This is a genomic window from Paraconexibacter antarcticus, assembly GCF_024220175.1.
In the GTDB taxonomy this organism is placed as follows: Bacteria; Actinomycetota; Thermoleophilia; order Solirubrobacterales; family Solirubrobacteraceae; genus Paraconexibacter; species Paraconexibacter antarcticus.
Genome location: NZ_CP098502.1, coordinates 1,107,486 through 1,218,328, shown reverse-complemented (window position 1 = coordinate 1,218,328; position 110,843 = coordinate 1,107,486). Strand labels below are relative to the sequence as shown.

The following is a 110,843-nucleotide window of genomic DNA, read 5'->3' as shown; positions in this document are numbered from 1 at the left end:
ACGGCGCAGAGGGCGACGAGCGTCGCCAGCACGGCAGCGGCGAGCAGGCGGATGGAGAGCGGGGCGGGCGGCATGCAGGGGGTTCGGAGCCGCCGTCCGAGCACCGCAGAGCGGCGCCGTACCCGCGGCCGAGCGCCGAACGTAGCACCCGCACCCTGCATTTCCTGCTCCTGCAACGGGTCCTGCAAAACCCGCGCTACGCAGGAAGATCAGTGTGACAGCTCGGCGCGGATGAGCTCCACGCCCCGGGCGACGGCGTCGAGCCGCGGGCCGAGCTCGGCCAGCAGCGCGTCACGGGCGGCGGCGCCGTCGTCCGTCAGCCGGTAGTAGCGCCGCGAGCGCCGCTCGGGGTGCTCCCACTCCCCCACGATGCACCCGTCGGACTCGAGCTTGCGCAGCAGCGGGTACATCGTGTTCGGGTTGACCTTCAGCAGCCCGCCGGTCGTGGCCGTGACCCGCTCCATGAGCTCGTTGCCGTACGACGCCCCCTCCCCGAGGAAGTGGAGCACCAGCAGGGGCAGCAGGCCGGCCCGCCGCAGCTCCCCGACGAGGGGGCCGGTCGTGCCGCTGCCGGCCGCGGCCGCCGCGCCCGCCGCGCCGCCCTCCGTCGCCGCCCGCGCACCCGAGGCACCCGCGGCCGCCCGTGCCGCCTCCACCGAGACGGCCTCGGCCACGGCGTCGCGGGTGGCGCGGTCAGGCATGGGTCCATCATGGCAACCGGGCCCGACGCCGCGCGGCCCCCACCCACGCCCACGCCCACGCCCACGCCCACGCCCGGTGAATGTGGATTCACGGTTGCTACGCAACCGCGATCTACCACCCAGCGGCTCGGGCGTCAGGGAGATGACGCCGAAGCTGCGCGATGACCCGCGCGCGTTCGCGCTTGACCTGCCAGTAGGTGAAGCGCTCGGTCGCGTGCCCGTTCGCCGCGTAGAGCGCGTCACGCTCGTCGTCGGAGAGCAGGAACTCGACGTCCTCGTGGCCGTCGCGACCGTCGGACTCGACGACGAGCCGGAGCTCGGGGATCCGGAAGTCCGGCTTGAGGACGAGGCCGGGTGCGACCTCCCACGCGGTGTTGCACAGCGGTTCGGGGAGCCCGGCCTCCCGGATGATCCCGAGCGTGAGGACCTCGAAGCGGTTGCGAAGCTCGCCCGCGAGCGTGCGCCGTCGTTCGTAGAGGGCACGCAGCGCCGGTGTCCCCGGGCGCCCGTGGTGCGCGCGGAGGGTCCGTGAGATCTCCCGGAGATCGAGCTGCTTCGTGTAGATGGCCTGACGCCACGCCCACTCGAGTATCTCGTCGTCGTCTCGGCGTGCCAGGTCGAGAAGGAGGCGGGCGATGCTGTGGCTCGGGATGCCGTCGACGAGCACGACCTCACCGGGCAACGGATCGCATCGCACGACGCTGAGGCCGGGCAGGTGGGTGTGCCGCCTCGCCGGCACGGCGAGGTCGACGTTGCGCCCGGCCTCAGGCAGCACCCCGCAGTGCGTCATCCCCGACCAGCCCGCGAGGCGCGCGCCGTCGCCGGCGGCAAGGACTGCGGCCATCCGGCGTCCCGGCGGTGTCAGTCCCGACCGGACGGCGGCATAGACCCCCGGGCGATCCGGAACGCGGTGGAGGCGGCGCGACAGGAGGCGCGAGCGGATCGGCTGCTCACCAACGCCCACGTGGAGAAGCTGCGCCCGGAGCACGAGATCGTGCTGGAGCGGGAAGAGCACGGCGAGCAGTTGATCGAGGTGGGTGGAGGATCGCGGTTGCTGGGCAACCGCGATCCTCCACCCATCGACGTCGAAGCCCGGCGGGAACCAGGGGCGCTTCGGGGACATGGGCACAGCGTCCGGGGAGCGCCTGCGACAGCGCTACCCCACACCTGCACCCCATCTGCACCGAAACGACGAAGGGCGCCCCGCAAAGGGCGCCCTCCGGCACGACGGACCTGCGGAGCGGGCCGGCGAGCGCCGGGCCACGCAGCCGGCGCTAGACCGACGCGGGCTCCTCGACGCGGCGCGGGAGCAGCGTCTCGCGGGCGATGACGAGGCGCTGGATCTGCGCGGTGCCCTCGTAGAGCTGCATGATCTTCGCGTCGCGCATGAGCTTCTCGACGGGGTACTCCTTGATGAAGCCGTAGCCGCCGTAGACCTGGACGGCGTCGGTGGTGACCTTCATCGCGGTGTCGGCCGCGAAGCGCTTGGCGTGCGAGGACTGGAGCGTGTTGCGCTTGCCCTGGTCCAGGAGGACGGCGGACTGCCAGGTGAGCAGGCGCGAGGCCTCGATCTCGGTCGCCATGTCGGCGATCATGAACTGGATCGCCTGGTGCATCGCGATCGGCACGCCGAACTGGACGCGCTCCTTGGAGTAGTCGATCGCGAACTCCATGGCGGCACGCGCGATGCCGGTGGCCATCGCGGCCACACCCGGGCGGGTGCGGTCGAGGGTCATCATGGCGAGCTTGAAGCCCTTGTTCTCCTCGCCGATGAGGTACTTCGCGTCGACTTCGGTGTCGTTGAACGTGATGGTCGCGGTGTTGGACGCCCGCTGGCCCATCTTGTCCTCCTTCTTGTCCACGATCACCGTGTCGTCCTTGCGGACGAGGAACGCGGAGATGCCGCGGTGGCCGGCGTCGAGGTCGGTCTTCGCGTAGACCGTGAACCAGTCCGCGTGCGAGCCGTTGGTGATGAAGCACTTGGAGCCGTTGAGGACGTACTTGTCGCCCTTCTTCACGGCCTTCGTGCGCATGCCCGACACGTCGGAGCCGGCGCCCGGCTCGGTGAGGCAGAAGGACGCGAGGGTGCCGTCCTGCGTCAGCGACTGGCCGAACTCCTTCTTGACCTCCTCGGAGCCGCCGAGGAAGACCGGGGCGGACGCGAGGCCGTTGCAGCCGAGCGACGTCTGGACGCCGGAGCAGCCCCACGAGAGCTCCTCCTCGATGATGCAGCCGTCGAGGTAGGAGAGGCCGGGACCGCCGTACTGCTCCTCGACGTGGGTGTTCATGAGGCCGACCTCGAACGCCTTGTCGATGATCGCCCGCGGGAAGGTGGACTCCTTGTCCAGCTCCCAGGCGACGGGACGGATCTCCTTCTCGGCGAAGTCGTGCGCGAGCTCGCGGAGGTTCTTCTGCTCGTCGGTCAGCGTGAAATCGACCACTGAATGCTCCTTGAAGAGTGAGGGTCCGGCGCGCCCGGGACGGCGGTCGGACGGCGATAGATTGACTGGTCAGTCAACAACTACCCGACAAGGTAGCGCACGTCACACCGGATGTCTCGCCCACGCCGCGAACTGGACGCAGATCCGATATCGGGGCGCGCTCAGGCGCTGATGAGGAGGTACGCGACGAGCACGCAGCCGGCGATCACGGCGCCGACGCTCACGAGCACGAGCCCGTACTGCTCGGGAAAGACGGCCGGGCGGCTCGGGGCCATGCTGCGTCGGCGCCAGCGCTTCCACATGGGGTCAAGGGTACTCCCGCCCCCTGCGATAGTGGAGGGCGTGCAGGACGTCTTCGGAACCGTGCTGTTCGTCGTCGTCGCCCTCGGCGTCGTCATCGCCGGCATCACGATGGCCACGTCGAGCGGCGCCTACAAGCAGATCGGCAAGGGCGGCCTGTTCGGGGACGACGACGGCCCGCGGCGCCGCGAGGGCGGGGGCTCGGCCGCCGTCCGCGACGAAGAGATCCGCCAGATGCTCCAGGCGCGCAGCGACCGTCGCGTCCGCAAGGGGGGCGAGCCGCTCGACATCGAGGCGGAGCTCACCGCCCTCACCCGGACCCAGGTGGACCCCCAGCTGCTCGCGGAGATCCGCGAGCTCGTCGCCTCCCGCAACCGTCGCCGCATCCGCCAGGGCAAGGAGCCGCTGGACGTCGAGGCCGAGGTCGCCCGGCAGCTCGGCGACCTCTCCTGACCGTCGCGGCGCGGGCGCCACGGACCCCGGCTTGCACGGGATCCGCGAAAGTCGATAGAACGGTGGTCATGCCTGCTCCTCGCCGCTTCGAGCTCGACGAAGCCGTCAACCGCCCCGGGACGTACTACAACCCCCAGACCGAGATGCTGCTCGTCGTCGACGACGGCACCGCCCTGGACGCCGAGCTCTTCGAGGAAACCGGCGACGCGGACGACGAGGCGACCTGGGTCCTCATCGGCGACGGGGCGCCGGTGGACGAGACGGCCCGCGACGAGATCATCGAGCGGTTCGACGCCTCCCATCACCCCGGCGCGTCGGGCGCCGTGGCGGCGGCGGACGACGACGAGGAGGACGACATCGACGAGCTCGAGCCCGACGAGGAGGAGTACTGAGGCCCGGGCGCGCGTCAGCGCTTCGGGCGGGCGGTCGACGCCGCGCCGGCGCCGATCGTGCCGCCGTCGAACGTCGGGGCGGTGGTCGTGGTCCCCGTGCTCGGGGTCGCCGTCTTCGTGCTCGGGGTCGTGGTCCCCGTGCTCGGCGTCGCGGTCTTCGTGCCGGTGGTCGCCGTCTTGGTGCTCGGCGATGTCCCCCCGGTGCTCGGCGTCGCCCCCGCGGGGGTCGTCGTCGTGCCGGGCTTCGCGGTCGTCCCGGCCGTGGCCGCCGCCGCCTTCGGGAAGGCGATGATCGTGCGGTCCGCCCCCGTCCCGTAGACGTTCCAGCGACGCCCGTCGTGGTACTCGATCGAGAAGTGCTCGCCGGCCCGGGCGTTGTGGGTCGTGTTGACGTACATGCCCTTGTCCGGCCCGCTGACGATCTTCGAGTAGGCGTGCCCCTTCACCGGGCTGAGCTTGTCGCTCGCCGACGCGAGCGCGTCGTGGAAGGCCGACGCGGCCTTCCCGGCCGGGAGGTGGGCGGTCGTCGCGGCCTTCGTCGCCGCGGTCGCCGCCGCGGCCGGCGCGGAGAGGCCGCCGGCTGAGGTCACAGGGTCCACACCCGGGTCATCGGCCGGCGCCGGCCGATCTTCAGGCGGACCCGGCGACCGGCGCGGCCGGCGCGGCCGCAGCGACTCTCCGTCAGGTCGGCATCGTCCGGCAGGTGCCACAGCGCATGCCGGACGACCTGGGTGAGACTCACGGCGGCAGCTTTCAGAAGCCCCGCGATGCCGGTGTGTCAGGTCCCGACGCCCGCGTAGTAGAACGAGACGCCGAGCACGACGTACACCGCGAGGAGCTGGACCCCCTCGAACCACGTCGACTCGCCCTCGTTCGTCACGTGGTTGGCGATGACGACGGCGAGGATGAGCCCGCCGAGCTCGAACCCGTTGAACACGAGCGCGAGCGGGTGCGGGCCGAGCACGAGCGAGGCGAGGACGAGTACCGGCGCGACGAACAGCGCGATCTGGGCGCTCGAGCCGATGGCGATGTTCACCGCGAGGTCCATCTGGTCCTTGCGGGCGACGAGGACGGCGACCCAGTGCTCCGCCGCGTTGCCGACGATCGCGACGACGATCGCGCCGACGAAGAACTCGCTGAGGCCGATCGAGTGCGCCGCCTCGGAGATCGAGCCGACGAGGATCTCGGACATGACGCCGACGGCCACGCCGGCGAGGGCGAGGGCGCCGACGGCCTTGCGCACCGACCACGGCTCGCCCTCGTCGAAGGGGTCCACCGTCGTCGCCGGATCCGGGTGCGTGTCGAGCGGGAGCCCGGCCGCCACGCCCGGCTTGCTCGGATCGGGCCCGTGGTCGGGGTTGAAGAGGTCGCGGTGCGTCTTGAGCGAGAAGACGAGGCCACCGATGTAGGAGAGGATGAGGATCACCGCGACCGCGTACGAGAGGTGCTCGACCGTCGTGTCGTAGTTGATCAGCTCGCTCGACGGCGACGGCAGCCCGCGGCCCTCGACGAGCTCGAAGATCGCCGGCATCACCATCGCGGTGATCGCGAGGAGCAGCATCGAGGACTGGGCGGTCGCCGCCGTGCGGTCGAAGAGCTGCCGGTCGCGGCCCCACCCGCCGAAGAACATGGCGGCGCCGAGGACGAGCAGGATGTTGCCGAGGATCGAGCCGACGAGCGACGCCTTGACGACCTCGTGCAGCCCCTTGTTCAGGGCGAACAGCGCGATGATGAGCTCCGGCGCGTTGCCGAAGGTGACGTTCAGCAGGCCGCCGATGCCCGGTCCGCTGCGGGCCGCGAGCTCCTCCGTCGCGCGCCCCATGAGCGCCGCGGTCGGGATGACGCCGAGCGCCGAGGTGACGAAGATCGCAACCGATCCGGCCCCCGCGATGTCGAGGACGACCGCGATCGGGATGAACGGCACGAGCAGGTACGGCCAGCCGTCGGCCGACGAGAGGAAGCGCCGCATCTGACCGTCAGGCTACTGCGGCGTCGCGGCCAGGTCGCGCTCGGCGTCGATGCCCCAGCGCGCTCCCGCGGCCACGAGGTCGGTCTCCAGCGGCCAGCGGTCCGGCATGATCTCGCCGTCGTGGTCGGGGGTCGCGCCCTTGAGGACCATGGAACCGGCGTTGTCGCCGATGGCGCGGATCTCCTCGACCTCCTCGGGGCTGAGAAGCACCTGCGACGGGGTCGCGGCGAGCTCGGCGCGCTTCTCCTCGATCGGCCGTCCCCCGGGCTCCTGGATGAGCGTCGGGACGACGCAGGCCACCGGCGTGTGCGCAAGGTCCCACTGCGCGGCGAGCTGCATCGGGGTGAGGCCGTGACGCGCGGCGATGGGACGGATGCGCTCGAGCTTGTCGACGCCCGCCTCGATCCAGCCGCCCGGGCGGAAGAGCCGGTGGTCGCGCTCCGCGAAGGTGTGCCCGGGGCGCACGTCGTCCCAGAAGAGGCCGCCGTAGTCGGCGACGCGGGCGATGACGGCGACCTCCTGCGCGGCGGCGGTCCGCAGCGCGAGCTCGCCGGGCCAGGGCTCGAACGGGTTGAGGATGAGCATCGCCCAGTCCATCAGCTCGCCGAAGCGCTCGAGGCAGGCGATGACGTCGAGGGTGAAGCCGTTCGCCGGCCCGGGCGCGACCCCGATCGCCGCCGTCAGGCCGTCGTCGCGGAGGGACGCGAGCGCCTCCCACACGACCGGGCTCGTGTATCCGGTGCGGTCGGGGTTGTGGAGCAGGAGGACGTCGAGCTGATCGACCCCGAGCCGCTCGAGGTGGCGCTCGGTCGCCATGCGCAGGTAGTCCGCGTAGGCGTCGGCGCCCCGCAGGCGCCTGTCGGTGAACCGCGGGAAGCCCTTGGCCCCCTCGCGCTCGCCCTCGTAGAAGTCGTGGCCGACGGCGCCGATGAGCGAGACGCCCTCGCGGGGCACGCCGGCGATCGCGCGGGCGACGACCCGGTCGGCCTCGCCGGCGCCGTAGGCGTCGGCGGTGAGCAGGGTGTGGATGCCCTCGTCCGGGGTCAGCAGCCGGACGAGGCGCTCCTCGTCGAGCGGCTCGCCGAAGTGGAGGTAGCGGCCGCCGCTCCACGCCCCGAGCGCGACGTGGCCGACGGCGCGGCTGACCTGATGCGGCGTGGCCGGGATCGCGGGATCGCTCACTTGCTCAGCAGCTTCGCACAGGCGTTGACCTTGGCGATGTCGGTGCCCGCCGACTGCAGGCACTGCGCGTACTTCGACGCCGCGCTCGGCGCGATCGAGCCGGTCGCGCCGGAGCCGGTGGACCCGGAGCCGCCCGCACCCGAGCCGCCCGAGGAGCTCCCGGAGCCCGAGGACGAGTTCGGTGACCCGAGCGCCGACCCGAGGCCGAGGCCGCCGAGGAGGCCGGAGATCTGCGACGTCAGCTGGCTGAGCGGCTTCGTCGTCGCCGGCGCGCTCACCTTCTGGTCCTTGTTGAGGTCCGCGATCGTGAGCGTCAGGCGGACGGTGCCCTTCTTCAGCCCGCCGACCCGCGCCTGGGCCGACGCGGGGACGTCGAACGAGACGCTCACGTCGAGCTTGCGCAGGATCCCGTCGTCCTTCCCGGCCCACACGTCGAAGCTCGCCGCCGTGATCGCCTGCTCGATCTGCGTCTTCTGCGCGGGGGTGAGGCCCGTGGGGACCCCGGCCGCGGCGCCGGCGACGCCGCTCAGCGAGCCGGCCTTCTTCAGGAGCGTGTCGACGTCGCCGAGGAGGCTCGGCACGTCCACGGTCGCGCTGACGTGGTTGGACGCGGCGCCCTCGACGTCCTCGACCCCGACCTTCTTCGGGTTCTTCAGCCAGCGCAGCGGGTCGATCCCGAGCGACGAGAGCGACGGGCCCGAGGACTTCTTGCCGCCGGACGAGGCCGCCGACTTCGCGTAGCCCTGCTTGAACTGCTGGAAGACGGTGTCCGGCAGCGCGTAGGAGGTCCCCTGGAACTTCAGGTAGCCCGCCTTGCCCGTCGACGTCACCCCGGCGCTGAGGTTCATGCTCCCCGCGGCGAGCGCGAGGTCGAAGTCGAACTCCGGGACGGTCTTGCCGCCGGTGGACTGGAACGGACCCGCGAGCGTAAGCTTCAGAGGCCCGCCGACGCCGGACAGGCCGGTCGCGTCGACGGCCACGGCGAGGTCGATCTTGCCGCTCTTCACGGGCTTGTCCGGCCCGAAGGTGTCCTTGAGGATGCCAGCGGCGTCCGACGGCGGCTTGCTCCCGCCCGAGGAGGAGCCACCACCGCACGCCACGAGCAGCGTGGCGGACAGGACGGCGAGCAGGAGCGCGGCGAGGCGGCGGGCGGGGATCACGAGATCGGTGTTCCTCGGGTCGGGGGGGACTGCTGCAAGCGAGGCTGCGGAAGCGGCCTCAGGATGACGGTACCATCGCTCGATCCGCCGGCCTCTGTCCCCCCGCGCGGCCGCGGCGCTCCTCGCAGCGCTCTGCCTGGCCCTCCTCGCCTCCGCCCCGGCCCTCGCTGCCGGGGCCGGCCGCACGCCCATGGGCGAGGTCGACCGCGCCGCCGCGGCGGGCGCCATCACCCCCGGCGCCGCCGCGTCCTACCACCGGGTCTACGCGGACGCCCGCGCCACCCTGAGGAAGCTCAGCGGCGCGCGCCGCCGCGAGCTCGGCGCCGTTCTCAGGACGACGGACCACCTCGCCGCGGGCGGCAACCTCACGAGCAGCCGCATGCCGCTCGTCTTCCTCACCGTCCAGCGCAACCGCGAGTGGTGGACGACCGGCTCCCTCCTCGGGTACGGGCAGCGCGTGAGCTTCCGGGGCAGCTCGCTCGTGTGGCAGTCCTACCCCGGCCAGGGCCTGCAGGTGCAGTGGCTCGCGACGTTCGGGAAGGCCAACGGCCTGATGTCCGGCGGCCGCCGCACGTACGACGACCACCTGCGCCGGCTCCTCGCCCAGACGACGGCGCTCGCCTCGCGGCGCGCCGGCGGCCTGGCCTGGGAGTCGCTCTTCGCGTTCGACGGCGGCCACCCCCCGTGGGTCAGCGCGCTCGGCCAGGGGACGGCGCTGCAGGCCTACAGCCGGGCGGCGGTCCACCTCTCCGACCCGAAGCTGTTCGACGTCGCGCGGCGCGGCCTCGGCATCTTCCGCGCGCCACCGCCGACCGGCGTCGCCGTCCCCACGAAGGCCGGCACCCGGCTGCTCATCTACTCCTTCGCGCCGAAGCTTCTCGTCCTCAACGCGTTCACGCAGGCGGTCATCGGCCTGCACGACTACGCGCTGCTCGCCGGCGACGACGACGCCCAGCGGCTCTACCGCGACGCCGAGGCGGAGCTCCGCGTCTCGGTCCCCGCCTACGACACGGGCGCCTGGTCGCTCTACTCGCTCGCGCCGCGGGAGTCGGACCTCGGGTACCACACGCTCCTGCGCGACTTCCTGCGCGGGCTGTGCGACCGGGCGACCGACGACCGCGTCCGCGCCGCCAAGCGGCAGGCGACGGGCGCCGACCCGGGGTCGCCGCTGCTCGGCGACCCGTCGAGCGGCGGCGTCGCCCCCGCCCCGGCCCAGCCCGGCGCCGCGGGCGTGGATCCCGCCTCGCTTCCCGACCCCGCGGTCTACTGCCACGCCGCGGACGACTTCACGAAGGACCTCCGCACCCCGCCGGCGCTCGCGCTGTCGGCGCGCACGTCGCCGCGCGCGCCGCGGGCGAAGCACCGCCTGCGGCTGACCTACACGCTCTCGAAGGTCTCGACCGTCACGACGACGGTGACGTTCCGCGGCCGCCGCGTCGCCGGCCGCACCGCCCGCCTCGGCCGGGGCGAGGAGCCGCTCCGCTTCACCCCGAGACACGCCGGCCGGTACGCCATCACGATCGTCGCCGTCGACCTCGCGGGCAACCGCGGGCAGACCTCCGGCCGCGTGACGGTGGCAGCCGCCAGGCCCGCGCCGAAGTCCTGACGCGACGCCGCTCGCGTAACCTGCCGCGCAGGCCATGGTCCCGCGCACGATCCTCTACACCGGCAAGGGCGGTGTCGGCAAGACCTCGGTGGCGGCGGCGACGGCGCGGCGCTGCGCGGCCGACGGCCTGCGCACGATCGTCCTCTCGACCGACCCGGCGCACTCCCTGGCCGACGCGCTGCGGACACCGATCGGGAGCGCGCCGACGGAGATCGGCCCGAACCTCGTCGCCCAGCAGGTCTCGGCGCAGGACGAGCTCGAGCGCGGCTGGTCCTCCGTCCGCGCGTGGGCGAGCGACCTGCTCACCGAGCGCGGCGTGGACCGCATCAGCGCCGAGGAGCTCACCGTGCCGCCCGGGATGGACGAGCTCTTCAGCCTCCTGCAGCTCAAACGCCACCACGAGTCGGGCGACTTCGACGTCGTCATCGTCGACTGCGCGCCGACCGGTGAGACGCTTCGGCTGCTGAGCTTCCCCGACGTCGCCCGCTGGTGGCTGACGAAGGTCTTCCCGCAGCAGTCGCGGATCATGGAGGCGGCGCGGCCGTTCGCCCGCGCGGTCCTCGACGTCTCGCTCCCGGGCGAGGCGGTCCTCGACGAGATCCAGGGCCTGACGCGGAACCTCATCGCGATGAACGAGATCCTCCGCGACACCGACCACGTGTCACTGCGGCTCGTCATGACGCCCGACCGCATGGTCATCGACGAGGCCCGGCGGACGTTCACCTACCTCAACCTCTACGGCTTCCTCACCGACGCGGTCATCGTCAACCGCGTCTTCCCCGAGGAGGTCGGCGAGTACTTCGGGCCGTGGCGGGCCCTCCAGCAGGAGCAGCTCACGGCGGTCCGCGAGGCGTTCGCGCCCGTCCCGGTGCTCCACGCGCCCTACTTCCCGCGCGAGGTCGTCGGCGACGACGCGCTCGACGTCCTCGCCGACGAGGTCTTCGCCGCGCACGACCCGGCCGCGGTCCTGCACCAGACCGTGACCCAGGAGCTCATCCTCGACGAGGACGGCGCGCGGCTGCGGCTCGAGCTGCCGTTCGCGCAGAAGGGGGACGTCGGGCTCAAGCAGGTCGGCCGCGAGCTCATCGTCCGCGTCGACGGCCACAAGCGGACGCTGATGCTGCCGCCCGCCGTGGCGGACTATCGTCCCTCGGGCGCGACGCTGTCCGACGGCTCGCTGCACATCACGTTCGACCCGCCCGCCCATGACCCCGCCTGAGCACGACGACGAGGACCCGCTCGCGAACCTGCGCGCCCGGATCGAGGAGACGCGCGAGGCCGCCGAGCAGCTCGCCGGCGAGGCCGCGTCCGCCCGCGCGCAGGAGGAGCCGCCCCCCGGCTGGGCGACGACGGACGACGGCGAGGCCCGCACGTCCGAGGTCCACGCGCTCGTCGCGCTGCTCGAGTCCCTGAAGGACCTGCTCCCCGACGAGCTGCGCGAGCAGTTCCGTGAGCTCCTGCGCCAGGTGCTGCTGCTCGTCCGGGCGCTCATCGACTGGTGGGTGGACCGCATCGAGACGCACCCCGCCGCCGGCCCGGCCGCGGCGGCCGACCGCGTGCACGACATCCCGATCGCCTGATGGCCGGGACGATCGCCAACTACATCGCCGTCGCCTGCGGCCTCGTCGCGCTCGGCTACCTCGTGTGGCTCGCCGCGCATCCGGACGAGGAGCGCCACCAGGAGACGGACGACCGCGCCTTCTTCGACGCGCACGGGCGCTGGCCGGACGAGCCCGAGGAGGCCGCCATCCCCCGGGCCTCGGGCCGCTCGTACGCCGACGTCGACGTGCTGCCGAAGCGGCGCGAGGACTGACGCACGCGGGCCGCGCCCGGCCCGGTCCGGCGGCAGGCGGGCGTAGACTGCAGGGCATGGCCGACGCGCCCGCTGCCGCCGACCGCGTCCGGAACCTGCTGCTGCGGGCGGACAACGTCCTGAAGAACACCGTCCCCGACGGGGACGAGCAGGACCGTGCCCGCCGCGCCCGCGCCGCCCTCGAGGAGGCCCTGCAGGTGGCCGCGGACCCGTCGGTCGATCCGCGCGTCCGCGAGCTCGTGCAGCGCCGTCTCGACGGCCTCGACGCGCTGGAGGCCGGCGCCTGATGGCCGGCGGGCCCTCCGGGGGTGCCGGTCGCGCGGCGGCGGCGGCGGGGTTCGCGCGCCGGGTCGTCCGCGCGTTCGGGGCGCTGGAGCGGGAGCAGCGGACGGTCGTGATCGGGGCGCTCGCGCTCTTCGTGACGATGTTCCTCCCGTGGTACTCGCAGACGGTCTTCGGCCAGGCCAAGCCCGGTGAGACGCCGCCGTCCAAGGACGTGACGCTCACCGCGTTCGGCGCGTTCTCGTTCGTCGAGGCGGCGGTGCTCCTCGTCGCCCTCGGGCTGATCTGGCTCTTCTTCGCCCGGGCGGAGGGCAAGGCCTTCCACCTGCCGTTCGGCGACGGGAACGTCGTCTTCGCGGCCGGCGTGTGGGTCTGCCTGCTCGTCTTCTGGCGCTTCTTCGACAAGCCCGCCGCCGCCCACGGGGCGACCGCGACGGCGGTCGGCATCACCTGGGGCATCTTCGTGACGGCCGCGGTCGGCGTGTTCATCGCGCTCTCCGGCCAGCGCCTGCGCGCCGCCCACCTCGTCGAGCCTCCGCTCCCGGGGGACGTCGCGCCGTCCGACGACCCGCTGCCCCCGGGCCGCCGGCGGCCGTCCGCCGCCCGCGAGCGCGCCTGGGAGGCCGCGGGCCTCGACGTCCCCGGCGCGGACGCCCCGACGCGGGTCGACGGCGCGGGCCGCACGCGTCCCCGCCCGGAGCCCGACGCGCGCCCGACGGTCGTCGACCGCCGCGGGCCCTCGACCGACGAGACGCTCCTCGACGTCCCCGAGTTCGGGACCCGCCGCACCGAGCGCACGCCCGAGCCGCCGGCCGACCCCGACGGCCAGCTCCGCCTCGACGGCGGCTGAGCCCGCTCCCCCGGGCCGGCGTGCGGCCTGGTAGGGGATATTCCCCGACGAGACCACACGCTGCGGGGGGAGGCGTCAGCAGGCGGCCGGGATGCCGCAGGGCCGCGGGTCGCGGCCGTCCCCCGAATACGACGCGTAGGCGCCGATGATCATCGCCGCGGTCGCGAGGAAGAGGATCGCCAGCCCGATGCCGACGACCTTGTAGTTCTTGTTGATGTGCCCGGCCAGCGTGATGACGAGGCCGAACGTCATGACGGCGAGGACGGGGGCCGCCGGGATGTCGGCGAGCACGAGCAGGGCGGCGGGCAGGACGGTCACGCCGGGCGAGCATGCCACAGGAGCGCACCAGGGTCCCCCACCGGGGCACGGCGCCGACGGGACGGCGGTTTCAGATCAGTACTGTCCAGTCCTCCATGAGCGTCATGCCTGCCTCCGTCGAAGAGATCGCCCAGGGCCTCCGGGACACCGGTTACCTGCCCGGCGAGTCCACGTCCCTCGTGAGCTACCTCGCCGCGCAGCTCGGCAAGCCCGTCCTCGTCGAGGGGCCGGCGGGCGTCGGCAAGACCGAGCTCGCGAAGGCGCTGGCCAAGACGCTCGACCGCCGCCTCGTGCGCCTGCAGTGCTACGAGGGGCTCGACGAGGCCAAGGCCCTGTACGAGTGGAACTACCGCAAGCAGCTGCTGCGCATCCAGGCCGAGGCGGACGGCGCCGGCTGGTCCGAGGTCCAGGACGACATCTTCGGCGAGGAGTTCCTCCTCACCCGCCCGCTCATGGACGCGATCTCCTCCGAGGAGCCGGTCGTCCTGCTCATCGACGAGATCGACAAGACCGACCAGGAGTTCGAGGCGATGCTCCTCGAGCTGCTGAGCGACTTCCAGATCTCCATCCCGGAGCTCGGGACGGTCACGAGCACGACCCACCCGGTCGTCCTGCTGACGTCGAACAACTCGCGCGAGCTCACCGAGGCGCTGAAGCGCCGCTGCCTCTACCTGTGGCTCGACTACCCGTCGCTCGAGCACGAGCTCGAGATCGTGAAGCTCCACACGCCCGACCTCCCGGACACCGTCGCGCGCAAGCTCGTCGAGCTCGTCGCGACGATCCGCGACCTCGACCTGAAGAAGCCGCCGTCGATCGCCGAGTCGATCGACTGGGCCCGCGCCCTGCTCCTGCTCGGCGCCTCCGACATCGACGCGGACGTCTTCAGGTCGACGATGTCGGTCATCGTCAAGCACCGCACCGACCTGGACATCGTCGCCGACCGCGTCGGCGTGAAGCTCCAGCTCGCGGGCGGCGGCTCCAACGGCGCCGGGGCCTGAGGACCGGGCCGCCGCCGTGCCCGCGCCCCGCAAGCCCGACGCCCGCGCCGCGGCGCTGTACGGGTCCGCGGGCGCGGACGACGTCGGCATGGCCGCGCGCCTCGTCGAGTTCGCCGAGGAGCTGCGCGGCGAGGGGCTGAAGGTCGGCACGAGCGAGCTCCTCGACGGCTTCTCCGCGCTGGCGCTCGTCCCGTGGCAGGAGCGCGAGCAGTTCCGCGTCGCCCTCAGCGCGACGCTCGCGAAGTCGCCCGAGGACCGCAAGATCTTCGACCTCGTCTTCGACCGCTTCTTCTTCCGCGCCGCCGAGATGGCCGCCGTCCGCGAGGGCGTGAAGGAGGAGGGCGGCATCGACCCGGACGACGCCGCGCACCTCGACATGGACGCGCTGCGCGAGCTCATCGCGCAGGCGATGCAGGACGGGGACGAGGGCGCGATGCGCGACCTCGCCCGCCTGGCGATCGCCGCCTTCGGCCGCCAGGGCCAGGGGTCCGGGGTCATCGGCGTCGACGTCCAGCGCATCCGCCGCGCGCTCGGGCTGAAGTCCGAGCCCCAGCCGGAGCTCCCGCCGGAGGACCCCCGGCACGACGGCGTCCCCCGCGACCAGCTGCGCGCCTTCGAGGCGATGCTCCGCCGCGAGCTCGAGCGCGGCCAGATCGAGCGCCAGGAGCAGTTGCCCCCGGCCCGCCCGCTCAACGAGATCGACCGCGCGCTGCCGAGCGGCCCGCTGCAGGACCTCGCCGCCGTCCACCGCGTCGTCGCGCAGCTCAAGCGGCGCCTGAAGACGCAGGGTCAGGAGCAGCGCGGCTCCAAGCGCCACGCCGTCGTCGACGTCCGTTCGACGATGCGCGCCTCGCTGCAGACCGGCGGCGTCCCCGTCGAGCTGAAGTTCAGGCCGAAGCGCCCGCGCCGCCCGGAGATCTACGTCCTCTGCGACGTCTCGACGAGCGTCACGAGCGCCTCGGTCTTCTTCCTCAGCGTCCTGCACGCGCTGCACGACTCGTTCCGCAAGATGCGCTCGTTCGTCTTCATCGAGCGCATCAGCGAGGTGACGGACATCTTCCACAAGGAACGCGACTTCAAGAAGGTCTCCGAGGCGATCGCGAAGGACTCGGGCGTCGCCGACATCTCCGGCTACACCGACTACGGCCGCGTGTGGAACGAGTTCCGGACGCTCGTCGAGGACGACCTGCACCCGCGCGCGACGGTCATCGTGCTCGGCGACGCGCGGACGAACGGGCGCGACCCGAAGGCCGAGGTCTTCGCCCAGATCGCCGAGAAGGCCGGTCGCACGTTCTGGCTCAACCCCGAGCCGCAGCTCTACTGGAACTACGGCGACTCGGTCATCAGCGCGTACGCCGCGCACTGCCAGGCGTACGAGTGCTGGACGACGCAGCACCTCGAGGACTTCGTGAAGGCGCTCACGAAGCCCACGACGTAGCGGCGGCGTCCGCGGTCAGGCGGCCGCCGGCGCCGCGGCCGGGACGAGCGGCCGCATGCCCGAGCACACGACGTGCATCCAGGTGATCTCGCCGGTGTCCTCGTCGGCGTCGTAGTAGGCCTGCTGCTCGAAGACGAGCGTCCCCTCCTCCGGGTCCTCGACGCGGACGCGGTAGCGGATCGAGCGGCGGTCGAGCACCGTCCCGTCCTCGATCGCCTCGAACCCGGCGAAGTGCTCGAACCAGTTCCCCATGATCTGCAGGACGCCGTCGCGGTCGTCGGCGGACGGGGTCTTGCGGGGCGTGAGCCCGCGGAAGTGCACGTCGGCGGCGAGCGCCGCGGCCGCGGTCTCGCGGTCTCCGTCGGCGGCGGCGCGCAGCAGGCGCTCGGCGATGGTCTGGCTCATGTGGTCCCCCGGGTGGTCGTGATGGTCGGCCCGCGACCGCGAACGGTACGCCTGTCGCGGCCTGCTGTCATGCTCTGGGGCAAGAGCACACAGGGGAGCCGGAGGTCCGTTCGGCTGAGAGTGCGCAGCGTCCTGCGCAGACCCTTCGAACCTGTGGGGTCATGCCCGCGAAGGGAGTCATGCCGTCACCGACCCGGACGCCCGGTGCGTCCGTCGCCACCGAGGAGCACCACGCCGTCGTCCTGGACGGTGTCCGGCGCGTGTTCGCGGTCGCGGGCGGGCGGCGGCTCGGGCGGGCGACGGGGACGGCGCCCGAGCCCGTCGTCGCGCTCGACGGCGTGAGCCTCTCGATCGCGCGTGGGTCCGTCGTCGCGATCGTCGGCCCGTCCGGGTGCGGCAAGTCGACCCTCCTGGACCTCGTCTGCGGCCTGCAGCGCGCCGACGCCGGCCACGTCGGGGCCGTCGGCCAGGCGGTCCTCATGCCCCAGGGCGACACGCTCCTGCCCTGGGCGACCGCGCTCGACAACGCCGCCCTCGCGCTCCGCGTCGCCGGGACCCCGAAGGCGCAGGCGCGCGAGCGGGCGCGCACCGAGCTCGAGGCGCTCGGCCTCGGCCGGTTCACCGACTCGCGGCCGGACGCGCTCAGCGGCGGGATGCGCCAGCGCATCGCCGTCGCCCGCACGCTCCTGTCCGGGGCGCCCACGATCTGCCTCGACGAGCCGTTCGGCGCGCTCGACGCGATCACCCGCGCCGAGGCGCAGGCCTGGCTCACCGGGACGCTCGCCCGCGAGCCGCGGACGGTCCTCCTCGTCACCCACGACACGGAGGAGGCGGCGCTGCTCGCCGACCGGATCGTCGTCCTCTCCCCGCGGCCCGGCCGCGTCGTCGCGGACCTCCCGGTCGGCCTCCCCCACCCGCGGCGCGCGACCGATCCGGGCGTCGTCGCCGTCCGCGCCCGGGCCCTCGACGCGCTCGGCGCAGCGGGGCGAGGCTAGATGCTCGCCGCGCTCATCCTCCTCGCGGTCCTCGGCGGCTGGCAGGCCTACGCCGGCCTCTCCGGCATCGACGAGTTCCTCCTGCCCTCCCCCACGGACGTCCTGAACGCCGCGTGGGACGACCGCGGCCTGCTGTGGGACAACTTCCGCGTCACCGCCGAGGAGATGGGCGTCGGGCTCGTCGTCTCGCTCGTCCTCGGCGTCGGGCTCGCGCTGCTCCTCCACCGCTCGGGCGCGCTGCGCCGCGGCCTCTACCCGCTGCTCATCGCCTCGCAGACGGTCCCGATCGTCCTCGTCGCCCCGCTCCTCGCCGCGTGGCTCGGCTACGACCTCGGGCCGAAGCTCGTCATCGTCGCCCTCGTCTGCTTCTTCCCCATCGTCGTCCCGACGCTCGACGCGCTCTCCTCGACGGATCCCGGTCAGCGCAAGCTCATGGCGGGCCTCGGGGCCTCCCGCTGGCAGCTGCTGCGCTTCGTCGAGGCCCCGGCCGCGCTCCCCGCGCTGTTCACCGGGCTGCGCCTCGCCGTCGCCGTCGCCGCGATCGCCGCCGTCCTCGCCGAGACCGCCGGCTCGGAGTCCGGCCTCGGCCACCTCATGACGCAGTCGATCCCGCAGCTCGAGACGGCCCGCGCGTTCGCGGCCGTCGTCGTGCTCTCCCTCTTCTCCGTGTCGCTCTACGCGGCCCTGACGCTCGCCGAGCGCCGGGTGGCCCCGTGGGCCCATCCCCCGAAAGGACCCGTCCTGTGATCCGCCGTCCCCTGCTCGCCGTGATGGCGTGCGCCGTCCTCCCCCTCGGGCTCGCCGCCTGCGGGAAGAAGCAGGACAACCTCTCCGCGACGCCGCCGATGCAGAAGCTCACGCTCATGCTCGACTACTTCCCGAACGCCGACCACGCGCCGATCTACGCGGCCCTCGCCCGCGGGGACTTCCGCCGGGCCGGCCTCGACGTCACGATCCGCACGCCGTCGGACCCGGCGCTGCCGCTGAAGCTCGTCGCCGCCGGCAAGGCCGACCTCGCGATCTCCTACGAGCCCGAGCTGTTCCTCGCCCGCGACAAGAACCTCCCGGTCATGGGGGTCGGCGCGCTCGTCGACAAGCCGCTCACGTCGATCATCTCACTGCCGTCCGCGAAGATCGCCGGCCCGGCCGACCTGAAGGGCAAGAAGGTCGGCACCGCGGGCATCCCGTACCAGTCGGCCTACCTGCAGACGATCCTCGACCGCGCGGCGATCCCGCCGGCGGACGTCAAGGAGGTCGGCGTCGGCTTCAACCTCGTGCCGAGCCTGCTCTCGAAGAAGGTCGACGCCGTGCTCGGCGGCTTCTGGAACTACGAGGGCATCCAGCTGGCCCGCGCGAAGAAGCACCCGCGGATCATCCGGATGGAGAACGCGGGCGTGCCGACGTACGACGAGCTCGTGTTCGTCGCGACCGAGCAGACCGTCCGCAAGCGCGGTGAGCTCATCCGGCGCTTCATGCAGGCGCTGCAGGCCGGCGCGCGCGCCGTCCGGGCCGACCCGGCGGCCGGCGTCGACCCGCTCGTCGCCGCGTCGAAGGACCTCGACCGCGGCCTGCAGCTCGCCGCGGTGAAGGCGACGCTCCCCGTGTTCTTCCCCGCGAAGCCGAGCCAGCCCTACGGGTACATGGACCCGGAGGAGTGGAAGGCGTACGGCACGTGGATGCAGCAGAACAAGCTGCTGAAGCACCCGCCGCTCTCCTCCACGCTGACGAACGAGTTCCTCCCCGGCGAGGGCGGCCAGCCGTCCGAGGACAGCACGCCGGGCGCGTCGAGCACGCCGTAGGACGGGCGCGCCCGGGTCGCCGCGGTCAGCCGGCCGCGGCGACGGCGGCGCGCAGGATCGGCGCCGCGGCCGGGCCGCCCGCGCGCAGGGCGTGGACGCCGGCGAGGCCCGCCCACTCCTCGTAGGGGGCGAAGAACGCGCGGACCTCCTCCTCGGTCGCGCGCCCGTACGGCGTGCCGCTCTGCGCCCGCCCGACGAACTTCACGAACGCGAGGTCGCCGGCGGGCAGGCGGTCGAGGCGGCCCTGACCGAGCAGCGCCAGGATGTCGAGCGTCCAGCTGCCGATGCCCGGGATGGCCCGCAGCCGCCGCCAGCCGTGCTCGTAATCGGGGTGACGGAGGTCCACCCGCCCGCTCGCGACCTCCCGCGCGGCCTTCACGAGGGTCGCGGCGCGCCCCGCGGAGAGGTCGCACGACTGCAGCCAGGCCGGCGCGAGCCCCGCGACGGCCGCGGGTGACGGCACGTCGACGAGAACGCCCGTCCCGTCCCACGACGGCACCCGGCGGCCGTGCGCCCGGAGGATCCGGCGCTGGATCTGCACGGCCCGCTCGTACTCGATGAGCTGCTCGGTGACGGCCCAGGCGAGCGCCTCGAACGGCTCGGGGCGCCCGCCCGGCCGCAGGTGCGGGCTCCGGCGCACCGACGCGCCGATGAGCGGGTCGGCCCGGAAGCGCGCGTAGAAGGGCGCGAGGTCGTGGTCGACGCCGAGGGCCGCGCGCATGCGGGCGATCGCCTCGAGCGCCGCCTCGCGGTCGTCGGACCGGGCGCCGATGACGACGCGGTCCGGCGCGGGCTGGGCGACGCGGAGCACGACCGGGACGTCGGCGACGTGGAGCGCGCGCTCGAGGACGCCTCCGCGCCGGCGCGCGACGCCGTCCATCCCGGGCCCCGGGAGGCGCAGCGGCGAGCGCGGGCGCAGCTCGGCGCGCTCCTCGACGGCCCAGCGGCGAGGCCGTGCGGCGGGCGCGACGGCACGGGTCACGGCGCGGCCACGACGTCAGTCGCGCGGGGCGAGGATGTGCACGTCGACGATGAACGACCGGGTCGCGACGACGTGGGGGCCGAGGGCGGCCGCGCGGCGCCGGGCCTTCACCGGCCGGTGGGCGCGGGCGGCGCGGACGACGGCGGCGGCGACGGCCCCGGCCGCGAACCCCGTGGCGGCGACGGCGGCGGCCTGGGCGATGACGGGCAGGGCGGGCCGGGCGGAGGTCACCTCGCGCGCGACGGGCTCGGCGACGACCGGCGCGAGGTCACCGTCCTCGACCACACCGTCGACCTCGAGCACCTCGTCGTCGCTCACGTGCACCCGGCCGATTCTACCCCTGTCCGGCGGCGGACCCGAATGGGAAGGGGACCGTGGGGAAACGGCCTCGGCGTTTACTAGGATCGGTGGGCTATGAACGACGGAGACGGGTCCACGTACGCATCGCGCACCGAGGAGCTGCGGGCCTCCCCGCCGATCTTCGCGTCCCCGTGGATGGACCGCTTCACCCGGGTGCCGCCGATGGTCGTCCCGGCCCTGTTCGTCCCGATCATCATCGGGTTCGCCGTCCTCGCCCTGAACGACGGCATGTCGACGGCGCACCTCGCGGGCTGGGTCCTCGTCGGCTACCTCGTGTGGACCCTCGCCGAGTACTGGCTGCACCGGATCGTGTTCCACTTCGAGCCCGACAACAGGCTCGGCGCGCGGCTGCACTGGATGATCCACGGGGTCCACCACGACCACCCGAACGACCCGCTGCGCCTCGTCATGCCGCCGAGCGCGTCGATCCCGCTCGGCTCGGTCTTCGTGCTGGCGTTCAACCTCGTCCTGCCGTTCGCCTCCGCGTGCGCGCTGTCGGCGGGCTTCTTCGCGGGCTACCTCGCCTACGACATGATCCACTACGCCGTCCACCACCGGGCCCCGAAGGGCCCGGTCGGCCGCAAGCTCCGCGAGCTGCACATGCGCCACCACTTCCAGGACGAGACGACGGCCTTCGGCATCAGCGCCCCGTGGTGGGACGTCGTGTTCCGCACCTCGGCGCGCTCGCGGCGCGGCTGACGCTTGCCCGGCCCCGGCCCCGGCCCCGGCCCCGGCCTCGTCGAGGAGGCGGTCGACCTCGGCGACGGCCGCCCACCGCTGCGCATCACGCGACCCGCGTCGAGCGAGGCGCTCATCGACGAGGACGCGTTCGGCGAGGACGAGTACCTGCCGTACTGGGCGGAGCTGTGGCCGAGCGCGATCGTCCTCGCCCGCGCCGTCGCCCGGGAGGACCTGCGCGGCCGACGAGTGCTCGAGGTCGGCTGCGGCCTGGCGCTGCCCGCACTCGCCGCCGCCCGGGCGGGGGCCGCGCCCGTCGTCGCGACCGACTGGGCCCCGGACGCCGTCGCGGCCGCCGCGGCGAACGCCGCTGCGGCGGGCCTCGACGTCCGGACGGCGGTCGCCGACTGGCGCGACCCTGCCCCGCTGCTGGAGGCCCGGCCCTTCGACCTCGTGCTGGCCGCCGACGTGCTCTACGAGGCGCGCGCGGTCGCCCCGCTGCTGGCCCTGCTCGACGCGCTGGCCACCCCGCGCGTCCTGCTCGCCGATCCGTCGCGGGCGACGGCCGAGCCCTTCCTCGAGGCGGTGGCGGCCGGCGGCCGGTGGGCGGTCACGACGACGGCCGATCCCGCCCGCCCCATGGTCCGCCTCCACGAGCTGCGCGCGGCGGGTCCGCGCGACTAGAAGACCCGCTCGTACATCCGGTACTTCTTGACGATCCGGCCGCCCATGGCCTCCATGCCGCGGTTCATCGGCTTGTTCGTCTCGAGGATCCAGCCCATCTCGCCGCCCTTGAACGCCGTGGCGGCCGCCATGTCGAAGTGCTCGACGTAGAGCTTGGCGGCGACGCCGGTGTGCTGGTACTCGGGCTTGACGCCGAGCCAGCCGACGCGGACGCGGTTCATGTACTTCTTGCGGCGCAGGAAGTAGAGCCAGCCGAACGGCAGCAGGCGCCCGTTCATCTTCTCGAGGACCTGGTTGACGTCCGGGAACGTCATCGCGCTCGCGACGGCCTCGCCGGTGTCGATCCGCTCGGCGACCATCATCCAGTCGCGGTCGAAGACGAGCTGCGTCTCCTGGGCGAGGGCGTCGAGGTCCTCCTTGGAGTACGGGACGAAGTCCCAGTTGCGCTTCCAGGCCTCGTTGTAGATGTCGCCGAAGACGTCGAGGTCCTTGCGCAGGCTGCGGCGGGTCATCTTCCGCAGGCGGATGCCGTGCTTCGGCTCGACCTGGTCGGCGAGCTCGAAGAGGACCGGCAGCATCCGGTCGCGGTCGGCGACCTCGAGGTTCCACATGAAGAGGTCCATCGCCTTCTCGAGGCCGACCTCCTCCATGACCCGCTGGTAGTACGGCGGGTGCCACGGCTGCCGGATCATCGGGCGCAGGTCGAAGCCCTCGATGAGGACACCGCACTCGTCGTTCATCGCGAAGTCCATCGGGCCGATCATGCGCGTCATGCCGCGGGCCTGGAGCCAGGCGTGGGCGGCGCCGAGCAGCGCGGTGAGCACCTCCGGGTCCTCCTCGAACTCGAGGAAGCCGAAGTTGCCGTACTGCCGGCCGTGGTACTCGTTGTAGGAGTGGTTGATCTGGGCGGTGATCCGCCCGACGACCCGGCCCTCGCGCCGCGCGAGGAAGTACTCGGCGTCCGCGTGCTTGAAGTACGCGTTGAGCTTCCGGTTGAGGAAGATCCGCCGCTCGACCTTCAGCGGGGGGATCCACAGCGGGTGGTTAGCATGCAGCCGGAACGGAAGATCGATGAACGCCTTCAGGTCCCGACCGCCGGTGACCGGGCGGACGTCGACACTCACAGCCGGGGAGACTCCCACATGACGACTTCGCCCGCCTCCACCTCGCCCGCCGCGCCCGATGTGTTCGCGAAGGTCCGCGGCCACGAGCGCGCCGCGATCCTCGCCGCCGCGCGGGAGGCCGACGTCCTGCCGTACTTCCGCACCCTCACCTCGCCGGCGCTGCCGGTCGTCCGGATGGAGGGCGCCGAGCGCATCATGCTCGGCTCGAACAACTACCTCGGCCTCACCGGCGACGAGCGGGTCATGCAGGGCGCCAGGGACGCGCTGGAGACCTACGGGACCGGGCTGACCGGCTCACGGCTGCTCAACGGGACGATTCCGCTGCACCTCGAGCTCGAGGAGGAGATCGCCGCCTGGATGGGGACCGAGGACGCGATCGTCTTCACGACCGGCCACCAGGCGAACGTCGGGACGCTCGGGACGATCCTCACCGTCGGGGACACCGTCATCGCCGACTCGGGCGACCACGCCTCGATCCTCGACGGCTGCCTGCTCTCGCGGGCGAAGCTGCGCCCGTTCCGCCACAACCGCCTCGACAAGCTCGAGAAGGCGCTGCAGCGGTCCGCGACCGACGGCGGCGGCGTCCTCGTCGTCGTCGACGGCGTCTTCTCGATGGAGGGCGACATCGCGCCCCTCCCCCGGATCGTCGAGCTCTGCCGCCACTACGGCGCCCGCCTGATGGTCGACGAGGCCCACGGCGCCGGCGTCCTCGGGGCCCGCGGCGCCGGCGCGAGCGAGCTCTACGGGGTCGAGGAGCACGTCGACCTCCGGATGGGGACGTTCTCGAAGTCGCTGGCGTCCTGCGGCGGGTTCGTCGTCGGCAGCCGCGACGTCATCGAGTACCTGCGGATCTCCTCGCGGGCCTTCCTCTTCACCGCGAGCGCCGTCCCCGCCGCGGTCGGGGCCGCCCTGGCCGCCCTGCGGGTCCTGCGGTCCGCTGACGGCCCTGCGCTGCTCCAGGCGGTGCTCGACAACGCCAGGCACCTTCGGGACGGCCTGGAGGCCCTCGGCTACGCGGTCGTCGCCCCGCAGACGGTCGGCGGTGACATCGCCGCGCCCGGCGTCGTCGACGGGACGATCGTCACGCCGATCGTCCCGGTGCTCGTCGGCGACGACTGGAAGGCCGCCCTGCTGTGGAAGGCGCTCTACGACGGCGGCGTCTTCGTCAACACCGCGCTGCACCCGGCCGTGCCGCCCGGCGGCGCCCTCCTGCGCACGAGCGTCATGGCGACGCACGACACCGCCGTGCTCGACCGCGCGCTCGACGTCTTCGCCGCGGTCAAGCGGGATTTCGAGGCCGAGCACGGCCCGCTGCCGGGCCCCGGCGCGCACGGTGCGGCCGCCGGATAGGGCCGTCACGCCAGAACACTGCCTTTCGGGCTTCGGGGGTTAGGAGCCGCTGAGCCCGGACAGATGTCCGACCGGATGAAATTCCCGCTCTGAGCGCGTGTTGCCCAAGTTCACACGTTGACCTCGCGGCGATGGCTCATCTACGGTCACCGAAGCGTTTCGTCGGACGCTGGACGGGGGTGGAGAGCCATGTGGGCCTGGCTGCGGAGCGGCCTCGCCCGGTTCTGGCGCCTGGACTTGGGCCGTTCCGGTCGTTCCGACGCAGCATCGCAGCACCGCCGTACCGATCACCATCATTCGGGGCCACGTTCGCGTGGCCACAGAAAGGACGCATGAACGCAGACGCGACGATCAGCCGTGCGCCGCAGCACCTGCGCGCACTGGCACGTGCCAACGAGGTGCGGCTCGCCCGGGCCGCGCTCAAGAAGCGCGTGTCGGAGGGTGAGATCAGCGTGGCGGAGGTCGTGCTCCAGACGCCGTGGGAGGCCGAGACGATGCCCGTCCTCGACCTCCTGATGAGCCAGCGTCGCTGGGGCCTGACCCGCTGCCGCCGGTTTCTGCAGTGCATCCCGATGTCGGAGAGCAAGACGGTCGGCTCGATGACCGAGCGCCAGCGCAACGCGATGGCGCGCATGCTTGCCGCGCTGCCGGCCGCGGCCGGCAGCCGGCCCGCCGCGACGCGGCAGCTGGAGCCCGCGCTCTAGCGGGAGGGACCGCACTGCGGCGGTCTCGGGCCGGGTCCGCGAGGGCCCGGCCCGGGACCTTCGCACCACGCCTACGGGCGCGTCGTGATCTCGAGGATGTGCCCGTCGGGATCGCGGAAGTAGATCGACCGCAGCCCCCCGCGGTCCATGACGTCGGTGCAGTCGACGCCGCGGGAGCGCAGCCAGTCGCGCCACGCGACCTGCTCCTCCCCCGAGGTGACCCCGAAGGCGAGATGGTGGGTGCTGCCCCGGCCGACCTGTCCTGTGGGCATCTGCGGGTACTCCAGGAAGGTCACGAGCGTGCCGGGAGTCCCCTCCCCGTCACCGAACCACACGTGGCGCGCGCCCGGATCGTCGGGGTTGCGCTCGTCCCGCTCGACCGCGAGGCCCAGCGTCCCGCCGTAGAAGGCGCTCGTCGCCTCGAGGTCGGAGCTGATCAGCGTCACATGGTGCAGCCCGGTGAGGCGCATGCGCCGCGGGGCGTCGGGGGTGCTGGTCTGGTCGGTCACGGGTTCACTCACGGGTACCGGGCACGATACCGGCGCCCGCCGCGGCCGCCCTCAGGCGCGGAAGCCGAACCCCCCGGCCCGCCGCGCGAAGACGGACCGCAGGACGATGAACATGATCCCGAAGAGCACCGCGCCGGCGACGAGCATCGGGACCCGCGGGATGCTGAAGACGACGGTCAGCGGGACGAGCGGGAAGATGACCGTCGCGGCCGCGAGCAGCGTCGTGTGGGAGCGGAAGCCGGCGAAGTGCTCTCGGATCGAGAGCTCGATCGCGGAGATCGCGACGAGCGCGAGCCCGACGACGAGCAGCGTGAGGCGCCCGTCGCCGGTGGAGAAGAAGCCCACGCCGAGGAGGATGAGACCCGCGAGGATGCACAGCTCGACGAGCGGGAAGGGGGACCAAGGCGCCGGTGGCGCCTCGGCCATCCGGGCCTTGCGCGACGTCGGAGCGGCCGGCGCGGCCGCCGGTGCCCCCCGGCCCGCGGACGCGGTCGTCGGACGCGCGCGCGGCTGTCCGGTCGGCTCCCTCTTGCGGCTGCGTTTGCCCATCGCGGTGATCCTAGTTCCGGGCGGGGCGGGCTGACGCGGACGTCAGCCCCCGGGTAACGGGCAACCGCTGGAGAGCTTGACGTGCCACCAGCCGGCGAGCATGCCGATGAGGCCCACGCGCGGGCGCACCTGGTAGACGCCGCAGCCGCTCTCACCGAGGTCCTGCAGCGAGAGGCGCACGTACTTGTGCCGCTCGGGCTCGCGGAGCATCCGCTCGAGCAGGGCGCGGGCGTCGGCGTACTCGGCGCCGCGCTCGGCCACCTCGACGCGGGCCTCGCGGAGCTTCTCGGCGAGGTCGTCGCGGAGCAGCTCGAGGTCGCCCAGGCTCAGCAGCCGGGGGCCGCGGCCGCGCGCAGCCACGCGGTGCGGGACGCGGTCGCGCCCGAAGGCCTCGATGACGGTGTCGGCGAGGTCGCGCTCGAGGCGGGCGATCTGGGCGCGCAGGGCACGGCGGGCGGCGTGCTCCTCGGCGGGCGCCGGCGGCGCGACGGGCCGTGGGGCGACGGGGCCACCGGGACGGGCGGCCTGCGGGCGCTGCGTTGTCACGTCGAGCTGGTACACGGGCACTCCCTCTCCTCGTGGCAGCCTAGCGCCGGGGTCAGCGGGCGTCCAACGCCTCGGCGCACTGCCACAAGGCCTCCTCGACGTGGACCTCGGGGACACCCGCGACCTGGACGGTGAAGAGCCGGAGCGTGCGGGTCGCCGCGCCGGGCTCGGCGCGCGGCGCCAGGTCTCCGAAGAGGACGCCGAGCGCCGGGCCCGCGTCGGCGACGACCAGCCGGCCGGGCTCGAGGTCGTGCGCGTACTCACCCTCCCCCAGCCGCTCGCCGGTCCGGGCCAGGCGGATGCCGAGCGGCCCGTCGAGCGCCGCGGCGTCGATCGCCCAGACCGGTACCGACGTCTCCACGAGTGCGATCCGCTGCGCGTCGCGCAGGTGGCCCTGGGGCTTGAAGCCGCCGTCCATGAGCCGCTCGACGACGACGGCCTCGATCGGCGTGCGGGTCGTGTCCGGATCCAGGCCGATGTGCCGGAAGAAGACGCGGTAGGCGTGCGGGATCGGCTCGCGCCGGATGGCCACCGCCTGGGGCCCTGCGAACCGCCCGGAGAGGACGCGCAGCCGCTGCTCGAGGCCCGGCGGGGTCCGGCGTGACGGCGGCGACGGGACGTCCGCCCAGCGCAGGCGCAGCTCGGGGAACTCGGCGGCCACCGCGTGATCGATCCAGCCCTCGTGCAGGTCGAGCTCGAGCTCGGGCCGCGGCGGCTCCCCGTCCTCCTCGTCACGGCGCCGGCGGCCCACCACGGCTGGCTACACGTCCTTCGCCGGGATCGGGCGGCCGGCGACGAGCGCGTCGATCCGGGCCTTGAGGCGGCCCGGCGGCTGCTCGCCGAAGCTCGTCCCGGCGACGACACCGCCGCGCCGGATGTACGTCAGCTGCGGACAGATCGCGACGCTGTAGAGGTTCGCGAGCACACCGTCGTGGTCGTACCCGACGGGGAACGTCCAGCCGCGGCGGGCGATCTCCTTGCGCACGTCCCCGCGCGACCCGCGGATGGCGATTGCGGCGACCGCGAAGTCGTCGCGGCCGCGGTGGAGGCGCTCGAGCGTGTCGAGCTCGCGCCCGCAGGAGCTCCCGCGCGTGGCGAAGAACGCGAGCACGACGGGTCGGTCCCGGTACAGGTCGCAGATCGTCAGGACGTCCGGGCGGTGGATCGAGCAGGCGCGCACGTGCCCGGCGCGGCCCTGGTTCGTCCTGCGGGCGACGTTGACGTCGCCGGCGAGGTCGCTGGTCGCGAGCGGCGCCGCGAACGGCGGCGTGACCGTGCCGACCGCGACCCCCCGCGAGCCGGGCCCCTTGCTCGTGATCGTGTTCACCGACACGTAGGCGATGAGGAGGATCGCGACGACGCCGACGAACCACGTGTACTTCGTCGTCCCGACCGGTGGGCGCGGCGGGGGCGGCTTGCGCGTCAGGTCCGGCGGGGTGTCCGTGGAGATCCCGTAGGCCTCGAGGTCCGGGTCCCGCCGGTGGGCGTAGCGATCGGGATCGGCTGCGAGCGGTCCGGACGTGTCGCGCGCGGCGCCGGGCCGCCCGGGGTCGGGCCCGAACCCGAGCGGGCCGTCGTCGCGGGGCTTCTCGGGGTCGCTCATGGGACCGGGACCTCGGGGCGGCTCCCCACCGGCGCGGCGGGCCGGCGCTCACGCCCGCCGCGCCCGCGGCTCGGCGCGAGCGCGGCCGCGGCCCGGCGCTCGGCGAGCACGAGGACCGCCGGCAGGACGACGAGCACGCCGAGGAGCGACACGGCGAGGTCGATGACGGTCACCGCGCCGAAGTCGCGCAGCATGCGGATGTCCGACAGGACGAGGACGGCGAAGCCGGCGATCGCGGTGATGCCGGACGCGAGGACCGCCGAGCCGGTCGACGCGTACGCCCGCCGGAGCGCGCCCTCGACCGACAGGCCGCTGATCCGCTCGGTCCGGTAGCGCTCGGCGAGCAGGACGCTGAACTCCGTCGAGATCGCGATGACGAGCGCCCCGAGCGTCACCGACATCGGGTTGAGGGGCACCCCGGTGAGCGCGAGCACGAGCGCCGACCACCCGGTCGCGAAGGCGATCGGGACGAGCGGGAGGAGCGCGCGGCGGCTGCTGCGCAGCGCGACGAGCAGGACGAGCGCCACCGCGAGCAGGCCGGCGAGGAGCCCGAGCATCCGCCGCGGCGCGGAGGACACGTCGGCGTTCGCCTGGGCGGCGAGCACCGGCAGGCCGGCGAGGCGGACATGCACCCCGGCGGGCGGCTTCAGCTCACGGCGCATCTGCTCGATGACCTGCTGCTGACGGTGCAGCGGCATGAGCTTGATGCCGAACGCGAGTGTCGCCGTCCGCCGGTCCGGGGTCAGCACGCCCTGGCTGAAGTACGGCGGCACGGCGTCGAGCAGCGCCTTGACCGTCGCGGTCGTCTGCCCCTTGAGCCCCTGGCGGAAGAGGTCGGGGAGCGAGAAGGCCGGGCACAGCTGGACCGTCCCGCAGCCGCGGTCGGAGGTGTACCCGAACTGCTTCACGAGCCGCTGCTGGTAGTCGCTCATCCACTGCAGGACCTTGGGGTCGGTGAGCCGGTCGCTCGTGACGACGACGTCGATCTCGCCGCCGACCCCGGTCGAGGTCTCGAGCGCCCGCAGGTCCCGCAGCGCGGGCAGGTTCTGCGGCACGAGCTTCTGGACGTCGGACTCGACCGAGGCGCCGGTGTCGACGACCCACCCGACGACGGCGAGCGCCGCGGCGATCGCGATGACCCGCTGCGGCCGGCCGACGGCGAGCGCGACGGCCCGCTCGCCACCGGCGCGGATCCGGCGCCCGGTCCACGTCGTCGTGCCCGCGGCGAGACGCCCGGCCGGCCCGGCGGCGACGCGCCCCCGGAACCAGCGCCCGGCCCCCGCGAGCGCCGCGGCCGGGCTGCCCTGGGGCGCGCCCGCCGGGAGGTCGCCGGGCCGCAGGGCCTGGAGTGCCGTCCCGAGCGTCAGCGCGCAGAGCAGCGCGATGCCGATCCCGACGACGAGCAGCGCGCCGAACCCGCGCACCATCGGGACCGGGCTCAGGAGCAGGACGAGGAAGCCCGCGGCGGTCGCGGCCGCGGCGGTCGTGACGGTGGGCGCCCCCGCGCGCACGACCCGGCCGACCGCGGCGCGCAGGTCGCCCCGCCCGGCGCCGAGCTCCTCCAGCAGCCGCGACTGCAGCTGGATCGCGTAGTCGACCGCGAGGCCGATGAGCACCGGGAGGACGGCGATCGACGCCATCGTCAGGCGGGCGCCGCTGAGCCGCAGCAGGCCGAAGGTGATGCCCGTCGCGGCGAGGGCGACCACGAGCGGCGCGAGCCGCCGGCGGACGCGGAAGACGGCCGCGAGCGTGAGCGCCATGACGAGGAGCGCCGCGACGAGCAGCACGCTGATCGAGTGGGTGATCGACGTCGTGAGGTCGCTGACGATGACCGGCGCGCCGGTGACGACGTAGCGGCCCCCGCCGTTCGGGAGGCGCCACTCCTTCATCCGCGACGCCGCCCGGATGTTCGCGATCGCCGCCTTGCGCGCCATCTCGGAGAGGCCCGGCTTCATCCGCACCTGGATGAGCGCCGAGCCGGCCGTCGGGAAGATGTAGGCGAAGCGCGCCTTCGGGGTGCCCGCGGCCTTCGTGTCGTCGAAGACGAGCTTGGAGACGAAGCCCGGGTCGCTGATCGACGGGAGCTTCAGCCCGAGGCCGTACTGCGTGGCGAGCGTGTAGAGCTGCCTGATGAACTCGTTCTGCACGAGGTCGGACGCCTGACCCGCGAGCTGCTCCTGGCGCTTCTTCGAGTACCCGCGCGCCGCCGCGATCTTCCGCGCGGCCTCCGCCGCCGCCTCGGCCTGCTGCGTCGCGGCCTGCTGCTGGGCGTTGAACTGGTCCTGCAGCTGCGTCACCGACGTGTTGATGAACGTGCCCGGGCCGAAGACGACCTTCGCGGGCTTCGTCCGCGCCAGGCGGGCGCACGGTCCGTTCTTCGGCCCGTACGCCTGCTTGCCCGCCGGGACGTTGCCGGCGAGGCACCCCTCGAGGCCGATGAGCCGCTGCAGGTCGCTCGTCAGGACGAGGTCGGTCAGGCGCTCCTTGACGAGCACGTAGACCGCGTCGTCGCCGAACTTGCGATGGAAGTCGGCGGACGCCTGGTAGGTCGGCGAGGACCGCGAGATGAACGTGTCGTCGGCCGACGTCGGCCGGAGCCCGAGCGCGGCGATCCCGCCGCCGAGCCCGAGGGCGAGGACGACCCCTCCGACGAGCAGCGGCCGGCGGGCGGCCAGGGCCATGACGGCGCCGAGAACGCGGGTCAGCACGGATGGGACTCTAGACCGGACACCGTGTCCGCCGCGTCAGCACCCGCGGGTGCGGGTCACCGCTTGGCGGTGTGCGCGCCGCGGGCGACCGCGCCGCCGGAGGCGGTCACCTGCGGGAACGTGGAGGTGTGCCCGTTGACCGTGAAGGGTGCCTGCTTGATGCACGGCGGGGCCGGCGTCCCGGCACCGGACCCGGCGCCCACCGACGACAGGACCGACTTCAGCTGCGTGGCGAGCGCGCTGCCCCCGAGGAGCTGCGCGATCCCGGTGAGCGGCGCGAGGACCGGCAGCGGCCCGTTCTTGCACTGGCGGTCCTCGTAGACCTCCAGGCCGGTGGCGAGCTTGTCGAACATGCCGGGCTGCGCGTACGGGTTCGGCCGGTTCGTCGAGAGCCGCTTGGAGTAGAGCGCGAGGTTCTCGAGGTTGATCGGGTTCGTCGTCCGCAGGTAGTGGACGGGGTTCGGGTCCCCGGCCGCCTGGTTCACCGACTGCGTCGACGCCACCGTGTTCGCGAAGAACGACGTGATCTCGCGCTTGTAGAGCCCGAGGAACGAGAGGATCGGGTTGAGCTGGCGCAGCACCGGGTCGATCTCGCCGAGCACCGGGTGCAGCTCGTCGAGGAACTTCTGCGTCGCCGGCAGACCGGTCTTCGACACCTTGATGAGCGGGTCGAGGTCGCGGAAGAGCGCCTTGAGGTCCGGCGCGAGCGCCGAGAGGTCGACGAGCGTCGGGGAGATCTGGCGGGCCGCGGGGCGCAGCTGGGTGATGAGCGGGTTCGTCGCCCGTGCGAACGTCGTCAGGCGGTTGAGCGTCGCCGTCGACTCCTTCTCGAACGTCGGCAGCGCCCGGAACGTGTCCTGGAGCTCGCGGTCGCGGCGGGCGGTCGTCGCGAAGACCGTGTTGCCGTTCTGGATGAGCGACGCCAGCTGGCCGCGGCGCTCGGAGAGCGCATCGAAGACGACGCCCGTGTTGCGGACGAGACGCCGCACCGCGGCGGACTGCGTGTTGAGGATCTCGAGGAGGTTGTTCGTGTCCTCGGCGAAGGGCGCGAGGTTGCCGAGCGCGTCGTTGATGTCGCGGCCGCGGGCGGTCGTGCCGATCGCGAGCTGCTGCATCCAGTTCTGGAAGGCGGCGCGCGTGCGCGGGTCGAAGGCGCGGAAGATCTCGTCGAGCTCGACGGTGGCGGCCACCTGGCCGTCGGGGAGCGTGCCGCCGTCGGCGACCCACCCCGCCCGTTTGCCGTTGCCGGGCGTGAGCTCGACGTACGTCTCGCCGAGGAGCGTCTTCTGCCGCAGGATCGCGCGGGTGTCCTTCGCGATCGGCGCGTACTTCGGGTCGATCTGGATGACCGTCCGGGCGCGACCGGTCTTCTTGTCGGGGTCGATCGCCTTGACCTTGCCGACGGAGACGCCGGAGATGCGCACGTCCGCCTCCTTCGCGAGCTGCGTCGCCTCGGCGAACGAGGTCGTGAAGCGGTAGCCCTTGGCCTGGAGGGGCACGGGGCCGCCGAACGCGAGCCAGAGGAAGAGCAGCAGGCCGAAGCACGACAGCGCGAAGCCGACCATCGTGAGGATCCGGCCGAGGGTGGGCGCCTGCTTCGGCATTACTTCGTCGCTCCGGTCGGCTGGCTCGTCGTCGGGCAGACGGAGGACTGCTCGACCGGGTTCAGGAGCCCGACGAGGAGGCCGAGCTGCGGGTTGACCTTCTTCAGCTGGTCGAGCGTGGCGAGCCCCGTGCAGCTCACGACGAGCAGGCCGCGGCGGGTGACGCCGTTGGCGTCGCCGTTGCCGAAGATCGTGTCGCCGAGGTGGTTCGCCCAGCCGATCCACCAGAGGTAGCTGTTGTTGCCGTCCCCGGGCTTGTCGTACGCGAGCTCGTTGAGCAGGTAGTTCACGACCGAGAACGTCGTGGTGAGGTTCGGGGTCACCGCGGCGAGGTCGCGGGCGGCCGGGCGCAGGGCGCGGACCGTCGGCCGGGCGTCGCGGGCGAACGGGCGCAGCTGCGTGCGGATGACCGGCTCGGTCTTCGCGAGGAACGGGCGTGTCGCCTTCAGCGCCGGGCCGAGGGCCCGGGCGCCCGGGCGCAGGTCGCCGAGCGTCGGCCCGAGGACCTTCGCGAGCTTGTCCGCCTTCTGCAGGCCGGTGTTCGTCGCCTGAAGCGTCGGCGGGAGCTGGCGCAGCGCGTCGCGCAGGTGCGCGTCCTGATCGGCAAAGGCCTTGAAGACGACGTTCGACGCGCTGACGAGGCTCGTGAGCTGCTGGTCCTTCCCGGCGAGGGCCTCGGAGAGCAGCCGGAAGTTGTGCACGGTCCGCGCGATGTTGCGGCGACGCTCGGCGAGCTTCTTCGTGATCTTCAGGATGTCGCGGCTCGTCGGGTCGAAGCGCTTGACCGAGGCGGCGAGCTGGCGGCCCTGGCCGCGGAGGCCCTGCCCGGCGCCGCCGATGAGCAGCTGGAGGTACTGCCGCGTGTCACCGTCGAGCGACGCGAGCACCTCGTCGAGGTTGACGTTCGCGAGCGTCTGGGAGACCGGGATCCAGCTCTTGCCGTTCGTCGGGAGCTCACCCGTGCGACGCGATCCGGGCGTGAGCTGGAGCACCATGTCGTTCAGGCCGGTCTTCGGCCGCACGAGGATGGTGGCGTCGCGGTAGATCGGCGTGAACTTCTTGCGGATCTTCATCGTCACGACCGCACGACCGTCGACGAGGTCGACCTTCGCGATCTCGCCGACCGGGATGCCGGCGACGTCGACGGTCTGTCCCTGCCCCGGGGTGATCGACTGCGCCGTCGGGAGCTCCGCCTTGTAGTCGACGAAGTCCGAGCCGGCGAGCGGGACCCAGTGCGGCAGGTGGAAGCGCTGCTGGGAGAGGATGTAGCCGCCGACCACGGCCGCGATGACGGCGAGGCCGATGATCGCGCCGAAGAACGGTGCGTACTCCTTGATCGCGCGCTTCACTTGCCGGCCCTCGCGGTGCGGAAGGGGTTCAGGCGCGAGGCGATCTCGTCGGTGAGCGACGTCTTGCCGCTGCTCGTCGCGGGGCTCGCCGGGGCCCCGGCGGACCGGACCTGGGCGACGGCCTCACGGGCGACCGCGGAGGTCGCGGGCGCGCTGCGCGTCGCGGTGCTGCCGTCGGCGGGCCCGACGGTCGCGGTGTTGAAGTCCGGCACTCGCTGGTCCTTGCACGGCACGTCGGGGTTGTACGGCGGGCGGTGGCCCGGGTAGGCCGGCCGCGTCCCCATGGCCTTCGAGTTCGACTTGCCGAAGAACGTGTCGCCGAGCGCCCCGCCGATCTTGCCGGTCGAGATCGTCTGGTCGCCGCCGCCGACGGCGAAGCGGACGTAGCCCCCGTTGCCGTCGAAGTTCATGCCCTCGCCGGCGAGACCGACCATGGCGTACCAGAACTCCTTGTAGTTCTCGGCGCCGGTGGAGAGCGCGCCGTCGTCGATCTTCTCGTCGCCGGCGGGGAGCACGACCTTCGTCGCGCACTGGGCGACGAGATCGATCTGCGGGAGGAGCTTCAGCGAGGTGTCGACGACCTTCGAGAGGTTCGCGGTCGTCGGGCGCAGGTCCTGGGTCAGGCCGCGCAGCTCGCTCTGCTGCAGGAGGCCTCGGGTCTGCCGGATCCACGGGAAGGCGGCCTTGATCGTCGCCGGGGTCTCGCGGACGCCCGGCAGGATGTCGCGGGCGAAGGCGCGGGTGTTCGGGAAGGCCGCGTCGAGGCTCGTGAGCGCGCCCTTCGCCGTGCTGAGCGTCGGGCCGAGGAGACGCACGGTCGACTTCAGCGAGCCCGACTCCGACGCGAGCGACGCCATCGTCGTGTTGAAGTTCGTGACGAAGCCCTGCAGGTCGCTCTCGTTGCGGTCCAGCGCCTTCGTCACGGTGCCGAGCCCGTGGATGAGGCGCCCGAGATCGTGCTGCTGCGTGCCGAGCGTCGCCTCGTTGACGATCGAGAGGTTCTTCAGGGCGTCGCCGCCGGTGCGCAGCGAGGAGTTCAGCGCCTGGGCGCCGGTCTTGCCGCGGACGTCCGGGTCCTGCTGGGCGTCCTCGGCGGCCGACGGCTTGACGGTGAGCCCGTCGCCGAAGCCCTTCAGCGCCGCCTGCAGGTCGTCGCGCGAGCTCGCCTGCAGCGCCGTGAGGACCTGGTCGAGCTGCACCGGTGTCGCGGTCTGCGTCACCGGGATCGTGTCGCCGTCGCCGATCGTCGGCGTCTGGGGCGTACCGGGCTTCAGGTCGACGAAGAAGTTGCCCTCGAGGAAGATGCGCGGCCGGATCTTCAGCGTCGCGTCCTTGTGGATCGGCAGCGCCTTGTCCTGGAGCTCCATCGTCACGACCGCGGCGGTCGTGCCGGGCTCGCGCTGGACGTCCTTGACCTTGCCGACGTTCACGCCGGCGATGCGGACCGGCGAGTTCTTGCGGATCGAGTTGGCCTCGGTGAAGACGGCCTTCACGCGGAAGCCGTGCGTGAAGGGCACGTGCTTCGTGAACCCGAGGTACGTCAGGACGACGATGACGCCGAGGACGAGGGCCCCGACGGTGACGGGGTTCGCGCCTCCGTGGCGACGACGCATGCGGGCGGTTGCCTTGCGGTCGGTCATCGGCTGCGGTCGATCTTCGTGGTCTCGGTCGTGAGACCCTGGTTGCCGGGGACGTTCCCGATGACCTTCTGGCCCGCGATGTACGTCTCGTTGCCGGCCTCGCACTCCTGCGTCTCGCCGGGCGCCGCGGTGTTCGGGTACGGGTTCGTGTGCAGGAAGTTGTCCTTCAGCGGCCCGTTCGCCGGCTGCGAGGACGTGCCGCCCTCGGAGTTCGGGCCCTGCGGCGTCGCGACGATGATGAAGCGCTGGCCGGTGCCGTTCGTGTCACCGACGGAGAGCAGGCTCGACACGTTGCGGAACCAGAGCGTCGCGTAGTTGCAGACGGTCTGGGTCGGCTTCAGGAAGGCGATCGGCGGGCCGAGGATCTTCGCCGTGTTCGAGAGGTCGTTGACGCCGAGCGAGACCATCGGGTCGGTCGCGAAGCGGCGGAGGGCTTCGAACGTCGGCTTCAGGCGCCGGTTCAGCGCGACCGAGCGGCGCAGGGTCCCGGTGCCGACGACGAGCGCGCTCGACAGGATCGGCGCCGCCGTGCGCAGCGAGCGGACGCCCGGGCGCAGGTCGGCGAAGAACCGCTGGGTGTTCAGGAGGAACGGGCGCTGGACCGGGAGGGCGCGGATCGCCGCGTCCTGCGCCGGGACGCCACCGGTGATCGAGTCCTGGATGTACGGCCGCGCGACCTGCGCGAGGGCGCGGAAGGTCGTGTCGAGGTTGACGAAGAGCGAGGCCTGCGTCGCGGCGACCGGCGCCGTCTCGCTCGCGGTCCGCTCGAGCGCGGGGAACAGCCGGGCGAGCTTCGACGCGGGGCTCGCGAGGTTGCGCATGACCGGGACGAGGTTGCGCAGCGCCGGGTTGAGGCTCTGGATCGCCTGGTTCAGGTCCGTGCCGCGGCCGGCGAGCGCGGTGCCGAACTCCTTGAGGTTCGTGCGTGAGGCGGCGCGGGTCCTGGCGTCGAAGGTGCTCAGGACCTCGTCGAACTCGACGGGCTTCGGGGTCGCCTGCCCGAGCGGGACCGTCGCGCCGTCGGCGAAGCCCTGCTTGCTCGTGCCCTTCGTGATCTCGACGTACTTCAGCCCGAGCGCGGACTTCGAGCGGACGAGGACCGTCGAGTCCTTCGGGAGCGGCTTGATCGTCGTCTCGAGCTTGAGGCTGAGCCGCGCCGTCACCGAGCCGTCCGGGTGGTTGACCGGGTCGATCGAGTCGACGAGGCCGACGCGGGCGCCGCCGACGCGCACCTCGTTGCCTTTCACGAGGTTCGCGGCGTTCGGGAGGTTGACCTTCAGCGAGTACGTCGGCACGAACGGCAGGCCGCTGTTGGCGTTGTAGGCGAGGAAGACCGCCACGACGATGACGAGGATCGTCGCCGCGCCGATGAGCACGGGGTTCGCCGCGATGGAGGCAGAGCCGCGGCGCCTCACGGGCCACCCCCCAGGAGGTAGTCGAGGAGCGAGGAGGTGCCGGCCTGCGCGCCGCCGGACGGCGGGGCCGCCGCGGTCGTCCCGGTGCTCGCCGGGGCCGGGCTCGGCGACGGTGACGCCGTCGGGGCGGGCGCGCCGCCGGGCAGCACCTGAGCCGGCAGCTGCAGCGCGGGCGCGGCCGCGGACCGGCGGCGGCTGCTCGCCGTCCGCTTCGTGCCGGACGTCGTCGTCGTCTTCCCGAGGGCCTCGGCCGGCGTCATGCCGCGCAGGACGGCCGCCTCACGGGCGAGCGCCGGGGTCCGGCCACCGCCGGCGGCGGACGCGAGCGCCGCGCGGGCGGACGTGCCCCGCACGGCGGCGGCGCTGTTGAACTTCGAGAGGCAGGACGGATCGGGCTCGGTCGCGTAGATCGAGCACGTGTTCACGAGCAGCTGGGCGCGCAGGTAATGGCCTGCGGCGTCGAACCCGTTGATCGCGGCCACCTGGTAGAAGATGTAGTCCATCGCGCGCTCGATGCCGCCCGTGTCGCGGAGGCTCGTCGTGATGTCCTTGAGGTCCTGCGCGAGCGGCTTGCTCTTCGCCGCGAACGTCTTCAGGTCGCCGACGATGCCGCGGCTCTTCAGCAGCGCGGTGCGGCCGGGGACCGACGCCTGGCCGAGCGAGACGAGCGACGGCGTGGCCGAGCGGGAGAACGGCCCGAGCTGGCTGATGAGCCGGTTGATGCTCGGCGCCTGGCTGCCGAGGTCCTGGAGGACCGGGGTGGCCTGGTCGGAGAGGCCGCCAAGGCGCTGCATCGTCGGGCGCAGCTGCGTGAGCAGCGTCGGCAGGCGCTGGATGTTCTTCTCGAGGTCGGTCTTGCGCTCCGCCGTCGCCGAGGCGACCTTGTCGGCCTGGGCGACGAAGTCGGCGACCTTCGTACGCTCACGAGCGAGCGGCGCGAGGTTCGTGTCCGAGTCGCGGGCGAGGTCCGCGAGGACCTTGTCCTGGGAGCCGAGGATCTTCAGGACGCGGTCGGTCTCGCGCAGGCCGGGGTCGGCGTTGCGGATGACCTGGCGCAGGTCGGCGCCGCGACCGGCGAGGCCGGTGCCGAACTCGTTGAGGAGGATCGAGAGCCGCTGGCGGTACGGGAGCCGCATGATGTTCCCGATGAGGTCGATGTCGACCGCGCGGCCGTTGTTCGCGGCGGGCAGGAGGTACTCCCCCTTGCCGGGGCCGGACTTGATCTTCTCGAGCGGCGCCGCCGGCTGGGCACCGGTGACGCGCGGCTGCGTCGGCGTGCACTCGACGTACTTCTCGCCGATGAGCGACTGCGGGCGGATGAGGCAGCTCGCGTCCTTGCGGAAGTCCTGGAAGCCGGCGCGCGTGATGTCGATCGTGACGGCCGCCTTCTGGTCGGCGGTGACGTCGAGGCCCGAGATCTTGCCGACCTTGACGCCGGCGATCTTCACGTCCTCGCCGGTGATGACCGAGAACGCGTTGTCGAAGATCACCCGGACCTTGTAGTGCGAGGACGAGTCGCCCGCACCCGTGCCGAGGCTCGCGAGGGCGACGAGGACCGACCCGAGGGCGGCGATGGCGAGGATCCGCTTCATGGCCCGGGGAGCACCTGGGTCGGATCGCAGTCGAGCTTGCCGTCGCTGTCGCGGAAGACCGTCGTCTGGTCGGCGGGCGTCTGGCTCGCGGCCTCGGGGCAGCGGCGGTACTGCCCGGAGACGAGGCCGATGGCGCGGGCGTTGGTCCCGGCCGGCACGAGCGTCTGGTTGTTGAGGTTGAAGGCGTTGAAGATCGGCTGGATGCGCGCGTAGTGGCCGTTGGCGTCGTAGGCCGACGAGTTCTGGCCGAAGTCGCGGATCCAGCCGACGAGGTCCGGTGCGTAGGGCCGGATGAAGCTCAGGACCGGCGTGCTCTTGCGGAACGCGGCGACGCTGTCGGCGAACGCGGGCTTCGCGGTGCGCTCGAGGCGCGGCGCCTTCTGCAGCAGCTCGATGAGGTCGTTGCTCGCCCCGGGCCGGCGGATGAGGTTGCGCAGGTCCTTGATCGTCGGCCGGGCGTCGGCGACGAGCGGGCGCAGGCGGGCGAAGAACGGGGCGAGGTCCTTCGTGGCCGGCTTGGACGCGGAGACGAGCGTGTCGAGGTCGTCGAGCGTCGAGCGGAGGTTCACGAAGGTCGTGTTGGCCTGGCGGAGCGTCCCGGGCAGCAGGCCGAGGGCCTGCTCGAGGCCGGTGTTCTCCGAGGCGACGGCGCTGCTGACGGTGTTCGAGTTCGAGACGAGGCCGGCGAGCTGGTCGCGGCGGGCGGCGAGCGCCGTCACGACGCGGGAGGAGCTCACGACGAAGTCGGTGAAGACCTTCTGGTCGCCGACGAGCTCGTTCACGAGCCGCGAGGACGTCGAGAGCGCGGGGCTGAAGTACTTCGCGCCCTTGTTCGCGTCCTTGCCCGCGTTGTCGTACCACGTCGACGACCCCTGGATGACGTCGTCGAGCGCCTTGCGCGTCGGCTTGTCGAAGGTGTTGAAGAGCTGGTCGAGGTCGACCGGCGCGGTGCCCGCGGTCGCCGCCAGCGCGGCGCCGTCCTCGAGCTTCGGCCCGTTGTCGGGGCCGGGCGTCAGCGCGATGTAGCGGTTCGCGATCCCGGACAGCGACGTGGCGCGGATGATCGCCTTCGTGCCCTTGTGCAGCGGCGCGAAGCCGTTGTCGAGCTCGATCGTGATCTTCGCCCGGTTGTCGTTCGTCAGCTCGATCTTCTTGACGTTGCCGACGCGGCGACCGCCGATCTGCACGTCGTCGCCCTTCACGAGCTGCCCCGCGTTCTCGAACGTCAGCGTGTACTTCGTCACCGAGCCGCTGCCGAGCAGCACGACCGCCACGACGACGACCGCGAGCACGAGCGCGCCCGCGCCGAAGAGCCGGGCAGGGGTCATGCCGGGATCCTGCTCGGCGCGCCGCAGCGCGCTCGGTATGGAGAAAGGTGGGTCACGTGACGGTTGGGGTCCGCAGCCTTGCGGAGTCTGCCTCGAAGATGTTGAACACGGGTTAAGGCGGGCTTTAGGTGCGCCGTCCGGGCGCGAGCCTACGTCATGTGACGGTCGGCGTGCGCCAGAACCGGTACGAGCGTGCCACTGCGCGCGGACGGGACGGTTCGGGGCCTGACGTGATGCCGCCAGGTCGCCTGCGCGGCGCCCGGCGGCCCGGCCCTGTGGCGCCGCGTGCTACTCCATGCCGAGGGGGCCCTGGGACTCGCCGGAGAGGAACTGCCGCACGAACGCGTTGTCGCTGTTGAACAGCTCCTCCGCCGGCCCCGACTCCACGATCCGGCCCTTCCACAGCACGCTGATGTGCTCCGCGACCCGGCGCGCGGTCATGATGTCGTGCGTGATCAGGGTGAACGCCGGCAGCGGCCCGCCGCTCTCCTGACGCTGCTGCATCACCTCTTCGTGGATCTCCTGGATCAGCTCGCCCAGGAGCGCGGTGCGGACCGGGTCAAGCCCCGAGTCGGGCTCGTCGAACAGGACGATGTCCGGATCCAGCACCAGGGCGCGGGCGAACCCCGCGCGCTTGCGCATCCCGCCGGACAGCTCGTTGGGGAACTTGTCCCCCGCGAACCCGAGCCCGACCTCGTCGAGCCGCGAGGAGACCGTCGCGACGATCTCCTCCTCCGCCTTGTCGGTGTGCTGGCGCAGCGGGAACGCGACGTTGTCGAACACGTTCATCGACCCGAAGAGCGCCCCGTCCTGGAACAGGACCCCGAACTTCTTGCGCATCTCGAAGAGGTCGTCGTCGGGCATGTTCGGCACCGACTCACCGTGCACGAGCACATCACCCTGATCGGGATACAGCAGCCCGACCATGTGCTTGATGCACACGCTCTTCCCGGTACCGGACGGCCCCAGGATCATCGAGATCTTCCCCTCCGGAAGACCCATGTTCAGGCCCCGCAGGATCTTGTTGCGGCCAAAGGCCTTGTGGACGTCGATGAACTCCACCGCATCCGGCATCCCGTGCGGACGCACCAGACCCGTATGCCACGCATACTCATCCGTCGGGTCCACGGGCGGCTCGTTGACGACCGACACGCGCTTGGGCGCGTCCGCCTCCTTGCCCGCGCCCATGACGGCGAAGCCGGGGGCGACGATCGGCTCGCGCTTCGGCGCCTCGGCCTGCGCGGGCTCGGGCGCGGCGGTGGCCGGCTCCTCCCACCCGAGATCGTCCTCGGGCTCGGCGGGCGCCGACGCGGCGGGATGCACGACCGTCGGCTCGGCGGAGGCCGGCTCGTCGTGGAAGATCGAGGGCGGCGACGCCTGGGCGGCGTCGCGCACGTCGCGGTCCTCCGGGCGTTCCGGCTGCCCCTCGTCGTCGTTCCTGTCCCGGCCGATACGCGGAATACGCGGCATGTCTCTCATCCTCCGATCGGGGCGCGTGGGTTCGCGCCCCAGAAAAGCTGGGTCCCGAGCATCCCGATGAGATGCACGAAGACGATGTTCAAGACCATGGACTTGGCCGTGGCCGTCCCCACCCCTACCGGGCCGCCACTGGCGTTGTAGCCGTAGTAGCACCCGACCAACACGATGCCCGTGGCCATGACCATGGCCTTGAGCAGACTGAACAGCAGGTCCGGCGGATTCTGGAACATCCAGAAGATGAGGAAGAAGCCGCCGGAGGAAACCTCTCCGATCTGCTGCACGACCGCAAGGTAGGAGGCGAAGAAGCCCGCGCCGATCGCGGCGATGTACATGAACGGGAGCACGAGCCAGGCCGCGAGCAGCCGGGTCGCGCAGAGGAAGGTGACGGAGTTGAAGCCCATGACCTCCAGGGCGTCGATCTCGTCGGAGATCCGCATCGAGCCGAGCTCGGCGACGATGCCGGTGCCGACCTTCGCGGCCATCATGTAGCCGAAGGCGTAGGGCACGAGCTCGCGCAGGTCGCACCACGCGGCGAACACGCCCGCGTACGCCGGGGCGCCGACGGAGCGGTCGAAGTACGCACCCTCGATCCCGCACTGCAGGCCGATGATGAACACCAGGCCCCAGATGACGAGGGTCGAGGAGAGGATGAGGATGCCGCACTGGCGGAGCGCCTCACCGAAGAAGCGGAAGACGCGCAGGCCGTAGACCTGGCCCACGATCTTGCCGCAGAACTTGGACATCTCGCCGAAGGTGGCGATCCAGTCCTTGGGTACCGCGAGCCAGCCCATCAGGCACCCGCCTCCGTCGTGTCGTTCGTGCGCGTCACTTGATCACCGTGATCTCGGGATGCGTGGCGAGCAGCGTCTGCGTGAAGACGTAGTTGAAGGCGAAGACGCCGAGGAAGGCGATGACGACGGCCTGGTTGACCGCGCGGCCCACGCCGGCGGCGCCGCCGGACGCGGTCATCCCCTTGTAGCAGCAGACGATCGCGATGATCGCCCCGAAGAGCGTGCACTTCACGAGCGAGCCCCACAGGTCCGTCACCGACGCGTTCGTGAAGAACGTCGCCCAGAACGGGCCGAGCGGCGCGCCGTTGACGAGCGTCGCGAGGATCCCGCCGAAGATGCCGAACAGCAGCGCGTAGACGTCGAAGAGACCGGTGACGACCATGAGCGCGAGGAAGCGCGGGACGACGAGGTTCTTCACCGGGTCGACGCCGAGCACCTGCAGCGCGTCGAGCTCCTCGCGGATCTTGCGGGCGCCGAGGTCGGCGGTGATCGCCGTCCCCGCCACGCCGGCGAGCACGATCGCGACGACGAACGGCGCGAACTCGCGGATCGACGCGAGGACGAAGAAGCCGCCGAGGCGGTCGAGCGCCCCGAACAGCACGAGGAAGTTCGCCGCCTGCAGGCCGGGCGCGCCGTAGCCGAACGCGACCGTCGACACGAGCAGCGGGAACCAGCACAGCCGCAGCGCGAAGAGGAACTGCGACACGAATTCACCCCCGTACGGATACGGAGGGCGGAGTGCCGACACGATGGTCTTGCCAGTCAGGATCATCATGTCCCCGACTTCTTCCAGCACGCTCTTCGTCGGAAGAAACGCTCGATCGGCGACCGTCCTGACCACTGCTTCGACCCTCCTCAGGGACCTTCGTCCGCCCCGCCTCTCTGCGGGAGCAGCGTCACCATATGCGACGCGCCGGATCCGTGCCAACGTGCAACCGTCCACTCCCGTACGTTCGCCGTGGTAGGTTCGCGCCGGGATGAGAGCAAAGAGAGGGATCGCCATCGTCGGCCTCGTGCCGCTGGCCGCGCTGGCCGCGGGGTGCGGAGGCGGCGAGCGCCAGGACAAGCACGAGCCGAGCGGCAACTTCGCCGTCGAGGTGACCCGCGCGTCGTTCCCGGCGAAGCAGACGCTCGCGGAGCCGACGAAGCTCTCCATCCAGGTCAAGAACACCGATTCGAAGCCGCTTCCGAACGTCGCGGTCACGGTCGACTCCTTCTCCAAGGCGACGAACGAACCCGGGCTCGCCGACCCGAACCGCCCCGTCTGGATCGTCGACCAGGGCCCGGTCGGCGGCGACACGGCGTACGTGAACACCTGGGCGCTCGGCACGCTCGCTCCCGGGGCGACGCGGACGTTCACCTGGAAGGTCACCGCGATCCAACCGGGCACGCAGACGGTGCGCTACCGGATCTCCCCCGGCCTGACCGGCAAGGCGAAGGTCGCCGACGCGAACAAGACGAGCGGCTCCTTCACCGTCGCGATCTCCAGGCGTCCCGCGCAGGCGCGCGTGAACCCGGACACCGGCGCGGTCATCCGCAGCAGCGGGCAGTAGCGGCCGGGACCTGTTCGCGGCGGCGGGACGTTCGCCCCCTGGCGAGCTCCCGGCCGAGATGGGCGCGGTCAAGCCCCCCGGGGGCGGACCGCGATCATTTCGGCAGTCGCGGCGCGATGATGCGGTAGGCCTTGAGGCCGAGCCCGAGGCGCTCGCGGTCCTCGCTGAGCATCGGGTCGAGCTGCGTGAGCTCCTTCACGCGCTCCAGCCGGTAGGCGACCGTGTGCCGGTGGGCGTAGATCGCCGCCGCCGTCGCGTTCATGTTGCAGTTCTGCTCGAGGTAGGACTCGAGCGTCCCGACGAGGTCGGTGCGGTACTGGTCGTCGTAGCGGACGATCGGCGCCACGGTGTCCTCGTAGAACGACCGCACCTCCTCGGGGTGCGAGGCGAGGACGCGGAAGAGCAGCCGGTAGGTGCCGGTCCCGATGTCCTGGGCGATCGGGGCGTCGCTCTGGCGCAGGACCTCGAGGACGAGCTCGGCCTCCTGCACGGCGCGGGAGAACTCCCCCGGGTCGGCGTAGAAGCTCGAGAGGCCGACGGTGCCGTGCCGGCGCAGCCGCTCGGCGAGGCGGCGGCCGCGCTCGAGCGTCGCCTCGGGGGCGTCGTCGCCGCCGGTCGCCGGGAGGACCGCGTAGACGCGGTCGTCCATGTGCTGGGCGAGCGCGCCGGGGTACTCGCCGCCGATGAGGGCGACGACGTGCCGCGGGCGGTCCGTCGTCAGCTCGGCGCAGAGCACCACGGCGCCGCGCGAGAGGTCGCAGCCGAGGCGCCCGGCCCGGCGGACGATCTCGCGCGGCTCGAGGTCCGGCCGCGAGCGGAGGTCCTCGAGGAAGGAGCCGCGCAGGTTCTGCTCGACCTCCTCCTTCGCCTCCTCGATCGCGACCTCGGTGAGCGAGGCGACGGCGGCGAGGTGGAGGTACTCCGCCGCGTCGGCGGTCGGCGTGCCGCCGGCGAGCAGGATGACGGCGCCGACGACGTCGTCGCCCGAGGCGATCGGCACCTCGGTCACGATGCTCGGCGGCACGGGACCCGGCCGGTCCTTCGCGCGGTCGGCGACGTAGCGGCGCAGGGCGGCCTGCTCGTCGTCGGAGGGCGCGGGCTGCGAGGTGGCGGAGACCCCGACGGCGATGGCGCCAAGGCGCGGGATGACGATCGCGACCGGGGCGCCCGCGGCGTCCGCGGCGAGGCGGGCGACGCGATCGAGGCCGTCGCCGCCGAGCACCGCCTCGACCATCTGCAGGTGGATCTCGCGAAGACGCTGGACGAGGCCGTCGGGCGGCGGGGTCGACGTGCCGTGGCTGGGGGCGGCGGACAAGGGGAGGATGTGGTGGTGGTTCCTGGCGAGGGGGACGGGCGGGGTGACGCGGGTACGGCGGCGGTGCGGCGGACGGGTTCCGCGGGACAGGGGCTCGGCCTCGGCCTGGCTCCCGCCCGCGGACACGTCGTGCGTCCGGAGCTAGGCGGTGGCCGCCGCGTCCGGATGGGCCTGGAGGATGTCCTCACCGGACTCGCCGGTGCGGACCCGGTAGGCCTCTTCCACCGGGCAGACGAACACCTTGCCGTCGCCCACCGCGCCTGTGCGGCCGTGCTTGAGGATCGTGTCGACGATCGTCTGCACGTCGCCCTCGGCGACCACGCACTCCAGCTTCACCTTCGGCCGGAGGTAGTTGGTCAGCTCCGCGCCGCGGTAGCGCTCCGTGATGCCCTTCTGCCGGCCGGACCCCTTGACCTCGCTGATGGTCAGCGAGGGGAAGCCCAGCCCGAGGAGCTCGAGCCGGATCGGCTCGAACGCCTCGTGGCGGATGTACGCCTCGATCTTCTTCATGCGGGCACCTCCTGCGTGCTCGTGGTGGACGAGGCTGAGTACACAGCCTTCGGCATGGCACCGTAGCCCACGAGCTCAGGGGCGGGGATGAACTGCTCCGGGTACCCGTACATGCCGTGCTCGGAGATGTCGAGGCCGGCGTCCTCCTCGTCCTCCGACACCCGCATGCCGTAGGTCGCCTTGATGATCGCGAAGATCAGATAGGAGGCCACGAACACCACGCCGAACACGACCGCCACGCAGATGGCCTGACGGCCGAGCTGGGTGAAGTTGCCCGTGTACACGAGCCCGCCGTCACCGACGGTGTTGAAGGCGGCCAGGGACGGCACCGTGAAGATGCCGCAGGCCAGGGTGCCCCAGATACCGCAGAGGCCGTGGGCGGTGAGCGCGCCGACCGGGTCGTCGATCTTCTTGTCGATCGCGTAGACGCCGAGCGGGACGATGACGCCCGCGATGAAGCCGATCACGACGCCGCCCCACGAGGAGACGTAGCCGGAGCCGGCGGTGATCGCGACGAGGGCGCCGATCGCGCCGTTGCCGGCCATGCCGATGTCGATCGTCTTCGTGACCTTGTACGCGGTGAGGATGGCGCCGATGACGCCGGCGGCCGCCGCGAGGTTCGTCACGACGACGACCTGCGTGAAGCGACCGTCGAGCGCGTTGAGGGTCGAGCCCGGGTTGAACCCGAACCAGCCGAACCACAGCACGAGGCAGGCGAGGCCGAACAGCGGCATGTTGTGGCCGGGGATCGCCCGCGGCTTGCCATCGGGGCCGAACTTGCCCTTGCGCGGCCCGAGGTGGAGGACCGCCGCCAGGGCGCCGGTCGCGCCGATCAGGTGGACCGCCGAGGAGCCGGCGAAGTCCTGCGCGTGGACCTTCGTCTGCAGCCAGCCGCCGCCGAAGACCCAGCCCGAGACGATCGGGTAGATGACGGCCGCGAAGATCGTGCCGTAGATGACGTAGACGCCGAACTTGATGCGCTCCAGGGTCGTGCCCCAGACGATCGCGAGCGACACGGCGCAGAAGACGAACTGGAAGAAGAACTTCGCCTGTATCGTGGCGTCCGAGAAGCCCATGATCGGGAAGGTCTTCAGCGGATCGCTGAAGCCCTGGAGGAAGAACCCGTGGGTCCCGATGACGTGGTTGGCGGGACCACCGAACGCGAACGCGAAGCCCACGGCCCAGTAGGCGAGAGCAGCGATCGAGAAGTTGGTGAGGATCTTCGCGACGACGGTGCCGGCGTTCTTCCCGCGGGAGAAGCCGATCTCGAGGAACATGAAGCCGACCTGCATGAACATGACGAGCAGTCCGGCGACGATCACCCACGTCGAGTTGATGCCGACGGAGTCCGGGAACCCCTTGTCCGGCGGGAGCGCCTGGAAGTAGTTCTGGGCCGACGCCACGGTCGGGGTGATCAGCATGGCCAACAGGCCGAAGGTGAGCCCGCGGGCCACCGTTGTACGTCGCATACGTCCTCCTGGGTCGAGTAGCGGACCGCATACTCCGCCTCGGGCCCTGCGACCTCTTTAGCCCCGTGTCGAAAGATCGGCAGGGGGGTTTCGCCAGCCGGTCGATCGCCGTTCTCCGGCCTGTCCTACGCGGGGGCGAACCCGCTTCGCGACCTTTTGGCCACCGGGATAAGGTGCCGATGGCGAGAGCGATCTACTGTGCCGTGCTCGTCACGCGCGCGGTGTGGCCCGTCTGTGACCCGCGACGCCTGGATCCGAACCCTTCAGGAGGACTGAAGCCCCCAATGAACAAGACCCGTCAGCACAACGTCTACGCCGCCCAGTGGAGCGCCAACGGCGGCGCACTGGGGTCGACGGACCTCACCCTCCCCGGCGCGTCGGTCTTCGGCGAGAACGTCTTCTCCACCGCCGTCCAGCGCGAGCGTCTGCCCAAGGGTGCGTTCAAGGCCCTCCAGGCCGCCCTCGCCGAGGGGACCGGGCTCGACGCCGGCCTCGCCGACACCGTCGCGCAGGCGATGCGCGAGTGGGCGATGGAGAAGGGCGCGACGCACTACACGCACTGGTTCCAGCCGCTGACGAACCTCACCGCCGAGAAGCACGACGGCTTCTTCGAGCCGGTCGGCGACGGCACGGCCATGGCGGAGTTCTCGGGCAAGGAGCTCATCCAGGGCGAGCCGGACGCGTCCTCCTTCCCCACGGGCGGCCTGCGCGTGACCTTCGAGGCCCGCGGCTACACCGCGTGGGACCCGACGTCCCCGGCGTTCGTCATGCCGAACCCGAACGGCGCCCTGCTCTGCATCCCCACGGCGTTCGTGTCGTGGACCGGTGAGGCGCTCGACCACAAGATCCCGCTGCTGCGCTCGATGGACGCGCTGTCGAACGCCGGCATCAAGGCGCTCCAGCTCCTCGGCGAGACCGACGCCTCGCGGATCTACACGACGGTCGGCCCGGAGCAGGAGTACTTCCTCATCGACGAGCAGTACTACTTCGAGCGCCCCGACCTCTACACGACGGGCCGCACGCTCTTCGGCGCCCAGCCGCCCAAGGGCCAGGAGCTCGACGAGCACTACTTCGGCTCGATCCCCGAGCGCGTCCTCGCGTACATGATGGAGGTCGAGGAGGAGCTGTCGAAGCTCGGCATCCCGATCAAGACCCGTCACAACGAGGTCGCCCCGGCCCAGTACGAGCTCGCGCCGATCTTCGAGAACTCGAACATCTCGTCCGATCACCAGCAGCTCACGATGCAGGTCCTGCAGAACGTCGCGCGCAAGTACGGCCTCATCTGCCTCCTGCACGAGAAGCCGTTCGCCGGCGTCAACGGCTCGGGCAAGCACAACAACTGGGCGATGGGGACCGACACCGGTCACAACCTCCTCGCTCCCGGCGACACCCCGGAGACGAACGCGCAGTTCCTGTTCTTCTGCGCCGCCGTCATCAAGGCGGTCAAGAAGCACCAGGCGCTCCTGCGCGCGTCGGTCGCGAACGTCGGCCAGGACCACCGCCTCGGCGCGAACGAGGCGCCGCCGGCGATCATCTCGATCTTCCTCGGCAAGGAGCTCGAGAACGCCTTCGAGATGATCGCGACGGGCAAGGGCACCGGCGTCAAGAAGGGCCTCATGGGGCTCGGCACCGACGTCCTCCCGCAGCTGCCGAAGGACGGCGGCGACCGCAACCGCACCTCGCCGTTCGCGTTCACCGGCAACCGCTTCGAGTTCCGCGCGGTCGGGTCGAGCATGTCGCTCGGCTTCGTGAACACGGTCCTCAACACGATCACCGCCGAGTCGCTCGATGAGCTCACCGGGCAGCTCTCCAAGGAGCTCAAGACCGCCAAGGGCGACATCTTCAAGGCGGTCTCGGCCGTCGTGAAGGAGGTCTGGGCGGCCGACAAGGAGATCTGCTTCGACGGCAACGGCTACTCGGAGGCGTGGCACAAGGAGGCCGAGAAGCGCGGCCTCTACAACCTGCCGACGACCCCCGACGCGCTTCCGTGGATCATCAACAAGCAGACCGTCGACACGTTCAAGAAGTACAAGGTCCTCTCCAAGCGCGAGCTCGAGTCCCGGTACGAGGTCTTCGTCGAGCAGTACTCGTCGAAGCTCAACATCGAGGCCGAGACGACCGCGACGATGGCCCGCACGATGATCCTCCCGGCGGCCCTCCGCCAGGCGGAGCTCCTGCGCCACGCCGGCTCCGGCCCGGGCCTCACCCGCCTGAGCGAGGAGCTCGCCGCGCTCACCGAGGAGCTCATCGACGGGATCTTCGTCCTCGAGAAGGCCAACGACCACGACGGCCCCGACGGCGGCGTGAAGCACGCGACCTACATGCGTGACACCGTGATCCCCGCGATGACGACCGTCCGCAGCGCGGCGGACAGGCTCGAGCGGATCGTCGCCGACGACTTCTGGCCGATCCCGAAGTACTCGGAGATGCTGTTCATCAAGTAGCGCCTCCGCAGCACCCGGTCGCGCGCGAGACCCCTGCTCCGGCGGGGGTCTCGTGCGTTCGGGGATGAGCACGGACCGCGCCGCGGCTGGACAGCGGTGGTTTCATCGGGGGATGTCCTTCGCCGCGCCGGCCGAGCACTACGACCGCTTCATGGGTCGCTACAGCGGGCCGCTCGGCGTGGCCCTCGCCGACGCGGCCGGGGTGGGGCCCGGGATGCGCGTGCTCGACGTCGGCTGCGGCCCCGGCGCGCTGACGGGCGAGCTCGTGCGGCGGGTCGGCGCCGAGCGCGTCGCCGCGATCGACCCCGCCGCCCAGTTCGCCGCGGTGTGCGGCGAGCGCCACCCGGGGGCCGACGTGCGCGTCGGCGGGGCCGAGGCCCTGCCGTGGGAGGACGGGTCCTTCGACGTCGTCCTCGCCTGCCTCGTCCTGCTCTTCATGGACGACCCGGAGCAGGGCGTGCGCGAGATGGTGCGCGTCGCCCGGCCCGGTGGCACGGTCGCCGCCTGCGTCTGGGACACCGCGACCGGCGGGATGGCGATGTTCCGCACCTTCTGGGACGCGGCCCGGGCCCTCGACCCCGCCGTGGAGGGCGAGCGCGCGATGCCGGGGACGGCCGACGGCGACATCGCCGCCCGGCTGCAGGCGGCGGGGCTGGAGGACGTCGGCGGGGACCCGCTCGTCGTGCGCGTCGAGTACCCGGGCTTCGACGACTTCTGGGAGCCGTTCACCTACGGCATCGGGCCGGCGGGCGCTTACCTCCTCGGACTCCCCGCCGCGCGGCAGGCCGAGCTGCGCGCCACCTGCCGCGCCTCCCTGCCCGACGGCCCGTTCGGGCTCGACGCGCGGGCGTGGTTCGCGCGCGGGACGGTCCCCGGCGCCGGCTGACCCGGGGCGCGCCGGAGCGCGGAGGCGAACGACCACGTTCGCGTCTCCCCCGTGCGGGAGATCGTGACGGTCCGAGAGGGTCACGTCCGCGCGCCAGACCCGGCGACCCGACCACCCGTCCGGATAGCGTGTCCACATGAGCATGGTCGAGGGACGGCCGAAGCGCCAGGAGGTGCGCGAGCGTGTCGTCGTGCGCTTCGCGGGCGACTCGGGAGACGGGATGCAGCTGGCCGGGGACCGCTTCACCGCGGCGACCGCCGCCTTCGGGAACGACCTCGCGACGCTGCCCGACTTCCCGGCCGAGATCCGCGCGCCGGCCGGCACGATCGGCGGCGTCAGCGCCTTCCAGATCCACTTCGCCTCGCGCGACATCCTCACGCCCGGCGACCGGCCGAACGTCCTCGTCGCGATGAACCCGGCGGCGCTGCGCGCGAATCTCGGCCTGCTCGACCGCGGCGCGACGATCATCCTGAACGAGGACGCCTTCACGGTCCGGGCGATCCAGAAGGCGGGCTACACGAGCAACCCGCTCGAGGACGACTCGCTCGACGCCTTCGCGGTGAAGCGCGTGCCGATGACGTCGCTGACGCAGGCGGCCGTCGAGGCCCTCGAGGACGTCACGACGCGCGACGCGCAGAAGTCCCGCAACGTCTTCGCCCTCGGCCTCATCTCCTGGCTCTACGACCGGCCGCTCGACCACACCGAGGCGTGGATCGAGGAGAAGTTCGCGAAGAAGCCGCACGTCGCCGCCGCGAACGTCGCCGCCCTCCGGGCGGGCTGGAGCTTCGGTGAGACGAGTGAGCTCATCGACGTGCAGGTGAGCGTCCCCGCCGCCACCGACGTCCCGCCCGGCACGTACCGCAACGTCAACGGCACGCAGACGACGGCGCTCGGGCTCATCGCCGCGAGCACGGCGAGCGGCCTGCCGCTCGTCCTCGGCGCGTACCCCATCACGCCGGCCTCCGAGCTCCTCCACGAGCTCTCGCGCCACGCGAAGCTCGGGGTCCGGACCGTGCAGGCGGAGGACGAGATCGCCGCGGCGTCGATCGCGCTCGGCGCCGCGTTCGGCGGCAGCCTCGGGGTGACCTCGACGAGCGGCCCCGGCATGGACCTGAAGACCGAGACGATCGGCCTCGCCGTCATGCTCGAGCTGCCGATGATCATCATCGACGTCCAGCGGGCCGGGCCCTCGACGGGCCTGCCGACGAAGACCGAGCAGTCCGACCTGCTCCAGGCGCTGCACGGCCGGCACGGCGAGTCGCCCATCCCGGTCGTCGCCGCGTCGACGCCGGGCCAGTGCTTCGACGCCGCGCTGGAGGCCGCCCGCATCGCGATCCGCTACCGCACGCCGGTCATCCTCCTCACCGACCTCTTCCTCGCGAACTCCTCCGAGCCGTGGAAGATCCCCGACGTCGGCGAGCTCCCCGGAATCGATCCGCACCTGCGGACGAAGCCGTCCGGGCCGGACGAGCCCTTCCTCCCCTACTCGCGCGACGACGACCTCGCACGCGCGTGGGCGATCCCGGGCACCCCCGGCCTCCAGCACCGCATCGGCGGCCTCGAGAAGGCCGACCTCACCGGCGCGATCTCCTACGAGGGCCCGAACCACCAGCGGATGACCGACCTCCGCGCGGCGAAGGTCGCGGGCATCGAGGTACCGGACGTCGAGGTCCACGGCGACGAGGACGCGACGCTGCTCGTCCTCGGCTGGGGCTCGAGCCGCGGGGCGATCCGGGCCGGCGCCCGCCGCGCCCGCGAGTCCGGGGCGAAGGTCGCGACCGCGCATCTGCACAACCTCAACCCGCTGCCGGAGAACCTCGGCGACGTGCTCCGGTCCTACGACCGCGTGCTGCTGCCGGAGATGAACTGCGGGCAGCTCGCGATGGTGCTGCGGGCGAAGTACCTCGTCGACATCGAGTCCTACAGCAGGGTCGAGGGCCGGCCGCTCTTCGCCCCCGAGATCGAGCAGGCCATCCTGGAGCGCACCTCATGAGCACCGTCGAGACGACGTACACGAAGGCCGACTTCCAGTCCGACGCGGAGACCCGCTGGTGCCCGGGCTGCGGCGACTACGCGATCCTCGCGGCCGTGCAGGGCTTCATGCCCGAGCTCGGCATCCCGCCCGAGCAGATCGTCTTCGTCAGCGGCATCGGCTGCGCGGGGCGCTTCTCGTACTACATGGACACGTACGGGATGCACGGCATCCACGGCCGCGGGCCGGCGCTCGCCACCGGCCTCGCGACCGCGCGTGAGGACCTCTCGATCTGGGTCGTCACCGGCGACGGCGACGCCCTCTCGATCGGCGGCAACCACCTCATCCACGCGCTGCGCCGCAACGTGCCGGTGAACATCCTCCTCTTCAACAACCAGATCTACGGGCTGACGAAGGGTCAGGCCTCCCCGACGTCTGAGCGCGGCAAGGTGACGAAGTCGACGCCGTTCGGCTCGAGCGACGCGCCGTTCAACCCGGTGTCGCTCGCGCTCGGGGCCGACGCGAGCTTCGTCGCCCGGACGCTCGACAAGGACAAGAAGCACCTCGCCGCCACGCTGCGCGCGGCCGCCGCGCACCCGGGCGCCTCGCTCGTCGAGATCTACCAGAACTGCCCGGTGTTCAACGACGGCGCGTTCGCCGAGCTCACCGACAAGGACCACGCCGCGCTGAACCAGATCCGCCTCGTCGCGGGCGAGCCCGTCGTCTTCGGCCCCGAGGACCGGCGCCGCGCGGTCGTCCACGGCGCCGACGGTGACCTCGCGATCGTCGACCTCGCCGCGGCAGACGAGGCGAGCATCGTCGTCCACGACCCGACCCGTGAGAACCCGGCGCTCGCCTTCGCGCTCTCGCGCCTCGCGTCCCACCCGGACGGCCCGACGCCGATCGGCGTGTTCCGCGACGTCGAGCGCCACGTCTACGCCAGCGACACGCCCCCACCCGCGGTCCCGTCGGCGGAGCAGCTCGACGGGCTGCTCCACGCGGGCGACACCTGGACGGTGGCGTAGCGCCGGCCGCGGCGTCCCGCCGTCCCTAGAAGCTCGAGCGCAGCGCCAGCGGGTACACCGCGGGCGCCCCGCGCCGCCGCAGCTGGCCGCCCACCATCGCGAGCGTCCAGCCCGACTGCCGCAGGTCATCGACGAGCAGGCAGCCGCCCGCCGGCACGTCCCCGCCCACGGCGAAGGCGCCGCGGACGTTCTCGGCCTGCTGCGCCGCGTTTCGCATCCGCGACTGGGGCGGCCGCGCCGGATCGGCCCGCGACACCACCGGCGCGAACGGCAGCCCGAGCGCGGCCGCGACCCGTGCGGCGACGTCGCTCACCGGGTCGCCCTCGCGCCGCGACGGGACCGCCGCGACCCAGCCGACGTCCGGCCGCCAGTCGCGCACGAGGTCGGCGAGCGCCTGCACGAGCTCGTCGCTCACGCGCCCGCCGTCGAGCCCGGCCCGGATGAGCGGGTCCCAGCCGTCGTCGCCGGCCCGCGCGAGCGCCCGGCCCTCCTCGACGAGCACGTCGACCGGCAGCTTCTTCATCGCCCCGGTCTCCCGGTCGGGGGCCATCTTCTTGGGGTCGAGCGTCAGCGGCCGCGAGCGCAGCGTCCGCGTCGCGGCGGCGACGAGCGCCGGGTCGGGCTCGACGTCGTAGCGCGGCGCCGTGCACACCGAGCAGCGCCCGCAGTCGGCCGGGTCCGGATCGTCGAGCTCCTCCTGCAGCGCGCGCATGAGGCAGCGCCCGTCGGCGCCGAGCGCGGCCATCGCGGCCTGCTCGGCCCGGCGCAGCGCCGTGATCTGGGCGTACCGCTCGGCGTCGTAGACCCAGTCCGCGCCGGTCGTCCGCCAGCGCGTGCCGTCCTTTGCGACGGCGCCCTCGACCTCGAGGATCTTCAGCATCGCCTCCAGGCGTCCGCGCCCGAGGTTCACGAGCGACTGCAGCTGCGGGACCGTCGCGCCGTCGCCGGAGGAGAGCGCCTCGAGCACCCGGTCGACGTGCTCGCGCCGCGGGAAGGCCTGCTCGATGAAGAAGTCCTGGATGCGCCGGTCCTCGCGGCCGCGGAGCAGGACGACGTCGGCGTGCTCGACGCCGCGCCCCGCGCGGCCGACCTGCTGGTAGTAGGCGATGACCGAGCCGGGCGCCTGGAAGTGGACGACGAAGCGCAGGTCCGCCTTGTCGTAGCCCATCCCCAGCGCGCTGGTGGCGACGACGGCCTTCAGGTCGTCCCGCAGAAGCCGGTCCTCGATGACGATCCGCTCGTCCGACGGCTGGTCCCCCGAGTACGCCGCGGCCGGCACGCCGTGCTCGGAGAGGAACGCGGCGACCTGGTCGGCGTCCCGCTTGGTGAGCGTGTAGACGATGCCCGAGCCCTCGAGCGTCGGCAGCACCTGCACGAGCCACGCGAGGCGCGCCGCCTGCGACGGCAGCTCGCAGACCTCGAGGCGCAGCGACGACCGTCCGAGCGGCCCGCGGTAGACCCGCAGCGCGCGCTCGTCGCCGGCCGCGAGCTGCTCGGTCACGTCGGCGACGACGCGGTCGTTCGCGGTCGCCGTCGTGCCGAGCACCGCGACGCCGGCGGGCAGCCGCCCGATCATGTCGCGGATGCGCCGGTAGTCGGGCCGGAAGTCGTGCCCCCAGTCGCTGACGCAGTGCGCCTCGTCGACGACGAGCAGGCCGATCGCCTGCGCGAAGAGCGGCAGCATCTCGTCCCGGAAGCGCGGGTGGTTGAGCCGCTCGGGCGAGATGAGCAGGAGGTCGACCTCGTCGCGGGCGAGCGCCTCCTGCACGTCGCGCCACTCCCCCACGTTCGTCGAGTTGATCGTCCGCGCGCGGATGCCCAGCCGCTCCGCCGCGGCGATCTGGTTGCGCATGAGCGCGAGCAGCGGCGAGACGATGAGGGTCGGGCCGCTGGGATGGGTGGGATCGGATCGCAGCAGGGCGGTGGCGACGAAGTAGACGGCGCTCTTGCCCCAGCCGGTGCGCTGGACGCACAGCACGCGCGCGCGGTCCGCCACGAGGTCACGGATCGCCTCGAGCTGGCCCTCGCGGAAGACCGCGTCCGGGCCGGCGAGGGCGTGGAGGTGCGCGGCGGCGGCCGCGTCGATGTCGAGGATGTCGGGGGAGGCGGGCATCGAGGTCATGACCACACTAGGCACCGGGCCCGCCGGATTCGCCCCCCGCGCACCGCCGACTGTCAGCTCACGCAGACCTGTCCTGCGGCAGCTGTCAGTCGGCGCTGACGGTGGGATGATCGCCCCCTGGGCCGATCTCCCGACCGGATCGAGCCCTCCGGGCGCAGATCCGGCAACCTTGCCACAACCGTGTCAAGGTTGCGATAGAGTTCCCGGGTGATGCGTGACTATCTGAAGGCCACCCGCGAGCAGGTCATCGTCTTCGACGGCGGCATGGGCGCGACCCTCGAGATGTGGGACCTGTCGCTCGAGGACGACTACAAGCTCCCCGGCCGCGCGCACGAGGCGCTCGTCCTCAACCGCCCGGACATCATCGAGAAGCTCCACCGCACGATGGTGGAGGCCGGCGCCGACGTCGTCGAGACCGACACCTTCCAGGCCAGCCGCCTGAAGCTCGAGGAGTGGGGTCTGGCCGACCACACGATGGAGATCAACATCAAGGCCGCCGAGATCGCGCGCAAGGCGGTCGGCGAGGACCGCTACGTCGCGGGGTCGATCGGGCCCACGGGCTTCCTCCCCGCCTCGGACGACCCGACGCTCGGCATGATCCGCTTCCGCGAGCTCGTGGCGGTCTTCGCCGAGCAGGCCGAGGGCCTCATCAAGGGCGGCGTCGACCTCATCATCATCGAGACCGCGCAGGACATCCTCGAGGTCAAGGCCGCGATCTTCGGCGCCCGCGAGGCGATGAAGACCGTCGGCCGCAAGGTCCCGCTGCAGATCTCCGTCTCCCTGCTGCCCAACGGCGGCAAGATGCTGCTCGGCACCGACATCGCGTCGGTCCTCACGACCCTCACGGCCCTGAAGGTCGACGTCATCGGCCTGAACTGCTCGACGGGCCCCGAGGACATGCGCGACGCGATCCGCTACCTCGGCGAGAACTCGCCGGTGCCGGTCCACTGCATCCCGAACGCCGGCATCCCCCAGCAGGGCCCCGACGGCGAGACGATCTTCCCCGAGAAGCCCGAGCCGCTCGCCGCCTCGCTGAAGGACTTCGTCGAGCGCTACGGCGTCTCGATCGTCGGCGGCTGCTGCGGTACGACGCCGGAGCACATCAAGGCGATCGCGGAGGCCTGCCGCCCCGCGCGCACCGACTTCACGCGGCCGAAGGCCGGCCCGCCGATGGTCTCCTCGATGATCACGGCGACGCCGCTCGTCCAGGAGCCCGCCCCGACGATCGTCGGCGAGCGCGTCAACTCCCAGGGTTCGCGCAAGGCGAAGGAGATGCTCCTCGCCGACGACTACGACGGCATTCAGCAGATCGCCGAGGACCAGGTGGAGGGCGGCGCCCACATCCTGGACCTCTGCGTCGCGCTGACCGAGCGCACCGACGAGGACGAGCAGATGCGCGAGGTCGCCAAGCGCGTCAGCCTCACGCAGCCCTCCCCCATCCAGATCGACTCGACCGAGCCCGACGTCATCTCGATGGCCCTCGACCAGATCCCGGGCCGCGCGATCGTCAACTCGATCAACCTCGAGGCCGGCCGCGACAAGCTCGACAAGGTCGTCCCGATGGCGATCGAGCACGGTGCGGCACTGATCGCGCTCACGATCGACGAGGTCGGCATGGCGAAGACGGCCGACCGCAAGGTCGAGATCGCCAAGCGGCTGAAGGAGCTGTGCTGCGACGAGCACGGCCTCGACCCCGAGCTGCTCATCTTCGACGTCCTGACCTTCACGCTGACGACCGGCGACGACGAGTGGAAGCCGTCCGCGGTCGAGACGATCGAGGGCATCCGCCGCGTCAAGGCGGAGATCCCGGGCGTGAAGACGTCGCTCGGCGTCTCCAACGTCTCCTTCGGCGTCGGGCTGCCCGCGCGCTCGGTCCTGAACTCCGTCTTCCTCTACCACTGCGTGGAGGCGGGGCTCGACCTCGCGATGGTCAACCCGAACCACATCACGCCCTACTCGGAGATCGACGAGGAGGAGCGGCAGCTCGCCGACGACCTCGTCTACAACCGGCGCGAGGATGCGCTCGAGCGCTTCATCCAGCACTTCGAGTCCAAGGGCGCGACCGCGGAGGCCGAGGGCCCCGCGAACCCGACCGAGGGCATGGAGCCCGAGGAGGCACTGCACTTCCACATCCTGCGCCGCAAGAAGGACGGCGTGGAGGCCCAGATCGACCGCTCGGTCGAGAAGATCGGAGCCGTCCCGACGCTCAACGACGTGCTGCTGCCCGCGATGAAGGAGGTCGGCGACAAGTTCGGCGCCGGCGAGCTCATCCTGCCCTTCGTGCTGCAGTCCGCGGAGGTCATGAAGAAGGCCGTCGCGCAGCTCGAGCACTACCTCGAGCGGACCGCCGACTACACGAAGGGGACCGTCGTCCTCGCGACCGTCTTCGGCGACGTGCACGACATCGGCAAGTCGCTCGTCAACACGATCCTCACGAACAACGGCTACACGGTCGTCGACCTCGGCAAGCAGGTCCCGGTCCAGACGATCGTCGACGCCGCGCGCGAGCACAAGGCCGACGCCATCGGGCTGTCCGCGCTGCTCGTGTCGACCTCCAAGCAGATGCCGCTGGCCCTGCAGGAGCTCCACCGCCAGGGCGACGAGATCCCCGTGCTGCTCGGCGGCGCGGCGATCAACCGCGCCTTCACGCACCGCGCGCTGTACGTCAACGGCAAGGAGGACGACACGGTCTACGCCCCGGGCGCCTTCTACTGCAAGGACGCCTTCGAGGGCCTGGCCGTGATGGACCAGCTCGTCGAGCCCGACAAGCGCGAGGCGCTCGTCGCCGAGGTCATCGCCGCGGCCGACGCCACCCGCCACCGGGTCGAGGTCGTCGAGGACCTCCCGCCGACGACGGACGCCTCCGTCCGCTCCGCGGTGCGCACCGACGTCCCGATCCCGGAGCCGCCCTTCTGGGGCGTCCGCGAGATCCCCGTGGACATGGACGAGCTCTACCGGCACCTCGACACGCACGTGCTCTTCAAGCTCCACTGGGGCGGGCGCGGCGTGAAGGGCGACGCCTGGCGCGCCCTCATCGAGGGCGACGGCGAGGAGGAGGGCTTCCTCCCCCGCCTGGAGCGCATGTGGGCCGAGCAGACCTACCTGCATCCCCGCGCCCTGATCGGCTTCTTCCCCTGCTACGCGGACGGCAACGACGTCGTCGTCCTCGACTCCGAGGACCGCAGGACCGAGCTCACGCGCTTCGTCACGCCGCGCCAGCAGAAGGGCGACCGCATGGCGACCGCCGACTTCTTCCGACCCGCGGTCGACGGCGAGCCGCCCGAGGACCTCGACGTCGTCGCCGTGCAGGCGCTGACGGTCGGGTCCGAGGTCACCGAGGTGATGGCGAAGCTCGAGCAGGACGGCGAGTTCGCCGAGCAGCTCTTCGTCCACGGCCTCGGCGTGCAGACCGCCGAAGGGCTGTCGGAGTGGTTGCACTGGAAGGTGCGCGGCTGGTTCGGCATCCCGGAGACGCAGGGCCGCCGCCTCTCCTGGGGCTACCCGGCCGTGCCGGAGCAGTCCGAGCACGAGAAGGTCGCGAAGCTCCTCGACATCGGCCAGATCGGCATGAACATCAGCCACGGGTACGCCCCCGAGCCCGAGCAGTCGACGCTGGCGATGGTCGTCCACCATCCGCAGTCGATCTACTACGGGATGCGCAACGGGCGCCTGCTGCCGGACGGCTCGCCCGACGAGATCATCCGCGGCACCCGCCGCGACGCCACGCTCGTGCAGGCGGACCTCCTGGACTCCGACCCCGTCGAGGGCCCGATCGAGGACGAGGCGCTCGCGCGCCCCGAGGCACAGCCGGCCCCGTAGGACGGCGCGGGCGCGGCGCGCTCCGCGTCGTCTGACACGCCCCACCCCACGAGGCGGCGCGGATCGGCGAACATGGCGACATGGCCGCCGATCCGCTCCCGCCCGGTCCACGCCTGCCCGCCGCGTTCCAGACGCTCGGCTGGATGAAGCGGCCGACCGGCTACCTCGGTCGGCTGCGCGCGAGGTACGGCTCGCGCTTCACGATGAAGCTCCTCGGGCAGCCGCCGTTCGTCGTCCTCACCGACCCGGACGAGATCCGCCAGCTCGTCACGGCCCCGGCCGACGTCCTGCATCCCGGCGAGGGTGCGCGGCTCCTCGAGCCGCTCCTCGGGCCGAACTCGGTGATCCTCCTGGACGGCGACGTCCACCTCGAGCAGCGCAAGCTCATGCTCCCGGCCTTCCACGGGGACCGGATGCAGCAGCTCACCGGCCTGATGGAGGAGCTCACCGAGCGCGAGCTCGACTCCTGGCCGGCCGAGGAGCCGATCGTCCTCCACGACCGCCTGCAGCAGCTCACCCTCGAGATCATCCTGCGCGCGGTCTTCGGCCTCGACGAGGGACCGCGGCTGGACCGGCTGCGCGAGCGCCTCAGCGCGATCCTCGTGTTCATGGACAACCCGATCGCGATGCTGCCACCCGTGCAGAAGCGCCTGTCCGGACACGGGTCCGTGGGCCGGTTCGAGCGGGACCGCGCCGCCGTCGACGAGGACGTCTACGCGCTCATGGCCGAGCGGCGCGCCGAGGGCGACACCGGGCGCGGGGACATCCTCGCGACGCTCCTCGCCGCCCGTCACGACGACGGCTCGCCGATGTCCGACACGGAGATCCGCGACGAGCTGATGACCGCGCTCGTCGCCGGGCACGAGACGACGGCGTCCTCCCTCGCCTTCGCCTTCGAACAGCTCGCCCGCGCCCCGCACGTGCAGACCCGCCTCGCCGAGGGCGACGAGCGGTACCTGAACGCGACGATCAACGAGGTCCTCCGGCGCCGGACGACGCTCCCGAACCCGGAGCCGCGGCTCGTGAAGCAGGAGATCACGATCGGCGGCCACACCTACCCGCCCGGGGTCGTCCTCATCGGCAGCGCGTACCTCATGCACCACGACCCGGCGGTGTACCCGCAGCCGTTCGCCTTCCGGCCCGAGCGCTTCCTCGACGAGAAGCCGGGGACGTACACGTGGCTGCCGTTCGGCGGCGGCCGCCGGCGGTGCCTCGGGGCGGCGTTCGCGCTGCTCGAGATGCGGGTCGTCCTGCGCGAGTCGGCCCGCCGCTTCACGGTCAGCCCGGCCGGGCCCGCGATGCCGGCCCGCCGCCGGATGATCACGCTGACCCCGGGCGACGGCGGGCGGGTCATCCTCCACGCGGTCACCCCGGCCGCGGCGCCCACGAGCGCGCCCGACGCGGCACTGTCCGCCGCGTAGCCGTAAGGCGACAGCGAACCCCACCGGATGGGTGGCATTCGCTGCCGGACCGCCGGTTCGGCCCGCTCGTCGTTGCGCGACGCCGCCGTCCTCGCGAAGCTGCGGGCCATGCGCATCGGCATCCTCACCGGCGGCGGCGACTGCCCGGGCCTGAACGCCGTCATCCGCGCGGTCGTGCGCAGCGCGCACCTGCACGGCGACGAGATCGTCGGCTTCCGGGACGGGTGGGGCGGCGTCCTCGACGGGGCGACGGTCGAGCTGCCGATCGAGAGGGTCGCCGGCATCCTCCCCCGCGGCGGCACGATCCTCGGGACCTCCCGCCGCAGCGCGCTCGAGCACCGTGACGTCGTGCGCCGCCGGTTCGAGGAGCAGCGCCTCGACGGCTTCATCGCCGTCGGCGGCAACGGGACGCTCTTCGCGGCGAACGAGCTCGCGGGCGAGTTCCCGATCGTCGGCGTCCCGAAGACGATCGACAACGACATCTCGGGGACGGACCGCACGTTCGGCTTCGACACCGCCGTCCACATCGCGGCGGCGGCGATCGACCGCCTGCACACGACCGCCGAGAGCCACTACCGCAACCTCATCGTCGAGGTGATGGGGCGCAACGCCGGCTGGATCGCGCTGCACGCCGGGCTCGCCGGCGGCGCCGACGTCATCCTCGTCCCCGAGCGGCCCTTCGACGTCGCGGACGTCGCCGCGCGGGTCCTCGCACGGCGCGGGCGCGGGCGCGGCTTCTCGATCATCGTCGTCGCCGAGGGCGCCACGGCCAAGGACGGCGAGCTCGTGACGAAGGGCCGCACCGACCCGCTCGGGCGCCCGCTGCTCGGCGGGATCGGCCACTGGCTCGAGGGGGAGCTCGAGGCGCGCACCCGCGCCGAGACGCGGGTCGTCGTCCTCGGGCACGTGCAGCGCGGCGGCACGGCGACCGCCTACGACCGCGTGCTCGCGAGCCGCATGGGCCAGCGCGCGCACCTCGCCGTCCACGAGCGGCGCTTCGGGACGATGGCGGCGCTCCGCGGCCCCCGCATCGAGCTCGTGCCGCTCGCCGAGGCGACGGTCCCGAACCTCGTCCCCGACGAGGAGCTCGACCTGGCGGAGGCCTTCCTCGGGTAGGCCACGCTGCGCGCCCACATGTCCCGTCAGGCCTCGGAACGCCGGCGCGTCTCGGGGTAGGCTCGGCGCGTGAGGGTGCTGAGCATCGACGGCGGCGGGATCCGCGGGATCATCCCGGCGATGGTCCTCGCGGAGGTCGAGGCGCGGACGGGCCGGCGGATCGCGGACCTGTTCGACCTCGTGGCCGGGACCTCGACGGGAGGCATCCTCGCCTGCGCCCTCACCGCGCCGTCCCCGCGGACGGCGGCGGCGCTCGTCGACCTGTACCGCGCCGAGGGCCCGCGCATCTTCCACCGCTCGCTGTGGCAGCGGGTCGTGAGCGCCGACGGGCTGGCCCACGCCCGCCACGACCCGCAGCCCCTGAAGGACGTCCTCCACGACTACCTCGGCGAGGCACGGCTCGGCGATGCGACGACGAGGCTCCTGGCGACCTCCTACGACCTCCAGGGCCGCGCGCCGTACTTCTTCAAGAGCTGGCGCACCGCGGGTGAGCCCGAGCGCGACCTCGAGCTGAAGACCGTCGCGCTCGCGACCGCCGCGGCCCCGACGTACTTCCCGCCCGTGCTCGTCCACCCGCCCGGCGGCGGCGCCCCGCTGACGCTCGCCGACGGCGGCGTCTTCGCGAACAACCCGGCGATGTGCGCGTACGCCGAGGCCGTGCGGCTCGCGCCCGGCACGCCGATCACGGTCCTCTCGCTCGGGACCGGCACCCAGACCCACGAGATGCCGTACGCGCAGGCGGTCCACTGGGGGCTCGTCGAGTGGGCGCGGCCGATCCTCGACGTCGTCTTCGACGGGGTCGCCGACACCGTCGACTACCAGCTTCAGCACGTCCTCGGCGAGGGCTACACGCGGCTGCAGTGCCGCCTGGACACCGCGTCCGACGCCCTGGACGACGCCGACCCCGCCAACATCGAGGCGCTCGCCGACTGCGCGCAGCGCCTCATCACGGCGAAGTCGGCGACGCTCGACGCCGTCTGCGCCGCCCTCGCGACCTGACCCCTGGGCGGGCCCGGGCTAGACGTCGAGCTCGTAGGCCTCGCCGCTGCGCGGGGCCGGGAGCGGCGGGAGCTCGACCGGCGAGACGTGCATCGCGCGGAGGCGGACGTCCTTCCACGTCAGGCCTTCGCGGAGCAGGGCGGGCGTGCCCATGACGACGGCGGTCGCGATCTCGACCGCCTGCAGGATGATCCCGTAGCCGAGCGCGTCCGCGTACCCGACGCCGTAGGCGTGGGTGAGGACGGCGACGCACGCCGCCTGGAAGACGCCGACGTTCGACGGGGTCGCGGGCAGCACGGCGGTGACGTTCACCGCGAAGAGGACGGCGGCGGCGGCCCCGATGCCGGCGTTGTGATCGAGCCCGAAGGCGACGAGCAGCACGTAGCACGACATCCACTGGATGCCCCACGCGCCGAGCTGCGCGACGGTCGCGATCGTGCCGAGGCGCGGGCTGCGGAAGACGGCGAGGCCGTCGCGGACCTGAGCCGACGCGGCACGGGCCTGCTTCACGACGCGGGCGACGCGCTCGGAGCGGCTCGGCAGGCCTGAGCGCAGCAGCGCCGGGGCGACGAGGACCGCGAGCAGCATCGCGACGGGCGCCACCGCGAACGCGATGAGGGCGGCGTGCCGGCCGTCGAAGTAGTGGACCGTCGAGAACATCGTCACGCCGAGGACGAGCAGGGCGACGATGTTCAGCAGCGTCTGCGCGACGAGTGAGCCGGCGACGACCGGGAGTGTCTCCTTCGGGCGGCCGATGCGGCGCGCGACGATCATCGCGCGGGCCGGCTCGCCGAGGCGAGCCGGGAGCGTCGCGGACATGAGGACGCCGATGAACGTCCCCTGGAGCGCGTCGGAGCGTTTGATGTGTGCCGACGGCAGCGCCGCCTGGAGGATCGCGTGCCAGGCGACGGCGCGGATGACCATCGACAGGCACATGAGCCCGAGCGCGGCGAGCACCCACGGTGGGCTGGACGCGAGGAGCGAGTCGCCGATGCGCGAGATGCCGATGCGCTGCAGCGCGAAGAAGGAGGCGGCGATGCCGGCGAGCAGCGCGAGGGCCATCGCGGCGCGGCGCAGGGCGGCACGACCGGCCCGGGAGCGGTTGGCGACGTCGGTCTCGAGCGACGCCAGGTGCGTGGCCGGGATGCGCGGGAGGCCGTCGGCGACGCGGAGGCCGCTGCGGACGGCGAGGCGGGCGCGGAACGTCTCGGGATCCTTGACGGCGATCGCCTCGCGGTAGGTCTCGAGGACCTCGTCCGCGACGCGGGGCCAGGCGTAGCGGTCGGCGTGCTCGACGGCGGCGACCGCCATCGCGCGGCGGCGCTCGGGGTCGAGCCCGAGGTCGCGGAGCGCCTCGGCGAGCGCCGTCGCGTCGCCGCGCGGGACGAGGACGCCGTCGACGCCCTCGCGGACGACGTCGCGGTAGCCGGGGATGTCGGAGGCGACGACCGGGGTCCCGTGGGCGAACGCCTCGGTGAGGACCATGCCGAAGCTCTCGCCGCCGAGCGACGGCGCGGCGAGGACGTCGGCGTCGCGCAGGACGGACTCCTTCGTCGCGTCGTCGACCTTGCCGAGGGCGGTGACGCCGCGGAGGTCCTCGAGGATCGGGCGCACGTCCTCGTCGGTCACGCCGACGAGGGTGAGCTCGGCCGGGACGTGGTCGCGTAGGGCCTCGAAGGCCCGCAGGAGGATGGGGAGCCCCTTGCGCTCGACGGCCTGGCCGACGAAGGCGATGCGCAGCGGCGCGGCGTCGCTCAGCGGTCGTGCCGCGGGCGGCTCGGGCCGGACGGCCGGGAGGTCGACGCCGTTCGGGACGACGCGGTAGCGCCCGCCGTAGAAGCGGACGCCGGTCCAGGCGGCGGCCTCGGAGACCGCGATGCGCGCCTTCAGCTGGTTCAGGCGGCGGCGCGCGCCGATGAGCGACGCGATGCCGTTGGAGACGGCGTTGTCGGAGTAGCAGTGGAACGTGCCGACGAGCGGGACGTCGCTCGAGCACAGCGTGTCCCAGCCGACGAGGGGCGCGACCGGCTCGTGGATGTGCACGACGTCGTAGCCGCCGGTCTCGAGCTCGCGGCGCGCGCGGGCGATCGCCGACGGCGACGCAGCGAGGTTCGACACCGCGCCGTTCGCCGGGAAGCCGACGGTGCGGCCGAGCGGGACGAGGAAGTCCGGCATCGGGCGGTCCTCAGGCCAGTGCCCGCGGTGCAGCCGCGCCGAGATCCGGTCGCACGGGTCGTACGGGGCGAGCACGCGGACGTCGTGTCCCCGCTCGAGCAGTTCGCGGGCGAGGGACTCGATGTGGCGCGTGACCCCTCCCGGGTACGTCCACGAATAGGGGGAAACGAGCGCAATGCGCATCCTCGACATCTTACCCTGCATCCCTGGTCGGAACGTGAATGTCTTGTCCGGTCCCGACGGCCCGGTCGTCGAGGCCCGGCTCACCGCGCACGTAGGCGGACACGACGGCGAGCACGAACGTCGAGAAGAGCAGCAGCAACGGGCCGGAATCGTTGAAGAGCGTCCCCGCGACGCCGGCGGCCAGCGACCCGTACATCGCGGCCTGCCACGCCGCGTCGTCGCCGATCGAGGCGTAGATCCGGCGGCGGTAGCGCACGCCGTACACGCACGCCAGCAGGGCGATGCCGGTCGCGAACGGCATGAGCCCGCGCTTGAGGACGTTGAAGGCCAGCTCGTACCGGCGCTTGAAGACGTCCCACAGCGCCTGCGAGCCGTCCGCCTGCAGGATCGTGCGCGTGAAGTGGCTGTCGCCGCCGGTCACCACGTCGAGGACGGCGAGGGCGACGAGCGCCGCCGCGGGCGCCGCCACGGCGAGCGCAAGACGCCGCTTCGTCAGGGCCCCGGGGATCATGCAGAGCACGGCGACCGCCGTCCCCGCGCCGACCGTGAGGACGCCGCCGACGTCGGCGCCGAGTCGGCCCGACCCGACGATCCCGCCGAAGACGAGCCCGGTGACGCCGAAGGTGATGGCGCCCTGGCGGCTGCGCCCGCGCCCCTGGAGCAGGACGGCGAGCGCGACGAAGAGGAGGACCGGCAGGCTCGCCTCGAGCTCGTTGCCGAGGCCGTAAAAGCGGGAGCCGAAGCGCGGGTTCGGGCCCAGCAGCGAGCGGACGATGAGGTCCGAGCCGCGGGCGAGGTCGAGCGAGTACGCGACGACCGTCGCGGCGCAGGGCACGAAGATCGCCCGCGGCCACCTCACGAGCGCGTCGGTCGCGATGCCGAGCCCGAAGCTCAGCAGCGAGATGAGCGCGAGCTCGGAGGTCTTGGACGGCGCGAGCGCCCCCGTGATGAGCAGCACGGTGAGGACCCAGCACCACGCGAGGCCGCCGACGCGCATGGCCCAGCGGACGCCGCGCCGGTCGGCGAGGACCCCGGCGACGAGCAGGACGGCGAACCAGATCGCGAGCATCGTCTCGAGGGCCGGGAAGCGCCGCGAGCCGATGACCCGCAGGCGCTGGGAGAAGTCCGAAAGGTTCTTCGCGTTCCGCGGCCCCTTGGCCTCGATCGGCTGGCCCTTGACGTCCTTGGGGACCTTCAGGTGCAGGTGCCGGAAGATCGTCGGCAGCAGGTCGATCCCCGCGATGAGGCCGTTCTGGTGGGTCGTCTGCGAGGTGAGCCCGCTCGTGGCGCCGAGGCCGGCGATGCCGGTCCGGAGCAGCTGCGGCGCGGTGGTCGGGGGCGGCGCCTGCTGGACGATGAGCAGCTCGTCCTTCGGGCGGGCCGCGATGAGGGCGTCCATGGCCTTCACGCCCTTGTCGCCCTCGGGGAGCCCGGCGACGACGACGCGGTGGTCCTGCAGCAGCGCGGCGATCCGGGCCGGGAGGTCGGCGGCGAGGCCGATCGACACGGCCGCGACGTGGCCGGCCCGGTCGGCGGCCGCGATCGCCTCGACCTGCTCCTTGCCGTCGACGCCGGCGTACCCGACCCCGCCGGGGACGAGCGACGCGAGCGTGCCGGGGTGGATCTCGGCCGGGGCGCTGGCCGCACGGCGCAGGATCTCCGGCCACGCGAGCATCGTCGCCCCGCCCTCGCCGTCGGTGAAGAACGTGAGCGTCTCCGGGATCCGCGGCTTGTAGGCGGCGGACGAGGTGCGGGTGCCCTGCGTGATGTCGAGCAGGGCCTGCTCGCGGTTGTAGCTGCCCTGGACCGAGCTCGAGAGGCCGATCGCCAGCTGCTTGCGGGCCCCGAGGATGTCGAGGATCGTCTGCGGCGGGCCCGTCGTCCCGGGCTGCGTGCCGGCCGCGGGCAGGAACGCGAGGACGACGCGGGGCGCCGCCGAGGCGGACGCGGGGAGGCCGAGCGCGCCGATCGCCCCCAGGAGGGCGACCAGAAGCGCCGCCAGACGGGGACGGGACATCACTGGACCTATACTTTTCCGGGTGTCCTCGGTTACTCCTCCAACGGGTCGTGCCGCAGGTCCGCGGCACTTCGTCAAGTACTCCTTCTTCAAGGTGGACGCGGCCTGGCGCCGGCTGCCGGCCGAGCAGCGCGCCCAGGACAAGGCGGAGTTCATCGCCGCCTGCGAGGACTTCGCGACCGACCACCTCCTGCAGGGCTTCTCGCTCGTCGGGACGCGCGGCGACGCCGACCTCATGCTCGTCGCGGAGACCGAGAACCTCGACCGCATCCACGAGTTCCACGTCGTCCTCGCCCAGAGCGGTCTCGCGAAGTGGTGCACGCAGCCGTACTCGTTCCTCGGGATGCGCAAGTCGAGCGAGTACTCCGACGACGAGCGGTTCGTCGCGCGCCCGTTCAACGGGAAGTACCTCTTCGTCTACCCGTTCGTGAAGACCCGCGCCTGGTACGCGCTGCCGGCCCCGCAGCGCTGGGAGATCATGCAGGGCCACATCAAGATGGGCCGGGAGTACCCGAACGTCGACAACCACACGACGTACTCGTTCGGCCTCGACGACCAGGAGTTCGTCGTCGCGTTCGACACGGACGACATCGGGGACTTCCTCGACCTCGTCCAGGGGCTGCGAACGACCGAGGCGTCGGCCTACACCGCCCGGGACACGCCGTCCTTCACCTGCATCCGCACCGGGATCCGCCGCGGCGTCGATGCGCTGGACGGCGAGGCGCTCCGGGCGACGATCTGACCCTCCACCTGAGCGTGAGGGTTCGCGCGTGCACCATGCGCTGATCCAGCTCTCGGAGGCCGATCCCGTGCTCGCGCGGCTCATCGCGGGCATGGACGACGCGGCGCTCGCCGTCGTCACCGACCCGGCGCGCGGCGGGCGCTATCCGCCGGTGCCACCGTACGCCGCGCTCGTGCGGATCATCCTCGGCCAGCAGGTCTCGGTCGGGGCCGCGTGGGCGATGGTCACCCGTCTGAGCGACCGCTTCGGCGGCACCCTCCCCACCCCGGAGCAGGTGCTCGCCGACGACCCCGAGGAGCTGCGGACCGCCGGCGGGCTCTCCCGCGGCAAGCTGCGCTTCGTGCGCGGGCTCGCGAGCGACGTCGTGGAGGGCCGGATCGACCTCGATGCGCTCGAGGCGCTCGACGACGCCGGGGTCGAGGCGGCCCTGTGCTCCGTGACCGGCATCGGACCGTGGACCGCCCACGTCTACCTCATGGGTCAGTTGCGCCGGCCGGACGTCCTCGCCCCTGGGGACCTCGGGATCCGCCGCGCCGCCGGCCTGGCCTACGGGCTGCCGGCGCCACCGACGCCCCCCGAGCTCGCCGCGATGGCCGAGGCATGGCGGCCCCACCGCTCCACCGCCTCGCGGCTGCTGTGGAAGAGCCTCGACGCGACGCCCGTCGGCGGCGCCTGACCGCCGCGGGGCGCGGCGTGCGGCCCCGAGGCACGGGAGAGCTCCACGGGGCCGCACGCCGACGGTTTGTGGCGGCGGCGCTTCGCGCTCGTTGATGCATTGTGGAACAATCCCACGATCATGTCGCCGCGCGCCTGTGTGCTCATCGCCGCGGTCTGCTTCGGCACGACCGGTACCGCCCGTGCCCTCGGGCCCGAGGACGCGCGCGCAGTCGCGGTCGGCTCGGGGCGGATCGTCCTCGGCGGCGCGCTGCTCGTCGCGTTCTCCGTGCTCGCCGGGCGACAGGCGCGGCGCGAGCGGGCTTCCGACGCGTCCGGCAGGGCGAACGCGGTGGCCGGCGGCGCCGGCCCCGCGCGCATCCCGGCGCGTGCCGCGCTCCCCGCGGGCGCCTGCGTGGCGATCTACCAGCTGTGCTTCTTCGCGGCGGTCCAGCGCACCGGCGTCGCCGTCGGCACCGTCGTGGCGATCGGCTCCGGGCCGGCCTTCGCCGGGGCCCTCGGGTGGCTTGCCTTCCGCGAGGCTCCCGGGCGCCGCTGGGCGGCCGCCACCGGGCTTGCCTGCGCCGGGGTCGCGCTGCTCGTCCTCGGAGGCTCCTCGGCCTCCGTCTCGGCCGACGGCGTGCTGCTGGCCCTCGGCGCCGGGGCGGGGTACGCGACCTACACCGTCATCGCCAAGGGTCTGCTGCGCTCCGGACACGAGCCCGAGCGCGTCATGGCCGCCGCGTTCGGCACCGGCGGCGTGCTGCTGCTCCCGGTCCTGGCCGCCACCGCGGGCCACTGGCTCCTCACCCCGGGAGGGCTCGCCCTCATCGCGTTCCTCGGGGTCGTCCCCACCGCCCTGGCGTACGTCCTCTTCGCGCGTGGCCTGCGCGAGCTCAGCGCCGGCGAAACCGCGACGCTGACGCTCGCCGAGCCCCTCACCGCGGCGACGCTCGGGGCGCTCGTCCTCGGCGAGCGGCCCGGGGCGGTGGCGATCGCGGGCGCCGGCCTCGTCCTGGCCGGACTGCTCGCGCTCGCCGGCGGCCGGGCGGATGCAGCGATCGTCGCACCGGAAGGGCTGACACCCGTCCCGCCGAACGCGCGCGTGATCCCGTACGCGCCGGCGCGGGAGGTCGCGCCGTGAGCACGCCCACCCCCACGCACGCGCTGGAGCGCGTCACGACGGTCGGGGCGCTCGCCGCGGCCCTCAGGACCCGGATCCTCGACGGCGAGCTGCCCGGCGGCACCCGGCTGCGCGAGCAGGAGCTCACCGACGGGTACGGGGTCGCGCGTCACACCGCCCGCGCGGCCCTGAGAGAGCTCGCCGCGGGCGGCCTCGTGCGGATCGAGCCGCACCGCGGGGCCAGCGTGACGCTGCTCGAGCCCGCCGACGTCGAGGGGCTCTACGTCCTGCGCGGCATCCTCGAGGTCGGCGCCGCGCGCATCGTCCTCGAGCGCGGGGGCGGGCGCCTCCCCCGGCCGGTCCACGAGGCGGCGCAGGCGTTCGCGACGCTCTGCTGCGGGCGCGAGGAGCCCGCCTGGTCGGAGGTCGTCGTCGCCCACAACGCCCTCCACCAGGCGATCGTCGCCGCCGCCGGGGTCCCACGGCTCGTCGACGCGCACGCGGCGCTCTCGGCCGAGCTGCAGCTCTTCCTCGTGCAAGGCCGCCCGCACTACACCCTCCGGCGACTCGCGGCGGACCACGTCGGGCTCGTCGTCGCGCTCGAACGCGAGGGGCCCGAGGCGCTCGAGGAGCACATCCGGCTGTCCACCGAGGCCCTGCTGGGGGCGCGGGAGCACGCGGACGCCGAGGCGACAGAATCCGGCGCCGGCTAGACCCTCGACTGCTGGTCGAGGGTTCGGCACGACCATGGGATTTCCGGCCGGGTCGAGGATCTCGCGGTGACCCGGAGCTCGGACACCCACCCTCGACTGCGGGTCGAGCGTTCCCATAACCCGTCCCGCGACACGCCATAACCGCGCGTCGGGAGCGCGGGGCCTGGGCGCGCGGGCCTGCGGGCGACCGGGCGACGGGCCGGTGCGGGCGGGTGGCCGTCAGCCGGAGCAGCCCGCCGGCCGCGCGGGCGGCCCCGGGTCGGTCGGCCGGGCGGCGCCCCAGGCCTTCCACAGGTCGTAGACCGGGTAGGCGCGGGTGAGGCGGGGGTCGAACAGGCCGACCGGATAGGCGGTGTCCTCCCGGACCGAGAACTGGAAGACGGCCTGGACGCGCGGATCGGCGTCGAAGTGCTCGAGCAGCGCCGCCTGGGCGGCGCACTGGGCCTCCTGGGCGGCCGGGTCGGCCGGCCGGGCCGAGCCCGCCCGGGTCCGCCCCACCCCGGTCTCGGTGACCCAGATCGGCTTCCCGCGGGTGCAGGGCCGGGCGTCGAGGGCCCGCTCGAGCTCGCCGACGGCGTCGGGCTGGCGGCGATCGGGCTGGGTGTACTCGTGCTGGGCCCAGACGGTGGCGGCGCACGCGACGTCGTCGGGGAGGGCGTCGACGAACTCGGCGACGCGGGTCCCGCGGCGCGTCGGGTTGCCGTAGCCGGCGAGCTCGCCGAGGACGAGGTCGTGCGGGGCCGGGTCGGCGGCGAGGACGGCCTGTGCCGCGCGCACGAGGCGCGTGTACACCGCGGGGGACCGCGAGCGGGACCTCACCGAGCAGCGCAGACGCTGCGGGCTGATGAAGCCCGGGTGGTTGGGCTCGTTGAACGGGCTCCACCAGCGCAGCGCGACGCCCTCCTGGCGCCCGAGGGCGAGGAGGCCGCGGATGAGCGCCTGGTAGCCCGCGAGCCCGGCTTCGGTGATCGGGCGCGCCCGGTAGTCGGTGCCGCCGCGCTCGCACCCGCCGGCCGGCGCGGCGGCCCAGGCCGGGACGCCCTGGAGCACGATGACGACCTCCCAGCCCCCGCCGTCCGCCCGCTGCCGCGCCGCGACCGCGCGCAGCCGGTCGCGGACGCCCGCGAACGCCCCGCACGGCGGCAGCCCGCGCAGGCAGCCGTCGTTCGGCTGGGCGAGGTCGACCGGCACCTTCGGGTCCGGCTGGAGCGTCGACCAGTCGACGAACAGGCGGTAGCGCGCCGGGTGAAGCGCCGCGACACGGTCGCGCCACGGCCCGAAGCCGTCCGGGACGGGTCCTGGGTCGATGAGCCACGGGTTGTTCTCGCTGATCCCGATCGGCAGCCGCTGGGGCGGCGGCGGGACGGGGCCGGGCGGGGCCTGCGCGGCCGCCGGCGCCGGAACGGGGGCTGCGGCCGCCACCGCCGGACGCGTCGCGGCGCGGTACTCCTGCTCGCCGCCGCCGCACCCGGGCAGCGCCAGGGTACCCGTTGCGACGAGCGCCCCGGCGAGCCCAGAACGGCCACCCGGAGGGTGGCCGTCGGCCGGGCGCGCCGGGTGCGGCGGATCAGACCGCGGAGACCTCGGCCTCGTCGGCGACCTTGAAGGACGAGCCGCAGCCGCACGCGGCGACGACGTTCGGGTTGTTCACCTGGAAGCCCGCACCCTGCAGCGACTCGACGTAGTCGATGGCCGAGCCGTCGACGTACGGGAGGCTCTGGGCGTCGACGAGGATCTTCAGGCCCTCGTGCTCGAAGATGACGTCGCCGTCGCGCTGGGTGTCGAACGCGAGCTGGTACTGGAAGCCCGAACAGCCACCGCCGCGGACGCCGACGCGCAGTCCGGCGGTCGCCACGGCCTCGGCGCTCTGCGCGGCGAGGAACTCGTTGACCTTCTCGGCGCCCTTCTCGGTGAAGGCGATGCCCTTGGCGTTGTACGTGACCTCGGTGGTACCCATAGCTTCATTTAGTGTAGCGCCTCGCACGGGCACCGATGGAAGCATCGCCGAGGGTCGTATCCTGTCACGTGCATGCCCTCCACCGACGAGATCAGACACCGCATCGAGGCCGCCCTCCCGGGGTCCACGGCCGAGGTCGAGGACTGGGGCGGCGGGGACCACCTGCGCGCCACCGTCGTCGCTCCGCAGTTCGAGGGGCTCAGCCGGATCGCCCAGCACCGTCTCGTGTACGACATCTTCGGGGACGAGATCGGCGGCCCGATCCACGCCCTCAGCCTCAAGACCTCCACGCCTTCCTAACCATCGAAACGGAGTTCCCGTGTCCGAGCAGACCGACAACCCGATCCGCGACGCCATCGCCGGCGCCATCACCGAGCACCCGGTGATCCTCTTCATGAAGGGGACGCCCGAGGCGCCCGCGTGCGGCTTCAGCGCCCGGACCGTCGGCGCCCTGCAGGCGCTCGACGCTCCGTTCGCCGCGGTCGACATCCTCCCCGACCCGCGCATCCGCCAGGAGCTCAGCGCGATCTCGCAGTGGCCGACGATCCCGCAGCTCTTCGTCGGGGGTGAGCTCATCGGCGGCGCCGACATCGTCGCCGAGATGTTCGAGTCCGGCGAGCTCGCCGAGGTCCTCGGCGTCGAGCAGCCGGTCGCGGCCGACGAGGCGCCCGACGCCGTCCCGACGAACCCGCCGAACATGCAGATCGAGAACCGCCTGGCCTGAGGCCTCCGGCGTCGCGCCGCGAGGCCGGCCGGCCCCGCCCGCCTCCTCGTCGTACGCGTCCACTCCGTCCTACGGCGTGACGGTGATCCGCGCGCTCGCGGTCCCGCTGAGCCGCAGCGCCGGGTCTCGGTACACGTCCCGCGCGCGCTGGGCGATGCCCTCCGGGCCGCCCGGCAGGCCCCCGCCGCCGCCGCCGCCGCCGAGCGGCAGGATCGACGCGGTGACGCCGTCGTAGCGGTGCACTCCGGCGATGCTCGCCGCCAGCGCCTTCACCGTGCGCGGGCCGGCCGCGTCGTCGGTGCTCGTGTCGGTCGTCTGGAGCGATCCGAGGTCGATGACGCCGGAGAGCGCGTCGGTGAGCGACCCGCCGCCGTCCCCCGGCGCGCCGTCGAGGCGGATGCGGCGCTGGCCGATCGGCGTCTGCCTCGGGATCCTCACGCTGATCGTCCGGCGCAGCTTCGGCCCGTTGACGCGCTGGGCGAGGACCCGGACGCGGACCGTCGTCCCCCGGCGGGCGCGCTGCGGCGCGGTCGCCTCGAGCAGGTAGGCCTGCCGCAGCGAGCGGCGGAACCTCAGGTCGACCTGCGCGCCGAGGATGTGGAGCGGACCGAAGTTGAACGCGTCGAGCGCGCCCGCGGCCGACCCGAAGTCCGCCACCTGCGCGGCCCCGGGCCCGTTGCCCTGTGAGCCGCCCGCGTACGTGTTGCAGAAGCCGAGGGGCCGCCGGCGCTCGAGGACGCGGATGTGGACGCACATCGAGCCGCTCTGGCGCAGCGGGATGCCGCGGAGCAGGTCGTACGTCACCTCGGCCACCGCGACCGCCCCGACCTGGCTGAGGGCCGAGACGCCGGTCGGCAGCCCGAGCGCCGTCTCGTCGGCGATACGCATGTTCGACGTGTCCGTCGCGCCGGTGTCGAGGTCGCGCCCGACGACCTGGAGCGGGAAGCTCCGCGGCAGCGCGCCGAGCCGCCCGACGACGGCGGACACGGCGTCGTTCGTCAGCGTGCCGACGTCGTGGCCGGGCGCGGCGTACTTGTACGTCGAGAGGTCCTCAGAGCCGATCGGGTTCCCGATGACGCCGTAGACGTAGGCGTCCTGGAGGAAGAGCGAGCGACGGCCCGCGCTGTCGAGCGGGTGACCGAAGGCCCAGACGGTCGAGCCGTCGACGTAGGCGACCGTGCCGATCGCGCCGGCGGTGACGTCGCCGCTGGAGAGGCCGACGGCCATCGCCGAGCCGCCCTGCAGCGGGAGCAGCGGGAACTCGGGGCCGGACGGCGCCTCGGGGGCCGCGTAGACGACGGCGCCCTTCCGCCTCGCCGCGGCCTGCAGCGCGGTGGCGACCGGGACCGAGAGCCCGCCGAAGCTCAGCGGCGTCGCGAGTGGGCGCGCGGACCGGATGAGCGCCGGCGCGGACCGCGTCTCGGCGGGCGGGTCGACCGTCTCGCCGAGGATCGACTCGATCGGGGTCGCGAGCGCGGTCAGCCCGCCGTAGGCCCCGATGCCCTCGGAGATCGCGCCGACGACCCGCGACACACCCGCCGCGTCCGGGCAGGAGATCGGGGAGCCCGAGAAGCCCGGCCCGATCCCGGTGGCGTCGACCGCCGGGCCGGAGGCGCGGAAGAGGATGTACGGCTGGCGGGCCGCGGCGTCCCCGGCGACGACGCCGAGGATGTCGACGTCGAAGGTCGCGATGTCGACGCCGCTGACGACGCTGCGCCCCGTGCAGTGCATGCCCTTCTGCACCTGGCCGAGCGGCATGATCGGCTCGGCCGCCCCCGCCGGCCCCGCCGCGGCCGCGAGCCCCGCGAGCCCGAGGGCGGCGGACACGGCGAAGGTCCGGTGGAGCGTGCGCATGAGCGCGCCAGGCTAGTCCATCCGCGAGGGTCCGGTGACCGCCTGTGCCCGCCGGGACAGGTGCTGCCGGATGCGGCGCGAGTCGCAGATGGCGTCGCCGTCGATGACGGCGACCGGCACGACCGTCTGGCCGGTGAGCGCGCGGACGTCGCGGCGATCCCCCTTGGCCCACGGCACGCGGACCTCCCGCACGTCCTCGCCAGCCCGGACGAGCTCGCGCTTCACCCGGCCGCACGGGCAGAGCCAGTCCGTCGGGGTGTGGCAGCGGTACAGGACGACGGTCATGCCGCACCGATCATCCCGCGAACATCGAGACGAAGCGCTCGACCTGCTGCAGCGTGAAGCCCGAGGTGCGCAGCGGCAGCGGCTGGCGGGCCCCGGGACTACGCAGGCGCAGCGGCTCGCGCTCGCGGTACCACGCGATCGTCCGCTCGAGCGAGTCCTCGTGGTGGCCGGGCTTGAAGCCGAGGTCGCGCCGGGCCTTGTTCGAGCGGAAGGTCCACCAGAGGGCCGACGCCTGGAGCTCGGCCGGGGTGATCGCCGGCCGCCCCGGCAGGGCACCGAGGCCGCGGACGAGCGCCATCGCGGCGGGCAGGGGGAGCTTCACGGCGGGCGGCTCGATGCCGCTGATCCGACCGAGCTCGGCGAAGAGGCGGTCGAGCGTGTAGTTGCGGTTGCCGAGGATGTAGCGCTCGCCGACGTTGCCCTTCTCCTCGGCGAGGAGGATGCCGGCGGCGACGTCCTCGACGTCCACGAGGCAGATCGCGCCGTCGACGTAGGCGGGGATCTCGCAGCGGAGGAAGCGCCGCACGATCTCGGTCGACGAGCGGTACAGGTCGCCACGGCCCATGACGTGCGCGGGGTTCACGATGACGACCGGCAGCCCGGCCGCGGCGAGCTGGAGGACGATCATCTCCGCCTCGTGCTTCGCGTTGACGTAGGCGAGGCCGAAGCGGCCCGCCCGGAACATCTGGTCCTCGTCGGCGGTCGAGCCGCGCTCGGCCGGCCCGATCGCCGCGAACGACGAGGTGTGGACGACCCGCTCGGCGCCCGCCTTCAGCGCCTCCTCCATGACGATGCGGGTGCCGTGGACGTTGACCTGGAACTGCAGGTCGGCGCTCGCCCGCAGCGACGTCAGACCGGCACAGTGGAAGACCCGGTCGACCCCCCGCATCGCGCGGCGGACCTGCCGGCGGTCGAGGATGTCGCACTCGACCTGCTGCGCGTCGACCCCGATGAGGTTGTCGGTCCGCGACCGGCCGCGGACCGTCGTGCGGACCGTGTCACCGCGCGCGACGAGCGCCCGCACGACGTGGGAGCCGATCATGCCTGTGCCCCCGGTGACCAGCGTGACGCTCACGCGGCGATGATCGCACGCGCCCCGCGCCGGCGTGCCCGCACCGCGGGCGGGTCCGGGTGCACGAATAGGCTGGCGCGCATGTCCCCGGTCACGATCGTCTCCGACTCCACCCACTCGATGCCGCCCGAGCTGCTCGCGACGCTCGGCATCCCCCAGGTGTCGCTCTACGTCAACCACGGCACCGACACCCACCGCGAGTCGGAGATGGACCTGCAGGCCTTCTACGACCGGCTCCGGGCCGACTCGAAGCTCCCCACGACCTCGCAGCCGTCGATCGGCGACTTCCTCGCCGTCTACTGCCCGCTGCTCGAGGCCGGCCAGGACATCGTCTCGATCCACATCAGCGGCGCGATCTCGGGGACGGTGGAGACGGCGCGGCAGGCGGCGGCGGACGCCCTCGGCCGGTTCCCCGACCGCACGATCGAGGTCGTCGACTCACGCAACGTCGCCGGCGGCCTGGCGATGATCATGCTCGCCGCGGTCGCCGCGCGCGACGCGGGCGGGACGCCGGCGGAGATCGCGGCCCGGACGGTCGAGGCGAGCGGGCAGACCCGCATCTGGTTCGCGGTCGACACGCTCGAGTACCTCCGCAAGGGCGGGCGCATCGGGACGGCCGCGGCGTGGGTCGGGGGCGCGCTGAAGATCAAGCCGATCCTCACGGTCAACGGCGAGGTCGAGCCGATCGAGCGGGTGCGGACGTCGAGCCGCGCCTTCCAGCGGCTCGTCGCCGCGATGGACGAGCTCACGGAGGCCGGGCAGACCGCGTGGGTCATCCAGCACATCCAGGCCCACGCGGACGCGGAGCGCCTCGCCGAGGAGGGCCGGCGGCACTTCGGCACCGAGCCGATGCTGGTCTCGGAGATCGGCGCCGTCGTCGGGACGTACGCCGGCCCGGGTCTGCTCGGGGTGGGCGGGCTCCCGCCCGCCCTCGTCGGCCGCTAGTCGCGGAGGGACGACGACGTCGTCCCTCCGGCTGCAACGGGACCGAGTCCGCCCGCGGCTAGTAGCCGCGGGCGGCGCGGTGACGCTTGCGGCGCGTGAAGAGGCTGCCGAACGCGGCGACGCCACCGGCGGCGACGAAGCCGACGACCGCGGCGCCGATGACGACGGCCTGCTGGTTGGCCTTCAGCTGCTTGCGCCAGTCGGTGACCTCGGCCACCTCGTTGCGGAGCTTCTGGACGGAGACGGCGAGCTCGTTCCGGTTCGCCTCGATCGAGGCGCGGATCTCCTCCGGGGTACGCGATGCCATCTAGTGCTTCTCCGCCCTGGTCGTCGTCACGGTCTCCTTGATGAGCTGCGCCTCGCGGATCGCCATCGTCGGCGCGGGCGACTTCCCGGCCTTGAAGAGCTTGGCCGCGAAGAAGCCGGCGAGGCCGCCCATGACGAAGAGCACGCCGGCAACGAGGAAGAACCCCCAGAAGAACGTCTCCTTGGGGAAGAGCTCGTACCAGGCGAGCCAGGCGAGGCCGTGCAGGGCGAAGTAGAGCCCGACGATGAAGAAGACGCCGCCGGCGATGCCGACGACCGCCCCCTTCAAGAGCGACTTCGCCTTGACCTCGACCTCGGCCTTCGCGAGCTCGATCTCCTCGCGGATGAGCAGCGTCATCTTCTCGCTGATCTCGCTGATCGCCTGGGCGATCGCGGCGGGCGGCTGCTGGTCGGAGCCGTTGCTGGGGCTGTACGGGTTATTTGCCAAGGCGCTTGAGGATCAGGGCGGCAAGGATGCCGCCGGCGAACGCGGCTCCGACGAGGACTTCGGGACGGTCCTCGTAGGCCTGCGCGGACAGGGGGCTCGGCGGGGGCGGCGGCGCGGCGCTCCCGGCGGGCCGGGAGAAGGACGCGTCGGCCGCGGACACGGTCGGCGTCGGCTCGGGGGCGGCGACGGGCCCCGACGGGACGACCGGCTCCGGTACGGACTCCGGCTCCGGGGCGGCCTCGGCGGCGGGCGCCACGACCTCGGTCCCCGGATCGGCGGCGTCGGTCGCGGGCTCGGGGGCGACGGGCGCCTCCGGCGGGGCGAAGGGGGCCGGCTCCTCCGCCGGTGCGGCACCGGACTCGGACTGGGGCTGATCACTCACTCCGGCGGCTCCTCGTCGAAGACGCGCCGCCAGATAAAGGCGGCGGACTTGGTGGTCGCGACGCTGGCGAGCGCCCCGAGACCGGCCAGCAGGGCCGAGTACATGAGGCGCTTGACGAGTTCGTTTTCCATGCGTGGCGGATCCTAGTGTCTTGTTCGGCAGACGGCGGGACGTGTGCCCGCACGGCCTGCTCTGCCCGGGCGGGCGGCGCTCAAACCCCGGCGGGCGGATCCGGGGCGGGCCGCGCGTCGAGCCCGCCGCAGATCGTGTCCACCACGAAGCCCTTGATCTGCTCGAAGGACTCGTCGCCGGTCGGGAGCATGTCGAAGATCCAGCCCGTGAGCGCCTGCTCGATCGCGCCGTAGAACGTCATCGCCGCGAACTGCGGCGTGATCGTGTCCCGCAGCTCGCCGCTGGCCATGCCCTTCTCGATGATCTTCGCGATCGAGCCGTAGGCGCGGTTGATCGCGTCGAGGTGGGTCCTGCCGAACGTGTTCGCCGCCCGGGTCACCTCGACGATGACGACCTTCATGAGGTCGGGGTCGTGGCGGTAGGAGTCGATGATGAACGAGGTGATCGCGGCGAGCTTCTCGCGCGCCGTGAGCTCGGTGCGCGCGTCGACCTGCTCGATGAGCTCGACCATGACGTCCCAGCGCTCGAGGAAGAGGGTGTCGAGCACCTCGTCCTTCGAGCGGAAGTAGTGGTACAGCAGGCCGTAGGCGACGCCGGCCTCGTCGGCGATGTCGCTCACGCGGCAGGTGTGGAAGCCCTGCCGTGCGAAGACTCGCACGGCGGCGTCGAGGATCTGGCGGCGCCGCTCGGCCGCGGTCGTCCGCGCGGTCGCCATCAGCGGACCACGACCTCGCCCGCGTAGACCCCCGGCCGCCCGTGCGCGAGCGCCGGCAGCGTGCGGCGGACCTCGTCCTGGCGGCCGAGGTCGAGGTCGGCGAGGCAGACACCCTCACCGTCGGGAACCTGCGCGAGGACGAGGCCCCACGGGTCGACGATCATCGACCGGCCCCCCGAGCGGGCGCCGCCCGGGTGCTCGCCGACCTGGTTCGCGGCGACGACGAACGCCTGGTTCTCGACCGCGCGGGCGCGGAGCAGCAGCTCCCAGTGGTCGCGCGTCGTCGCGAGCGTGAAGGCGGCGGGGACGGCGAGCACGCGCGCGCCCGCCCCCGTGAGCCGGCGGTAGAGCTCGGCGAAGCGCAGGTCGTAGCAGATGCTCAGGCCCACGCCGACGCCGTCGGCGGTGTGGGTGAGGACGAGCTCGTCGCCCGCGTCCTCCGCGTCGGACTCGCGATAGCGATGCCCGTCGACGTCGACGTCGAAGAGATGGACCTTGCGGTACGTCGCGCGGGCGGCGCCGTCGGGGCCGTAGTGGACGCTCGTGTTGCTCAGGCGGCCGGTGCCCGGCCGGGCCTCGGAGACCGACCCGGCGACGAGGTCGATGCCGAGCTCCTGCGCGAGGGCGGCGGCCCAGCGGCCCCGGGGGCCGTCGAGCGGCTCCGCGGCGGCCCGGAGGATCGCGGTGGTCCCGAGCGCGGGCCACTTCTCGGGCAGGACGACGAGCGTCGCCCCGCGGGCGGCCGCCTCGCGCACGAGGCGCTCGGCCGTCGCCTGGGCGCGGTCCGGATCATCGGTGGCGTTGAGCTGTACTGCCGCGGCGCGCAAGGGGACCTGGTCTCTCCGACGTGATTGACTGACGAGTCAATCGCTGGCCTGGAAGCATAGCTGCGATGCCGATCAAGGCCCCCGCCGTCCGCGCCGACGGCACCTTCCCCGCGGCCGGGCGCCCGTTCCCGCCGGACAGGATGCCGCTCCTCCGCGCCGGCCGCCCGCGCAAGCGCTGGCGCTACGTGGGCCTGTACTCCGAGGACGTGATGCTCTGCGTCGGGCGCGTGGACGTCGGCGGCGTCCCGCAGGCGTTCTGGGCCGTGTGGGATCGCGGGGCCGGCGTCCTCCACGAGCGCACCGCGTTCGGGACGCGAGGTGTCCTCGTCGGGGGGCCGGGCGACCGCCTGGGCCGCGTCCGCGTGCGGGCCCGCGGCGTGGAGATCGACCTGCGCCTCGAGCCGGGCGGCGACGCCGTCGACGTCTGCTCCCCCCACGGGCGCGCGTGGATCTGGACGCGCAAGACGCCAATGCGCGCGAGCGGGACCGTCCGGGCCGGCGGCCGCGCCCGGCACGTCCGCGGCCTCGCCCTCGTGGACGACTCGGCCGGCCACCACGCGCGGCGCACGGACTGGGAGTGGTCCGCCGGGACGGGAACGCTCGCCGACGGCCGCACCGCGCTGTGGAACGTCGTCACCGGCATCCACGACGGCCCGACCGTGAGCGAGCGGACCGTGTGGATCGGCGGGCGCGCCCACGCCCTCGGGCCGGTCGGCTTCGCCCTCGCGCTCGACGGCGTCGCGTTCGCCGAGGGCGGGGCGCTCGCCTTCACCGCCGAGGGCGTGCGGGCCCGCAGGGACGGCCTCGGCCCGGTGCGCAGCGACTACGTCCAGCCGTTCGGGACGTTCACCGGGAGCGTGCCCGGCCCCACCGGCCCGCTGGAGCTCACGTCCGGCTTCGGCGTGATGGAGCGTCACCACGCCCGCTGGTGACGCGCGCGTCGTGTTCGAACTGGCCCCCGGCCGGAAGGCTGCGCTACCGTCCAACCCATGCGATTGGGAGACCGCAGCCGCCGTGTGGCACTCACGCTGACCGCCATGACCCTCGTGGCGGGCCCGGCCGCCGGCGCGCTGGCCGACGGGACGAGCGACCCGGCGCAGACGCCGTCGCAGCCGTTCACGGTGATGATCGCCAAGACGAAGAAGTCGCGACAGTCGGTCCAGGCGAAGCAGGGGTCCTACTGCCTGCCGAACGCGAACTTCACCGGCGGCATCTGCCACACGGCCACGTTCCCGCTTCCCGACGTCCCGGTCGTGAGGGTCTCGGCCGGCGAGCAGATCACGCTGCTCTTCAAGGTCCCCGTCGGCTACGTGACGTGGCGCACCGCGCGCCTGGACGGCCCGCACAAGCGCGAGGTCATCACCGCCAACGGCGAGGGCGACCAGGTCACGAAGACGAAGAAGCGCTGGCGCATCACCCTGCCGAAGAAGCTCCGCAAGTCGTCGACGGTCGTCGGCGTCTCGGTGACGTACGCGAACGCCTACAACTCGTTCGAGTTCGGCATCCGCGTCCGCTGAACGCGCGCCGGTGGGCGCGGACGTGCGTCGGACGCCGCACTTCGGGGTATCGTCGGCTGGCATCTCCGCCGCATCGCCCGGGTGGGACCCGGGTTGTGGCCGAGTAACCACCCACAACACCCACTGGCAGGGGAATCCATGCGTATCTCACGACCCAGCCCCGCGCTGCTCGTCTCCATCATCGCGCTCGTCGTCGCGTGTGCCGGGACGGCGACCGCCGCGAGCGTCGTCCTCATCAAGAACAGCTCGCAGGTCAAGGCCGGCGCCCTCTCGGGCTCGGACCTCGCCCGGCACTCGTTGAAGAACGACCAGATCGCGAACAGCGCGGTCGACGGCCGCGCCATCAAGCACGGCTCCATCCAGTCGAGCGACCTGAGCAGCGGCGTGCGCTCGGCGCTGAACTCGGCGGGCACGTCCGCCGCCTTCGTCGCGACCGAGGCGGTCCGCAAGGACGGCCCGTCCTCCCCCGCGGGGCAGCAGAACGTCGCGTCGATCAAGGCGCTCGCGGCGGGCACCTACCTGATCATCGCGAACACGACGATGGCGCCGACCGCGGCGAACGCCGGGCTCCTCCCGGAGCTCCTGAAGGAGCCGAAGAACGGCGAGGGGCACTGCCGCCTCGACGCGGCGGGCGACCTCCACGACGCCTACGCGCCGATCGCCTCGCCCTACGCGCTGTACGCGAACACGATGAGCCTGCAGATCACCCGCACGCTCGCGCAGCCGTCCGACATCACGCTCATCTGCGAGTCGGGCATCGGCTGGAAGACGGCGAACACGTCGATCGTCGCCCTGAAGCTCGCGGGCTCGACCCGCCAGGACACGACCGGCTGACCCGACGCGCGTCCGGCGGCCCCAGGCGGGGTCGCCGGACCGCCGTTCAGCCCGCCGCCGCCCGCGCGCGGCGCAGCTCGGCGAGCAGCAGCTTGGAGTGCATCGCGCCGATGAGCTCGCGCAGCGGGGCCGCGCCGGCCTCGACGATCTCGGCCGCGCGGTCGGGGTCGACCTCCCCCGCGAGCCGGCCGAGCAGGGCGCGCACCTCCTCGCGCACGAGCGGCTCGAGCGCCTCCTTGTAGCGGAGCGTCTCGTAGACCGTGAAGCCGAGGCGCTCGTCGTAGCCCCCCGCGCGGAAGCGCTCCATCGCCTCGATGATCGCGACATCGTCCGCGTCGTAGCCGCGCGCGTCCGGCGTGAGCACCCCGAGCTCGGCGAGCCGCTCGAGCATGCGCTCGGGCAGCGCGTGGCGGGCCCGGACCTCGTCGACGCCGACGCGGACACGCCGGTCCCCGGCCGCGGCGGCCCGCTCGAGGATGCGGTCCTCGAGCTCGACGAGCGCCTGGGCCCGGGCCGGGTCGTCGTCGAGCACGTCCTTGATGACCCGCAGCGGCATGTACCGGTCCTCCTGCAGCCGCTTGATGAGCCGGACGCGCTCGACGTAGCCGACCGGGTAGTAGGCCATGTTCCGCGAGGTGCGCACGACGTCCTCGCCGGCGCCGAGCAGCCCCTCGCGCAGGTAGTGCTTGATCGTGCCGGCGGAGACCCCGGAGGCCTCCGCCAGCTCGCTCATCTTGAGGAGGCCGTCCGCGTTCACCGGGCCGCCGCGCTCGCGAGCGGGACCTCCGGGAGGTGGAGCGCCGCGCGGGCCTCCTGCACGGTCGCGGGACGGCGACCCGCGTCGATGACCATCTGATGCGCCTTCTCGATGAGGTCGCCGTTCGAGCGGGCCACGGTGCCGTCGGGGAGGTAGAAGTTGTCCTCCAGGCCGACGCGGATCGAGCCGCCGAGGCTCAGCGCGGCGGCGACCATCGTCCACTGGATGCGGCTGATCCCGATGACGCCCCAGTGATGGTCGCCCTCCGGCAGGTTGTCCGCCATCGCCGCGAGGTTGCGCGCGGTCGGCGGGATGCCGCCGGTGACGCCCATGACGAAGTCGACGTGGAGCGGCGTCTTCAGGACCCCCATGTCGATGAGCGGCGCGAGCGAGCCGACGTGGCCGACGTCGAAGCACTCGTGCTCGGGCTTGATGCCGAGCTCGTTCATGACGTCGAGGAACCCGATGATCTCGTCGAACGGGTTGGCGAAGACGGCGCTGAAGACGAACTGCTTGCGGCGCGCCGAGTACTTCGCGTAGTTCATCGAGCCCATGTTCAGCGCGGCGACCTCGGGGCGGACCGCGCGGAGGTACTCGACCCGCTTCTCGAAGCTCACGCCCATCGCGCCGGTCGAGAAGTTCATGATCGCCGCGTCGCCGACCTCGGCCCGGATCGCGTCGCTGATCGCCTGGAAGTCCTCGACCTCGTAGGACGGCGTGCCGTCAGGCTTGCGTGCGTGGATGTGGATGTGGACGCCGCCGGCGTCGACGATCCGCCGGGCCTCGGCCGCGTACTCGGCCGGGGTGTAGGGGATCGCCGGGCACTGGTTGCGGTCGGCGAGAGAGCCGGAGATCGAGCAGGTGATGACGACGGGGTCGTCGAGGCGCATTGAGGGCACCCTTTCGTGGCAAGTGGGAAGTCCTACTCCCCACTCTGCCACGGGCACCGGCGACGGCGCAACCCTAGGGGAGGCGGACCGGCAGCTCGAGCGACCAGACGCCCCCGCCGGAGCCGCCTTGGCGCTGACGCGCGCCCTGGCCCTGGAAGAAGCGCAGCGCCCGGTGGTTGTCGCCCTGCACCTCGGCGACGAGCGCGCCGACGCCTTCGCAGTCGACCCGCCGGCGCAGCGCGTCGACGAGGACCGCGCCGAGACCGTGCATCTGGAGGTCGTCGCGGACGACGATCGCGATCTCCGCCTCGCGCGAGCCCGCGCCGCTCCGGACCGCGCGGACGACGCCGAGCAGCTCGCCCGGCCGCGCCGGGTCCTCGGCCACGAGCGCGACGTGGTCGTGCCCGTCGATCTCGGTCAGGTACTTCAGGTCGCCCCGGGTCAGCTCGGTCTTGGCCGAGTGGAACCGCCGGTAGCGCGACTCGTCGGACAGCCGCGCGTGCAGGCGCCGGAGGGCGGCCTTGTCGGCGGGGGTGATGTCACGGATGCGGGGCTGGGCGGCAGACACAGTTGTACCTGCAACCATTCTGCCCGACGCAGGCCCTCCTGAATGTGCGCGGGGTCACATGACACGGTGTCGGGGCGCCGGGAGCCCCCCGCCGGTCACAACAGCGGGCCGAGGACGCCGGCCAGGACCTCGGCGTGGTCCGGATGGGCCCCGGTGATCTCGGCGCCGATGACGTCGGCCGCGCCCGCCACGAGGTCCAGGAGGCGGCGCAGCTGCTCGAAGTCGAGCCCGCCGTCGGCGGGGAAGCCGGACGGGAGCACCTCGGGATCGAGGATGTCGAGGTCGAGGTGGATGAAGACCTTGCGCGCGTCGAGCAGGTCCGCGAGCGCGCCGGGACGGTCGACGGTGCCGACCCCCTGCCGCTCGAGGAGGACCCGCTCGCCGCCCTCGACGTCGCGGACGCCGAACATGACGACGCGCGCCGGGTCGAGGCCCGCGCCGAAGCCCGTGTCCCACAGTCCGCACGCGCCGGCGAGGCCCATCCCGCCGAGGAACTTCGACTGCGAGGTGTCCGGGGTGTTGAAGTCCGCGTGCGCGTCGAGCCAGAGGACCAGCGCGTCGGGATGGTGGCGGGCGACGACGGGCAGCGTGCTCACGCAGATCGAGCAGGTGCCCGCGAGCAGCACGGGGACCTTGCCGGCCTCGAACGCGTCGTCGAGCTGGCCGCCCGCCTCGAGCAGGCAGCCGCGGGCCTCCTCGAGGTCCTCGGCGTACGACGTCCGGCGCGGCGTCCCGGGCGAGCCGATGGCCCGCGCGCCGAGCGCCTCGCCGAGGGCGGCGGCCCCGAGCATCCCGTCGGCGTCGCGGTCGGAGGTCCGGCAGAGGAGCGCGACGAGATGCCGCGTGTCGTCGACCCCGCTCACCGACCCTTCCACTCGGGGTCGCGCTTCTCGAAGAATGCCGCCGGCATTCTCATCGCCCCTTCCACTCGGGGTCGCGCTTCTCGAAGAATGCCGCGACCCCCTCCTTGATGTCCTCGGTCGAGAAGGCGATCGTGAGCTGCGAGCGCAGGAAGTCCCACGCGTCCTCGAGCGGCATGTCCTTCTGGCGCCAGAGGGCGTCCTTGCCGAGCTTCATCAGCACCGGGGACTTCTTCGCGAGACGGCCGGCCCAGTCGGCGACGGCGGCGTCGAACTCGTCCGCGGGGACGACCTTGTTGACGATCCCGAGCCGCTCGGCCTCCTCGGGCGTGATGCGGTCGCCGAGGAGCATGAGCTCGGTCGCCTTCTTGCGCGGGACGTTGCGGAAGATGAGCGCGGCGATCATGAATGGGAAGACGCCGACGTTGATCTCCGGCGTGCCGAACGTCGCCTTGTCCGACGCGATGATGAGGTCGCAGCCGAGCGCGAGGCCGAAGGCGCCCGCGAGGCAGTGGCCGTTCGCGGCGCAGATCACCGGCTTGCCGAGCTCGCCGATGAGCGTGAAGAGCCGCGGGAACGCCTCCGTCCCCGCGTGCTTGTGGACGAGGGGGACGTCGGCCGCGAAGCCGCCGAGATTGCCCCCGGCACTGAACGTGGTCGGATGGGTGGACGCGAGCACGACGCAGCCGACCGCCGCGTCGTCCCGAGCCTGCTCGAAGGCCGTGATGAGGTCTCCGAGGAGCTCGTCGGACAGCGCGTTGCGCGAGTCCGGCTGGTCCATGGCGATCGTCGCAACACCCGCGGCGACGTCGTAGCGAACGGCGGTGAGGCTCATGGTCGGCAGGACGCTACATGGAACCGCGTTTCCGGCGCGGGCTCGCGCGACCGTCCGACGCGGTTCGTGGAAAGTGGGAAGTGCCACTGTTTACTTTGGCCTCCGACGCCGGTACCGTCGGCGCATGACCACCGCCGCGTCCGTCCTGAAGCCCGACCACGCCTCGCAGCGCAAGCACTTCATCTTCACCGACGAGCACGAACAGCTCCGGGAGTCGATCCGCGCCTTCGCGAAGAAGGAGCTCGCGCCCCACGCCGACGAGTGGGAGGAGACGACCTTCCCCGACTCGGTCTTCCGCCGCATGGGCGAGCTCGGCTTCCTCGGCCTCGACAAGCCCGTCGAGTACGGCGGCCAGGGCGGCGACTACTACAGCGCCCTCGTGCTGGCGGAGGAGATCGTCCACGCCCGCTCGGGCGGCCTGGCGATGGGCCTCGCGGTGCAGACCGACATGGCGATGCCGCCGATCCTCGCCTTCGGCACCGAGGAGCAGAAGCAGGCGTGGGCGGCTCCGGCCATCGCGGGCACCAAGATCCTCTGCCTCGGCATCACCGAGCCGGACGCGGGCTCGGACGTCGCCGGCATCAAGACGCGCGCGGTGTACGACGAGGCCACCGACGAGTACGTCATCAACGGCTCGAAGACGTACATCACGAACGGCCACCGGGCCGACGTCATCGTCCTCGTCACGAAGACCGACCCCGACGCGGGCTACGACGGCTTCACGCTCTTCCTCGTCCCGATGGACGCGCCCGGCGTCATCCGGGAGAAGCGCCTGCAGAAGCTCGGCATGCACGCGTCCGACACGGCGCTGCTCGCCTTCCAGGACGTCCGCGTCAGCGCGAGCGCGGTCCTCGGCCAGGTCGGCAAGGGCTTCTACCACATCATGTGGGAGCTCCAGGGCGAGCGGCTCATCGGGGCCGCCGGCTGCGTCGCGGGCGCCCAGCACTGCTTCGACCAGACGATGAAGTACGCGATGGAGCGCAAGGCGTTCGGCCGCGAGATCGGGAAGTTCCAGGTCACGCGCCACAAGTTCGCGGAGATGGCGACGAAGATCGAGACGGCGCGCCAGATGGTCTACATGACGGCCTGGCGCTTCCAGAACGGGGAGTACCCCGTGCGCGAGATCTCGATGGCGAAGCTCTACGCCTCGCGGATCGCGGTCGAGGTGGCGGACGAGTGCATCCAGATCCACGGCGGCGCCGGCTACATGAAGGAGTACGGCGTCGAGCGGGTGTGGCGCGACATGCGCCTGAACCGCATCGGCGCGGGCACCGACGAGGTCATGCTCGACGTCATCGGGAAGTCCTACGGCTTGTGAGCTGACCCGCCCCACCAGCCGGTTCCCAGGGCCCGTCCCACCCACCCCGGTCGGACAGCGTCCGCCGCATGAGCGACTTCTCGACCGCGATCGCCCAGGCCTACACCGTCACCGGCGACGGGGTCGACCTCGGGCGCGGGGTCCACGAGGGCGCCGTGCACCAGGACGCGCCGGTCCGCGTGCCGCTCGCGATGATGAACCGCCACGGGCTCATCGCGGGCGCGACCGGCACCGGCAAGACGAAGACGCTGCAGGGCCTCGCCGAGCAGCTCTCGGCCTTCGGCGTCCCGGTCTTCGTCGCCGACATGAAGGGCGACCTCTCCGGCCTGAGCGCCCCCGGCGACCCGGCCGGGGCCGCCGGCCGGCGGGCGACCGACCTCGGCCTCACGTTCTCCCCCACCGGCTTCCCGAGCCAGTACCTCGCGCTCGGCGGCATCGGGGCGGGCGTCCCCGTCCGCGCGACCGTCAGCGACTTCGGCCCGCAGCTGCTCGCGAAGATCCTCGGCGCGAACGAGACGCAGGAGCAGTCGCTCGGCCTCGTCTTCCACTACGCCGACGAGAAGGGCCTCGCGCTCCTGGACCTCGGCGACCTGCGCGCGCTCCTGACGTTCCTCGACTCGGACGAGGGCAAGGACGAGCTGAAGGGCATCGGCGGCCTCTCCCCCGCGACCGTCGGCGTCCTGCTGCGCGCGCTCGTCGGCCTCGAGGACGGCGGCGGCACCGAGTTCTTCGGCGAGCCCGCCTTCGACGTCATGGACCTGCTGCAGCTCGCGCCGGACGGGCGCGGGGTCATCTCGTGCCTCGAGCTGCCCGGGGTCGTCGACCGGCCGGCGCTCTTCTCGACGGCGATCATGGGGATCCTCGCCGAGCTCTTCGAGACGCTCCCCGAGGCCGGCGACCTCCCCAAGCCGAAGCTCGTCTTCTTCTTCGACGAGGCGCACCTACTGTTCGACGGGGCGACGAAGGCCTTCACCGACGCGATCGAGACCGTCCGGCTCATCCGCTCCAAGGGCGTCGGCGTCTTCTTCGTCACCCAGACGCCGAAGGACGTGCCCGGCGACGTCCTCGGCCAGCTCGGCAACCGCATCCAGCACGCGCTGCGCGCCTTCACCCCCGACGACGCGAAGGCGCTGAGGGCGACCGTGCCGACGTTCCCGAAGTCGGACTTCTACGACCTCGAGGAGCTGCTGCCCGCGCTCGGCATCGGCGAGGCGGTCGTGACGGTCCTCTCGGAGAACGGCGTCCCGACCCCGGTCGTCCACAGCCGCATGTGCCCGCCGCGCTCGCGCATGGGCCCGGCCGACGACGTCGCCGGCGCCGCGCAGGCCTCGCCGCTGTGGGCGAAGTACGGCACGCGGGTGGACGGGCCATCGGCGCGCGAGGCGCTCGAGGCGCGCGTCACCGCGGCGCGCGACGCGGCCGCGGCGGCCGCCGCCCAGGCCCAGGCCCAGGCCGAGAAGGACGCCGCGGCCGCCGCCGAGGAGGCCGAGAAGCGCGCGGCCGCCGAGGCCAAGGCGCAGGCCGCGGCCGACCGCGCCGCGGCGGCGGAGGCCCGCCGGCATCCGGCGCCCGCGGGCGGCGGCGGCTTCGCGGGGGCCGCCGGCGGCTCGATCGGCGACTTCCTGCAGTCGCGCCAGGGCAAGCAGCTCCAGAAGGACGTCGTGCGCGGCGTCTTCGGGATGCTGAAGAAGCGCTTCTAGGGGACCGAGCCGCGTGACCGCCGACCTGCCACCCCCCGCCCGCGTCAGCGCGTTCGACCTGCTGAAGGTCAACCAGACGGTGCTGCGCGTCGGGCGCGGCGGGCATGGCCCGCTCTGCCAGGCGATCCCCGTGACGGCGGTCCGCGTGCGGCTGCGCTGGGCCGGCCTGCGGCCGGGGCGCGTCGTCCGGCTCACCGTCGTCCCGCCGGGGCACGCCGCCCGCACACGCGCCGTCCGCGTCCGCGCGCGGGACGCCGGCCGCCGCACCGTCGAGCTGACGGCGAGCGCCCTCGGGCTGCGCGACGCGGCGTTCGCCGAGGGCCGCTACGCGTTCACGCTGCGCACGGGCGGGCGGCGGGTCGACCGCACGACGCTGACGCTCACGCCGCCCACGACGCGCAGCTGCTGAGCGGCCGGATCACCGGCGCCGGCGCGCCACGGTGAAGTCGGTGACCGCGTCCTTGCTCTGGTTGTTGGCCGCGTCCGCGGCACGGAAGTACGCGCGGTAGCGCCCGGCCGTGAGCGTGCGGTCGAGCGTCGCGGTGTTGTAGCCGACGTGGCCCGCGAAGTGCCGGGTGAGGACGAGCACCTCCCGCCGCCCGACGCGCTTGACGACGTCGACCGTCACCGTCGCGCGGTCGTCGAGCGTGTAGCGCAGCCGGCGCCCGCGGACGCTCACGCCGTCGACGACCGGCGGCGTGAGGTCGCCGAGGATCGGCGGGTCGGGGTCGGGCGACGGCTGCCCGTCCCCGGGCACCGGGTCGACCGTCACCGTCCCGCGCACGATGCCGTGCAGGACGCAGTGGAAGTCGAAGGTGCCGGGCTGGGTGAAGCGGATCTGGAAGCGGTCGCCGGGCGCGTGGTTCGGCGTGCGGCCCGGGTCCGAGTCGTACTGCACGGCGTTCGCCGACAGGCCGGTGATCGAGTGCTGCGTGTCCGGGCCGGTCCAGATCCAGGTGACGGTGTCGCCGAGGTCCACCGTCACGGACGGCGTCGACCAGCGGAAGTCCCCGATGGCGACCTTCCGTGAGGTCGCGGACGCGCCGCCGGGGAGGGCGAGCACCGCAACGAGCGCGGCGACCGCCGGCCCGCCCGCCGCCCGGCTACGGGTCGACGACATACCAGCCGTTCATCCCCTCGTGCAGGTGCGAGAAGACGTGGCAGTGGTAGAACCAGCGGCCCGGGTTGTCCTCCGTGAAGGTCAGCGTGTAGCTGTCCGCCGGCCCGACGGTGACGTTGTCGACGACCCGCCCGTCCGGCCCCGTCCAGCGGTGCCCGTGCAGGTGGTAGGTGTGGAAGTCGTTCGACATCCCGATGACGTGCTGGGCGACCTTCTGCCCGACCTTCGCCCGGAGCTCCGGCGTGTTGCCCGCGTACGAGCGGCCGTTGATGCACATGAACGGCTTCGCGAGCCCGGTCGCCCCGGGCAGCAGCGAGTGGAAGAAGACGTAGTGGTCGACGTCCGGCCGCGCGACGCCCTTCGGCCGGACGTTGATCGCCCCGAAGAGGCCCTTGTACAGCGGCGCCGGATCCAGCGGGCCGTGGTCGTGGTACGGCCACACGCCCTCGGTCCCCGCGCGGCAGTCCCACGAGTACTGGAAGGTCGCGCCCGGCTTCACGAAGCCGCTCGGGTCCGTGTACGTCCCCTTGTAGGCGCCGTCCATCTCCGGCGAGTAGAGGACCCCGTGCGGATGCATCGTGGCCGGGACCGGCAGCTTGTTGCGGAAGTTGACGACGAGCGTGTCCCCCGTCTCCGCCTCGAGGGTCGGGCCGGGCATCGTCGCCGGGCCCATCGGCGCGCCGAACCCCGCGGTGTACTGGCGGTAGCACCACGCGGTGAACTTCGCCCTGTCCTTCACCGGGCGGTCCATCATCTCGTCGCGCCGCGTCGGGACGATGTTCCAGTGGACCTTCTCCGCGGCGATCCAGTACTCGCGCCGCACGCCGCCGGGCGCGGGCGCCGGCGCCGGCGGGAGGCCGGGGAGCTGACGCAGCTCCGCCGCCCGCACCTTCGGCGGCGTCCTGATCTGGTCCGCGAGCTTCGTCCACTCCGGCTCCGGCCCGTCGGCCTTGATCCGCTCCCCCGCGATCGTGAAGAGCAGCAGGCCGGCGCCGCCGGAGAGGAAGTTGCGCCGGTCGACCGGGCCCGGGAACGTCATGGCTACTTCTTGACCGTGATGTCCATCTGCATCTCCGTCTCGTGGAACGTGCAGATGAGGTGGTACCGGCCGGGCTTGTTGAACCCCGTCACGACGAACTTCGCGGGGCCGGAGGCGAACGGCGGCGACTGGAACGTCCCCTTCGTGACCTTCTTCCCGGTGTCCGGGGACTTGAAGGTGAACTTCGCGCCCGACGGCTTCTTCGTGAGCTTCACGTCGTGGCTGTCGCCGACGTCGGCCGGCCACTTCCACGTGACGGTCGAGCCCTTCGTGATCGTGAGCTTCGCCGGGCCGTAGAAGTTGTCGTTGACGCTCACGCTCTTCTTCTGCGGCCTGGCGGTCGTCGTGGCGCCGGCGACGGCGGCGACCGCGCCGGCGGCCGCGCCGGCGGCCGCGAGGGACGCCAGCGCGACGGTGAGCGGCGTGCGGATCACGCGCCTCACCCGCCGAGCCCGTCGATGGGCTTGCGGTCCGGCCGCGGCGGGTGCGGGTGCTTGACCCACGAGTCCTCCTGGCCGCTGCTCTGCGTCAGGTAGCCCGCGATCTCCCCGAGCTGCGCCGGGTCGGTCACGTTCTGCGGCGAGCCCGTGCACTTCGGGTAGAGGACGAGGTCGGGCTCGGCACCGGGGTCGAACGTCGTCCCCGCGGAGTTGTTCTCCCAGCAGTTGCCGGAGCCGCTGCCCTCGGTCCAGATGTCGGCGCCGTTCGCGTCGTCGAACGCGGCGCCCATCGTGTTGTAGCGGACCTGGTTGCCGTGGTTCGTGGCCGGCGCGTACGTCGGGTCGGAGACGCTCATGATCCCGTACTTGAAGTTGCCGAAGACGAGGTTGTTCTTCACCGTCCAGTCGGTCGTCCCGAAGAGGACGACGCCGACGCCGGTCGGGTAGTTGAAGCCGCCGGTCGCGGCGGGCAGCGCCTTCACCGGCGAGCCGGCCTTGAAGTAGTTGAAGTTGTTCCAGTAGATGAGGTTCTCCTGGACCGTCCCGGACATCGCCGGGGCGTACTTCTCGGAGCCGAGCGTGTTCGGGGCCACACCGGCACCGTTGTTGTAGAACTCGCTGTTGCGCAGGTCGATGTACTTCGAGTTCGTGCCCGAGTAGCCGAGGACGTTCTCGTAGCCCTCGAGGTGGTCGAGGATCGTCTTCTCCGGGTTCGCCTGCACCGGGGTCTGCCCGACGTAGAACGCGCTGTCGCCGTGGCCGTAGCCGACGGAGTACGTCATGCGGCCGCCGATGCAGTTGAAGGCGTAGAGCCCGTACGCGCGGTTGAAGCCGGCGACGAGGTGGCTCATGAGGTAACCGCGGCAGTTGCGCACGAAGAACCCGTTCGCCGGGAAGTCCTGCGCCGTCATGTTCGCCATCGTCACGTTGTCGGCGCCGTCGACGAAGATGCCGTTCTGGGCCGGGTTGCCGTCCGGGGTCTTCGCGCCCTTGCCCTCGAGGACGACCTCCTGGGGCTTCGTGCCGAGCCCGACGATCTTCAGGTTGTCCTTCGTGGCCTTGACGATCGCGCCCTCGACGTACGTGCCGGGCTTGATGCGCACGGTGGCGCCCGCCGGGGCCGCGTCGACCGCCTTCTGGATCGACGAGTAGGGGCAGCCGCGGCGGCAGACGAGCAGCGGCTTCTTCTTCTTGACGACCTTCTTCTTCACGGCGCTCGAATGAGCGGCCGGAGCGGACGCGAGTGAGGCCACGGGAGCGGCGAGCCCGAGGGCCAGGGCGGTGGCCACGGCCAGGGGCAGCGAACGATTCACAGGGACTCCTCCGAGAGTGGGGGCACGATCGACGGTCTTCCGGACCGGGGGCACGGGTGGCGTGCGAGGCGCTATCCAATCGTCTACCTTCGTCCTCTGTCAACCTCGCCCGCACGTGCACGTTCACTTGTCGTCGCGCTGGCCGCAGCGGCGGCCCTCGGCGCCGCCGGGTGCGGGTCCTCCGGTGACGGGGGCGGCGCGGCCGCGGCCGGCCGGGCGCCGGTGACCGCGACCTTCACGTTCCGCGACGGCGCCCTCGGGCCCGCGCGGCTCGTCGTGCGGCCGCGCGGGTCGGCGCTGCGGCTCGTCCTCGTGGCCGCCGACGGGCACCCGCACGGCGTCGTCACCGACGTGGGCGGGCGCCGCGTGCGGCTCGTCGTGGCGCCGGGCGCGACGCGCCAGGCGACGGTGGCGGCGCCGCGCCCCGGGCGCTACCGGGTCGTCCCGGACGGCGCCGCGCCGCCGGTGCTGCTCGTCGTCCGCTGAGCGGCTACTTCACGACGAGCTCGCCGTACATGCCCGACATGTAGTGCGTGGGGATGTTGCAGACGTAGATGTACTTGCCGGGCTTGAGATCGAGGGTCGCGGTGCGGGTCTTGCCCGGGTCGGTCTCGGAGACCTCGCCGACGGACGTCTTCTCGCTGACGCGGCCGTTGGCGGCGGGCTTCAGCGAGCCGGGCGCAGCACTGTCCTTGAGGACGACGAACTCGTGGACGACGCCGCCCTTGTTGTCGAGGGTCACCTTGAGCTTGCCGGCCTTCGCGTGGATCTCGGGCGCGGAGAACTTGTACTCCGTCGTCGTGATCGTGACCTTGCCGGACGAGGCATCGACGGGCGCGGCGGCGGGGTTGGTGGAGACGGCCTTCGTGCCGGCCTCGGCGGCGGGCTTCTTGGCGGGGGTGTCGTCCTTCTTCGACGAGCTGCCGCAGCCGGCGACGAGCAGGCCGGTGGCGGCGACGGGGAGCAGCAGGGACAGCGGGCGGTTCATTACGGAGCAGGACCTCATGTGGTGGTTCGGGATCGGAGGGGAAGCTGGCGAAGGTACGGGCCCGCGGGTAAAGGCGGCGCAAAGTTCCGCGCGAGAATCCGCTTAGGTCCTCGCGGCAGATGACACGAGCATCGCCCCGATGCCCCGCGGCCTGCGAGCATCCGCGCATGAACCTCTCCGGGCTGGTCCGCGGGCGCCTCGACGGCGTCAGCGACGTGTGGAAGGCGGACCACCCGTGGGCGACTCTGTACGACTTCGTGGTCGAGCACGAGCGAGTCGGCCGGCTGCTGTGGGCAGGCGGGATCCGGTCGGACATCCGCCTCCTCTACGGGGCCGCCGACGAGATCGGCCGGTTGCCGCCCGGGAGCGCCGTGCTCGACGTGCCGTGCGGCGGCGGCGTCGCCCTGCGCGGCCTCGGCCCCGGGCAGGACGTCCGCTACGTGGCGGCCGACATCGCGCCGGCGATGATCGAGCGGACGATGTCGAACGCCGCCCGCCGTGGGCTGGATCAGGTCGAACCGGCGCAGGCCGACGTCGAGCACCTGCCGTTCGCGGACGCGACCTTCGACCTCGTCGTCTCCTTCACCGGGCTGCACTGCTTCCCGCGGCCGGCGGCGGCGATCGCCGAGATCGCCCGCGTGCTGAAGCCGGGCGGCATCCTCACCGGCAGCGCCCTGCTGAACGACACCGGCGTCCTCTACGAGCCGATGCGGGTCGTCGGCCGCGCGGGGGGGCTGCTCGGGCCGAGCGGCACCCGGGTCGAGCTCGCGCACTGGCTCGCGCAGGCGGGGTTCCCCGAGCCGGAGATCCGGACGTCCGGCGCGATGGTCTACTTCCGCGCCGCGCGCCGCCGGGCTTGAACGTACACGGCTGAACATGAATAGACTTCAGCTTCCATGAAAGGCCTCCCCACCGCCCCGGCGAGCCGCGCGCTCCTGCCGCCGTTCACCGCCGAGCACGAGGAGCTCCGCGACTCGATCCGGCGCTTCGTCGTCAACGAGCTGCGGCCCCACGCCGACCAGTGGGAGGAGGACCGCTGGTTCCCCGACGAGGTCTTCACCCAGATGGCCGCCGTCGGCTACCTCGGGCTGAAGTACCCCGTCGAGTACGGCGGGCAGGGCGGCGACATGCTGCACGACGCCGTGCTCATCGAGGAGCTCTCGCACGCCGGCAGTGGCGGCCTGGCGGCCGGCATCGGCGCCCACATCGGCATCGCCACGCCGCCGATCTCCAAGTTCGGCACCGAGGATCAGAAGCAGCGCTACCTCGTCCCCGCCATCGCCGGGGAGAAGATCGCCGCCCTCGCGATCACCGAGCCGGACGCCGGGTCCGACGTCGCCGCGATCCGCACGAGCGCGACGAAGGTCGACGGCGGCTGGCTCGTCAACGGCGCGAAGATGTTCATCACCAACGGGGTGCGGGCGCACTACTTCGTCACCGCCGTGAAGACGAGCGCCGACGGCGGCCACGGCGGTCTGAGCTTCCTCATCGTCGAGAACGGCGAGGGCGTGACGACGAGCAAGATCGAGAAGATGGGCTGGCACGCGTCCGACACCGCGCTCATCGCGTTCGACGACGTCTTCGTCCCCGACGAGAACCTGCTCGGGGAGGAGAACAAGGGCTTCTACCTCATCATGGCCAACTTCCAGTGGGAGCGGCTGGTGATGGCGCTCGGCGCGGTGGCCGCGATGCAGCGCCTCTTCGACCAGACGCTGCAGTACGCGAAGGACCGCAGCGCGTTCGGCCGCCCGATCGCGAACTTCCAGGTCACCCGGCACAAGTTCGCCGAGATGGCGACGACGATCGAGACCGGCCGCGCGCTGACCTACCACGCGCTGCGCCTGCACCACCTCGGGATGGACTGCGTGCAGGAGGTGACGATGGCGAAGCTCGCCACCCAGCGGGCCGCGTTCGACCTCGCCGACCAGTGCCTGCAGATCCACGGCGGCGCGGGCTACATGGTCGAGTACGGCATCGAGCGCGCGGCGCGCGACCTGCGCCTCGGCCCGATCGGCGGCGGCACCGACGAGATCATGAAGGAGATCCTCGGCAAGACGATGGGGCTGTAGCGGGGCTCACGGCCGCGTCAGCTGGAACGTCTCGAGGCCGGTCGTCTCGCCCGTCTCCTTCCCGATGCCCTGCCCGCGGGCGTCACGATAACGGCCGGTCCCACCGACGATGGCGTCGTGCACGACGCGCCGGCCGTTGAAGTTGTCCCCGTAGGCGGCGATCGTGGTGATCTGGCCGCCGGCGAGTGCCCACGTGAACGTGCACTCGCTGTCGGAGACCGGCTGCATCGTCGTGCAGGTCCCGTGGTAATGCCCGATGACCTGACCGGGGGCGGGCGTACGCAGCGTCCCGCTGAGCACGGCGACGTCACCGGGCGAGTTCCCGTGCGGCGCGGCGTCGACGAGCTTGGCCGCGTCGATCTTGAACGCCACGCGCAGCGTGGTCACGCGGCTTGGGGCGCTGTCGGCCCCGACGGCCAGCACGGCGGGAACGCCGGCGCCGGCGACGGCGACGAGGACAGCGGTGGGCAGACGACGGTTCATGGCGACCCCTTCGGTTGGGAACACCACGAACGTACGCACGACGCCGGTGCGTGTCGGCGGCCGTCCGAGCGAATCCGCTCGTCCTCGAGGATGAATCGCAAGCGGCCGCGCGGCCGATGCGCGACGAGCCGCTTCGACGTACCTTCCGCATATGGCGCGAACCCTCCGCCCGAGCCGCGTGATCGCGTCGGACCTCGTGCCGGCCGCGGTGGTCGCCGCGATCTGGGAGTGGAACGTCTTCGGGACCGGGGGGCACCTGGGGACGCACGTCGCCGGCCCGCGGGCGCTCGCGGCGGCATCGGGGGTGCTGGTCGCGGTGCCGCTGGCGTTCCGTCGTCGGCAGCCTCTGCTCGCGTGCGCCCTGGTGATGGCCGGGATCGTGGCCCAGGCGGCCGCGAGCGGTCGTTCGCCCGAAGGCCTGCAGATCATCGCGCTGTGGGTCCTCGCCCCGTACAGCGTCGCCGCGTACGGCCGGCGTCGTGAAGCGCTCGTCGGGCTCGGCTTGACGCTCGCCGCGTTCGCCGTCTACAGCGTGCAGAACGACGACATCACCAGCGGCCGTCAGTCGGACCGGTGGGCCGGCGCGTTCTTCCTGATCCTGGCGGTCGGGGCCTGGCTGGCGGGCATGGCGGTGCGCGGCCGGCGCGAGGCCGTCGCGCTCAGCGCACACGCGACGGCGCTCGCCGCGGAAGCACGACTCGCGAGCACGGAGGAACGCTCACGGATCGCGCGGGAGCTCCACGACATCGTCGCGCACAACCTCAGCGTGGTCGTCGTCCAGGCCGCCGGGGCGCGCGCCCAAGGGGAAGCGCGCCCGGCGGACCCCACGACCCTGGAGAAGATCGAACGCAGCGGCCGCGAGGCGCTCGTCGAGATGCGCCGGCTCGTCGGTGTCCTGCGCGAGGACGACGGTGGCGGCGGCGAGCTCTCACCGCATCCAGGGCTGGCGCAGCTCCCCGCCCTCGTCGAGCGCATCCGCGCGGCGGGGCTCACCGTCGACGTGATGCTCGAGGGCGACTGCTCCACGCTCCCCCCGGCGGTCGACCTGTCGGCCTACCGCATCGTTCAGGAGGCCCTCACGAACACCGTCAGGCACGCCGGCCCCGAGGCGCTGGTGCGCGTGGCACTCGACCGCACGCGGGACGCGCTGACCATCGCCGTCGTCGACGACGGTGGGCGAAGGCCCCGGACCACGCCGGCCGACGTCGGCGGCCATGGGCTCATCGGCATGCGCGAGCGCGTCGCCGTCTTCGGCGGCGAGCTCGACGCGAGCCCGACCGCGGACGGAGGCTTCGCGGTCCGCGCTCGGCTGCCTGTCCCGAACCTGGCGGGCTCATGATCCGCGTCGTTCTCGCCGACGACCAGGACCTCGTCCGCGAGGGGCTGCGCATGATGCTCGAAGCCGAACACGACATCGAGGTCGTCGCCGAAGCCGCCAACGGGCTCGAGGCGCTCGACGCCGCACGCACCCACGATCCGGACCTCGTGCTGATGGACGTCCGGATGCCGGAGCTCGACGGCCTCGAGGCGACAGAGCGGCTTGTCGGCTCGCACGCCAGAGCACGCGTCCTCGTCCTCACGACCTTCGATCTCGACGAGTACGTCTACCGCGCGCTGAAGGCCGGGGCCTCCGGGTATCTGCTCAAGGACGCCAGCCGCGAGCAGCTCGCCGCTGCGGTGCGGACCGTCGCCGCGGGCGACGCACTGCTGGCGCCCTCGATCACCCGACGCCTCGTCGAAGACTTCTGCCGCCGGCCACCGCACATCGCGGCCTTGCCTCCCGGCGCCGCGGCGCTCAGCAACCGCGAGCTCGACGTGCTCCGGCTGCTCGCGCGTGGACGCTCGAACGCCGAGATCGCCGGTGACCTCTTCCTCAGCCACGCCACCGTCAAGAGCCACGTGGCCAGGATCCTCGGCAAGCTGGGGCTCCGCGACCGCGTCCAGGCGGTCGTCCTGGCCTACGAGACAGGGATCGTCCGGCCCGGAGATCCTGGGTGACCCGCGCGCGGCCGCCGGCGGACGCACCGCGGACGCGCGTCGGCTACGCGACGGTCAGCGGCGGCGCCGCACCTCCCTGCGGTTCGCCCGCCGGCGGTCCGAGCATCCCCGCCGGCACGCGGTCGGGCAGGTCCTCGCCGTCGGCGGGTGTGTGCTGCCACGGGAAGGCGCCCCGGCGGTGATCGAGCGCGTAGCGGGCGCGCCCCGAGGCGTTCGTCGCGTACCAGACGGCGTGCACCGTCCACGGCAGCACGGGCATCCAGAAGCGCGGCGGCACCGGGTTGACCGGCCGCGCCTCGCCCCACTCGACGTCCGCGCAGACGTACCCCTCGCCGTCCTCGTAGCTCAGGTGGGCGAGCGACGTGCCGGCGGCGTCGACGATCTGCGTCTCGCCGAGGAGGATCGTCGGCCACGGGACCCCGGGCGCGAACGGCGTGGCCATCGTGATGTCGCCGACGTGCGACGGGTGCACGCACGGCACGCCGACGACCCGCGCCATGCGGCCCGGCGTCTCGCGCGCGAGCTCGACCATCGTCGCGTGCTCGCGCTTCCAGAACCACGGCCGCGTGAGCGCCCACGACGGGAACGACGGGAAGCACATGCCGCCCGCGACGAGCCGCACCCGGCCACGGAGGCGCTCCGCCGTCCGCGAGCGCAGCCACTCGAAGCCGTTCGCGACGCCGATCGGCCCCGCGGCGGTGTCGGCGATGCCCGGGTCCTGACCGGGCGTGTAGTTGTTGTTCTCCCACATCGACGGCTGGTCCTTGTCGTGGAAGGAGACCGCGCCGTCGGGCTCGCAGACGGCGTACGTCCCGCGGGCGTGATGGCCGCGGACCGCGAGGTAGCCGCCGCCGACGACGCAGCCGTGCTCGCGCGCGAGCCCGCGGAGGGTCGCGAGCGTCGGACCGTCGACCGGCTCGGTCACCCGCCGCATCACGGACCCGTGGACGTTCGGGTGGTTCGCGCTCTCGGGCAGGAAGACCATGTCGGGCGCGTGCTCGCGCACCGCCTGCCCGACGATGTCCTCGATGTGGCGCAGGTTGCGGCCGGTGTCCTCGCCGACGGCGACGGCGAGCTGGACCGCGACGACGCGCCGGGTGCCGGGGACGCTCATGTGAGAGCGGCCGGCTCGGGCGCCGCCGCCGCGTCCGCCGCCCCGCCGGCCGTCGGGTCCGCCGCGATGCCGGCCGCGCGGTCGGCGGGCGGCTCGGGCGTCGTCGTGCCGGGCGTCCGCGGCGGCCAGACGTAGTCCCCGCGCTCGGACGCCGTCAGGCGCGTGTTGCGGAAGCGCGGGCGCAGCTCCTCCCGCCAGGCGCCGACGTCGATGCGCGCCTCCTCGACGACCTCCCGCAGGATCGCCGGGCGGTCGGCGCCGCGCCGCATGAGCGCCCGGGCGGCGTACTTCGCGCCCCGGAGCGGGTTCAGGACGTGGTGGGGCTTCTGCACGCGGTCGAACATGTGGAGGAGGAGCGGCGGGTCCTGCCCGTCGAGGTCGCGCAGGGCCTCCTGGACGATCGGGCTGACGCCGAAGACGCGCGACTCGCGGTTGCCCCAGTGGTAGGTCGCGTTGCACTCGCGGTCGCGGCGCGCCTCGACCGCCCGCGTCGCCGCGTCGAGCGCCTTCGGGTCGCCGAGGGCCGGTGCGCACGTCTCCCCGAGGATGCGCCCGAAGCGGACGGCGTCGCGGATCCCCTGCCCGATGATCGGGTCCTTGAAGTGCCCGGCGTCGCCCGCGAGCGCCCACCCGGGGCCGCTCGAGCGGCGGTGGAAGGCGACGTTGTCGCCGGTCGACCGGAGCTTCGAGAAGTTCGTCGCCCCGCCGAGGCGGACGCGGACGGCGGGGTTCGCGTCGAGCATCGCCTCCCACATCGCCTCCGGGTCCTTGCGGTACCGCGGGATGTCCTCGGCGGGCCCCATGAACAGGCACATGACGCGGCCCTCGGGGCACGGGAAGATGAGCGCGTGCGTCGTGCCGGAGCGCAGCTGGATGAGCCGCTCGCGCCACTCGGTGCCGACGAGCGGGTCGTCCATGTACCAGAAGGCGCAGCCGCGCTCGTTGCGCGACCCGCGGTACGGGCGCTCGGCGCCGACGAGCCGCGCGACGGTCGAGCGGCGCCCGTCGGCCCCGACGAGGAGCTTGCAGTCGATCTGCACGAGCGCGCCGTCGCGCTCGCGGACGACCGCGCCGGAGACCCGCTTGCCGGTCCACAGGATCTCCTGCAGCGCCGTCCGCTCGCGGACCTCGGCGCCGGCCTCGCGCGCGGTCTCCACGAGGGCGTGGTCGAGCTCGGGGCGCGGCAGGCAGATCCCGTAGTCGATGCCGTCGACGGTCGCGAAGCGCTGCAGGCAGCGGACGCCGTCCGCCTCGACCATCCCGTGGGTGCACTTCGGCGGGTCGTGGGCGAGGATCCGCCCGAGCGCGCCGACCGCCTGCAGCTCGGCGACCGCGGACGGGAAGTTCACGTGCGTCGAGAGCGTGTCGGACGGGAACTTCGCGCGGTCGATCGCGACGACCGAGCGCCCGGCGCGGGCGAAGCCGATCGCGGCCGCGCTGCCGGCGCAGCGGCTGCCGATGATGAGGACGTCGGTGCTCTCGTGGCGGTCGATCTCGGTCATGGGCCAACCGTAGGCCCGTCCGGCGGGGGCGGCATCGCCAATCGGGGTACACCCGGTCACCCCTCGGAGTGAACCTCCCTTCCCACCGCCGCGCGGGGCCGCTTGGATGGCGCCATGACCCCCGTCGCCGCTCCCCCGCCGCCCACCGCGTCCAACCGCGCGACCGGCAACACACCCCCGCGCCTGGAGGGCTTCGACGTCGTCGGGAGCGACGCGGCGCTCGTCGATGCGCTGCAGGCGTTCGGCGCGGGCGACCGGCTCGCGGAGTGCTCCGCGCTCGGCCGCGAGCTCGGGTCGCGCGAGGGGCTCGAGGCCGGCTTCCTCGCGAACGAGCAGCCGCCCGTCCACCGGCCCTACGACCGCGGCGGAGCCCGCACCGACGAGGTGACGTTCACGCCCGCGTGGGACCACGTCATGCGGCTCGCGGTCGAGCACGGCGTCGCCGGCGCCGTCTGGGCGGACGAGCACCCGGCGGCCCAGGTCGCCCGCGCCGCGAAGTTCATCGCCGTCGCCCAGGTCGAGGCCGGGTCGACCTGCCCGCTCGCGATGACCTACGCGTGCGTGCCCGCGCTGCGGCTCACCGACGCGGTCGCCGCCCGCTGGGAGCGCCCCGTCACGAGCGGCGTCTACGACACGCGCGCGCTCCCCGCGGGCGAGAAGGCGGGCGCGCTCATCGGCATGGCGCTGACCGAGAAGCAGGGCGGGTCCGACGTGCGGACGAACACGACGGTCGCCGAGCCCGAGCCGGACGCCGGCGACGGGTGGTACCGCGTGACCGGCGAGAAGTGGTTCGTCTCCGCCGTCCACTCCGACGCGATGTTCGTCCTCGCCCAGACCGCCGAGGGCGTGAGCTGCCTGCTCGTGCCCCGCCGGCTCGACGACGGCGGGCCGAACGGCTGGACGATCGACCGCCTGAAGGACAAGCTCGGCAACCGCTCGAACCCGACGGCCGAGGTGCGCTTCGACGGGTCCCTCGCGCAGCTCGTCGGCGAGCCCGGGCGCGGTGTGCGGGCGATCATGGCGATGATCGGCGGGACCCGGCAGGACTGCGTCCTCGGGTCGACCGCGGTCATGCGCACCGGCACCGTCGAGGCGATCCACTGGGCCCGCCACCGGACCGCGTTCGGGCGTCCGCTCGCCGACCAGCCCGCGATGACCGCGGTGCTCGCCGACCTCGCGGTCGAGAGCGAGGCGGCGACGTGGTCGGCGCTCCGCCTCGCCCGGGCCACGCAGGACGCCGCCGCCGGGGACGCGCAGGCGATCGCCTTCCGCCGCCTCGCCGGCCCCGTCCTGAAGTTCTGGGTCTGCAAGCGCGCGCCGATGCACGCCGCCGAGGCGCTCGAGTGCCAGGGCGGGTACGGGTACGTCGAGGAGTCGCGCCTGCCGCGCAGCTATCGCGAGGCGCCGCTCATGTCCGTGTGGGAGGGCTCGGGCAACGTCCAGGCGCTCGACGTCCTGCGCGCGATGCAGCGCGAGCCGGAGTCGGTGCAGGCGTTCCGCGACGAGGTCGCCGCGGGGGCCGGCGCCGACCGCCGCCTGGACGCGGCGATCGCCGGCCTGGAGGACCGCATCCGCGACGTCCCCGGCGAGGCGGGCGCCCGCGCGCTGACGGGGTGGCTCGCCCGCTGCCTCCAGGCGTCCCTGCTCGTCCGCCACGCCCCGCCCGCCGTCGCCGACGCCTACTGCGCGACGCGGCTGACGGGTGACGGCGACGGGACGTTCGGCTGCCTGCCGCGAGGGGCCGACGCGACCGGCCTCGTCGCGCGCGGCGGGGTGCGGTCATGAGCGCGGCGAGCACGAACGGGGCCGGCGACGACCGCTCGGTGCGCGTCGTCGCGATCCAGCCGGCGCTCCGGATCGGCGAGGTCGAGGCGAACCTCCGGCGCGTCTCGGACCTCGTCGGCCAGGCCGCCCGCGAGCACGCCCCCGACGCGATCTTCCTGCCCGAGGCGATCACCTCCCCGAACGCGTACGACAAGCGCATGCGCTCGGTCGCCCGGCCGCTGCTCGGCGCGCCGCTGCAGACGCTGCGCGCGCTCGCCCGCGAACACGGCTGCCTCGTCGGCGGCGGCTTCATCGCCGTGCGCGGCACCGACACCCGCGGTACCTACGCGCTCTGCGCACCGGACGGCGCGATCCACCTGCACGACAAGGACCAGCCGTCCTTCTGGGAGAACAACTACTACTCGGGCGGCACCGACGACGGCCTCATGGAGACGTCGCTCGGGCCGATCGGCTGCGCGAACGGCTTCGAGTGGGGCCGGGTGCGCACGGCGAAGCGGCTCGTCGGCCGCGCGCGCCTGCTCGCCGGCGGCATGCACTTCCCGTCGTTCCCGACCTGGGCCCTGACGAAGCCGTGGTTCATCACCCGCGACGAGGGCTTCCTCGAGCAGTACTGCCGCGAGACCCCGCCGCGGATGGCGCGGATGCTCGGGGTGCCGGCCGTCCATCCGTCGCACGTCGGGCCGTTCACGATGCAGACGCCGCTCGTGCCGGGGCTGTCGTGGCCCTCGCGGATGCTCGGCGAGACGTGCATCTGCGACGCGGACGGCGTCGTCCTGCAGCGCCTCGGCTACGACGACGGCGAGGGCTACGTCGCCGCGGACGTCGTCATGGCCGCGCCCCGCCCCCGCGACCCGATCCCCGACCTCTTCTGGAACGCCCCGTTCCCCGTGTCGGTGCACCTCGTCTGGTACGCGGGCAACGCCCACGGGGTCGTGAAGTACCGCGCGATGAAGGCGCTCGGCCGCCACTCGTGGTCCCCGTCGACCGACCTTCCGGCCTACACGCCGGCGGCGCGCGCCCCGGCCGTCGAGGCCCCGCCGTGGCTCGTCCCCGCGCGCGGCGCCGCGCCGGTCGGCGCCGCCCGCTGACGGCTGCCGCGGGCGCTGCGGTCCGGTAGCGTCGGCGCATGGACGCCGCCCGCGGGGACACGACGTCCCCGCACCCGCTCGCCGACGACCTGCCGCCGTGGCCGCAGGACCCGCCGGCCGCGGCCGCGACCGCCGAACGGGCCGCGCTCGAGGACGAGGCGGCCGCGCTCGAGGAGCAGCTCGCGACGCTGGCGGCCGACGCGTCGCCGGCGCTGCGGGCGGCCGTCGACGCGCTGCTCGACCTACAGGAGCGTCGCGAGCGCGCCGCCGACCGGCAGGTGCGCGACCGGCTGGAGACGCTCGCGCGGGTGAACGCCGAGCTCGCGACGCTGCGGCGGCTGCCCAGTGCCGAGGCGATGATCGCCGCCGCGCCGCGGACGGCGTGCGCCGCCTGCGGCTTCGACCGCGCGGTCCTCTACCGGGTCCGCGGGCAGGAGCTGTACGCCGAGGCCTTCCACGTCGAGGGCGACCCCGAGGCCGCTGCCCGCCTGCTGCGCTACAGCCGCGAGCACCCCGCCGTCCTCGCGACCCAGGCGCTCGAGACCGAGATGGTCCGCCGCCGGCGCCCGATGGCCGTCGAGCAGGCCGTGGGCAACCCGCGCGTGTTCGCCGACCTCGCCGCCGCCTACGACACGCACTCCTACGTCGCCGCGCCGATCATGCCCGAGGGCCGCGTGATCGGCTTCCTCCACGCCGACCACCGGTTGAAGCCGCGCAAGGTCGACGAGTTCGACCGCGACGCGCTGTGGGCGTTCGCCGAGGGGTTCGGCTACGCGGTCGAGCGCGCGCGGCTCGCCGACCGGCTGCGAGACCAGGGCCGCGAGCTGCGCCACCTGCTGCGCCGCACGGAGGCGGTCGTCGCCGAGTACCTCGACGCCGAGGTCGAGCTCGGCTCCGAGGACGCCGCCGGGACCGGCGCCACCCGCGTGACCGCCGCCCTCCTCCCGGCCGCGGACGAGTCCGGCCTCCCCGAGTCGCTGTCCAAGCGCGAGCGCGAGGTGCTCGCGCTCCTCGGCGGCGGCGCCTCCAACGCCCAGATCGCCGCGCGGCTCTTCATCTCCGAGGAGACGGCGAAGTCGCACGTCAAGCGGATCCTCCGCAAGCTCGGGGCGGCGAACCGGGTCGAGGCCGCGACGATCTGGCTCAAGGCGCAGCCGGGGCGCTGACGCCGTGACCCGATCGGGCCGTGCGGCGGACCGCCCCACCCCTGGCGCCTGAATAGGATTCACCCGTCGCGGTCCGCCGCCCCAGCCGGGCGGACCCGCCCCCTACCAAGGTTCACGAGACAGGAGACGCGCATGGGAGTCCTCGACGGCAAGGTGGCCATCGTCACCGGCAGCGCCCGCGGCATCGGCCGCGCCACCGCAGAACTGCTCAGCGAGCAGGGCGCCAAGGTCGTCATCAACGACCTCGACGCCGACGTCGCGCAGCAGACCGCCTCGGAGATCGCGGGCGAGACCGCGGTCTACGCCGGCGACCTCACGAAGGGCGACGCGCCCGATCAGCTCATCAAGACCGCGATCGACGCGTGGGGCCAGATCGACATCATCGTCAACAACGCCGGCTACACCCTCGACGCGCCCATCCACAAGATGAGCGACGACTGGTGGGACCGCATGATCGCGATCCACACGACCGTCCCGTTCAAGGTCCTCCGCGCCGCCGCGCCGCACCTGCGCGAGCCGGCCAAGAAGGAGAAGGAGGAGGGCGTCGAGAACTTCCGCAAGATCGTCAACGTCGCGTCGATCTCGGGCACGATGGGCAACGCCGGCCAGGCCAACTACTCCGCCGCGAAAAACGGCGTCGTCGGCCTGACGAAGACGATCGCCAAGGAGTGGGGCCAGTTCAAGATCAACTGCAACGCGGTCGCGTTCGGCTTCGTCGACACGCGCCTGACGCAGTCGAAGGTCGATGACAACGTCATGGAGATCGACGGCGAGAAGGTCCAGCTCGGCATCCCGGACCAGATGCGCGCGATGGCGTCGATGATGATCCCGCTCGGTCGCCCCGCGACCCCGGAGGAGGCCGCCGGCGGCGTCTTCTTCCTCTGCTCGCCGTGGTCGAACTACGTCCACGGTCAGGTGCTGAACGTCAGCGGCGGGGTCTTCTCGGGAATGATGTCCTGAGCGGCTAACGCCACCCGTGCGATGGTGAGCTCATGGAGTTCACCATCGCGCGCGTCACCCAGGGGGACCTGCCCGAGCTCGTCGCGCTGATGCGCGGGTACTGCGCGTTCTACGAGGAGACGGCCGGGGTCGTGCAGGCGTCCGACGCCGACCTCGCCGCCTTCGGCCGCGCGCTGCTGGCCGACCCGGAGCGGGAGGGCGTGCAGCTCATGGCGTGGTCGGTCGAGGACGGGACCCCGCTCGGCTTCGCGACGGTCTTCTGGACGTGGTCGACGCTCGGCGCCGCCCGCCTCGCCGTCATGAACGACCTCTACGTCGACCCCGCCGCGCGCGGCACCGGCCTGGCGGACGCGCTCATCGCCGCCTGCCGGGACGAGGCCCGCGAGCACGGCGCCACGCGCCTGGCCTGGCAGACCGCGCCCGACAACCACCGTGCCCAGGCCGTGTACGACCGCGTCGGCGGCAGGCGCTCGGAGTGGCTGGACTACGATCTGCCCGTCTGACCACCCGCCGCCTGAGGAGGCCGCCATGAAGGTCATCAAGCCCGCGCCCGACCACGAGATGCCCCGCGGGGTCGTGGGCGGCGCCGAGATCTCCGAGGCGACGGCCGGCGCCCGCGACATCTACCTCGGGCGTTTCCGCGTCGAGCCGTCCGCCCGCTCGCGCCCGCACTACCACGCGTCCTGCGAGTCGGCCGTCTACATGCTCAGCGGCGCCCTCGAGGTGCAGTGGGGCGACGAGCTCGAGCACACGACGTCGCTCGTCGCCGGGGACATGGTCTACGTCCCCCCGCAGGAGACGCACGTCCTCCACAACCGCTCGGCGGACGAGCCCGCGGAGTACGTCGTCGCGCGCAACGCGGCGACGGAGGACTCCGTCGAGGTGCCCTGGGCCGGCTGACCGACGGCTCAGACGTGGGCGGCGCCGCGGACGCGGCGGCGGGCGCGGCGCTCCTCGCGGACGGTCCGCGCGACGGCGCCGGCGCCCTCGACGTCCAGGCGCCCGTACAGCTCCTTGATCGCCGTGAAGATCTCGTCGGCGACGGCCTGCTGCTGCGGGCGCGTGGTCTCGCCGGCGACCTGCTCGTAGCGGAACGGCTCGCCGTACTGCACGGTGATCTTCGGGAACTGCAGCCGCTTCCAGTTGCGGACCTTCGCGGAGCCGTGGATCGCGACCGGCACGATCGTCGCACCGGACTCGAGCGCGAGCCGCCCGATGCCCGGCTTCGCGGTGTCCGCGAGCTGGCCGGTGCGCGAGCGGCCGCCCTCGCAGTACATGCAGACCGCGCCACCGTCGGCGAGGATCTTCTTCGCGGTGATGAACGCGTCCTCGTCGCGGACGCCGCGGCGCACCGGGAAGACGCCGCCGGGCGAGTAGATCCACACCATCGGCGGGGCGAAGAGCTGCGACTTCGCCATGAACCGGAGCTTGCGCCGCGTGAACGCCCCGCAGAGGAAGTGGTCCATGAACGAGAAGTGGTTCGGCGCGATGATGATCGGGCCGGACTGCGGGATGTTGTGCGTGCCGATCGAGCGGGCGCGCAGCAGCGTGTACGAGTACAGCGAGGTCGCGATGCGGACCAGCTCGTAGACCCAGTTCGGCTTCTCGTTCCGGGCCCGCGCGTGGTAGCGGTCGAAGAACTCCTGGGGCCGGGTGTCCTTGTAGACCTGGTCCTTCATCTTCACGAGCTTCTCGTCCGGCGCCATCCGCGGATCCTACGCCGGTGGACGCGACGCCGCCCGCTGCCCGCACACCCTGTCAGGCCGCGTGTCTACGCCTGCACCCAGCCGCGGGAGCGGGCGACCGCGCGCTGCCAGTCGGCGAGCAGCGTCTCACGCTCGTCCTCGCCCATCCGCGGCTCATAGCGGGAGCGCTCCTGCCAGTGGTCCACGACGTGCTGCTGGGAGAAGACGCCCGCCCCGACGCCGGCCAGCAGCGCCGCACCGAGCGCCGTCGTCTCCGGCACCTCGGGCACGACGACGGGCACGCCGAGGACGTCGGCCTGGAACTGCATGAGCCACCCGTTCGCGGTCGCGCCGCCGTCCGCCTTCAGCGTCACCAGCGGCGTCCCCGAGACCGCCTCCATCGCGCGGACGGCGTCGACCGTTTGGTAGGCGATCGCCTCGAGCGTCGCGCGGGCGAGGTGCGCCCGGCCGCTGCCACGGGTCAGGCCGACGATCGTGCCGCGGGCGTACGGGTCCCAGTGCGGGGACCCGAGGCCGGTGAGCGCGGGGACGAGGTAGACGCCGTCGTTCGAGTCGAGCGACCGCGCCATCGCCTCGGTGTCGGACGCGCGCTCGATGATCTGCAGCCCGTCGCGCAGCCACTGGACCGCGGCGCCGGTCGCGAAGATCGCCGCCTCCAGCGCGTAGACCGTCCGCTGCCCGATCCCCCACGCGACCGTCGCGAGCAGGCCGGGCGGCGCCGGCGGCGGCGCGCTCCCGGCGTTCATCAGGACGAACGAGCCGGTGCCGTACGTGTTCTTCCCCATGCCCGGATCCAGGCACGCCTGACCGTAGAGCGCCGCCTGCTGGTCCCCCGCGATCCCGGCGACCGGGACCTCGTGCCCGTGCAGCGCGTCCGCGCGGGTCGTGCCGAACGTCCCGATCGACGGACGCACCTCCGGCAGCGACGCCTTCGGGACGCCGAGCAGCGCGCAGAGGTCGTCGTCCCACTGCCCGCGGTCGATGTCGTACAGCAGCGTGCGCGACGCGTTCGACGGGTCCGTCACGTGCTCGCCGGTGAGCTTGAAGACGAGCCAGCTGTCGATCGTCCCGAAGACCGCGCGCCCCTCGGCCGCGCGCTGCGCGAGGCCGTCGACGTGCTGCAGCAGCCACTCGATCTTCGTCCCCGAGAAGTACGGGTCCAGGACGAGGCCGGTGCGGGTGCGGACCATCGCCTCGTGACCCTGGCGCCGCAGCTCGTCGCAGCGGCCGGCCGTGCGACGGTCCTGCCAGACGAGCGCGCGGTGCAGCGGCTCACCGGTCGACGGGTCCCACACGCAGACCGTCTCGCGCTGGTTCGTGATGCCGACCGCCGCGAGCTCGCCCGCCGCGACGCCGGCGTCGTCGAGCGCCTCCCCCGCGACCGCCTGCGTCACCTCCCAGATCTCCGCGGCGTCGTGCTCGACCCAGCCCGGCTTCGGGAAGTGCTGGGTGAACTCGCGGTACGCGCGCCCCTGGAGGGTGCCGTCGTGGTCGAAGACCAGGCACGTCGAGCCGGTGGTCCCCTGATCGATGGCGAGGATCATCGGCGCGAGCCTACCGATGCCCTTCCCCGCGGCCGCGCCGCCGGGGTATGGTCGGCGGACCGCCACACGTAAGAGGAGCCATTCGATGCCCACAGCTGCGGACAGACTCCGCAACGTCGCCCTCGTCGGTCACCGTGGCAGCGGCAAGACGTCGCTGCACGAGGCCCTGCTCTTCCAGTCCGGCGCGGTGAGCCGGCTGGGCCGGGTGACGCAGGGGACGACGGCCTCCGACAGCGACCCGTACGAGCAGGCGCACCAGATGTCGATCAGCGCGTCGCTCACCTCGACGACGTGGAAGGGCCGCAAGCTCAACCTCGTCGACACGCCCGGGGACCCGAGCTTCGTCGCGGACGCCCTCGGCTCGCTGCGCGTGTGCGACGCGGCCGTCTTCGTCGTCGATGCCGTCGCCGGCGTGCAGGCCGGGACCGCGCGCCTCTGGGACCGCGCCGCCGAGCTCGACGTCGCGCGGATGGTCTGCGTCAACATGCTCGACCGCGAGCGGGCCGACTTCTACCGGTCGCTCGCCTCGCTGAAGGAGGCGTTCGGCCCGCACGTCGTCGCCGTCGAGATCCCGATCGGCAGCGAGCGCGACGTCCGCGGCGTCGTCGACCTCGTCGACATGAAGGCCTACGAGACGACCGGGGAGGGCCGCGAGGACACGCGCGAGATCCCGATCCCCGACGACATGGCCGACATCGCGCAGGAGTACCGCGAGCGGCTCATGGACGAGGTGAGCGAGGTGTCCGAGGCGCTCATGGAGCGCTACCTCGAGGGCGACGAGATCGCCCACGACGAGATCGTCGCCGCGCTGAAGGAGGGGACGAACCACGGCGGGCTGTTCCCCGTCGCCTGCACCGTCGCGACGCGCAACCTCGGCACCGTCCGGCTGCTCGACGCGATCGTCGAGGACCTCCCCTCCCCGGCGAAGCACGGCGCGCTCGTCCTCCCCGGCATCACGCTCGACCCCGACCCGGACAAGCCGCTCTTCGCCTACGTCTTCAAGACGACGGCCGACCGCTTCGCCGGCCGCATCAACGTCTTCCGCGTCTACCAGGGCACGATGACGCCCGACACGCAGGTGATGAACACCCGCACCCACGACCGGGAGCGGATCGGGCAGCTCCCGGAGGGGCCGCTCGGCCCCGGGGACATCGGGTCGATCGGCAAGCTCAAGGACACGCACGCCGGCGACTGGCTCGCCGCCCGCGACGAGCCGATCGCGATGCCGCCGCTCGACCTCCCGGCGC

Annotated in this window: 112 protein-coding genes (2 of these 112 cut by a window edge); 51 read left to right on the top strand and 61 right to left on the bottom strand. The window is 72.8% G+C overall.

The features are described 5' to 3' along the window. From NBH00_RS06130 to NBH00_RS06115, 4 genes are all read right to left on the bottom strand, one after another. Window positions 1-74, bottom strand: the start of a protein-coding gene (locus tag NBH00_RS06130; protein ID WP_254572468.1) for a coiled-coil domain-containing protein. It extends 1,096 nt beyond the left edge of the window; the window shows 74 of its 1,170 coding nt (coding positions 1-74); it begins with the start codon at window positions 72-74; its stop codon lies beyond the left edge, outside the window. A 135-nt stretch (window positions 75-209) separates the two neighbouring features. Beyond that, window positions 210-701 (bottom strand): PadR family transcriptional regulator, encoded by a 492-nt coding sequence (locus NBH00_RS06125; protein WP_254572467.1) that lies wholly within the window; start codon window positions 699-701, stop codon window positions 210-212. 112 nt (window positions 702-813) lie between these two features. Beyond that, window positions 814-1,545, bottom strand: coding sequence for a putative endonuclease domain-containing protein (locus NBH00_RS06120; RefSeq protein ID WP_254572466.1), 732 nt, complete (start codon window positions 1,543-1,545; stop codon window positions 814-816). A 430-nt stretch (window positions 1,546-1,975) separates the two neighbouring features. After that, a complete protein-coding gene (locus NBH00_RS06115; protein ID WP_254572465.1) occupies window positions 1,976-3,142 on the bottom strand; it encodes an acyl-CoA dehydrogenase family protein in 1,167 nt (388 codons plus the stop codon). 342 nt (window positions 3,143-3,484) lie between these two features. On the opposite strand from NBH00_RS06115, the gene NBH00_RS06110 reads away from it, so the two are divergent. Continuing rightward, window positions 3,485-3,895 carry a hypothetical protein gene (locus tag NBH00_RS06110; RefSeq protein WP_254572464.1) on the top strand — a complete coding sequence of 137 codons (411 nt, stop codon included), beginning with the start codon at window positions 3,485-3,487 and terminating at the stop codon, window positions 3,893-3,895. A 68-nt stretch (window positions 3,896-3,963) separates the two neighbouring features. Then, window positions 3,964-4,287: a hypothetical protein gene (locus tag NBH00_RS06105; RefSeq protein ID WP_254572463.1), complete on the top strand. Its 324-nt coding sequence runs from the start codon at window positions 3,964-3,966 to the stop codon at window positions 4,285-4,287. 14 nt (window positions 4,288-4,301) lie between these two features. On the opposite strand, the gene NBH00_RS06100 is transcribed toward NBH00_RS06105, so the two are convergent. From NBH00_RS06100 to NBH00_RS06080, 5 genes are read right to left on the bottom strand one after another with little or no spacing between them, the layout of a single operon-like run. After that, complete coding sequence (locus tag NBH00_RS06100; RefSeq protein ID WP_254572462.1) at window positions 4,302-4,877, bottom strand: hypothetical protein; 576 nt, start codon at window positions 4,875-4,877, stop codon at window positions 4,302-4,304. Continuing rightward, on the bottom strand, window positions 4,874-5,029 hold the full coding sequence (locus NBH00_RS06095) for a hypothetical protein (RefSeq protein WP_254572461.1): 156 nt from the start codon (window positions 5,027-5,029) through the stop codon (window positions 4,874-4,876). Before NBH00_RS06095 ends, NBH00_RS06100 begins: the two co-directional genes overlap by 4 nt. A gap of 36 nt (window positions 5,030-5,065) precedes the next feature. Continuing rightward, window positions 5,066-6,256 (bottom strand): calcium/proton exchanger, encoded by a 1,191-nt coding sequence (gene cax, locus NBH00_RS06090; protein ID WP_254572460.1) that lies wholly within the window; start codon window positions 6,254-6,256, stop codon window positions 5,066-5,068. A 12-nt stretch (window positions 6,257-6,268) separates the two neighbouring features. Beyond that, window positions 6,269-7,438 (bottom strand): aldo/keto reductase, encoded by a 1,170-nt coding sequence (locus tag NBH00_RS06085; RefSeq protein WP_254572459.1) that lies wholly within the window; start codon window positions 7,436-7,438, stop codon window positions 6,269-6,271. Continuing rightward, window positions 7,435-8,598 (bottom strand): hypothetical protein, encoded by a 1,164-nt coding sequence (locus NBH00_RS06080; RefSeq protein ID WP_254572458.1) that lies wholly within the window; start codon window positions 8,596-8,598, stop codon window positions 7,435-7,437. The genes NBH00_RS06085 and NBH00_RS06080 overlap by 4 nt, the downstream gene beginning before the upstream one ends. A 190-nt stretch (window positions 8,599-8,788) precedes the next feature. Between NBH00_RS06080 and NBH00_RS06075 the strand changes: the two genes are divergently transcribed. From NBH00_RS06075 to NBH00_RS06050, 6 genes are read left to right on the top strand one after another with little or no spacing between them, the layout of a single operon-like run. Next, window positions 8,789-10,204, top strand: a complete 1,416-nt coding sequence (locus NBH00_RS06075) for a D-glucuronyl C5-epimerase family protein (protein WP_254572457.1) — start codon at window positions 8,789-8,791, stop codon at window positions 10,202-10,204. Between the two features lie 34 nt (window positions 10,205-10,238). Continuing rightward, window positions 10,239-11,423 (top strand): ArsA family ATPase, encoded by a 1,185-nt coding sequence (locus NBH00_RS06070; protein ID WP_254572456.1) that lies wholly within the window; start codon window positions 10,239-10,241, stop codon window positions 11,421-11,423. After that, window positions 11,410-11,784 carry a hypothetical protein gene (locus NBH00_RS06065; protein ID WP_254572455.1) on the top strand — a complete coding sequence of 125 codons (375 nt, stop codon included), beginning with the start codon at window positions 11,410-11,412 and terminating at the stop codon, window positions 11,782-11,784. The genes NBH00_RS06070 and NBH00_RS06065 overlap by 14 nt, the downstream gene beginning before the upstream one ends. Beyond that, window positions 11,784-12,017: a hypothetical protein gene (locus NBH00_RS06060; protein ID WP_254572454.1), complete on the top strand. Its 234-nt coding sequence runs from the start codon at window positions 11,784-11,786 to the stop codon at window positions 12,015-12,017. Before NBH00_RS06065 ends, NBH00_RS06060 begins: the two co-directional genes overlap by 1 nt. Before the next feature lie 56 nt (window positions 12,018-12,073). Further along, on the top strand, window positions 12,074-12,304 hold the full coding sequence (locus NBH00_RS06055) for a hypothetical protein (protein WP_254572453.1): 231 nt from the start codon (window positions 12,074-12,076) through the stop codon (window positions 12,302-12,304). After that, the gene (locus NBH00_RS06050; RefSeq protein WP_254572452.1) at window positions 12,304-13,149 is read left to right on the top strand and encodes a hypothetical protein; all 846 of its coding nucleotides are present in this window, start codon (window positions 12,304-12,306) and stop codon (window positions 13,147-13,149) included. Before NBH00_RS06055 ends, NBH00_RS06050 begins: the two co-directional genes overlap by 1 nt. Before the next feature lie 75 nt (window positions 13,150-13,224). Here the strand turns inward: NBH00_RS06050 and NBH00_RS06045 are convergent, their stop codons facing one another. Then, complete coding sequence (locus NBH00_RS06045; RefSeq protein WP_254572451.1) at window positions 13,225-13,467, bottom strand: hypothetical protein; 243 nt, start codon at window positions 13,465-13,467, stop codon at window positions 13,225-13,227. A gap of 95 nt (window positions 13,468-13,562) precedes the next feature. Between NBH00_RS06045 and NBH00_RS06040 the strand changes: the two genes are divergently transcribed. Both NBH00_RS06040 and NBH00_RS06035 read left to right on the top strand, forming a co-directional pair. Continuing rightward, window positions 13,563-14,465, top strand: coding sequence for an AAA family ATPase (locus NBH00_RS06040; RefSeq protein ID WP_254572450.1), 903 nt, complete (start codon window positions 13,563-13,565; stop codon window positions 14,463-14,465). Between the two features lie 16 nt (window positions 14,466-14,481). After that, window positions 14,482-15,903, top strand: a complete 1,422-nt coding sequence (locus tag NBH00_RS06035; RefSeq protein WP_254572449.1) for a VWA domain-containing protein — start codon at window positions 14,482-14,484, stop codon at window positions 15,901-15,903. Between the two features lie 15 nt (window positions 15,904-15,918). Here the strand turns inward: NBH00_RS06035 and NBH00_RS06030 are convergent, their stop codons facing one another. Further along, window positions 15,919-16,308: a hypothetical protein gene (locus tag NBH00_RS06030; RefSeq protein ID WP_254572448.1), complete on the bottom strand. Its 390-nt coding sequence runs from the start codon at window positions 16,306-16,308 to the stop codon at window positions 15,919-15,921. Window positions 16,309-16,469: 161 nt separating this feature from the next. Here NBH00_RS06030 and NBH00_RS06025 point away from each other — a divergent pair, with 161 nt between their 5' ends. Genes NBH00_RS06025 through NBH00_RS06015 form a run of 3 tightly spaced genes read left to right on the top strand, consistent with a single transcriptional unit; the run spans window position 16,470 to window position 19,102 of the window. Then, complete coding sequence (locus NBH00_RS06025) at window positions 16,470-17,303, top strand: ABC transporter ATP-binding protein (protein WP_254572447.1); 834 nt, start codon at window positions 16,470-16,472, stop codon at window positions 17,301-17,303. Continuing rightward, window positions 17,304-18,050 carry an ABC transporter permease gene (locus NBH00_RS06020; RefSeq protein ID WP_254572446.1) on the top strand — a complete coding sequence of 249 codons (747 nt, stop codon included), beginning with the start codon at window positions 17,304-17,306 and terminating at the stop codon, window positions 18,048-18,050. It begins immediately after the preceding gene. Continuing rightward, complete coding sequence (locus NBH00_RS06015) at window positions 18,047-19,102, top strand: ABC transporter substrate-binding protein (protein ID WP_254572445.1); 1,056 nt, start codon at window positions 18,047-18,049, stop codon at window positions 19,100-19,102. Before NBH00_RS06020 ends, NBH00_RS06015 begins: the two co-directional genes overlap by 4 nt. A gap of 25 nt (window positions 19,103-19,127) precedes the next feature. Here the strand turns inward: NBH00_RS06015 and NBH00_RS06010 are convergent, their stop codons facing one another. Both NBH00_RS06010 and NBH00_RS06005 read right to left on the bottom strand, forming a co-directional pair. Beyond that, window positions 19,128-20,084, bottom strand: a complete 957-nt coding sequence (locus NBH00_RS06010) for a DNA-3-methyladenine glycosylase family protein (RefSeq protein WP_254572444.1) — start codon at window positions 20,082-20,084, stop codon at window positions 19,128-19,130. A 15-nt stretch (window positions 20,085-20,099) separates the two neighbouring features. Further along, the gene (locus NBH00_RS06005; RefSeq protein WP_254572443.1) at window positions 20,100-20,408 is read right to left on the bottom strand and encodes a hypothetical protein; all 309 of its coding nucleotides are present in this window, start codon (window positions 20,406-20,408) and stop codon (window positions 20,100-20,102) included. Window positions 20,409-20,498: 90 nt separating this feature from the next. On the opposite strand from NBH00_RS06005, the gene NBH00_RS06000 reads away from it, so the two are divergent. Together NBH00_RS06000 and NBH00_RS05995 are read left to right on the top strand one after the other, a co-directional pair. Then, window positions 20,499-21,143 carry a sterol desaturase family protein gene (locus NBH00_RS06000; RefSeq protein WP_254572442.1) on the top strand — a complete coding sequence of 215 codons (645 nt, stop codon included), beginning with the start codon at window positions 20,499-20,501 and terminating at the stop codon, window positions 21,141-21,143. Between the two features lie 3 nt (window positions 21,144-21,146). Then, on the top strand, window positions 21,147-21,806 hold the full coding sequence (locus NBH00_RS05995) for a class I SAM-dependent methyltransferase (RefSeq protein WP_254572441.1): 660 nt from the start codon (window positions 21,147-21,149) through the stop codon (window positions 21,804-21,806). Here NBH00_RS05995 and NBH00_RS05990 read toward each other — a convergent pair. After that, window positions 21,803-22,930: a hypothetical protein gene (locus NBH00_RS05990; protein WP_254572440.1), complete on the bottom strand. Its 1,128-nt coding sequence runs from the start codon at window positions 22,928-22,930 to the stop codon at window positions 21,803-21,805. The two genes, NBH00_RS05995 and NBH00_RS05990, sit on opposite strands and share 4 nt — an antisense overlap. A gap of 18 nt (window positions 22,931-22,948) precedes the next feature. Here NBH00_RS05990 and NBH00_RS05985 point away from each other — a divergent pair, with 18 nt between their 5' ends. Next, window positions 22,949-24,280, top strand: coding sequence for an aminotransferase class I/II-fold pyridoxal phosphate-dependent enzyme (locus tag NBH00_RS05985; protein ID WP_254572439.1), 1,332 nt, complete (start codon window positions 22,949-22,951; stop codon window positions 24,278-24,280). 332 nt (window positions 24,281-24,612) lie between these two features. Further along, complete coding sequence (locus NBH00_RS05980) at window positions 24,613-24,984, top strand: hypothetical protein (RefSeq protein ID WP_254572438.1); 372 nt, start codon at window positions 24,613-24,615, stop codon at window positions 24,982-24,984. A gap of 71 nt (window positions 24,985-25,055) precedes the next feature. Here NBH00_RS05980 and NBH00_RS05975 read toward each other — a convergent pair whose 3' ends face one another. The 15 genes from NBH00_RS05975 to NBH00_RS05905 form a co-directional block, all read right to left on the bottom strand. Next, window positions 25,056-25,493: a VOC family protein gene (locus tag NBH00_RS05975; protein WP_254572437.1), complete on the bottom strand. Its 438-nt coding sequence runs from the start codon at window positions 25,491-25,493 to the stop codon at window positions 25,056-25,058. A gap of 51 nt (window positions 25,494-25,544) precedes the next feature. Beyond that, window positions 25,545-26,042: a hypothetical protein gene (locus tag NBH00_RS05970; protein WP_254572436.1), complete on the bottom strand. Its 498-nt coding sequence runs from the start codon at window positions 26,040-26,042 to the stop codon at window positions 25,545-25,547. 42 nt (window positions 26,043-26,084) lie between these two features. Further along, window positions 26,085-26,603 (bottom strand): hypothetical protein, encoded by a 519-nt coding sequence (locus tag NBH00_RS05965; protein WP_254572435.1) that lies wholly within the window; start codon window positions 26,601-26,603, stop codon window positions 26,085-26,087. 37 nt (window positions 26,604-26,640) lie between these two features. After that, complete coding sequence (locus tag NBH00_RS05960) at window positions 26,641-27,339, bottom strand: hypothetical protein (protein WP_254572434.1); 699 nt, start codon at window positions 27,337-27,339, stop codon at window positions 26,641-26,643. 9 nt (window positions 27,340-27,348) lie between these two features. Beyond that, window positions 27,349-28,191, bottom strand: coding sequence for a TlpA family protein disulfide reductase (locus NBH00_RS05955; RefSeq protein ID WP_254572433.1), 843 nt, complete (start codon window positions 28,189-28,191; stop codon window positions 27,349-27,351). Further along, window positions 28,188-30,899, bottom strand: a complete 2,712-nt coding sequence (locus tag NBH00_RS05950) for an MMPL family transporter (RefSeq protein ID WP_254572432.1) — start codon at window positions 30,897-30,899, stop codon at window positions 28,188-28,190. Before NBH00_RS05950 ends, NBH00_RS05955 begins: the two co-directional genes overlap by 4 nt. 56 nt (window positions 30,900-30,955) lie before the next feature. Further along, a complete protein-coding gene (locus NBH00_RS05945) occupies window positions 30,956-32,503 on the bottom strand; it encodes an MlaD family protein (RefSeq protein WP_254572431.1) in 1,548 nt (515 codons plus the stop codon). After that, window positions 32,503-33,852, bottom strand: a complete 1,350-nt coding sequence (locus NBH00_RS05940) for an MlaD family protein (RefSeq protein WP_254572430.1) — start codon at window positions 33,850-33,852, stop codon at window positions 32,503-32,505. The genes NBH00_RS05945 and NBH00_RS05940 overlap by 1 nt, the downstream gene beginning before the upstream one ends. After that, window positions 33,849-35,492: an MlaD family protein gene (locus tag NBH00_RS05935; protein ID WP_254572429.1), complete on the bottom strand. Its 1,644-nt coding sequence runs from the start codon at window positions 35,490-35,492 to the stop codon at window positions 33,849-33,851. Before NBH00_RS05935 ends, NBH00_RS05940 begins: the two co-directional genes overlap by 4 nt. Then, entirely contained in the window at window positions 35,489-36,907 is a 1,419-nt protein-coding gene (locus NBH00_RS05930; protein ID WP_254572428.1) for an MlaD family protein, read from the bottom strand. Before NBH00_RS05930 ends, NBH00_RS05935 begins: the two co-directional genes overlap by 4 nt. Beyond that, window positions 36,904-38,499: an MlaD family protein gene (locus tag NBH00_RS05925; protein WP_254572427.1), complete on the bottom strand. Its 1,596-nt coding sequence runs from the start codon at window positions 38,497-38,499 to the stop codon at window positions 36,904-36,906. The genes NBH00_RS05930 and NBH00_RS05925 overlap by 4 nt, the downstream gene beginning before the upstream one ends. Beyond that, on the bottom strand, window positions 38,496-39,827 hold the full coding sequence (locus tag NBH00_RS05920) for an MlaD family protein (protein WP_254572426.1): 1,332 nt from the start codon (window positions 39,825-39,827) through the stop codon (window positions 38,496-38,498). Before NBH00_RS05920 ends, NBH00_RS05925 begins: the two co-directional genes overlap by 4 nt. A gap of 288 nt (window positions 39,828-40,115) precedes the next feature. Next, complete coding sequence (locus tag NBH00_RS05915) at window positions 40,116-41,297, bottom strand: ABC transporter ATP-binding protein (RefSeq protein ID WP_254572425.1); 1,182 nt, start codon at window positions 41,295-41,297, stop codon at window positions 40,116-40,118. A gap of 5 nt (window positions 41,298-41,302) precedes the next feature. Next, window positions 41,303-42,097 carry an ABC transporter permease gene (locus tag NBH00_RS05910; RefSeq protein ID WP_254572424.1) on the bottom strand — a complete coding sequence of 265 codons (795 nt, stop codon included), beginning with the start codon at window positions 42,095-42,097 and terminating at the stop codon, window positions 41,303-41,305. A gap of 34 nt (window positions 42,098-42,131) precedes the next feature. Further along, window positions 42,132-42,872, bottom strand: coding sequence for an MlaE family ABC transporter permease (locus NBH00_RS05905; RefSeq protein ID WP_354701194.1), 741 nt, complete (start codon window positions 42,870-42,872; stop codon window positions 42,132-42,134). Window positions 42,873-43,074: 202 nt separating this feature from the next. Here NBH00_RS05905 and NBH00_RS05900 point away from each other — a divergent pair, with 202 nt between their 5' ends. After that, window positions 43,075-43,650 (top strand): COG1361 family protein, encoded by a 576-nt coding sequence (locus NBH00_RS05900; protein WP_254572423.1) that lies wholly within the window; start codon window positions 43,075-43,077, stop codon window positions 43,648-43,650. Window positions 43,651-43,744: 94 nt separating this feature from the next. On the opposite strand, the gene NBH00_RS05895 is transcribed toward NBH00_RS05900, so the two are convergent. The 3 genes from NBH00_RS05895 to NBH00_RS05885 all read right to left on the bottom strand — a co-directional run bounded on the left by NBH00_RS05895 (window position 43,745) and on the right by NBH00_RS05885 (window position 46,929). Continuing rightward, a complete protein-coding gene (locus NBH00_RS05895) occupies window positions 43,745-44,965 on the bottom strand; it encodes a PucR family transcriptional regulator (protein WP_254572422.1) in 1,221 nt (406 codons plus the stop codon). A gap of 141 nt (window positions 44,966-45,106) precedes the next feature. Further along, the gene (locus NBH00_RS05890; protein ID WP_254572421.1) at window positions 45,107-45,475 is read right to left on the bottom strand and encodes a P-II family nitrogen regulator; all 369 of its coding nucleotides are present in this window, start codon (window positions 45,473-45,475) and stop codon (window positions 45,107-45,109) included. Further along, window positions 45,472-46,929, bottom strand: a complete 1,458-nt coding sequence (locus tag NBH00_RS05885; RefSeq protein ID WP_254572420.1) for an ammonium transporter — start codon at window positions 46,927-46,929, stop codon at window positions 45,472-45,474. Before NBH00_RS05885 ends, NBH00_RS05890 begins: the two co-directional genes overlap by 4 nt. A gap of 299 nt (window positions 46,930-47,228) precedes the next feature. Between NBH00_RS05885 and NBH00_RS05880 the strand changes: the two genes are divergently transcribed. The 4 genes from NBH00_RS05880 (at window position 47,229) to NBH00_RS05865 (ending at window position 53,271) form a co-directional block, all read left to right on the top strand. Beyond that, a complete protein-coding gene (locus tag NBH00_RS05880; RefSeq protein ID WP_254572419.1) occupies window positions 47,229-49,388 on the top strand; it encodes a glutamine synthetase III family protein in 2,160 nt (719 codons plus the stop codon). Between the two features lie 112 nt (window positions 49,389-49,500). Then, window positions 49,501-50,274, top strand: coding sequence for a class I SAM-dependent methyltransferase (locus NBH00_RS05875; protein ID WP_254572418.1), 774 nt, complete (start codon window positions 49,501-49,503; stop codon window positions 50,272-50,274). A gap of 136 nt (window positions 50,275-50,410) precedes the next feature. Next, window positions 50,411-52,267: a 2-oxoacid:acceptor oxidoreductase subunit alpha gene (locus NBH00_RS05870; RefSeq protein WP_254572417.1), complete on the top strand. Its 1,857-nt coding sequence runs from the start codon at window positions 50,411-50,413 to the stop codon at window positions 52,265-52,267. After that, window positions 52,264-53,271 carry a 2-oxoacid:ferredoxin oxidoreductase subunit beta gene (locus NBH00_RS05865; protein ID WP_254572416.1) on the top strand — a complete coding sequence of 336 codons (1,008 nt, stop codon included), beginning with the start codon at window positions 52,264-52,266 and terminating at the stop codon, window positions 53,269-53,271. Before NBH00_RS05870 ends, NBH00_RS05865 begins: the two co-directional genes overlap by 4 nt. Before the next feature lie 25 nt (window positions 53,272-53,296). Here NBH00_RS05865 and NBH00_RS05860 read toward each other — a convergent pair whose 3' ends face one another. Next, on the bottom strand, window positions 53,297-55,384 hold the full coding sequence (locus tag NBH00_RS05860; protein ID WP_254572415.1) for a RecQ family ATP-dependent DNA helicase: 2,088 nt from the start codon (window positions 55,382-55,384) through the stop codon (window positions 53,297-53,299). 219 nt (window positions 55,385-55,603) lie between these two features. Between NBH00_RS05860 and NBH00_RS05855 the strand changes: the two genes are divergently transcribed. The 4 genes from NBH00_RS05855 to NBH00_RS05840 all read left to right on the top strand — a co-directional run bounded on the left by NBH00_RS05855 (window position 55,604) and on the right by NBH00_RS05840 (window position 62,748). Next, window positions 55,604-59,212: a methionine synthase gene (locus NBH00_RS05855; protein ID WP_254572414.1), complete on the top strand. Its 3,609-nt coding sequence runs from the start codon at window positions 55,604-55,606 to the stop codon at window positions 59,210-59,212. 80 nt (window positions 59,213-59,292) lie between these two features. Beyond that, window positions 59,293-60,633, top strand: coding sequence for a cytochrome P450 (locus NBH00_RS05850; RefSeq protein WP_254572413.1), 1,341 nt, complete (start codon window positions 59,293-59,295; stop codon window positions 60,631-60,633). A gap of 108 nt (window positions 60,634-60,741) precedes the next feature. Next, entirely contained in the window at window positions 60,742-61,749 is a 1,008-nt protein-coding gene (locus NBH00_RS05845) for a 6-phosphofructokinase (RefSeq protein ID WP_367401303.1), read from the top strand. A gap of 69 nt (window positions 61,750-61,818) precedes the next feature. Then, window positions 61,819-62,748, top strand: a complete 930-nt coding sequence (locus NBH00_RS05840; protein ID WP_254572411.1) for a CBASS cGAMP-activated phospholipase — start codon at window positions 61,819-61,821, stop codon at window positions 62,746-62,748. An 18-nt stretch (window positions 62,749-62,766) separates the two neighbouring features. Here NBH00_RS05840 and NBH00_RS05835 read toward each other — a convergent pair whose 3' ends face one another. Together NBH00_RS05835 and NBH00_RS05830 are read right to left on the bottom strand one after the other, a co-directional pair. Then, window positions 62,767-65,106, bottom strand: coding sequence for a lysylphosphatidylglycerol synthase domain-containing protein (locus NBH00_RS05835; RefSeq protein WP_254572410.1), 2,340 nt, complete (start codon window positions 65,104-65,106; stop codon window positions 62,767-62,769). Window positions 65,107-65,116: 10 nt separating this feature from the next. Beyond that, entirely contained in the window at window positions 65,117-67,123 is a 2,007-nt protein-coding gene (locus NBH00_RS05830; RefSeq protein WP_254572409.1) for a hypothetical protein, read from the bottom strand. A gap of 94 nt (window positions 67,124-67,217) precedes the next feature. Between NBH00_RS05830 and NBH00_RS05825 the strand changes: the two genes are divergently transcribed. From NBH00_RS05825 to NBH00_RS05810, 4 genes are all read left to right on the top strand, one after another. After that, on the top strand, window positions 67,218-67,865 hold the full coding sequence (locus NBH00_RS05825; RefSeq protein WP_254572408.1) for a chlorite dismutase family protein: 648 nt from the start codon (window positions 67,218-67,220) through the stop codon (window positions 67,863-67,865). A 28-nt stretch (window positions 67,866-67,893) separates the two neighbouring features. Next, window positions 67,894-68,541: a DNA-3-methyladenine glycosylase family protein gene (locus NBH00_RS05820; protein WP_254572407.1), complete on the top strand. Its 648-nt coding sequence runs from the start codon at window positions 67,894-67,896 to the stop codon at window positions 68,539-68,541. Window positions 68,542-68,661: 120 nt separating this feature from the next. Continuing rightward, complete coding sequence (locus tag NBH00_RS05815) at window positions 68,662-69,663, top strand: DMT family transporter (RefSeq protein ID WP_254572406.1); 1,002 nt, start codon at window positions 68,662-68,664, stop codon at window positions 69,661-69,663. Next, a complete protein-coding gene (locus NBH00_RS05810) occupies window positions 69,660-70,355 on the top strand; it encodes a GntR family transcriptional regulator (protein WP_254572405.1) in 696 nt (231 codons plus the stop codon). Before NBH00_RS05815 ends, NBH00_RS05810 begins: the two co-directional genes overlap by 4 nt. A gap of 219 nt (window positions 70,356-70,574) precedes the next feature. Here the strand turns inward: NBH00_RS05810 and NBH00_RS05805 are convergent, their stop codons facing one another. Further along, window positions 70,575-71,777, bottom strand: a complete 1,203-nt coding sequence (locus NBH00_RS05805) for a hypothetical protein (RefSeq protein WP_254572404.1) — start codon at window positions 71,775-71,777, stop codon at window positions 70,575-70,577. Window positions 71,778-71,922: 145 nt separating this feature from the next. Further along, window positions 71,923-72,312, bottom strand: a complete 390-nt coding sequence (locus NBH00_RS05800; RefSeq protein WP_254572403.1) for a HesB/IscA family protein — start codon at window positions 72,310-72,312, stop codon at window positions 71,923-71,925. Window positions 72,313-72,384: 72 nt separating this feature from the next. On the opposite strand from NBH00_RS05800, the gene NBH00_RS05795 reads away from it, so the two are divergent. Together NBH00_RS05795 and grxD are read left to right on the top strand one after the other, a co-directional pair. After that, window positions 72,385-72,612: a BolA family protein gene (locus NBH00_RS05795; RefSeq protein ID WP_254572402.1), complete on the top strand. Its 228-nt coding sequence runs from the start codon at window positions 72,385-72,387 to the stop codon at window positions 72,610-72,612. Window positions 72,613-72,631: 19 nt separating this feature from the next. After that, on the top strand, window positions 72,632-73,036 hold the full coding sequence (grxD, locus tag NBH00_RS05790) for a Grx4 family monothiol glutaredoxin (RefSeq protein ID WP_302182702.1): 405 nt from the start codon (window positions 72,632-72,634) through the stop codon (window positions 73,034-73,036). Between the two features lie 69 nt (window positions 73,037-73,105). Here grxD and NBH00_RS05785 read toward each other — a convergent pair whose 3' ends face one another. The 3 genes from NBH00_RS05785 to NBH00_RS05775 are packed head-to-tail and all read right to left on the bottom strand — an operon-like array spanning window position 73,106 to window position 76,250. Beyond that, a complete protein-coding gene (locus NBH00_RS05785) occupies window positions 73,106-74,890 on the bottom strand; it encodes a hypothetical protein (RefSeq protein WP_254572401.1) in 1,785 nt (594 codons plus the stop codon). 12 nt (window positions 74,891-74,902) lie between these two features. After that, the gene (locus NBH00_RS05780; protein WP_254572400.1) at window positions 74,903-75,175 is read right to left on the bottom strand and encodes a glutaredoxin family protein; all 273 of its coding nucleotides are present in this window, start codon (window positions 75,173-75,175) and stop codon (window positions 74,903-74,905) included. 10 nt (window positions 75,176-75,185) lie between these two features. After that, window positions 75,186-76,250: an NAD-dependent epimerase/dehydratase family protein gene (locus tag NBH00_RS05775; protein WP_254572399.1), complete on the bottom strand. Its 1,065-nt coding sequence runs from the start codon at window positions 76,248-76,250 to the stop codon at window positions 75,186-75,188. A 78-nt stretch (window positions 76,251-76,328) separates the two neighbouring features. On the opposite strand from NBH00_RS05775, the gene NBH00_RS05770 reads away from it, so the two are divergent. Beyond that, complete coding sequence (locus NBH00_RS05770; RefSeq protein WP_254572398.1) at window positions 76,329-77,192, top strand: DegV family protein; 864 nt, start codon at window positions 76,329-76,331, stop codon at window positions 77,190-77,192. A 58-nt stretch (window positions 77,193-77,250) separates the two neighbouring features. Here NBH00_RS05770 and NBH00_RS05765 read toward each other — a convergent pair whose 3' ends face one another. From NBH00_RS05765 to NBH00_RS05745, 6 genes are all read right to left on the bottom strand, one after another. Beyond that, window positions 77,251-77,499 (bottom strand): DUF3618 domain-containing protein, encoded by a 249-nt coding sequence (locus tag NBH00_RS05765; RefSeq protein ID WP_254572397.1) that lies wholly within the window; start codon window positions 77,497-77,499, stop codon window positions 77,251-77,253. Continuing rightward, window positions 77,500-77,946 carry a phage holin family protein gene (locus NBH00_RS05760; RefSeq protein ID WP_254572396.1) on the bottom strand — a complete coding sequence of 149 codons (447 nt, stop codon included), beginning with the start codon at window positions 77,944-77,946 and terminating at the stop codon, window positions 77,500-77,502. Next, window positions 77,936-78,328 (bottom strand): hypothetical protein, encoded by a 393-nt coding sequence (locus tag NBH00_RS05755; protein ID WP_254572395.1) that lies wholly within the window; start codon window positions 78,326-78,328, stop codon window positions 77,936-77,938. Before NBH00_RS05755 ends, NBH00_RS05760 begins: the two co-directional genes overlap by 11 nt. Then, on the bottom strand, window positions 78,325-78,459 hold the full coding sequence (locus NBH00_RS25195; RefSeq protein ID WP_302182701.1) for a hypothetical protein: 135 nt from the start codon (window positions 78,457-78,459) through the stop codon (window positions 78,325-78,327). Before NBH00_RS25195 ends, NBH00_RS05755 begins: the two co-directional genes overlap by 4 nt. 80 nt (window positions 78,460-78,539) lie before the next feature. Further along, window positions 78,540-79,175: a TetR/AcrR family transcriptional regulator gene (locus NBH00_RS05750; RefSeq protein ID WP_254572394.1), complete on the bottom strand. Its 636-nt coding sequence runs from the start codon at window positions 79,173-79,175 to the stop codon at window positions 78,540-78,542. Next, complete coding sequence (locus tag NBH00_RS05745) at window positions 79,175-80,002, bottom strand: carbon-nitrogen hydrolase family protein (protein ID WP_254572393.1); 828 nt, start codon at window positions 80,000-80,002, stop codon at window positions 79,175-79,177. Before NBH00_RS05745 ends, NBH00_RS05750 begins: the two co-directional genes overlap by 1 nt. 65 nt (window positions 80,003-80,067) lie before the next feature. On the opposite strand from NBH00_RS05745, the gene NBH00_RS05740 reads away from it, so the two are divergent. The 3 genes from NBH00_RS05740 to NBH00_RS05730 all read left to right on the top strand — a co-directional run bounded on the left by NBH00_RS05740 (window position 80,068) and on the right by NBH00_RS05730 (window position 82,353). Next, window positions 80,068-80,934: a DUF2804 family protein gene (locus tag NBH00_RS05740; protein WP_254572392.1), complete on the top strand. Its 867-nt coding sequence runs from the start codon at window positions 80,068-80,070 to the stop codon at window positions 80,932-80,934. A gap of 105 nt (window positions 80,935-81,039) precedes the next feature. Beyond that, window positions 81,040-81,519: a hypothetical protein gene (locus NBH00_RS05735; RefSeq protein WP_254572391.1), complete on the top strand. Its 480-nt coding sequence runs from the start codon at window positions 81,040-81,042 to the stop codon at window positions 81,517-81,519. A 138-nt stretch (window positions 81,520-81,657) separates the two neighbouring features. Beyond that, complete coding sequence (locus tag NBH00_RS05730; protein WP_254572390.1) at window positions 81,658-82,353, top strand: hypothetical protein; 696 nt, start codon at window positions 81,658-81,660, stop codon at window positions 82,351-82,353. Between the two features lie 46 nt (window positions 82,354-82,399). Here NBH00_RS05730 and NBH00_RS05725 read toward each other — a convergent pair whose 3' ends face one another. The 5 genes from NBH00_RS05725 to NBH00_RS05705 form a co-directional block, all read right to left on the bottom strand. Further along, window positions 82,400-83,086, bottom strand: a complete 687-nt coding sequence (locus NBH00_RS05725) for a MerR family transcriptional regulator (protein ID WP_254572389.1) — start codon at window positions 83,084-83,086, stop codon at window positions 82,400-82,402. 20 nt (window positions 83,087-83,106) lie between these two features. Beyond that, on the bottom strand, window positions 83,107-84,000 hold the full coding sequence (locus NBH00_RS05720) for a beta-keto acid cleavage family enzyme (protein WP_254572388.1): 894 nt from the start codon (window positions 83,998-84,000) through the stop codon (window positions 83,107-83,109). A 73-nt stretch (window positions 84,001-84,073) separates the two neighbouring features. Next, window positions 84,074-84,568, bottom strand: a complete 495-nt coding sequence (locus tag NBH00_RS05715) for a GNAT family N-acetyltransferase (protein WP_254572387.1) — start codon at window positions 84,566-84,568, stop codon at window positions 84,074-84,076. A 95-nt stretch (window positions 84,569-84,663) separates the two neighbouring features. After that, window positions 84,664-85,431 carry an arginase family protein gene (locus tag NBH00_RS05710; RefSeq protein ID WP_254572386.1) on the bottom strand — a complete coding sequence of 256 codons (768 nt, stop codon included), beginning with the start codon at window positions 85,429-85,431 and terminating at the stop codon, window positions 84,664-84,666. A gap of 49 nt (window positions 85,432-85,480) precedes the next feature. Beyond that, entirely contained in the window at window positions 85,481-86,263 is a 783-nt protein-coding gene (locus tag NBH00_RS05705; protein ID WP_254572385.1) for an enoyl-CoA hydratase/isomerase family protein, read from the bottom strand. 124 nt (window positions 86,264-86,387) lie between these two features. Here NBH00_RS05705 and NBH00_RS05700 point away from each other — a divergent pair, with 124 nt between their 5' ends. The 3 genes from NBH00_RS05700 to NBH00_RS05690 all read left to right on the top strand — a co-directional run bounded on the left by NBH00_RS05700 (window position 86,388) and on the right by NBH00_RS05690 (window position 89,690). Further along, window positions 86,388-87,581: an acyl-CoA dehydrogenase family protein gene (locus NBH00_RS05700; RefSeq protein WP_254572384.1), complete on the top strand. Its 1,194-nt coding sequence runs from the start codon at window positions 86,388-86,390 to the stop codon at window positions 87,579-87,581. Window positions 87,582-87,649: 68 nt separating this feature from the next. Beyond that, window positions 87,650-89,281, top strand: a complete 1,632-nt coding sequence (locus tag NBH00_RS05695; RefSeq protein ID WP_254572383.1) for a helicase HerA-like domain-containing protein — start codon at window positions 87,650-87,652, stop codon at window positions 89,279-89,281. A gap of 13 nt (window positions 89,282-89,294) precedes the next feature. After that, the gene (locus NBH00_RS05690) at window positions 89,295-89,690 is read left to right on the top strand and encodes a hypothetical protein (protein WP_254572382.1); all 396 of its coding nucleotides are present in this window, start codon (window positions 89,295-89,297) and stop codon (window positions 89,688-89,690) included. A gap of 9 nt (window positions 89,691-89,699) precedes the next feature. Here the strand turns inward: NBH00_RS05690 and NBH00_RS05685 are convergent, their stop codons facing one another. Genes NBH00_RS05685 through NBH00_RS05670 form a run of 4 tightly spaced genes read right to left on the bottom strand, consistent with a single transcriptional unit; the run spans window position 89,700 to window position 93,169 of the window. Continuing rightward, a complete protein-coding gene (locus tag NBH00_RS05685) occupies window positions 89,700-90,401 on the bottom strand; it encodes a plastocyanin/azurin family copper-binding protein (RefSeq protein WP_254572381.1) in 702 nt (233 codons plus the stop codon). Further along, the gene (locus NBH00_RS05680; protein WP_254572380.1) at window positions 90,385-91,440 is read right to left on the bottom strand and encodes a multicopper oxidase domain-containing protein; all 1,056 of its coding nucleotides are present in this window, start codon (window positions 91,438-91,440) and stop codon (window positions 90,385-90,387) included. The genes NBH00_RS05685 and NBH00_RS05680 overlap by 17 nt, the downstream gene beginning before the upstream one ends. Before the next feature lie 2 nt (window positions 91,441-91,442). Further along, window positions 91,443-91,883: a cupredoxin domain-containing protein gene (locus tag NBH00_RS05675; RefSeq protein WP_254572379.1), complete on the bottom strand. Its 441-nt coding sequence runs from the start codon at window positions 91,881-91,883 to the stop codon at window positions 91,443-91,445. Further along, window positions 91,880-93,169 (bottom strand): hypothetical protein, encoded by a 1,290-nt coding sequence (locus NBH00_RS05670; protein WP_254572378.1) that lies wholly within the window; start codon window positions 93,167-93,169, stop codon window positions 91,880-91,882. The genes NBH00_RS05675 and NBH00_RS05670 overlap by 4 nt, the downstream gene beginning before the upstream one ends. 246 nt (window positions 93,170-93,415) lie before the next feature. Between NBH00_RS05670 and NBH00_RS05665 the strand changes: the two genes are divergently transcribed. Beyond that, on the top strand, window positions 93,416-93,679 hold the full coding sequence (locus NBH00_RS05665) for a cupredoxin domain-containing protein (RefSeq protein WP_254572377.1): 264 nt from the start codon (window positions 93,416-93,418) through the stop codon (window positions 93,677-93,679). Between the two features lie 4 nt (window positions 93,680-93,683). Here the strand turns inward: NBH00_RS05665 and NBH00_RS05660 are convergent, their stop codons facing one another. After that, on the bottom strand, window positions 93,684-94,181 hold the full coding sequence (locus tag NBH00_RS05660; protein WP_254572376.1) for a plastocyanin/azurin family copper-binding protein: 498 nt from the start codon (window positions 94,179-94,181) through the stop codon (window positions 93,684-93,686). A 167-nt stretch (window positions 94,182-94,348) separates the two neighbouring features. Here NBH00_RS05660 and NBH00_RS05655 point away from each other — a divergent pair, with 167 nt between their 5' ends. Together NBH00_RS05655 and NBH00_RS05650 are read left to right on the top strand one after the other, a co-directional pair. Continuing rightward, window positions 94,349-95,041, top strand: a complete 693-nt coding sequence (locus tag NBH00_RS05655) for a class I SAM-dependent methyltransferase (protein ID WP_254572375.1) — start codon at window positions 94,349-94,351, stop codon at window positions 95,039-95,041. Between the two features lie 36 nt (window positions 95,042-95,077). Next, complete coding sequence (locus NBH00_RS05650) at window positions 95,078-96,250, top strand: acyl-CoA dehydrogenase family protein (protein WP_254572374.1); 1,173 nt, start codon at window positions 95,078-95,080, stop codon at window positions 96,248-96,250. A 6-nt stretch (window positions 96,251-96,256) separates the two neighbouring features. Here NBH00_RS05650 and NBH00_RS05645 read toward each other — a convergent pair whose 3' ends face one another. Next, the gene (locus NBH00_RS05645) at window positions 96,257-96,733 is read right to left on the bottom strand and encodes a hypothetical protein (RefSeq protein ID WP_254572373.1); all 477 of its coding nucleotides are present in this window, start codon (window positions 96,731-96,733) and stop codon (window positions 96,257-96,259) included. Window positions 96,734-96,884: 151 nt separating this feature from the next. Between NBH00_RS05645 and NBH00_RS05640 the strand changes: the two genes are divergently transcribed. Both NBH00_RS05640 and NBH00_RS05635 read left to right on the top strand, forming a co-directional pair. Then, window positions 96,885-98,072 carry a sensor histidine kinase gene (locus NBH00_RS05640; RefSeq protein ID WP_254572372.1) on the top strand — a complete coding sequence of 396 codons (1,188 nt, stop codon included), beginning with the start codon at window positions 96,885-96,887 and terminating at the stop codon, window positions 98,070-98,072. Further along, window positions 98,069-98,731: a response regulator transcription factor gene (locus NBH00_RS05635; RefSeq protein ID WP_254572371.1), complete on the top strand. Its 663-nt coding sequence runs from the start codon at window positions 98,069-98,071 to the stop codon at window positions 98,729-98,731. The genes NBH00_RS05640 and NBH00_RS05635 overlap by 4 nt, the downstream gene beginning before the upstream one ends. Window positions 98,732-98,774: 43 nt before the next feature. Here the strand turns inward: NBH00_RS05635 and NBH00_RS05630 are convergent, their stop codons facing one another. After that, window positions 98,775-99,845, bottom strand: coding sequence for a carbon-nitrogen hydrolase family protein (locus NBH00_RS05630; protein ID WP_254572370.1), 1,071 nt, complete (start codon window positions 99,843-99,845; stop codon window positions 98,775-98,777). After that, entirely contained in the window at window positions 99,842-101,347 is a 1,506-nt protein-coding gene (locus NBH00_RS05625) for an NAD(P)/FAD-dependent oxidoreductase (protein ID WP_254572369.1), read from the bottom strand. Before NBH00_RS05625 ends, NBH00_RS05630 begins: the two co-directional genes overlap by 4 nt. 114 nt (window positions 101,348-101,461) lie before the next feature. On the opposite strand from NBH00_RS05625, the gene NBH00_RS05620 reads away from it, so the two are divergent. The 6 genes from NBH00_RS05620 to NBH00_RS05595 all read left to right on the top strand — a co-directional run bounded on the left by NBH00_RS05620 (window position 101,462) and on the right by NBH00_RS05595 (window position 107,246). Next, window positions 101,462-103,132, top strand: a complete 1,671-nt coding sequence (locus NBH00_RS05620; RefSeq protein WP_254572368.1) for an acyl-CoA dehydrogenase family protein — start codon at window positions 101,462-101,464, stop codon at window positions 103,130-103,132. After that, window positions 103,129-104,220, top strand: coding sequence for a carbon-nitrogen hydrolase family protein (locus NBH00_RS05615; protein WP_254572367.1), 1,092 nt, complete (start codon window positions 103,129-103,131; stop codon window positions 104,218-104,220). The genes NBH00_RS05620 and NBH00_RS05615 overlap by 4 nt, the downstream gene beginning before the upstream one ends. Before the next feature lie 38 nt (window positions 104,221-104,258). After that, window positions 104,259-105,386, top strand: a complete 1,128-nt coding sequence (locus NBH00_RS05610; protein WP_254572366.1) for a LuxR C-terminal-related transcriptional regulator — start codon at window positions 104,259-104,261, stop codon at window positions 105,384-105,386. Window positions 105,387-105,518: 132 nt separating this feature from the next. Then, entirely contained in the window at window positions 105,519-106,346 is an 828-nt protein-coding gene (locus NBH00_RS05605; protein WP_254572365.1) for an SDR family NAD(P)-dependent oxidoreductase, read from the top strand. A 32-nt stretch (window positions 106,347-106,378) separates the two neighbouring features. Continuing rightward, entirely contained in the window at window positions 106,379-106,849 is a 471-nt protein-coding gene (locus NBH00_RS05600) for a GNAT family N-acetyltransferase (RefSeq protein WP_254572364.1), read from the top strand. 25 nt (window positions 106,850-106,874) lie between these two features. Continuing rightward, a complete protein-coding gene (locus tag NBH00_RS05595; protein ID WP_254572363.1) occupies window positions 106,875-107,246 on the top strand; it encodes a cupin domain-containing protein in 372 nt (123 codons plus the stop codon). An 8-nt stretch (window positions 107,247-107,254) separates the two neighbouring features. Here NBH00_RS05595 and NBH00_RS05590 read toward each other — a convergent pair whose 3' ends face one another. After that, on the bottom strand, window positions 107,255-108,052 hold the full coding sequence (locus NBH00_RS05590; protein ID WP_254572362.1) for a lysophospholipid acyltransferase family protein: 798 nt from the start codon (window positions 108,050-108,052) through the stop codon (window positions 107,255-107,257). Window positions 108,053-108,117: 65 nt separating this feature from the next. Next, on the bottom strand, window positions 108,118-109,596 hold the full coding sequence (glpK, locus tag NBH00_RS05585; protein WP_254572361.1) for a glycerol kinase GlpK: 1,479 nt from the start codon (window positions 109,594-109,596) through the stop codon (window positions 108,118-108,120). Between the two features lie 85 nt (window positions 109,597-109,681). Here glpK and fusA point away from each other — a divergent pair, with 85 nt between their 5' ends. Further along, window positions 109,682-110,843: the 5' portion of an elongation factor G gene (fusA, locus tag NBH00_RS05580; RefSeq protein ID WP_254572360.1), read on the top strand. It continues 869 nt past the right edge of the window; only the first 1,162 of its 2,031 coding nucleotides appear in the window; its start codon is at window positions 109,682-109,684; its stop codon lies beyond the right edge, outside the window.

Excerpts from the sequence above, each read along its gene's own strand:
- NBH00_RS06125 (WP_254572467.1), bottom strand. The coding sequence starts at position 701 with ATGCCTGACCGCGCCACCCGCGACGCCGTGGCCGAGGCCGTCTCGGTG.
- NBH00_RS06120 (WP_254572466.1), bottom strand. The coding sequence starts at position 1,545 with ATGGCCGCAGTCCTTGCCGCCGGCGACGGCGCGCGCCTCGCGGGCTGG.
- NBH00_RS06105 (WP_254572463.1), top strand. The coding sequence starts at position 3,964 with ATGCCTGCTCCTCGCCGCTTCGAGCTCGACGAAGCCGTCAACCGCCCC.
- cax (WP_254572460.1), bottom strand. The coding sequence starts at position 6,256 with ATGCGGCGCTTCCTCTCGTCGGCCGACGGCTGGCCGTACCTGCTCGTG.
- NBH00_RS06075 (WP_254572457.1), top strand. The coding sequence starts at position 8,789 with ATGGGCGAGGTCGACCGCGCCGCCGCGGCGGGCGCCATCACCCCCGGC.
- NBH00_RS06070 (WP_254572456.1), top strand. The coding sequence starts at position 10,239 with ATGGTCCCGCGCACGATCCTCTACACCGGCAAGGGCGGTGTCGGCAAG.
- NBH00_RS06065 (WP_254572455.1), top strand. The coding sequence starts at position 11,410 with ATGACCCCGCCTGAGCACGACGACGAGGACCCGCTCGCGAACCTGCGC.
- NBH00_RS06060 (WP_254572454.1), top strand. The coding sequence starts at position 11,784 with ATGGCCGGGACGATCGCCAACTACATCGCCGTCGCCTGCGGCCTCGTC.
- NBH00_RS06055 (WP_254572453.1), top strand. The coding sequence starts at position 12,074 with ATGGCCGACGCGCCCGCTGCCGCCGACCGCGTCCGGAACCTGCTGCTG.
- NBH00_RS06050 (WP_254572452.1), top strand. The coding sequence starts at position 12,304 with ATGGCCGGCGGGCCCTCCGGGGGTGCCGGTCGCGCGGCGGCGGCGGCG.
- NBH00_RS06040 (WP_254572450.1), top strand. The coding sequence starts at position 13,563 with ATGAGCGTCATGCCTGCCTCCGTCGAAGAGATCGCCCAGGGCCTCCGG.
- NBH00_RS06030 (WP_254572448.1), bottom strand. The coding sequence starts at position 16,308 with ATGAGCCAGACCATCGCCGAGCGCCTGCTGCGCGCCGCCGCCGACGGA.
- NBH00_RS06025 (WP_254572447.1), top strand. The coding sequence starts at position 16,470 with ATGCCCGCGAAGGGAGTCATGCCGTCACCGACCCGGACGCCCGGTGCG.
- NBH00_RS06020 (WP_254572446.1), top strand. The coding sequence starts at position 17,304 with ATGCTCGCCGCGCTCATCCTCCTCGCGGTCCTCGGCGGCTGGCAGGCC.
- NBH00_RS06000 (WP_254572442.1), top strand. The coding sequence starts at position 20,499 with ATGAACGACGGAGACGGGTCCACGTACGCATCGCGCACCGAGGAGCTG.
- NBH00_RS05985 (WP_254572439.1), top strand. The coding sequence starts at position 22,949 with ATGACGACTTCGCCCGCCTCCACCTCGCCCGCCGCGCCCGATGTGTTC.
- NBH00_RS05980 (WP_254572438.1), top strand. The coding sequence starts at position 24,613 with ATGAACGCAGACGCGACGATCAGCCGTGCGCCGCAGCACCTGCGCGCA.
- NBH00_RS05970 (WP_254572436.1), bottom strand. The coding sequence starts at position 26,042 with ATGGGCAAACGCAGCCGCAAGAGGGAGCCGACCGGACAGCCGCGCGCG.
- NBH00_RS05955 (WP_254572433.1), bottom strand. The coding sequence starts at position 28,191 with ATGAGCGACCCCGAGAAGCCCCGCGACGACGGCCCGCTCGGGTTCGGG.
- NBH00_RS05945 (WP_254572431.1), bottom strand. The coding sequence starts at position 32,503 with ATGCCGAAGCAGGCGCCCACCCTCGGCCGGATCCTCACGATGGTCGGC.
- NBH00_RS05935 (WP_254572429.1), bottom strand. The coding sequence starts at position 35,492 with ATGACCGACCGCAAGGCAACCGCCCGCATGCGTCGTCGCCACGGAGGC.
- NBH00_RS05925 (WP_254572427.1), bottom strand. The coding sequence starts at position 38,499 with ATGAAGCGGATCCTCGCCATCGCCGCCCTCGGGTCGGTCCTCGTCGCC.
- NBH00_RS05920 (WP_254572426.1), bottom strand. The coding sequence starts at position 39,827 with ATGACCCCTGCCCGGCTCTTCGGCGCGGGCGCGCTCGTGCTCGCGGTC.
- NBH00_RS05915 (WP_254572425.1), bottom strand. The coding sequence starts at position 41,297 with ATGCCGCGTATTCCGCGTATCGGCCGGGACAGGAACGACGACGAGGGG.
- NBH00_RS05910 (WP_254572424.1), bottom strand. The coding sequence starts at position 42,097 with ATGGGCTGGCTCGCGGTACCCAAGGACTGGATCGCCACCTTCGGCGAG.
- NBH00_RS05905 (WP_354701194.1), bottom strand. The coding sequence starts at position 42,872 with ATGATGATCCTGACTGGCAAGACCATCGTGTCGGCACTCCGCCCTCCG.
- NBH00_RS05900 (WP_254572423.1), top strand. The coding sequence starts at position 43,075 with ATGAGAGCAAAGAGAGGGATCGCCATCGTCGGCCTCGTGCCGCTGGCC.
- NBH00_RS05890 (WP_254572421.1), bottom strand. The coding sequence starts at position 45,475 with ATGAAGAAGATCGAGGCGTACATCCGCCACGAGGCGTTCGAGCCGATC.
- NBH00_RS05880 (WP_254572419.1), top strand. The coding sequence starts at position 47,229 with ATGAACAAGACCCGTCAGCACAACGTCTACGCCGCCCAGTGGAGCGCC.
- NBH00_RS05875 (WP_254572418.1), top strand. The coding sequence starts at position 49,501 with ATGTCCTTCGCCGCGCCGGCCGAGCACTACGACCGCTTCATGGGTCGC.
- NBH00_RS05870 (WP_254572417.1), top strand. The coding sequence starts at position 50,411 with ATGAGCATGGTCGAGGGACGGCCGAAGCGCCAGGAGGTGCGCGAGCGT.
- NBH00_RS05865 (WP_254572416.1), top strand. The coding sequence starts at position 52,264 with ATGAGCACCGTCGAGACGACGTACACGAAGGCCGACTTCCAGTCCGAC.
- NBH00_RS05860 (WP_254572415.1), bottom strand. The coding sequence starts at position 55,384 with ATGCCCGCCTCCCCCGACATCCTCGACATCGACGCGGCCGCCGCCGCG.
- NBH00_RS05855 (WP_254572414.1), top strand. The coding sequence starts at position 55,604 with ATGCGTGACTATCTGAAGGCCACCCGCGAGCAGGTCATCGTCTTCGAC.
- NBH00_RS05850 (WP_254572413.1), top strand. The coding sequence starts at position 59,293 with ATGGCCGCCGATCCGCTCCCGCCCGGTCCACGCCTGCCCGCCGCGTTC.
- NBH00_RS05845 (WP_367401303.1), top strand. The coding sequence starts at position 60,742 with ATGCGCATCGGCATCCTCACCGGCGGCGGCGACTGCCCGGGCCTGAAC.
- NBH00_RS05835 (WP_254572410.1), bottom strand. The coding sequence starts at position 65,106 with ATGCGCATTGCGCTCGTTTCCCCCTATTCGTGGACGTACCCGGGAGGG.
- NBH00_RS05830 (WP_254572409.1), bottom strand. The coding sequence starts at position 67,123 with ATGTCCCGTCCCCGTCTGGCGGCGCTTCTGGTCGCCCTCCTGGGGGCG.
- NBH00_RS05815 (WP_254572406.1), top strand. The coding sequence starts at position 68,662 with ATGTCGCCGCGCGCCTGTGTGCTCATCGCCGCGGTCTGCTTCGGCACG.
- NBH00_RS05800 (WP_254572403.1), bottom strand. The coding sequence starts at position 72,312 with ATGGGTACCACCGAGGTCACGTACAACGCCAAGGGCATCGCCTTCACC.
- NBH00_RS05795 (WP_254572402.1), top strand. The coding sequence starts at position 72,385 with ATGCCCTCCACCGACGAGATCAGACACCGCATCGAGGCCGCCCTCCCG.
- NBH00_RS05785 (WP_254572401.1), bottom strand. The coding sequence starts at position 74,890 with ATGCGCACGCTCCACCGGACCTTCGCCGTGTCCGCCGCCCTCGGGCTC.
- NBH00_RS05780 (WP_254572400.1), bottom strand. The coding sequence starts at position 75,175 with ATGACCGTCGTCCTGTACCGCTGCCACACCCCGACGGACTGGCTCTGC.
- NBH00_RS05770 (WP_254572398.1), top strand. The coding sequence starts at position 76,329 with ATGTCCCCGGTCACGATCGTCTCCGACTCCACCCACTCGATGCCGCCC.
- NBH00_RS05765 (WP_254572397.1), bottom strand. The coding sequence starts at position 77,499 with ATGGCATCGCGTACCCCGGAGGAGATCCGCGCCTCGATCGAGGCGAAC.
- NBH00_RS25195 (WP_302182701.1), bottom strand. The coding sequence starts at position 78,459 with ATGGAAAACGAACTCGTCAAGCGCCTCATGTACTCGGCCCTGCTGGCC.
- NBH00_RS05750 (WP_254572394.1), bottom strand. The coding sequence starts at position 79,175 with ATGGCGACCGCGCGGACGACCGCGGCCGAGCGGCGCCGCCAGATCCTC.
- NBH00_RS05740 (WP_254572392.1), top strand. The coding sequence starts at position 80,068 with ATGCCGATCAAGGCCCCCGCCGTCCGCGCCGACGGCACCTTCCCCGCG.
- NBH00_RS05735 (WP_254572391.1), top strand. The coding sequence starts at position 81,040 with ATGACCCTCGTGGCGGGCCCGGCCGCCGGCGCGCTGGCCGACGGGACG.
- NBH00_RS05730 (WP_254572390.1), top strand. The coding sequence starts at position 81,658 with ATGCGTATCTCACGACCCAGCCCCGCGCTGCTCGTCTCCATCATCGCG.
- NBH00_RS05725 (WP_254572389.1), bottom strand. The coding sequence starts at position 83,086 with ATGAGCGAGCTGGCGGAGGCCTCCGGGGTCTCCGCCGGCACGATCAAG.
- NBH00_RS05720 (WP_254572388.1), bottom strand. The coding sequence starts at position 84,000 with ATGCGCCTCGACGACCCCGTCGTCATCACCTGCTCGATCTCCGGCTCT.
- NBH00_RS05705 (WP_254572385.1), bottom strand. The coding sequence starts at position 86,263 with ATGAGCCTCACCGCCGTTCGCTACGACGTCGCCGCGGGTGTTGCGACG.
- NBH00_RS05700 (WP_254572384.1), top strand. The coding sequence starts at position 86,388 with ATGACCACCGCCGCGTCCGTCCTGAAGCCCGACCACGCCTCGCAGCGC.
- NBH00_RS05695 (WP_254572383.1), top strand. The coding sequence starts at position 87,650 with ATGAGCGACTTCTCGACCGCGATCGCCCAGGCCTACACCGTCACCGGC.
- NBH00_RS05685 (WP_254572381.1), bottom strand. The coding sequence starts at position 90,401 with ATGTCGTCGACCCGTAGCCGGGCGGCGGGCGGGCCGGCGGTCGCCGCG.
- NBH00_RS05680 (WP_254572380.1), bottom strand. The coding sequence starts at position 91,440 with ATGACGTTCCCGGGCCCGGTCGACCGGCGCAACTTCCTCTCCGGCGGC.
- NBH00_RS05660 (WP_254572376.1), bottom strand. The coding sequence starts at position 94,181 with ATGAACCGCCCGCTGTCCCTGCTGCTCCCCGTCGCCGCCACCGGCCTG.
- NBH00_RS05655 (WP_254572375.1), top strand. The coding sequence starts at position 94,349 with ATGAACCTCTCCGGGCTGGTCCGCGGGCGCCTCGACGGCGTCAGCGAC.
- NBH00_RS05650 (WP_254572374.1), top strand. The coding sequence starts at position 95,078 with ATGAAAGGCCTCCCCACCGCCCCGGCGAGCCGCGCGCTCCTGCCGCCG.
- NBH00_RS05645 (WP_254572373.1), bottom strand. The coding sequence starts at position 96,733 with ATGAACCGTCGTCTGCCCACCGCTGTCCTCGTCGCCGTCGCCGGCGCC.
- NBH00_RS05640 (WP_254572372.1), top strand. The coding sequence starts at position 96,885 with ATGGCGCGAACCCTCCGCCCGAGCCGCGTGATCGCGTCGGACCTCGTG.
- NBH00_RS05635 (WP_254572371.1), top strand. The coding sequence starts at position 98,069 with ATGATCCGCGTCGTTCTCGCCGACGACCAGGACCTCGTCCGCGAGGGG.
- NBH00_RS05630 (WP_254572370.1), bottom strand. The coding sequence starts at position 99,845 with ATGAGCGTCCCCGGCACCCGGCGCGTCGTCGCGGTCCAGCTCGCCGTC.
- NBH00_RS05625 (WP_254572369.1), bottom strand. The coding sequence starts at position 101,347 with ATGACCGAGATCGACCGCCACGAGAGCACCGACGTCCTCATCATCGGC.
- NBH00_RS05620 (WP_254572368.1), top strand. The coding sequence starts at position 101,462 with ATGACCCCCGTCGCCGCTCCCCCGCCGCCCACCGCGTCCAACCGCGCG.
- NBH00_RS05615 (WP_254572367.1), top strand. The coding sequence starts at position 103,129 with ATGAGCGCGGCGAGCACGAACGGGGCCGGCGACGACCGCTCGGTGCGC.
- NBH00_RS05610 (WP_254572366.1), top strand. The coding sequence starts at position 104,259 with ATGGACGCCGCCCGCGGGGACACGACGTCCCCGCACCCGCTCGCCGAC.
- NBH00_RS05605 (WP_254572365.1), top strand. The coding sequence starts at position 105,519 with ATGGGAGTCCTCGACGGCAAGGTGGCCATCGTCACCGGCAGCGCCCGC.
- NBH00_RS05600 (WP_254572364.1), top strand. The coding sequence starts at position 106,379 with ATGGAGTTCACCATCGCGCGCGTCACCCAGGGGGACCTGCCCGAGCTC.
- NBH00_RS05595 (WP_254572363.1), top strand. The coding sequence starts at position 106,875 with ATGAAGGTCATCAAGCCCGCGCCCGACCACGAGATGCCCCGCGGGGTC.
- NBH00_RS05590 (WP_254572362.1), bottom strand. The coding sequence starts at position 108,052 with ATGGCGCCGGACGAGAAGCTCGTGAAGATGAAGGACCAGGTCTACAAG.
- glpK (WP_254572361.1), bottom strand. The coding sequence starts at position 109,596 with ATGATCCTCGCCATCGATCAGGGGACCACCGGCTCGACGTGCCTGGTC.